General features: G+C 74.3%; 90 protein-coding genes and 2 pseudogenes (2 of these 92 cut by a window edge). 45 read left to right on the top strand and 47 right to left on the bottom strand.

Translation table 11 applies throughout. The features are described from left to right. The 3 genes from BLR33_RS11175 to BLR33_RS11165 form a co-directional block, all read right to left on the bottom strand. A protein-coding gene (locus BLR33_RS11175) for a TIM-barrel domain-containing protein (RefSeq protein WP_093784173.1) crosses the window boundary here: on the bottom strand, nt 1-10 show its beginning. 3320 nt of this gene lie to the left of the window's left edge; 10 of the gene's 3330 nt are visible here — the first part of the coding sequence; it begins with the start codon at nt 8-10; the stop codon falls past the left edge of the window. A 174-nt stretch (nt 11-184) separates the two neighbouring features. Further along, on the bottom strand, nt 185-2650 hold the full coding sequence (locus BLR33_RS11170) for a beta-L-arabinofuranosidase domain-containing protein (protein WP_093784172.1): 2466 nt from the start codon (nt 2648-2650) through the stop codon (nt 185-187). A 144-nt stretch (nt 2651-2794) separates the two neighbouring features. After that, nucleotides 2795-5023: a glutaminase family protein gene (locus BLR33_RS11165; protein ID WP_093784171.1), complete on the bottom strand. Its 2229-nt coding sequence runs from the start codon at nt 5021-5023 to the stop codon at nt 2795-2797. Nucleotides 5024-5649: 626 nt separating this feature from the next. On the opposite strand from BLR33_RS11165, the gene BLR33_RS11160 reads away from it, so the two are divergent. The 8 genes from BLR33_RS11160 (at nt 5650) to BLR33_RS11125 (ending at nt 18168) form a co-directional block, all read left to right on the top strand. After that, on the top strand, nt 5650-6765 hold the full coding sequence (locus tag BLR33_RS11160) for an ABC transporter substrate-binding protein (protein ID WP_093784170.1): 1116 nt from the start codon (nt 5650-5652) through the stop codon (nt 6763-6765). Between the two features lie 113 nt (nt 6766-6878). Next, complete coding sequence (locus BLR33_RS11155; protein ID WP_093784169.1) at nt 6879-8552, top strand: sugar ABC transporter ATP-binding protein; 1674 nt, start codon at nt 6879-6881, stop codon at nt 8550-8552. Beyond that, nucleotides 8549-9514, top strand: coding sequence for an ABC transporter permease (locus BLR33_RS11150; protein WP_093784168.1), 966 nt, complete (start codon nt 8549-8551; stop codon nt 9512-9514). The genes BLR33_RS11155 and BLR33_RS11150 overlap by 4 nt, the downstream gene beginning before the upstream one ends. Next, entirely contained in the window at nt 9511-10512 is a 1002-nt protein-coding gene (locus BLR33_RS11145; protein ID WP_093784167.1) for an ABC transporter permease, read from the top strand. The genes BLR33_RS11150 and BLR33_RS11145 overlap by 4 nt, the downstream gene beginning before the upstream one ends. Nucleotides 10513-10600: 88 nt before the next feature. Next, the gene (locus BLR33_RS11140; protein ID WP_093784166.1) at nt 10601-11626 is read left to right on the top strand and encodes a LacI family DNA-binding transcriptional regulator; all 1026 of its coding nucleotides are present in this window, start codon (nt 10601-10603) and stop codon (nt 11624-11626) included. Nucleotides 11627-11715: 89 nt separating this feature from the next. Continuing rightward, nucleotides 11716-12813, top strand: coding sequence for an aldose epimerase family protein (locus tag BLR33_RS11135; protein ID WP_093784317.1), 1098 nt, complete (start codon nt 11716-11718; stop codon nt 12811-12813). A gap of 152 nt (nt 12814-12965) precedes the next feature. Beyond that, entirely contained in the window at nt 12966-16262 is a 3297-nt protein-coding gene (locus tag BLR33_RS11130; protein WP_093784165.1) for a GH92 family glycosyl hydrolase, read from the top strand. Between the two features lies 1 nt (nt 16263). Continuing rightward, nucleotides 16264-18168 carry a phospholipase C gene (locus BLR33_RS11125; RefSeq protein ID WP_245771334.1) on the top strand — a complete coding sequence of 635 codons (1905 nt, stop codon included), beginning with the start codon at nt 16264-16266 and terminating at the stop codon, nt 18166-18168. Nucleotides 18169-18269: 101 nt separating this feature from the next. Here BLR33_RS11125 and BLR33_RS11120 read toward each other — a convergent pair whose 3' ends face one another. Next, complete coding sequence (locus BLR33_RS11120; protein ID WP_245771333.1) at nt 18270-18830, bottom strand: flavodoxin domain-containing protein; 561 nt, start codon at nt 18828-18830, stop codon at nt 18270-18272. 554 nt (nt 18831-19384) lie between these two features. On the opposite strand from BLR33_RS11120, the gene BLR33_RS11115 reads away from it, so the two are divergent. From BLR33_RS11115 to BLR33_RS11100, 4 genes are all read left to right on the top strand, one after another. Then, nucleotides 19385-20128 (top strand): IPT/TIG domain-containing protein, encoded by a 744-nt coding sequence (locus tag BLR33_RS11115; RefSeq protein ID WP_093784163.1) that lies wholly within the window; start codon nt 19385-19387, stop codon nt 20126-20128. 173 nt (nt 20129-20301) lie between these two features. After that, entirely contained in the window at nt 20302-21354 is a 1053-nt protein-coding gene (locus BLR33_RS11110; protein WP_093784162.1) for an IPT/TIG domain-containing protein, read from the top strand. A 181-nt stretch (nt 21355-21535) separates the two neighbouring features. Beyond that, the gene (locus BLR33_RS11105; protein ID WP_245771332.1) at nt 21536-22021 is read left to right on the top strand and encodes an Ig-like domain-containing protein; all 486 of its coding nucleotides are present in this window, start codon (nt 21536-21538) and stop codon (nt 22019-22021) included. A 245-nt stretch (nt 22022-22266) separates the two neighbouring features. Then, the gene (locus BLR33_RS11100; RefSeq protein WP_093784161.1) at nt 22267-23688 is read left to right on the top strand and encodes a transcriptional regulator; all 1422 of its coding nucleotides are present in this window, start codon (nt 22267-22269) and stop codon (nt 23686-23688) included. Between the two features lie 33 nt (nt 23689-23721). On the opposite strand, the gene BLR33_RS11095 is transcribed toward BLR33_RS11100, so the two are convergent. Both BLR33_RS11095 and sthA read right to left on the bottom strand, forming a co-directional pair. Then, nucleotides 23722-24189, bottom strand: a complete 468-nt coding sequence (locus tag BLR33_RS11095; protein ID WP_093784160.1) for an NUDIX domain-containing protein — start codon at nt 24187-24189, stop codon at nt 23722-23724. Between the two features lie 60 nt (nt 24190-24249). Continuing rightward, nucleotides 24250-25653 (bottom strand): Si-specific NAD(P)(+) transhydrogenase, encoded by a 1404-nt coding sequence (gene sthA / locus BLR33_RS11090; protein ID WP_093784159.1) that lies wholly within the window; start codon nt 25651-25653, stop codon nt 24250-24252. A gap of 114 nt (nt 25654-25767) precedes the next feature. On the opposite strand from sthA, the gene corA reads away from it, so the two are divergent. Further along, entirely contained in the window at nt 25768-26751 is a 984-nt protein-coding gene (gene corA / locus BLR33_RS11085) for a magnesium/cobalt transporter CorA (protein WP_093784314.1), read from the top strand. Nucleotides 26752-26926: 175 nt separating this feature from the next. Here corA and BLR33_RS11080 read toward each other — a convergent pair whose 3' ends face one another. The 8 genes from BLR33_RS11080 to BLR33_RS11045 all read right to left on the bottom strand — a co-directional run bounded on the left by BLR33_RS11080 (nt 26927) and on the right by BLR33_RS11045 (nt 36231). Further along, nucleotides 26927-29320: a glycoside hydrolase family 65 protein gene (locus BLR33_RS11080; RefSeq protein WP_093784158.1), complete on the bottom strand. Its 2394-nt coding sequence runs from the start codon at nt 29318-29320 to the stop codon at nt 26927-26929. Beyond that, complete coding sequence (locus BLR33_RS11075) at nt 29317-30060, bottom strand: HAD family hydrolase (RefSeq protein WP_093784157.1); 744 nt, start codon at nt 30058-30060, stop codon at nt 29317-29319. The genes BLR33_RS11080 and BLR33_RS11075 overlap by 4 nt, the downstream gene beginning before the upstream one ends. 74 nt (nt 30061-30134) lie before the next feature. Then, a complete protein-coding gene (locus tag BLR33_RS11070) occupies nt 30135-30800 on the bottom strand; it encodes a Rossmann-fold NAD(P)-binding domain-containing protein (protein ID WP_093784156.1) in 666 nt (221 codons plus the stop codon). Between the two features lie 205 nt (nt 30801-31005). Continuing rightward, nucleotides 31006-31995, bottom strand: coding sequence for a zinc-dependent alcohol dehydrogenase family protein (locus BLR33_RS11065; protein ID WP_093784155.1), 990 nt, complete (start codon nt 31993-31995; stop codon nt 31006-31008). Then, nucleotides 31992-32894, bottom strand: coding sequence for a carbohydrate ABC transporter permease (locus BLR33_RS11060; protein WP_093784154.1), 903 nt, complete (start codon nt 32892-32894; stop codon nt 31992-31994). The genes BLR33_RS11065 and BLR33_RS11060 overlap by 4 nt, the downstream gene beginning before the upstream one ends. Continuing rightward, a complete protein-coding gene (locus tag BLR33_RS11055) occupies nt 32894-33862 on the bottom strand; it encodes a carbohydrate ABC transporter permease (RefSeq protein WP_093784153.1) in 969 nt (322 codons plus the stop codon). Before BLR33_RS11055 ends, BLR33_RS11060 begins: the two co-directional genes overlap by 1 nt. A gap of 11 nt (nt 33863-33873) precedes the next feature. Then, nucleotides 33874-35277, bottom strand: a complete 1404-nt coding sequence (locus BLR33_RS11050; RefSeq protein WP_093784152.1) for an ABC transporter substrate-binding protein — start codon at nt 35275-35277, stop codon at nt 33874-33876. Between the two features lie 192 nt (nt 35278-35469). Further along, nucleotides 35470-36231, bottom strand: a complete 762-nt coding sequence (locus BLR33_RS11045) for a DeoR/GlpR family DNA-binding transcription regulator (protein ID WP_093784313.1) — start codon at nt 36229-36231, stop codon at nt 35470-35472. Nucleotides 36232-36464: 233 nt separating this feature from the next. Between BLR33_RS11045 and BLR33_RS36915 the strand changes: the two are divergent. Next, nucleotides 36465-36884: pseudogene (locus tag BLR33_RS36915) on the top strand (RidA family protein); the annotation flags it as partial. Nucleotides 36885-37066: 182 nt separating this feature from the next. Here the strand turns inward: BLR33_RS36915 and BLR33_RS11035 are convergent. Next, nucleotides 37067-39370 (bottom strand): hypothetical protein, encoded by a 2304-nt coding sequence (locus BLR33_RS11035; protein ID WP_093784151.1) that lies wholly within the window; start codon nt 39368-39370, stop codon nt 37067-37069. Between the two features lie 184 nt (nt 39371-39554). On the opposite strand from BLR33_RS11035, the gene BLR33_RS11030 reads away from it, so the two are divergent. Further along, nucleotides 39555-40433, top strand: a complete 879-nt coding sequence (locus BLR33_RS11030; protein WP_093784150.1) for an NAD-dependent epimerase/dehydratase family protein — start codon at nt 39555-39557, stop codon at nt 40431-40433. A gap of 138 nt (nt 40434-40571) precedes the next feature. On the opposite strand, the gene BLR33_RS11025 is transcribed toward BLR33_RS11030, so the two are convergent. Continuing rightward, entirely contained in the window at nt 40572-41456 is an 885-nt protein-coding gene (locus BLR33_RS11025; RefSeq protein ID WP_093784149.1) for a LysR family transcriptional regulator, read from the bottom strand. 133 nt (nt 41457-41589) lie between these two features. Then, nucleotides 41590-42042, bottom strand: a pseudogene (locus tag BLR33_RS11020) (MarR family winged helix-turn-helix transcriptional regulator); the annotation flags it as partial. 249 nt (nt 42043-42291) lie between these two features. On the opposite strand from BLR33_RS11020, the gene BLR33_RS11015 reads away from it, so the two are divergent. Beyond that, complete coding sequence (locus BLR33_RS11015) at nt 42292-43518, top strand: MFS transporter (protein ID WP_093784147.1); 1227 nt, start codon at nt 42292-42294, stop codon at nt 43516-43518. Here the strand turns inward: BLR33_RS11015 and BLR33_RS11010 are convergent. The 3 genes from BLR33_RS11010 to BLR33_RS11000 all read right to left on the bottom strand — a co-directional run bounded on the left by BLR33_RS11010 (nt 43446) and on the right by BLR33_RS11000 (nt 45392). Beyond that, a complete protein-coding gene (locus BLR33_RS11010; protein WP_093784312.1) occupies nt 43446-43895 on the bottom strand; it encodes a GNAT family N-acetyltransferase in 450 nt (149 codons plus the stop codon). The two genes, BLR33_RS11015 and BLR33_RS11010, sit on opposite strands and share 73 nt — an antisense overlap. Before the next feature lie 163 nt (nt 43896-44058). Then, entirely contained in the window at nt 44059-44460 is a 402-nt protein-coding gene (locus BLR33_RS11005; RefSeq protein ID WP_093784146.1) for a DUF2795 domain-containing protein, read from the bottom strand. Between the two features lie 176 nt (nt 44461-44636). Beyond that, nucleotides 44637-45392: a G1 family glutamic endopeptidase gene (locus BLR33_RS11000; protein WP_093784145.1), complete on the bottom strand. Its 756-nt coding sequence runs from the start codon at nt 45390-45392 to the stop codon at nt 44637-44639. A 433-nt stretch (nt 45393-45825) separates the two neighbouring features. On the opposite strand from BLR33_RS11000, the gene BLR33_RS10995 reads away from it, so the two are divergent. From BLR33_RS10995 to BLR33_RS10985, 3 genes are all read left to right on the top strand, one after another. Beyond that, nucleotides 45826-46758 (top strand): NADP-dependent oxidoreductase, encoded by a 933-nt coding sequence (locus BLR33_RS10995; protein ID WP_093784311.1) that lies wholly within the window; start codon nt 45826-45828, stop codon nt 46756-46758. Between the two features lie 190 nt (nt 46759-46948). Next, entirely contained in the window at nt 46949-48370 is a 1422-nt protein-coding gene (locus tag BLR33_RS10990; RefSeq protein ID WP_093784144.1) for a hypothetical protein, read from the top strand. Then, nucleotides 48367-49554, top strand: coding sequence for an ARPP-2 domain-containing protein (locus BLR33_RS10985; RefSeq protein WP_093784143.1), 1188 nt, complete (start codon nt 48367-48369; stop codon nt 49552-49554). The genes BLR33_RS10990 and BLR33_RS10985 overlap by 4 nt, the downstream gene beginning before the upstream one ends. Nucleotides 49555-49561: 7 nt before the next feature. Here BLR33_RS10985 and BLR33_RS10980 read toward each other — a convergent pair whose 3' ends face one another. Next, nucleotides 49562-51253: an MFS transporter gene (locus BLR33_RS10980; RefSeq protein WP_107408869.1), complete on the bottom strand. Its 1692-nt coding sequence runs from the start codon at nt 51251-51253 to the stop codon at nt 49562-49564. 196 nt (nt 51254-51449) lie between these two features. On the opposite strand from BLR33_RS10980, the gene BLR33_RS10975 reads away from it, so the two are divergent. Further along, complete coding sequence (locus tag BLR33_RS10975) at nt 51450-51953, top strand: peptidylprolyl isomerase (protein WP_093784142.1); 504 nt, start codon at nt 51450-51452, stop codon at nt 51951-51953. Between the two features lie 112 nt (nt 51954-52065). Here the strand turns inward: BLR33_RS10975 and BLR33_RS10970 are convergent, their stop codons facing one another. Further along, nucleotides 52066-53259 (bottom strand): alanine--tRNA ligase-related protein, encoded by a 1194-nt coding sequence (locus BLR33_RS10970; RefSeq protein WP_093784310.1) that lies wholly within the window; start codon nt 53257-53259, stop codon nt 52066-52068. 414 nt (nt 53260-53673) lie between these two features. Between BLR33_RS10970 and BLR33_RS10965 the strand changes: the two genes are divergently transcribed. From BLR33_RS10965 to BLR33_RS10950, 4 genes are all read left to right on the top strand, one after another. Then, nucleotides 53674-56103, top strand: coding sequence for a SpoIIE family protein phosphatase (locus tag BLR33_RS10965; protein WP_245771331.1), 2430 nt, complete (start codon nt 53674-53676; stop codon nt 56101-56103). A 414-nt stretch (nt 56104-56517) separates the two neighbouring features. After that, a complete protein-coding gene (locus tag BLR33_RS10960; protein WP_093784141.1) occupies nt 56518-57717 on the top strand; it encodes a PP2C family protein-serine/threonine phosphatase in 1200 nt (399 codons plus the stop codon). Nucleotides 57718-58110: 393 nt separating this feature from the next. Continuing rightward, nucleotides 58111-58758 (top strand): isochorismatase family cysteine hydrolase, encoded by a 648-nt coding sequence (locus BLR33_RS10955; protein ID WP_093784140.1) that lies wholly within the window; start codon nt 58111-58113, stop codon nt 58756-58758. Nucleotides 58759-58903: 145 nt separating this feature from the next. Continuing rightward, complete coding sequence (locus tag BLR33_RS10950; protein WP_093784139.1) at nt 58904-59665, top strand: SDR family oxidoreductase; 762 nt, start codon at nt 58904-58906, stop codon at nt 59663-59665. On the opposite strand, the gene BLR33_RS10945 is transcribed toward BLR33_RS10950, so the two are convergent. Then, nucleotides 59666-60517, bottom strand: a complete 852-nt coding sequence (locus BLR33_RS10945) for an EI24 domain-containing protein (RefSeq protein WP_093784138.1) — start codon at nt 60515-60517, stop codon at nt 59666-59668. 380 nt (nt 60518-60897) lie between these two features. Here BLR33_RS10945 and BLR33_RS10940 point away from each other — a divergent pair, with 380 nt between their 5' ends. From BLR33_RS10940 to pcaDC, 5 genes are all read left to right on the top strand, one after another. Beyond that, on the top strand, nt 60898-61674 hold the full coding sequence (locus BLR33_RS10940) for a CoA transferase subunit A (protein WP_093784137.1): 777 nt from the start codon (nt 60898-60900) through the stop codon (nt 61672-61674). Beyond that, nucleotides 61674-62303: a CoA transferase subunit B gene (locus BLR33_RS10935; RefSeq protein ID WP_093784136.1), complete on the top strand. Its 630-nt coding sequence runs from the start codon at nt 61674-61676 to the stop codon at nt 62301-62303. The genes BLR33_RS10940 and BLR33_RS10935 overlap by 1 nt, the downstream gene beginning before the upstream one ends. A gap of 47 nt (nt 62304-62350) precedes the next feature. Continuing rightward, entirely contained in the window at nt 62351-63106 is a 756-nt protein-coding gene (gene pcaH / locus BLR33_RS10930) for a protocatechuate 3,4-dioxygenase subunit beta (protein WP_093784135.1), read from the top strand. Next, on the top strand, nt 63103-63714 hold the full coding sequence (gene pcaG, locus BLR33_RS10925; protein WP_093784134.1) for a protocatechuate 3,4-dioxygenase subunit alpha: 612 nt from the start codon (nt 63103-63105) through the stop codon (nt 63712-63714). Before pcaH ends, pcaG begins: the two co-directional genes overlap by 4 nt. A 63-nt stretch (nt 63715-63777) precedes the next feature. After that, nucleotides 63778-64965, top strand: a complete 1188-nt coding sequence (gene pcaDC, locus BLR33_RS10920; RefSeq protein ID WP_093784133.1) for a bifunctional 3-oxoadipate enol-lactonase/4-carboxymuconolactone decarboxylase PcaDC — start codon at nt 63778-63780, stop codon at nt 64963-64965. 7 nt (nt 64966-64972) lie between these two features. Here pcaDC and BLR33_RS10915 read toward each other — a convergent pair whose 3' ends face one another. The 3 genes from BLR33_RS10915 to BLR33_RS10905 form a co-directional block, all read right to left on the bottom strand. Further along, nucleotides 64973-66262, bottom strand: coding sequence for an ATP-binding protein (locus tag BLR33_RS10915; RefSeq protein ID WP_218136639.1), 1290 nt, complete (start codon nt 66260-66262; stop codon nt 64973-64975). A 189-nt stretch (nt 66263-66451) separates the two neighbouring features. Beyond that, nucleotides 66452-67246 carry an SAM-dependent methyltransferase gene (locus BLR33_RS10910; protein WP_093784307.1) on the bottom strand — a complete coding sequence of 265 codons (795 nt, stop codon included), beginning with the start codon at nt 67244-67246 and terminating at the stop codon, nt 66452-66454. Between the two features lie 196 nt (nt 67247-67442). Continuing rightward, nucleotides 67443-68111, bottom strand: a complete 669-nt coding sequence (locus BLR33_RS10905) for a haloacid dehalogenase type II (RefSeq protein ID WP_093784132.1) — start codon at nt 68109-68111, stop codon at nt 67443-67445. Nucleotides 68112-68247: 136 nt separating this feature from the next. Here BLR33_RS10905 and BLR33_RS10900 point away from each other — a divergent pair, with 136 nt between their 5' ends. Beyond that, nucleotides 68248-68568: an ArsR/SmtB family transcription factor gene (locus tag BLR33_RS10900; protein WP_093784131.1), complete on the top strand. Its 321-nt coding sequence runs from the start codon at nt 68248-68250 to the stop codon at nt 68566-68568. Nucleotides 68569-68698: 130 nt separating this feature from the next. Beyond that, nucleotides 68699-69691: an Acg family FMN-binding oxidoreductase gene (locus BLR33_RS10895; protein ID WP_245771330.1), complete on the top strand. Its 993-nt coding sequence runs from the start codon at nt 68699-68701 to the stop codon at nt 69689-69691. Between the two features lie 467 nt (nt 69692-70158). Here BLR33_RS10895 and BLR33_RS10890 read toward each other — a convergent pair whose 3' ends face one another. The 3 genes from BLR33_RS10890 to BLR33_RS10880 all read right to left on the bottom strand — a co-directional run bounded on the left by BLR33_RS10890 (nt 70159) and on the right by BLR33_RS10880 (nt 74272). Then, complete coding sequence (locus tag BLR33_RS10890) at nt 70159-71892, bottom strand: sensor histidine kinase (RefSeq protein WP_176930232.1); 1734 nt, start codon at nt 71890-71892, stop codon at nt 70159-70161. A 395-nt stretch (nt 71893-72287) separates the two neighbouring features. Further along, nucleotides 72288-73367: a zinc-dependent alcohol dehydrogenase family protein gene (locus BLR33_RS10885; protein WP_093784130.1), complete on the bottom strand. Its 1080-nt coding sequence runs from the start codon at nt 73365-73367 to the stop codon at nt 72288-72290. 191 nt (nt 73368-73558) lie between these two features. Next, complete coding sequence (locus tag BLR33_RS10880; RefSeq protein ID WP_143031675.1) at nt 73559-74272, bottom strand: hypothetical protein; 714 nt, start codon at nt 74270-74272, stop codon at nt 73559-73561. A 361-nt stretch (nt 74273-74633) separates the two neighbouring features. Between BLR33_RS10880 and BLR33_RS10875 the strand changes: the two genes are divergently transcribed. Then, nucleotides 74634-77090, top strand: a complete 2457-nt coding sequence (locus BLR33_RS10875) for a glycoside hydrolase family 65 protein (protein ID WP_093784128.1) — start codon at nt 74634-74636, stop codon at nt 77088-77090. 11 nt (nt 77091-77101) lie between these two features. Continuing rightward, nucleotides 77102-77974 carry a universal stress protein gene (locus tag BLR33_RS10870; RefSeq protein ID WP_093784127.1) on the top strand — a complete coding sequence of 291 codons (873 nt, stop codon included), beginning with the start codon at nt 77102-77104 and terminating at the stop codon, nt 77972-77974. 472 nt (nt 77975-78446) lie between these two features. Here BLR33_RS10870 and BLR33_RS10865 read toward each other — a convergent pair whose 3' ends face one another. Then, a complete protein-coding gene (locus BLR33_RS10865; RefSeq protein WP_093784126.1) occupies nt 78447-78731 on the bottom strand; it encodes a dsRBD fold-containing protein in 285 nt (94 codons plus the stop codon). Nucleotides 78732-79119: 388 nt separating this feature from the next. Between BLR33_RS10865 and BLR33_RS10860 the strand changes: the two genes are divergently transcribed. Beyond that, nucleotides 79120-79797, top strand: a complete 678-nt coding sequence (locus tag BLR33_RS10860) for a response regulator (protein ID WP_093784304.1) — start codon at nt 79120-79122, stop codon at nt 79795-79797. Nucleotides 79798-79807: 10 nt separating this feature from the next. Here the strand turns inward: BLR33_RS10860 and BLR33_RS10855 are convergent, their stop codons facing one another. Further along, entirely contained in the window at nt 79808-81949 is a 2142-nt protein-coding gene (locus BLR33_RS10855; protein WP_093784125.1) for an HAD-IC family P-type ATPase, read from the bottom strand. A 138-nt stretch (nt 81950-82087) separates the two neighbouring features. Between BLR33_RS10855 and BLR33_RS10850 the strand changes: the two genes are divergently transcribed. Together BLR33_RS10850 and BLR33_RS10845 are read left to right on the top strand one after the other, a co-directional pair. After that, entirely contained in the window at nt 82088-82483 is a 396-nt protein-coding gene (locus BLR33_RS10850; protein ID WP_093784124.1) for an ArsR/SmtB family transcription factor, read from the top strand. Between the two features lie 50 nt (nt 82484-82533). Continuing rightward, the gene (locus BLR33_RS10845; RefSeq protein ID WP_093784123.1) at nt 82534-83418 is read left to right on the top strand and encodes an NAD(P)-dependent oxidoreductase; all 885 of its coding nucleotides are present in this window, start codon (nt 82534-82536) and stop codon (nt 83416-83418) included. A 286-nt stretch (nt 83419-83704) separates the two neighbouring features. On the opposite strand, the gene BLR33_RS10840 is transcribed toward BLR33_RS10845, so the two are convergent. The 5 genes from BLR33_RS10840 to BLR33_RS35145 all read right to left on the bottom strand — a co-directional run bounded on the left by BLR33_RS10840 (nt 83705) and on the right by BLR33_RS35145 (nt 85976). Then, nucleotides 83705-84559, bottom strand: a complete 855-nt coding sequence (locus BLR33_RS10840) for a DUF1684 domain-containing protein (RefSeq protein WP_093784122.1) — start codon at nt 84557-84559, stop codon at nt 83705-83707. Nucleotides 84560-84763: 204 nt separating this feature from the next. After that, a complete protein-coding gene (locus tag BLR33_RS35150) occupies nt 84764-84913 on the bottom strand; it encodes a putative leader peptide (protein WP_176930221.1) in 150 nt (49 codons plus the stop codon). Between the two features lie 123 nt (nt 84914-85036). Then, nucleotides 85037-85333, bottom strand: a complete 297-nt coding sequence (locus tag BLR33_RS10835; protein WP_093784121.1) for a DUF6126 family protein — start codon at nt 85331-85333, stop codon at nt 85037-85039. Then, nucleotides 85330-85638, bottom strand: coding sequence for an ArsR/SmtB family transcription factor (locus BLR33_RS10830; RefSeq protein ID WP_093784302.1), 309 nt, complete (start codon nt 85636-85638; stop codon nt 85330-85332). The genes BLR33_RS10835 and BLR33_RS10830 overlap by 4 nt, the downstream gene beginning before the upstream one ends. A gap of 47 nt (nt 85639-85685) precedes the next feature. After that, the gene (locus BLR33_RS35145; protein ID WP_245771329.1) at nt 85686-85976 is read right to left on the bottom strand and encodes a hypothetical protein; all 291 of its coding nucleotides are present in this window, start codon (nt 85974-85976) and stop codon (nt 85686-85688) included. Nucleotides 85977-86139: 163 nt separating this feature from the next. On the opposite strand from BLR33_RS35145, the gene BLR33_RS10820 reads away from it, so the two are divergent. Beyond that, on the top strand, nt 86140-88134 hold the full coding sequence (locus BLR33_RS10820; protein ID WP_093784120.1) for a P-loop NTPase family protein: 1995 nt from the start codon (nt 86140-86142) through the stop codon (nt 88132-88134). A 144-nt stretch (nt 88135-88278) separates the two neighbouring features. On the opposite strand, the gene BLR33_RS10815 is transcribed toward BLR33_RS10820, so the two are convergent. Beyond that, nucleotides 88279-89931 carry a translation initiation factor 2 gene (locus tag BLR33_RS10815; RefSeq protein ID WP_093784119.1) on the bottom strand — a complete coding sequence of 551 codons (1653 nt, stop codon included), beginning with the start codon at nt 89929-89931 and terminating at the stop codon, nt 88279-88281. Between the two features lie 458 nt (nt 89932-90389). On the opposite strand from BLR33_RS10815, the gene BLR33_RS10810 reads away from it, so the two are divergent. Genes BLR33_RS10810 through BLR33_RS10800 form a run of 3 tightly spaced genes read left to right on the top strand, consistent with a single transcriptional unit; the run spans nt 90390 to nt 91984 of the window. Further along, nucleotides 90390-91163, top strand: a complete 774-nt coding sequence (locus BLR33_RS10810; protein WP_107408867.1) for a TMEM165/GDT1 family protein — start codon at nt 90390-90392, stop codon at nt 91161-91163. Further along, on the top strand, nt 91163-91387 hold the full coding sequence (locus BLR33_RS10805; RefSeq protein WP_218136638.1) for a hypothetical protein: 225 nt from the start codon (nt 91163-91165) through the stop codon (nt 91385-91387). Before BLR33_RS10810 ends, BLR33_RS10805 begins: the two co-directional genes overlap by 1 nt. 9 nt (nt 91388-91396) lie before the next feature. Further along, on the top strand, nt 91397-91984 hold the full coding sequence (locus tag BLR33_RS10800) for a Chromate resistance protein ChrB (protein WP_218136637.1): 588 nt from the start codon (nt 91397-91399) through the stop codon (nt 91982-91984). 202 nt (nt 91985-92186) lie between these two features. Here BLR33_RS10800 and rhaI read toward each other — a convergent pair whose 3' ends face one another. The 7 genes from rhaI to BLR33_RS10760 form a co-directional block, all read right to left on the bottom strand. After that, nucleotides 92187-93353 carry an L-rhamnose isomerase gene (gene rhaI / locus BLR33_RS10795; protein ID WP_093784117.1) on the bottom strand — a complete coding sequence of 389 codons (1167 nt, stop codon included), beginning with the start codon at nt 93351-93353 and terminating at the stop codon, nt 92187-92189. A 174-nt stretch (nt 93354-93527) separates the two neighbouring features. Beyond that, the gene (locus tag BLR33_RS10785) at nt 93528-94982 is read right to left on the bottom strand and encodes an L-fucose/L-arabinose isomerase family protein (protein ID WP_093784115.1); all 1455 of its coding nucleotides are present in this window, start codon (nt 94980-94982) and stop codon (nt 93528-93530) included. Nucleotides 94983-95163: 181 nt separating this feature from the next. Then, a complete protein-coding gene (locus BLR33_RS10780; RefSeq protein WP_093784114.1) occupies nt 95164-96240 on the bottom strand; it encodes a substrate-binding domain-containing protein in 1077 nt (358 codons plus the stop codon). A gap of 58 nt (nt 96241-96298) precedes the next feature. After that, the gene (locus tag BLR33_RS10775) at nt 96299-97339 is read right to left on the bottom strand and encodes an ABC transporter permease (RefSeq protein WP_245771328.1); all 1041 of its coding nucleotides are present in this window, start codon (nt 97337-97339) and stop codon (nt 96299-96301) included. Continuing rightward, on the bottom strand, nt 97329-98366 hold the full coding sequence (locus BLR33_RS10770) for an ABC transporter permease (protein WP_093784113.1): 1038 nt from the start codon (nt 98364-98366) through the stop codon (nt 97329-97331). Before BLR33_RS10770 ends, BLR33_RS10775 begins: the two co-directional genes overlap by 11 nt. Then, nucleotides 98363-99910 carry a sugar ABC transporter ATP-binding protein gene (locus BLR33_RS10765; protein WP_093784112.1) on the bottom strand — a complete coding sequence of 516 codons (1548 nt, stop codon included), beginning with the start codon at nt 99908-99910 and terminating at the stop codon, nt 98363-98365. The genes BLR33_RS10770 and BLR33_RS10765 overlap by 4 nt, the downstream gene beginning before the upstream one ends. 339 nt (nt 99911-100249) lie before the next feature. Then, the gene (locus BLR33_RS10760) at nt 100250-101260 is read right to left on the bottom strand and encodes a LacI family DNA-binding transcriptional regulator (protein ID WP_093784111.1); all 1011 of its coding nucleotides are present in this window, start codon (nt 101258-101260) and stop codon (nt 100250-100252) included. 182 nt (nt 101261-101442) lie between these two features. Here BLR33_RS10760 and BLR33_RS10755 point away from each other — a divergent pair, with 182 nt between their 5' ends. From BLR33_RS10755 to BLR33_RS10745, 3 genes are all read left to right on the top strand, one after another. Next, nucleotides 101443-103494, top strand: coding sequence for a bifunctional aldolase/short-chain dehydrogenase (locus BLR33_RS10755; protein WP_093784110.1), 2052 nt, complete (start codon nt 101443-101445; stop codon nt 103492-103494). A gap of 161 nt (nt 103495-103655) precedes the next feature. After that, complete coding sequence (locus BLR33_RS10750) at nt 103656-105170, top strand: rhamnulokinase (RefSeq protein WP_093784109.1); 1515 nt, start codon at nt 103656-103658, stop codon at nt 105168-105170. 113 nt (nt 105171-105283) lie between these two features. Then, nucleotides 105284-106066, top strand: coding sequence for an isoprenyl transferase (locus tag BLR33_RS10745; protein WP_093784108.1), 783 nt, complete (start codon nt 105284-105286; stop codon nt 106064-106066). 87 nt (nt 106067-106153) lie between these two features. Here the strand turns inward: BLR33_RS10745 and BLR33_RS10740 are convergent, their stop codons facing one another. Further along, nucleotides 106154-107371: an MFS transporter gene (locus tag BLR33_RS10740; protein ID WP_093784107.1), complete on the bottom strand. Its 1218-nt coding sequence runs from the start codon at nt 107369-107371 to the stop codon at nt 106154-106156. A 100-nt stretch (nt 107372-107471) separates the two neighbouring features. Between BLR33_RS10740 and BLR33_RS10735 the strand changes: the two genes are divergently transcribed. After that, complete coding sequence (locus tag BLR33_RS10735; protein ID WP_093784106.1) at nt 107472-108557, top strand: helix-turn-helix domain-containing protein; 1086 nt, start codon at nt 107472-107474, stop codon at nt 108555-108557. Between the two features lie 240 nt (nt 108558-108797). On the opposite strand, the gene BLR33_RS10730 is transcribed toward BLR33_RS10735, so the two are convergent. Next, nucleotides 108798-111422, bottom strand: coding sequence for an alpha-L-rhamnosidase-related protein (locus BLR33_RS10730; RefSeq protein WP_093784105.1), 2625 nt, complete (start codon nt 111420-111422; stop codon nt 108798-108800). A 208-nt stretch (nt 111423-111630) separates the two neighbouring features. Beyond that, the gene (locus tag BLR33_RS10725) at nt 111631-112737 is read right to left on the bottom strand and encodes an LLM class flavin-dependent oxidoreductase (protein WP_093784104.1); all 1107 of its coding nucleotides are present in this window, start codon (nt 112735-112737) and stop codon (nt 111631-111633) included. An 824-nt stretch (nt 112738-113561) separates the two neighbouring features. Between BLR33_RS10725 and BLR33_RS10715 the strand changes: the two genes are divergently transcribed. Further along, nucleotides 113562-115343: the 5' portion of a potassium transporter Kup gene (locus tag BLR33_RS10715; RefSeq protein WP_093784103.1), read on the top strand. It continues 168 nt past the right edge of the window; 1782 of the gene's 1950 nt are visible here — the first part of the coding sequence; its start codon is at nt 113562-113564; the stop codon falls past the right edge of the window.

The following is a 115343-nucleotide window of genomic DNA, read 5'->3' as shown; positions in this document are numbered from 1 at the left end:
CTGCGTGCATGGCGGTCGTCCTCCGCTTCGTCGTCGAGATGCTCGGTCGTGCCGTCCCCCGTGCGTGCGGTGCCGCGTGGGCGGCCCCGTGCCCGCACACGCGTGCGTCCGGCCCGCGGGCGGCGGCATGACACCGCTTCCGCCCGCGGACCGGACAGCTCTGATCCCCCCGTGAGTTGCTGTGCTAGTGCTCCACCCGCCAGGCCAGCAGCCCGCCGGACACGCCTGGCTGCAGTTGCACCCGGACCCTGACCGATGTGGTCGTCACCGGGTGCACGGCCGCCCGGTTGAAGGCGTCCTTCGCCGTGCCGTACTGCGGGTCGCCCCCGCCGGGCTGCCAACTGCCGTCCGGCGCAAGGTACTCCAGCACCCAGGACTGCGGCACCCGGCAGGCGCCGTGGCCGGTGTCGTCGTACCAGTAGACGGAGACCGCGCTCACCCGCACCGGCTCGGCCCAGGTGTAGGACACCCACTCCTGGCTGCCGGTGTGGTCCCACCAGGTGAAGCGCGGCAGGTCCTGGTCGTAGGAGTCGCTGGGCTGCGCGGTGGTGTTCATCAGCAGCGCCTGCGGGCTGTCCACGCCGCTGAAGGAGGCCGCCACCGCCGCCCACTCGGTGCCGGACTTCGTGGCCGCGGTGGGGAAGGCGGTGATCCGCAGCCGGGCCGCGGCCGCCGGGATCAAGGTGATCTGCTCCAGCGTCTCGCTGGTGCGGGCAGGGCCCGGCTGGAGCGGCGCGGTGACGTTCTGGTCGTCGACCTGCCAGGCGGGCAGCCGGCGGCCCTTGGCGCGCATCCGCACGGGGGTGCCCTCGTGGGTGAAGGGGTCGGTGCCGCTCGCCCGGGTGCGCTCCAGGGTGAAGGAGCGGGCCGGGTCCTTGGCGTCCACCTGGAGCGCGTAGTTCCACGGCGAGGCGGGCCGCACCTCGTACTGCGGCCAGTCGGCGGTGCCGTCGAACTGCCGCCAGTCCTCCTGGATCTGCAGCGAGTACGTCAGCGGGCCGTGCGCGACCGAGACGGCGTCGTCGTTGACGCCCCAGCTGCGGACCTCGGTGCGCATGGGCAGGCGCAGCCGCAGGGTGTCGTGGTGGTGCCAGGTGCGCTCCACGACGAGGTAGCCGCCCTCGCGCACGGCCTTCACCGGCCGGCCGCCGAGCTCCACCTCCGGGTCCGCGCACCAGCCGGGCACCCGCAGGTACAGCGGGAAGCGCACCGGGGCGGGCGTGCCCACCACCAGGGTGACCGTGTCCTGGAACGGGTAGCCGGTCCGCTCGGTCACGGTGACCTCGGTGCCGGCGCCCGGGCCGACCTTCGCGCGCACCTCGGACTCGGCGTACAGCGAGGCGGCGAGCCCGCCGTCGCGGCTCGCCAGCCACAGCTCCTCGGCGTAGTACGGCCAGCCCATCCCGTAGTTGTGCGGGCAGCAGCGGTACTGGTGGATGCCGGGCATGTACGCCTGCATGGCGAAGGAGTTGTTGAACTGGCCATGCGACTTGGGCACGTTGTCCAGCTGGGCGGTGTTGGCGCCGGTGACGTAGTGGGTGCCCTTCTGCCGCGGGTCGAAGGCGGCCGGCAGGGTGTTGAGGGCCAGCTCCTCGCAGCGGTCGGTCCACACCGTGTCGCCGGTGATGCGGGTGAGCAGTTCGTGGCTGTGCATGAACTCCACGACGCCGCAGGTCTCGAAGCCCTGCCGCGGGTCGTGGAAGCCGAAGCGGACGTTCTCGTCGCCGGCGAACCCGCCGCCGGGGAACTGCCCGTAGGTGCCCATCACCGTGTCGTAGACCCGGTGGGTGGCCGCCAGGAAGGACGGGTCGCCGGCCAGCACGCCGTACTGCGCCGGCTCCCGGAAGCCCTGGGCGAGGTTGACGTTGTGCCAGGTCGGGATGGTGTGGGTGTAGTCGGCGCTGTTGGCGTGCATCGCGCGCACCAGGTCCAGCAGGAAGGCGTCGCCGGTGCGGTTGTAGAGCCAGTACGCGGTGTCGATGGTGTCGCCGACCCGGGCCGAGCCCCAGCCCTGGCCGAACTGCGAGCCGGGCAGGGCGTTGAGGAAGCGCAGCCAGCCGGTGAGCGCGTCGATGATCCGCTCGTCGCCGCTGTACTCGTACCAGGTCCGCATCGCGTCCAGGACCGGCATGTAGGGCCAGAAGTCCGGCAGGCCGTTCAGCGAGGTGCGCAGGGAGGTCGGGCCGAAGAAGCCGTCGGGCTGCCGGGTGGCCAGGATGCGGTCCATCCAGGTCTTCGTCAGCTCCAGCGTGGCCGCGTCCCCGGTGACGTAGCCGAGGTCGCCGAACCCGCGCAGCCAGTACGGCAGTTCCTCCCAGCCGACACCGGAGGGGACCGCCCAGCCGCTGTCGGCGGTCAGGTAGTCGGAGACCTCGGGCATCCGGCCGTTCAGGCCGTCCAGCTGGAGGTCGAGCTGGGTGCGCAGCCAGCCCTTGGGGGTGATGCTGCCGGGCGGCAGCCGCAGGAACGCCTCCTGCTGCAGCGGCGCCCGGTTGGCGGGGTAGTGGGGGCCGGCGGGTCCGCCGGCGGCACCGGCGGGTGCGGCGGTGTCCGCGGTGCCGGCGGCCGCGGCGGGCAGCGCCGTGGCGCCGGCGACCGCGGCCGAGCCGGTGACGGCGAGCGAGGTGGCGAGGAAGGTGCGCCGCTCCATGCGGGTGCTCCTATCGGGCGGGCAGGACGGGCGGGACGGCCGCGGGGGCCGGGCGGGGAGGTGCCGGCGGTGGAGGCACCACCGCCGGCACCGGCCTCGGGGCGCCCGGCCGCGGGGAGGCGGCCGGGCGCGGCGCTGGTTCGCCTACTTGCGCAGGCTCACCAGCGCGAAGATCCCGCCGACCACCGGGCGGGCCTGGAAGCCGTTCTGGGTGTCGGCGGCCGTGTCGTACCAGTCGGTGAACGGCACCCGCGACGGCGAGGAGTTGACGAAGTCGTAGAGCGCGGAGACCAGGTAGCCGCTGACCGGGTGGCCGTGCAGCCAGGCCGCCGTCCACATCTCCCAGTCGCCCTTGGTGTAGGAGTGCCGCAGGTCCAGCGGGATGCCGAACTGGTTGACCTGGGACAGGTACCAGTCGGCCTCCTCCTGGGCCACCGACTTGGGCACCAGGCCGAGGCCCAGCAGCGCGTCCGGGTAGCCGTTGTACTTCAGGCTCCAGGTACCCGGCTGGTCGTAGGCGAGCTTGAGGTGGTCGCCACCGGTGTCCTGGGCCTTGTCCACCCACTGCGCGATGTAGCTCTTGGCGGTGGCGGTGTACGAGGCCGCGTCCGCGGAGTTGCCCGCCGCGGTGGCGATCCGGCCCATGGCGCCGATGGCCAGGATGCCCTTGAGCGCGAGGTTCGCGCTGTGCGCGATGAAGCCGGTGAAGTCGTCGGTCTGGTTCTGGTAGCCCGGGTCCAGCGCGTTGGCCACCAGGTAGTCGGCCCACTTCTTCAGGATGGCGTAGTGGGCGGTGGCGAAGGACTTCGCCGAGGAGGAACCGGTGCGCGCCAGGTACCCCGCCGTCATGAGCAGCATGTTGGCGGACTCCTCGACGGGCATGTCCTCCTCGTTGCCGTCGTTGTGGCCGGTGGCGTTGGGGTAGCTGGAGCCCAGGTCGTGCTCGGCGAACTCCTTGGGCCAGCCGCCGTTCTCCGGGTAGTCGAAGAGCGGCTGGAGGATCAGCGCCAGGTACTCCGGGTCCAGGTAGAGGAAGACCGGCATCGCCGGGTAGGTCACGTCGATGGTGGAGACGTTGCCGTCGGAGGAGATCTCCTTCAGGAACGCCCACGGCTTGCCGTTCCGGCTGACCAGCTCGGTGCCGGCGTATGCCTGGCGCAGCGCCAGCGCGCACAGCGCCGCGTACTTCTCGCCGCCGGCCGCCGTCGCGTCCTGGCGCACCTTGCGGTCCAGGGCGGCGGTGCGCTGCTGGGCCGCGGCCGCGTCGCCGTGGAAGAAGGCGGCCATGTCCTGCCAGCTCGACCAGTAGGACTTCCACAGCGGCGGCAGCTGCTCGCCGAGGTAGCTCACCGCGGGCTCGCGGACGTGGCCGACCGAGAGCACCGCGCTGGTGGTGGCGCGGACCGTGCCGAGGTCGAAGCGGAAGGCGAAGACCGGCCAGCTGTCGTTGATCGCCCGCGGCTGGCGGGTGTCGGCGGAGTTCGACAGCGCCGTGCCGTCCAGGGCGGCGGCGCGGGCCGCGGTGTCGGCGCTGATCTGCCAGCTGAGCCCGGAGCGCTTGGTGGCGCTGAAGACGACCGTGCCCCACGCGGCCATGTCGCCGTTCTCGCGCAGCACCTGGGGGCTGTCCGCCGCGAACGACAGCGTTGTCAGGGAGGCGCCGGCGCCGGACAGGTCCTGCTGCTTCCAGCCGATCTTCGTGCCGGAGTCGCCCGAGGCCCACTCGCCGGAGATGTCGAAGTAGAGCGCGACGTCGTGCGCCTTGCCGTCGCCGCTGCGCACATCGGCCAGGATGTAGGACATCGGGACCGACTGGCGGCGCAGGTCGGCGGGCTCCACCGGCGACAGGAAGGTGAGCGTCAGCTCCGCGCCGCCGGCCTCCAGGACGAACCGGGAGCGGGTCGCGGTCACGTCGAGGGCGCGCTGCACCGCGCCCCGGGAGATGGTGTGGTCCGGGACGCTCGGGTTGCCCAGGAACAGGTAGTTGGTGCCGTCCACCCGCAGCAGGCCGGTGATGGCGGTGGTCCGCCCGGTCCAGAAGTTCGCCCAGTGCCCGGCGCCGACATCGGCGTTGAGCCAGGTGCTCAGGTACGGCGAGCGGACGGCCAGCGGGACGGACGGCGGCCGGATCGGGTCGAAGTCCGGGACCAGCGGCACGGTGGCGGCGGTGCCCGGCGCGGCGGCCGGCAGCGGCGCCGCCTGCGCGCTCTGGACGGTGCCCGGCAGCAGGCTCGCGCCGGCGGCGGCCAGGCCGGCCGTGCCGGTCCACCGGATGAGGCCCCGGCGGGTGAGGCGGGCGGCCGGGGCGCTCTCCGCGTCGGGGGTGCCCGGACCGCCCGCGGGCAGGTGGGCGTCGTCGTTCCTTGGGGTCATCGCTTCTCCTGAAAGAGCCGCTCATGGCAGCGGCGGGGGACAGGGAGGGTGCACGCGCGGGCCGGCGGGGTGCGCCGGGCAGGACGAAGCAGCCGCGGTGGGGGAGCGCGAGGTCGCGGAGGGGGGAGGCGCAGCAGGGGGTCCGACGGGGTCCGGCAGCGGCCCGCCGTGGCGGGTGCGGCCGAGCGTTCCTACAACGATGTAAAAGCGGGGCAGGACGATGACAGCACAGCCCGGATGTCATGTCCACCCTTCGGGTCCAACATATTTCGCAGGTGTTTCCACCCCCGTCATGCGCCACTGGCGGGCCCTCAAAATCCCACCTGAGCAGGCATTTTGATGCCGGATCAGGTGCCGCCGGGCACGTTCACGCCCGGTCCGCGCGGCTCTTCGCGCGCTCTCGGCCGCCCTCGCCCGGGGCGTCGACGGCGGTGCGCCGGCGCCGATCCCGACGAACCCCGACCGACGTCTTGACAGCGTTCGACGCCGTACTCCACTGTCCTTCTACATCGTTGTAACAACCTGTCAGGCCAGGTCGCTCCACAAGCCCGCCCGGCCGGTTCCCTCTTCGCTGTTCCACCAGAACCCGCACGCTCCGACCGAATCGACGAGGATGTGATCGGCGCATGTACGCCTCCCTCCGGGCCAAGGCCGTCTCGGCCGCGGTGCTCACCGCCGGCCTGTGCCTGACCGCGACCGCCTGCACCAACTCCGGCAACGACTCCTCGAAGTCCGACGCCGCTCCCAGCAGCAACAACACGGCGGCCGCCCAGCAGTTGGCCACGCCCACCGACTCCGCGGCGGGCCCGGGCTGCACCTATCGGACGTACGGCGGCGGGGTGCCCAAGCTCGACATCACCGACGGCAAGACCGTGGTCGGCTTCTCGCAGTCGGAGTCCACCAGCAACCCCTTCCGGGCCACCGAGACCAAGAGCATCGAGGCGCAGGCCAAGCAGCTGGGTGTCAAGCTCATCGAGCGCAACGCCAACGCCGACGTCAACGCGCAGAACTCGCAGATCGAGGACATGATCGCGCAGGGCGCCAAGGTGCTGATCGTGGCGCCGGAGAACTCCGACGGCCTCGGCCCGGCGCTCGCCCAGGCCAAGGCGAAGAAGATCCCGGTGCTCACCATCGACCGCACCGTGACCGGCACCGCCTGCAGCGACTTCATCGCCTTCATCGGCTCCGACTTCTACGGCCAGGCGCAGATCGCCGCCGACGACCTGGCCGGCGCCACCGGCGGCTCCGCCCACGTGGCGATCCTGACCGGCACGCCGGGCAACAACGTCACCACCGACCGCACCAAGGGCTTCGAGGACCGGGTCAAGGCCAAGTACCCGAACGTGAAGATCGTCGCCTCGCAGACCGGCAACTTCGCCCAGACCGACGGCCAGAAGGTGATGGAGCAGCTGCTCCAGGCGCACTCCGACATCAACGCGGTCTACGCCGAGAACGACGAGATGGCCCTGGGCGCCATCCAGGCCATCAAGTCCGCGGGCAAGACCCCTGGCAAGGACGTCAAGATCGTCACCATCGACGGCATCTCGCAGATGGTGCAGAACGTCGCCGCCGGCCAGGCCGTCGCCGACATCGAGACCAACCCGCGCTTCGGCCCGCTCGCCTTCCAGTCGCTGCAGGCCTTCTACGGCACCACCGGCGTGCAGCCCAAGGTGATCATCAAGGACGGGCACTTCACGTCGAGCAACGCCAAGCAGGCGCTCTCCCAGGGCCTGGTGTACTGACCGAGCCGCCGGGTCCGGCGGCCGCGGGGGAACGCCCTCCCGCGGCCGCCGGGCCCGCCGCACCGGCCGCCGCGGGCCTGCCCGCCCGGGCGGTCCCGTAGGAGGAGGCAGACGTGGTCCAGCAGGACCCCGAGCCCGCGGGCGACCCCGTACTGGAGGTCGCCGGGGTGAACAAGAGCTTCGCGGGCGTGCACGCGCTGCGCGACGTGCACTTCGCGCTGCGCCCCGCCGAGGTGCACGCGCTCATCGGCGAGAACGGCGCGGGCAAGTCCACCCTGATCAAGGTGATGACCGGGGTCTACCGGCCGGACGCCGGCACCGTGCGACTGGCGGGCCGGGCCCGCGACTTCCGCAACCCCCTGGAGGCCCAGGCGGCCGGGATCTCCACCATCTACCAGGAGGTCAACCTCGTCCCCCTGATGTCGGTGGCCCGCAACCTCCATCTCGGCCGCGAGCCGCGCCGCTTCGGCCTGGTCGACGTCGCCCGGATGAACCGGCAGGCCACCGAGGTGCTCGGCCGCTACGGCGTGCACGTCGATGTCACCCGCCCGCTGCGCAGCCTGGGCCTGGGCGCCCAGCAGATGGTGGCGCTGGCCCGCGCGGTGCAGGTCGACGCCCGCGTGGTCATCATGGACGAGCCGACCTCCTCGCTGGAACCGCGCGAGGTGGAGACGCTCTTCTCGGTGATCCGCTCCCTGAAGGAGCAGGGCATCGCCGTGGTCTACGTCAGCCACCGGCTCGACGAGCTCTACGCGATCTGCGACCGGGTCACGGTGATGCGCGACGGCGCCGTGGTGCACACCGGGCCGATCGCCGAACTGCAGCGGCTGCGGCTGGTGTCGCTGATGCTCGGCCGCGAGATGGCGACCGTGCGCGAGAAGGGCACCACCGCCTTCGACGCCGACCGGCACAACCGGCAGGAGGGCCGGCCCGCCCTGCGCGCGACGGGGCTGACAGTCCGCCACCGGCTGCACGGCGTCTCGCTCGACGTCCACCCCGGCGAGGTCGTCGGCCTCGGCGGGCTGCTGGGCGCGGGCCGCAGCGAGACCGCCAAGGCGATCGTCGGCGCGCTCGCCACCGAGGAGGGCGAGGTCGAGGTCGAGGGGCGGCCCCTGCACCGGCGCAGCCCGGCCGCCGCGATCCGGGCCGGCGTGGTGATGCTGCCGGAGGACCGCAAGATCGAGGGCATCATCCCCAACCTGTCGGTCCGCGAGAACATCTCGCTGGCCGCGCTGCCGCGCCTGTCGCGGGCCGGCCTGGTCTCGCAGGCCAAGCAGGACGAGGTGGTGCGGTTCTTCATGGACCGGCTGCGGATCAAGGCGTCCGGGCCGGACCAGAAGGTCTCCGACCTCTCGGGCGGCAACCAGCAGAAGGTGCTGCTCGCCCGCTGGCTGTGCCTGAATCCCAAGGTGCTGCTGCTGGACGAGCCGACCCGCGGCATCGACGTCGGCGCCAAGGCCGAGGTGCAGGCCCTCATCGACGAACTCGCCGGCGAGGGCCTGGGCGTGCTGCTCATCTCCTCCGACCTGGAGGAGCTGATCGAGGGCTCGGACCGGGTGGTGATCCTCAAGGACGGCAGCGTCGTCGGCCACCTGGCCGGAGAGGACGTCACCGAGGAGGGCCTGCTCGACGCGCTGGCCACGGCCCCCGAGGACCCGGCCGAGGAGCCGGCCGCAGGAACAGTGGGGGACTCTTCTGCGGAACCCGGCCCGGCGCAGCAGGCCGCCGGAGCAACCGATCCCGCAGGGCCGCAGGGGCCCGCACCCGTCAAGGAGAACCAGCGATGACCTCGCTCACCTGGTCAGGACCCGTCGCCGACCGGGCCCGGCTGCTGCGCATGCTCCAGGAGTACGGCGTGTACGCCGCCCTGGTCGTGCTCTTCCTGGTGGCCGTCGGGCTGGACACCTCGTTCGTCGAGATGAGCAACATCCGCGTCCAGCTCTTCCAGGTCGCCCCCACCCTGCTCGTCGCCCTCGGCATGGCCCTGGTCATCGGCACCGAGGGCATCGACCTGTCGGTGGGCGCCGTCATCGCGCTGGCCGCCTCGGTGGTGCCGCTCTACGCCGGGTACGGGCTCGGCGGCGTGATCGCGGCCGCCCTGCTGCTCGGCGCGGCCTCCGGCGCGATCGGCGGCGCCATGGTCGCCTTCGCCCGCATCCAGCCGATCGTGGCCACCTTGTCGCTGATGATCGGCGTGCGCGGCCTGGCGGAGATCATCAACGGCAACTCCGCCAAGCCGGTGACCCAGTCCGGCATCCTCGACCTCGGCTCGCGCAACATTGCGAGCCTGCCCGAGATGGCCTGGATCGCCGCCGCGTGCGCGCTGCTCACCGGCCTGCTGGTGCGCCGTACGACCTTCGGCCGGCACCTGGTGGCCGTCGGCGACAACCGCCAGGCCAGCCGGCTGTCCGGACTGCCGGTGCGCCGGGTGCTGATGACCGTCTACATGATCTCCGGCGTGCTGGCGGCGCTGGCCGGCGTGCTCATCGTCGGCCACGGCGCCGAGGCCGACCCGGCCAACCAGGGCCTCAACATGGAACTCGACGCGATCACCGCGGTCGTCGTCGGCGGCACCCCGCTGTCCGGCGGCCGGGTCCGCGTGCTCGGCACGGTGGCCGGCGCGCTGTTCATGCAGCTGATCACCGCGGTGCTCACCCAGCACAACGTGCACACCTCGTACACCCAGATCGTCGAGGCGGCCATCATCTGCTTCGCCGTGTACGCCTCCCAGGAGCGTGGTACCCGATGACCTCCACCGCCGTGACGACCGCGGGCGCCGCGACCGGCACCGCGCGCGCCACCCTCGGCGAGCGGATCGCCCCGCAGATCCAGCGGCGCGGCGCGCTGGCCGTGCTCGTGCTGGTCGTCGTCATCGCCTCGGCGACCTCCTCCACCTTCCCGACCTGGTCCAACATCAGCAGCATCCTCGGCAACAACGCCTTCGTGTGGGTGCTCGCGCTCGGCATGACCTTCGTCATCATCACCGGCGGCATCGACCTGTCCGTCGGCTCGATGTACGCGCTCGGCGGCGTCCTCGGCGCCTACGGCGCCACCCACGGCACATGGCTCGCGATCCTGCTGCCGCTGGCGGTCGGCGCCGCCTGGGGCACCGTGCAGGGCCTGCTGGTCGCCAAGGCGCGGATGGCGCCCTTCATCGTCACCCTGGTCGGCCTGCTCGGCCTGCGCGGGCTGCTCCAGGCCGTCACCGACGAGGGCGCCACCACCTACCTGGTGCCCCGGCACTCGCACTTCCGCTCGCTGGGGGCAGGCACCTGGACGCCCGTGCTGATCGTGGCCGCCCTGTTCGCGCTCGGGGCGCTGCTGCTCACCCGCACCCGCTTCGGCGCCACCCTGACCGCCATGGGCGGCAACGAGAACGCGGCCGTGCTGCTCGGCCTGCCCGTCGCCCGCGCCAAGGTGCTGGTCTACCTGCTCTCCGGCACCCTGGCCGCGGCCGCCGGCGCCCTGGGCGGCGCCCGCCTCGGCTCGGGCGTCACGACCATCGGCGTCGGCTACGAACTGACCGCCATCGCCTCGGTCGTCATCGGCGGCACCCTGCTCACCGGCGGCAGCGGCTCGGTCAGCGGCACCGTCAGCGGCGTGCTGCTGCTCGCCGTCATCCACAACCTCATCGACCACTACTTCTCCCAGTACGGCTCCGCCTTCACCGACACCGTGAACGGCGGCTTCCTCGCTGTGGTAGTCCTCATGCAGACCCTGCTCAGCCGGACCCAGCAGCTGGAGTGAGCAGTTCCCGTCGCCGGACCTGGCGCGCCCGCACGGCCGCCCAGCACCCGGCCGGAGCCACCCTCCGGCCCCCTGAGAAAGGAATGCCGTGGGCGTCAGCCTGAAGGATGTCGCGCTGCGCGCCGGCGTGTCGGTCAAGACCGTCTCCAACGTCGTCAACGACTACCCGCACGTCACCCCGCGCACCCGCGAGCGGGTCCAGCGGGCCATCGACGAGCTGGGCTACCGGCCGAACCTGACCGCCCGGCACCTGCGCAAGGGCCGCACCGGCCTGATCACGCTCGCCATCCCCGAACTGGGCAACCCCTACTTCGCGGAGGTGGCGGGCGCGGTCATCGACGCGGCCGCCCGGCACGAGCTGACGGTCCTGCTCGACCACACCGCGGGCCTGCGGGAGAAGGAGGTGCTGGTCTCCCAGGGCTTCCGCTCGCACGTCATCGACGGGCTGATCCTCAGCCCCATCCGGCTGGAACAGGAGGACCTGCTGGCCCGCCCCGAGGGCCCGCCGATGGTGCTGCTCGGCGAGCGCGAGTACGACGCGCCCTACGACCACATCATGATCGACAACGTGGGCGCCGCCCGGATCGCGGTGCGCCACCTGCTCGACCTCGGGCGGCGCCGGGTGGCCTTCCTCGGCGCCCGCCGCGAGAGCGCCCGCCAGCCCGCCCACCTGCGGCTGCGCGGCTGGCGCGAGGCGATCGTTGCGGCCGGCCTGGTGCCCGACGAGTCCATGGTGGTGGCCACCGAGGGCTACGACCGGGCCGACGGGGCCGCCGCCATGGCGCTGCTGCTCGACCGCGACAAGCGCCCCGACGCCGTCTTCGCCTACAACGACCTGATCGCGCTGGGCGCCATGCGCACCCTGGTCGAACGCGGCCTGCGGGTCCCGGAGGACATCGCCGTCGTCGGCTTCGACGACATCGAGGAGGGCCGCTACGGGGCGGTCTCGCTCAGCACGGTCGCCCCCGACAAGACCGCGCTGGCGCACATGGCGGTGGACTGCCTGGTCGAGCGGATCGCCGCGCGGGCGGAGGAGGGCGAACTCGCACCGCGCCGGATCAGCCCCGGCTACCGGCTGATCGTGCGCGAGTCCACCGCGATCCGAAGAGCCTGACCGGCCGCCCCTGCCGGCCCCCGGCCGGTACCGGCCAGGCGCCCCCGCACCCGCCCGCATCCCTCCTGCGACCGAGGACGACGATGTCGATGCCCCGCGCCACCCTGACCGGAACACCGTTCGGCACCGCCCCCGGCGGCAGACCGGTGCACCGCTGGCGCCTGGACTCCGGTACCGGCGTCACCGCGGACGTGCTCACCTTCGGCGGGGTGCTGCACAGCCTGCGGGTGCCCGACCCGGCCGGGCGCAGCGCCGACATCGTGCTCGGCCTGCCCACCCTGGCCGCCTACGCCGCCCCCGGCCAGCCCTTCCTCGGCGCCCTCGTCGGCCGCTACGCCAACCGCCTGGCGCACGGCCGCTTCACCCTCGACGGGCACCCCCACCAGGTCCCCGCGACGGATCGCGGCCACGCCCTGCACGGCGGGCCCGAGGGATTCCACCGCCGGGTGTGGCAGGCCGCGGCCGACCCGGAGGCGGGCCCCGAACTGGCCGCGCTGCGGCTGGAGTTGCACAGCCCGGACGGCGAGATGGGCTTCCCCGGCGCGCTGGACGCCCGCGTCACCTACACCCTGGACGCCGAGGGCACGCTGGCGCTGGAGTACCGGGCCCGCGCCGACCGCGCCACGGTCGTCAACCTCACCAACCACGCCTACTTCAACCTCGCGGGGGCCGGCAGCGGCGACGTCCTCGGCCACACCCTGGCGCTGGACTCCGGCGCCTACCTGCCGGTGACCGCCGAGGCCATTCCGCTCGGCCCGCCCGTCCCGACCGCAGGCACCCCCTTCGACTTCCGCGAGCCGCACCCGATCGGCGAGCGGATCACCGCGGACGACGGCCAGTTGGCCGACGCCGGCGGCTACGACCACTGCTGGGTGCTCGACCCTGCCCCGCGGCGGGCGGTGGGCGGGCTGCGCCGGGCCGCCCGGCTGGCCGACCCGGCCGCGGGCCGCCGGATGGAGGTGTGGACCACCGAACCGGGCATCCAGGTCTACACCGGCAACGCGCTGGACGGCTCGCTCGCCGGGCCCGACGGCAAGCCCTTCGAACGGCACGGCGCGGTCTGCCTGGAGACCCAGCACTTCCCCGACGCCCCGAACCGGCCGCAGTACCCGAGCACGGTGCTGCGGCCCGGCCAGGAGTACCGCAGCCGCACCGAGTTCCGCTTCCCGCACCTCAAGGACGACTGACCGGCGGCGCATTGCCCAGCCTTGCCACCGGTGTCGGCACCTGGGCCCCCGCCGTTCACCGCACCGTTGCCCCGGCGGGATCGGATGCGGAGGATCCACGGCCAGGACAGGCGTGTTCGAGCGCCGTACCGTACGAGAGAGGAAGGGCACGCATGCTCAGCGTCCCCACCAGGCGGCGACCGTGGCGGGCCGGAGCGGGCGGTCTGGTCCTGGCCGCGCTCCTGGCCGGCGGCCTGACCGCCTCGCCCGCGCAGGCCGCCCCGCCGGGCGACCCGACCTCCGACGTCGACGTCTTCATCGGCACCCAGGACCGCGCGTCGGCCAACACCACGGAGAGCGCCTACGGCGACACGAGCCCCGGCGCCACCACCCCGTTCGGGATGGTGAACTTCAACCCGAACACGTACAACACCAAGGGCGGCGGGCAGACCAACCAGGGCGGCTACGAGTACGACGCCGACCAGATCCGCGGCTTCTCGCTCAACCGCGTCTCCGGCACCGGCTGCGCCACCCACAACGGCGCCGAGGACTTCCCGGTCTTCCCGTACTCCGGGCAGCTGGCCGGCGGGGTGCTGCCGAGCGACCCGGCCGCCGACATCAAGCCCTACTACGCCGGCTTCTCCCACGACCAGGAGAGCGCGAGCCCCGGCTCCTACCGGGTGACGCTCGCCGACGGCATCACGAGCGAACTGACGGCGACCACCCGCACCGCCGACGGCCGCTTCACCTTCCCCGCGGACGCCGCCTCCGGCACCCTCCTCTTCGACACCGCCGGTTCGCTGAACGGCAGTTCCGACTCGACCGTGCGCATCCTCGGCAACGATGTCATCGAGGGCAGCACCACCGTCCAGGCCACCTGCAAGCAGGGCCCGGCCTACACCTACACCGCGTACTTCCACGCCGTGTTCGACCAGCCGTTCACCTCGGCCGGCACCTGGCAGGACAGCACGATGAGCCCGGTCGCCGACCTCGGCCCGGCCACCGACGTCTCGGCGGCCTCCACCGCGGCCAACGGCACCGGCGCCTTCGTCGGCTTCGCCCCCGGCTCGAAGGTCACCGCGCGGATCGGCCTGTCCTACGTCTCCACGGCCGACGCCGCGCAGAACCTTGCCGCGGAGGCCGGCCCGAAGAAGAGCTTCGACGCCCTGCGCGACGCCGCCCACGACACCTGGCGCGACACCCTGCGCCGGGTCGCGGTCACCAGCTCCAAGCCCACCGAGGCCGCCCGCGAGGAGCAGCTGACCACCTTCTACACCGCGCTCTACCACGCGCTGCTGCACCCGAACGTCTTCGACGACGTCAACGGCGAGTACACCGGCTACGACAAGAAGACGCACACCGTGCGCCCCGGCCACCACGAGTACACCACCTACTCCGGCTGGGACGTCTACCGCGACGAGGCGCAGCTGATCGCGCTGCTCTTCCCGGACCGCGCCTCCGACATGAACCAGTCGATCACCGACATGGCCACGCAGGTCGGCGTCTACAACTGGCCGATGCTCGACGCCGGCCAGAACAAGATGGACGGCGACTCGCTGGACTCCGTGCTGGCCAGCATGGACGCGTTCGGCGCCACCGACTACGACCGGGCCGGCGCGCTGGCCGCCCTGAAGACCGCCCAGACGCTCGTGCCCAACGAAGCGCCGGGCGCCCCCGCCGGCGGTGTGCCCGCCGCCAACCACCGGGCCGGCTTCTACCAGTACGCCGCCCTCGGCTTCGAGCCCGACACCGCCGGCATCCAGTGGCCCACCTCCACCAGCCTGGAGTACGCGGTCGACGACTTCGGCATCGCCCAACTCGCCCGCAGCCAGGGTGACTCGGCGGCGTACGCCACCTTCATGCAGCGCGCCCAGAGCTGGCAGAACCTCTTCGATCCGGGCAAGAACGCGCTCACCCCGCGCAACAAGAACGGCTTCGACCGGGGCGTCGACCTCACCGTCAACACCGGCCAGTTCGCCGAGGCGAGTGGCGCCCAGTACGGCTGGATGGTGCCGCAGGACATCGCGGGCCTGGTCGCCAAGAAGGGCGGCACCGCCCAGGCCGAGGCCCAACTCGACGCCCTGTTCGCCAACTTCGCCCCCGGCGGGCCCGGCAGCGTCAACCCCGGCTCCAACAGCACCTACGCCTACATGTCCAACGAGATCGACTCCCAGGACCCCGAACTCTACGACTGGATCGGCCGCCCGGACCGCACCGCGGAGGTCAACCAGGAGATCCGCGACGCCCTGTGGACCTCCAACGCCCCCGACGGGCTCTACGGCAACGACGACCTCGGCGCCCTGTCCGCCTGGTACGTCTGGTCCTCCATCGGCCTCTTCCCGGCCGTCTACGGCCGCTCCGAACTCGCTGTCTCCGGCCCGGCGTTCCGCTCGGTGAAGATCACCAGCTCGGGCGGCGGCCGCACTTACACCCTGAGCGCGCCCCGGCAGAGCGACAAGGACCTGTACGTCACCGGCATGCGGGTGAACGGCCGTGCCACCAGCGCCACCTGGCTGCCGGAGTCCTTCGCGCAGCACGGCGGCACCGTGGACTTCACCATGGCCGCCGCGCCCGGCAGTTGGGGCACCGGACCGGAGGACGCCCCGCCGTCCTTCACCACCGGCACCGACGCCTACAACAACATCGGCGCCACCCCGGCCGGCGAGGGCGCCACCGGCAGCTTCGACGCCTCCAGCAACACCTACCAGACCGGCCTGCTGCCGCAGCCCGGCGCGAGCGTCGCGCTGCCCGGCACCCCGATCACCTACACCTGGCCCGAGACCGCGCCGGGCGCCCCCGACAACTGGGTGCCGCACGGCCAGGTCATCGACATGCACGGGCAGCGCGCGAGCGCCGTCTCCTTCCTCGGCGCCGCCACCAACGGCCCCGCGGCCGGCACCGCCTCGGTGGACTACACCGACGGCACCCACCAGGTCGTGCCGGTGAACCTCAACGACTGGACCACGCCCACCCTCCCCTCGGGCACGAACACCGCGGTGCTGACCACCGCCCACCGCAACAACGCCAACGGCAGCCAGGACAACACCACCGCCGCCATCTACGGCACCGCGCCCGAGCAGCTCGACAGCTGGAAGGCCATCGCGAGCATCACCCTGCCCAAGGTCACCAACCAGGGCATCATGCACATCTTCGCGATCGGCACTGCCCCGGCCGCGGCGAGCGCCCTGACCGCGACGGACGCCGTGCCCGCCACCAGCGGCACATCCTTCGCCGCCGACGTCGCCGACCTGGCCGGCGGCGCGGCCACCACCCCCGCCGGCTACACCGTCCACGTGGACTGGGGCGACCACCGCGCCTCCGCCGCGACCGTGCTCGCCCTGGACGACACCGGCCACTACTCGGCCTTCGGCACCCACCGCTACGCCCGCCCCGGGAGCTACCGTGTGACCGTGCGGATCTCCGACGGGACCAGCGACAAGACCACCGCCGGCACCGTGAAGGTGTCCTGACATGGCCGACACGATGGAGACCACCATGCGTTCCGCAGCCCGCTCCCGGCGCCCGGCCCGGCGGCTGGCCGTCCCACTCGCCGCGATCGTGCTGACGGCCGCCGCCGCCACCGCGGTGGGGCCCGCGAGCACCGCCTCGGCCGCGGAGCCCGCGACCGCCACCCCGATCAAGCACGTCGTCGTCCTCTTCGACGAGAACGTGTCCTACGACCACTACTTCGGCACCTACCCCGAGGCCGCCAACACCGACGGCACCCGCTTCACCGCGGCCGCCGGCACCCCCGCCCCGGTGAACCTGCTCAGCGACGGCTCCAAGCTGCTGGTGCACAACCCGAACCAGTACCAGCCCCGGCGGCTCGGCCCCGCCGAGGCCCTGACCTGCGACCAGAACCACTCCTACGGCCCCGAGCAGCAGGCGTTCGACAACGGCGCCATGGACCAGTTCGTCCAGCACACCAGCAGCGACACCTGCAGCGGCCTGTACGGCAGCCCGGGTCTGACGATGGACTACTTCGACGGCAACACCGTCACCGCGCTCTGGAACTATGCCCAGAACTACGCCATGAGCGACAACAGCTTCGGCGACGTCTTCGGGCCCTCCACGCCCGGCGCCCTGAACCTGGTCTCCGGGCAGACCCACGGCGGCATCTCCGTGGACCCCGCCACCGGCAAGCAGGTCGCCCCCGGCGCCTCCGCCACCGTGCGCAGCCCCGACCCGACGACAGGTGTGGGCACCGTCTACGGCGACTCCGACCCCGCCTACGACGACTGCTCGGACAACAACCACACCGCGAGCAGCCTGGTCACCGCCGTGCAGGGCCGCACCATCGGCGACCTGCTCAACGCCAGGGGCGTCACCTGGGGCTGGTTCCAGGGCGGCTTCGCGCCGACCTCCTCGCCCGGCGGCACCGCGGTGTGCGGCGCCACCCACGCCAACGTCGGCGGCGCCTCGTCGGTGGACTACTCCCCGCACCACGAGCCGTTCCAGTACTACAAGTCCACGGCCAACCCGCACCACCTGCCGCCGACGTCCACCGCGATGATCGGCCACCAGGACCAGGCCAACCACCAGTACGACCTCACCGACTTCGACAAGGCGCTGGCCGCGGGCGACCTCCCGGCGGTGTCCTTCCTCAAGGCCGGCGAGTACCAGGACGGCCACGCCGGCTACTCCGACCCGCTGGACGAGCAGAACTTCCTGACCAGCAGGATCAATGCGATCGAGAAGTCGCCGCAGTGGTCGAGCACCGCCGTGGTCGTCGCCTACGACGACTCCGACGGCTGGTACGACCAGGTGGCGGCCCCGGTGGGCAACGGCTCGACCGACACCGCGTCCGGCGGCGACACCGCCCGCTGCGTCAACGGCCCGGCGGCGGCCGGCGGCTATCTCGACCGCTGCGGGCCCGGCCCGCGCCTGCCGCTGCTGGTCGTCTCGCCCTACAGCAGGCGCAACTACGTGGACCACACCCGAACCACGCAGACGTCCGTGCTGCGCTTCATCGAGGACAACTGGGGGACCGGCCGGATCGGCGACTCCTCCTTCGACGCGACCGCGGGCTCGCTGGCCGGGATGTTCGACTTCGCGCATCCGCAGCAGCGCGAGGTGCTGCTCGCGTCGAACGGCTCGGTCGCGCTCACCCCGCAGGTGGCTGTGGCACCAGGCCGCGCTTCCGCCGCCGCCGCCGTCGCCGCGGCGCCCGGCACCGCGGGGCACCTCACCGCGGCGGCACCGGGCGGCACCCCCGCCGGCAAGGCCACGGCGCTCGCCGGTCCGTCCCCCGCGCACGGCGGCACCGGCCTGACCGCGGCCGAGGTCGGCGGCGGCAGCGCGGCCCTGGTGGCCGTGCTCGCGGCAGCCGGCGGCGGCTACGTGTACACCCGCCGCCTGCGCCGCCGCGGCGCCTGACCCCACGCCCGCCTCCGTGGGCCGGTTGCGCGCAGCAACCGGCCCACGGCTGTCTTTTCCGCGGCTTCTGCCGAATCCCCTTGCGCGTGGACCTTTTCGGCTCAGCCCGCGGAGCGGGCGGCGACCTCGTGGGCGATGGCCAGCGCCCAGGTGCGGACCTGTTCGCGGTCGCGGAAGTCGCCGGCCCGGCCGCTGCGGACGAGCATCCGGGCCAGGAACCCCCGCGTCCCCTCCCTCAGGCGGCCGCCGAAGGTCGTGTTGGCGCGGGCGTCCACCCGGTCGGCCACCCGGGTCGCCTCCGGCACCGGCGGAACCTCGTGCGTGCTCGCCGAGTCGTCCAGCGGGCCGCTGCTGAACAGCCACACCGGCATCCGCAGCAGCTCCCTGCGGTTGCGCCGGGCGAACCGTACCGTGTCGCGCAGCCAGCGGCCCTCGTGCAGGCCCGAGCCGAGCACGACCGCGTCGTACCCGTGCACGTCGGTGACCGCCGCGGCGGCGCGCACCTCGGCCCCCAGCCCCTCGGCGGCGATCGTGTCGCCGATCCAGTGCGCCATCTGCGCGGTGCCGCGGTTCTTCGAGGCGTAGGCGACGAGCACGGTCGGCACGTGGGGTCCGGGCTCCTGCTCCACCGTCCGGCCGCTCTCGTCCTGTTGCTCTCGCACGGCAGCCTCCGGGTGCCGGGACATCGCTTCCCTCCACCGTGCAGGTGGCCGTGCGCGGGGGTGAGGGCCGAGCGGACCCCGGCGCGGGGCCGAAGGTCCCCGCCCTGCGCAGGAGAACCGGCAGTGCCGCCCCGCCCCATTGGCACGACAAGGCAGTAATAAAAATGCCGACGTTGTGCGCATGCCCGAAAACGCACCCCCCAAGGCGCTCACCCATACGGCTGACTATGGTTCGCGCACCTTGCGCTGTTAATCACCCCAATGGATTAATTCTCTTATCCGCATCAGCGGACAACCGTCCTCGGCAGGCGCGAACCGGCCGCTTTTCCGGGACGCCGGGAAAGCCGCCATTCCGCAGGGGAACCACCTGCACCGCAAGCGGCCGGCACCGCTCGCAGGGCACGCGCTTCTCTCTCCGGCCACGTCCGGCCATGTTCGGCCACATCCGGTCACACGGAACGGAAAACCGGTCCACACCTGCTCCGGGGTCACTCCAGTCCCATCACTTCGAGTGCCGCTCGGGAATGTACCGCATTCCGAGCGAGGAGGATTCCATGCCCATCAGCCCCAACCAGGGTTCCAGCGGCGGCGGAACGCTCGTCACCATCACCGGGACCAACCTCAGCGGCACCACGGCGGTCCACTTCGGTACCCGCCTGGCGACCTCGGTCACCAATGTCTCGCCCACCCAGGTCACCGCCGTCTCCCCGTCCGGCAACGGCTCGGTCGGCGTCACCGTGACCACCCCCGGCGGGACCAGCAACCCGATCCCCTTCTTCTATGTTGGCGCGCCGTTCAAGCAGTCGCTCAGCCCCACCACCGGGTCGACGGCCGGCGGCGGGACCGTCACCATCACCGGCACCGGGCTGTCCACGGCCACCAGCGTCGCCTTCGGCGCCAACTCGGCGACGCCCACGGTCGTCTCGGACAGTGTGATCACCGTGGCGGCGCCCGCCGGCACCGCCGGCTCGGTCGGGGTCAGCGTGACCACGGCCGGCGGCACCAACAACGGGCTGTCGTACACCTACATCGAAGCGCCGACGATCACCACCGTCGCCCCCGCAGAGGGTTCCACCTCCGGCGGCACCGCGGTGACCATCACCGGCACCGGCCTGACCAGCACCGACCAGGTCGCCTTCGACGGCAACCCGGCGCCCTTCACAGTGATCTCCGACACCGCGGTGTCGGCGGTCACCCCGCCCGGCACGGCCGGCGCGGTCGACGTGACCGTGACCAACGGCGCCGGCACCGCCACCGCCACCGACGGCTTCACCTACGTCGCCGGACCCGGCATCTGACACCCGGCCCCAGCGCCGGACAGGCGCCGCCCGCCGGGGTGCGGCATGGCGACCCCGGCGGGCGGCGCGACCCCACGGCTCCCGGCCCGGCACCCCCGGGCCGGGAGTCCCGCCCCGGCCGCGCCCGCCCGCCGCCGGAGCACCCGCACCATCTCGCACGTTTGGAGTCACCCGTGGAACACACCGACCTCGCGGCGGGCGCCGTACGCCCGTCGGCTGCGGCCGCCGCACCGGCCCTCACCTCGCTCGTCCCCAGCGGCGGGCCCGCGGCGGGCGGCACCTCCGTCGCCCTGAACGGCAGCAGCCTCACCGGCGCCACCTCCGTGACCTTCGGCGCCAACCCCGCGCTGACCTACACGGTCAACTCCGCGTCGCTGATCACCGCCACGGCCCCGCCGGGCAGCGGGACCGTCACCGTCACCGTGCGGACCCCGGGCGGCCTCAGCAACGGCCTGCCCTACACCTACGCAGCCCTGCCCGTGCTGACCGCCGTCTCGCCCAACCAGGGGCCGGCCTCCGGCGGCACCGTGGTCACGCTGGCGGGCACCGGGCTGAGCGGCGCCACCGCCGTCACCTTCGGCACCAACCCCGCCGCCTCGTTCACGGTGAACTCCAGTACGCAGATCACCGCCACGACCCCGGCCGGCACCGGCGCGGTCGCCGTGACCGTCACGACCGCGGGCGGCACCAGCGGCCCGGTCTTCTTCTACTACGTGAGCGCCCCGGCGCTCGCCGCCATCACGCCGACCCTCGGTCCGGCCGCGGGCGGCACCACCGTCACGCTCACCGGCGGCGGCCTGACCGGCGCCACGGCCGTCACCTTCGGGGCGACACCCGCGGCCTCGTTCACGGTGAACTCCAGTACGCAGATCACCGCGACCACCCCGGCCGGCACCGGCTCGGTGCCCGTCACCGTCACCACCCCCGGTGGCACCGGGAACGCCGTCGTCTACACCTACGTGCCCGCACCCGTGCTGACCGCCCTGACCCCGAACCAGGGGCCCACCGACTCCGGGGCCGGGGTCACCCTGACCGGCAGCGGGCTGACCACGACCACCGCGGTGCTCTTCGGCGCCGTGCCGGCGGCCTTCACCGTCCTGTCCGACACCACCGTCGCCGCCCTGGCCCCCGCGGGGCCGGCCGGAGCCGTGGCGGTCCATGTCACCTCCCTCGGCGGCAGCAGCGGCTCGCTCACCTACACCCGGCTGGCGCCGCCCGCGATCTGAGGCCGCGAATCCGGGGAGCGGGCCCGTGCGCGGGCGGCCCGGCCATCCGGACGAGTCGATGGGCCACCGGAGTTGAACGCTCCGCGGCCGACCGGAAAGTCCGCACACGGAACCGTATGGTGACCGTTGTCACACATTCGGTGACCATCCGTGTCGGATTCTGGATCAAGGAGTCGATCCCGTGAAGCAGTGGCTGGAGTTCCGCGCCTGGAAACTGGCGCCCGTGGCGGCGGTCGCCGCAGTGGTCACGTTCGCCTCGTCCGCGCTCGCGGCGGTGCCGTCCACGACCACCGTCCAGGCGAACCCCTCGTCGGCGACCGTCGGACAGACGGTGACCCTGACCGCGGACGTCACCTGCTCCGAGGACCCCACCGGGGGCCTGGGCGTGACGTTCTTCGACGGCGGGGACATCCTCGACACCGTGCCGGTCGACGCTTCCGGCCAGGCGCAGTACGCCGCGTCCTTCGCCACCACCGGCACCCACACCATCACCGCCGCCTACAACGGCAATGACAACTGCGGCGCCTCCAACGACGAGACCGACGTGACCGTCTCCTCGGCCCCGACACCGCCCACCCCGCCGTCGGGCGGATTCTGCCTGCTGGTGTGCGGCAGCCTCGTCGGCTTCACCACCGGCGACATCCACAACGTCGTCATCATCCATTAGCGCGCCGGTCCGTTTCGGCCGGGGCCCGGAATTCCACACCGGATTTTCCGGGCCTCACTCCGAAGAGGGGCCGCCCTTTTCGGCCACCCCCGCCACCGGAACAGGTGACGGCCCTTTTCGGCCATATTTGCCGCGCGGCCCCTTTCGGCCGAATGGCGGGCCGAACCGGTGGGCAGCACACGTGCACGGCGCATATTCTTTCCGGTCTCGCCCGGCACGCGAGACCGAGGAGGGGGATCGCCGAGATGGCTGCCCGACGCGCTGCCGCCCGCCCGCCCAACGAGCGGCTGCGGGCCCTCATCGAGGAGGCGGGCTGCTCGAACGTCGGGCTGGCCCGCCTGGTCAACAGGGACGGCGCCGAGCGCGGCCTCGACCTGCGCTACGACAAGACCTCCGTGACCCGCTGGCTGCGCGGCCAGCAGCCGCGCGGCACCGCCCCGCTCGTCATCGCCGCCGTCCTCAGCCGGGAGCTGGGGCGCGAGGTGTCCGTCCAGGACATCGGGATGGCCCGGGGTCGCGGCCCGGAGGTGTCCGAGACCGGCCTGCTGTTCGCGCCGACCCCGGCCGAGGCGCGCGAGCGGGCGATCGAGCTGTGGCGCGGCGACGCCGAGGGCCGCACCGCGCAGAACGGCACCCGGTTGTCGGTGGCCGCGCTGCTCGGGCCCAGCCGCGACTGGCTGATCGCCGCGCGCGACCCCGACCCGGCGCACATCGGCGCCCCGCCCGTGGACGCCGCCGACGTCGAGCTGGTCGACGCCGCCACCCGCCACATCGCCGACCTGGACCACCGGTTCGGCGGCGGCCATGTCCGCCCACTCGCCGTGCAGTACCTCGCGGGCACCGTCACCGAACTGCTCAAGGGCGGCTACGACGGCGCCGTCGGCCGCCAGCTGTACGCCGCGGCGGCCCGGCTGACCGAGCTGGCCGGCTACACGGCCTACGACTGCGGGCGGCCCGGCCTCGCCCAGCGCCACTACATCCAGGCGCTGCGGCTCTCCCAGGCGGCCCACGACCGCGGCTACGGCGGCTACGTGCTGGCCGCCGGGATGAGCCACCTCGCGGCCGCCCTCGGGCACCCGCGGGAAGTCGCCCAGCTCGCCCGGGCCGCCCAGGAGGGCGCCAGGGGCCGCATCGGACCGCAGCTGCAGGCGTGCCTGCACGCCGCCGAGGCGCGCGGCCACGCGCTGCTCGGCGACGCCCGCGCCTGCAATCAGGCCGCAGGTCGGGCCGTCGAGGCCCTGGCCCGGCCCGGCTCCGGCGAGCCCCCGCACTGGATCGCCCACTTCGACCGCGCTCGCCTCGCCGGCGAGCTGGCCCACTGCCACCTGGACCTGCGCCAGCCGGGATCCGCCGCACGCCGCGCCGAGGAGGCGCTGGCCGGGACCCCGGAGCACCGGCCGAGGCGCCGGGCGGTGAACCTGTTGCTGCTCGCGACCGCGCAGGTGCAGACGGGGGAGGTGGAGCGGGGCTGCGCGACGGCCCGGCAGGCGGTGGCCCTGCTGTTCCGGCTGCGCTCGGCGCTCGCCACCGCGCACCTCAACGCCTTCCGGGCCCGGCTGCGGGACTTCCCCGGTGTGCCCGCCGTGCGGGACTTCGAGGACCGGCTGCACGACGCCGCCGGCCGCTCCGTCCTCGCCCGCCCCGCAGGACCGGTGCCAGGTGCCTGACGGGCGGTCGGGAAGTCTGCCGGCGGCAGGGGTTCACGCGTCCGCCACGGGCAGGCGGTCGAGCAGGGCGCGCTGGGCGGCGACCACCTTCTCGCGGGCCTCGGCGAGCGGCAGCCAGGCCGCGCGGTCCAGCTCCGGGAACTCGCGCAGCACGCCCGAGCCGCGCGGCCACTCCATGCTGAAGGTGCCGAAGACCGCCCGCGCCGGGTCGAGATCGCCCTCGACCGCCCACGCGACGACGGTCTTCCCGCCCGACTGCTTCACCTCGCCCAGCGGCAGCAGCGGCCCGGCGGGCAGCGGCAGGCCCAGCTCCTCGGTGAACTCCCGCCGGGCCGCATCCAGTTCGTCCTCGCCCGGCTCGCACTCGCCCTTGACCACCGTCCACGCCCCGGCGTCCTTGCGAGCCCAGAACGGCCCGCCCATGTGCCCGAGCAGCACATCGACGCCCCCGCCGTCCGCCCGGCGGAACGGCACGATCCCGGCACTGCGCTTGGCCACCACGCCCCCAGTGTGCCCGCCGGCCGCCGGATGCGGGCGCCGGGCCGCGCCGAGGGAGGGGGATCAGTCGCCGAGGCGGTCGATCTGGCGGATCTTGTTGGTGACGTCGAGCGCAGCCACCTTGTAGGACTCGGCGAGCGTCGGGTAGTTGAAGACGGCGTCCACCAGGTAGTCCACGGTGCCGCCGCAGCCCATCACCGCGTGGCCGATGTGGATCAGCTCGGTGGCGCCGGTGCCGAAGCAGTGCACGCCCAGCAGCTTGCGGTCGCCGGGGGAGACCAGCAGCTTCAGCATGCCGTGCGCGTCGCCGATGATCTGGCCGCGGGCCAGCTCCCGGTAGCGCGAGACGCCCACCTCGAAGGGGACCAGGGCGTCGGTCAGCTCGTCCTCGGTGCGGCCGACGAAGCTGATCTCGGGGATGGTGTAGATGCCGATCGGCTGGAGGTCCTGCAGCCCGTGCACCGGCTCGCCGAAGGCGTGGTAGGCCGCGGTGCGGCCCTGCTCCATCGAGGTCGCCGCGAGGGCGGGGAAGCCGATCACGTCGCCGACGGCGTAGATGTGCGGCACCGCCGTGCGGTAGTCGGCGTCCACCGCGATCCGGCCCCGCCCGTCCGCGCTCAGGCCGGCCTTCTCCAGGTCCAGCCCCTCGGTGAGGCCCTGCCGTCCGGCGGAGTACATCACCGCGTCCGCCGCGATCTTCTTGCCGCTCGCCAGGACCGTCAGCGTGCCCCGCTCGTGGCGTTCGACGGCCGCCACGGTCTCGCCGAAGCGGAAGGTGACCGCGAGGTCCCGCAGGTGGTAGCGGAGCGCCTCCACGACCTCGGCGTCGCAGAAGCCCAGCATGCCCTCGCGCTGCTCGACCACCGTCACCTTGCTGCCGAGCGCGGCGAACATCGAGGCGTACTCCATGCCGATCACCCCGGCGCCCACGATCACCATCGAGCGCGGCACCCGCTCCATCCGCAGCACGCTGTCGGAGTCCAGCACGGTGCGGTCGTCGAACTCCACGCTCGCCGGGCGGGCCGGCCGGGTGCCGGTGGCGATCACCACGAAGTCGGCGGTGACCGCCCGGTCCTGCCCGCTCGCGTCGCGCACGGCCACGGTGTGCTCGTCCAGGAACCGGCCGGTGCCCGGCAGGTGGGCGACCCGGTTGCGGGAGAGCTGGCTGCGGATCACGTCGACCTCGCGGCCCACCACGTGCTCGGTGCGCGAGGTCAGGTCCCCGATGGTGATGTCGTCCTTGAGCCGGTAGCTCTGCCCGTACATGTCGCGCTGGTTGATGCCCGTGAGGTAGAGCACCGCCTCGCGCAGCGTCTTCGAAGGGATGGTGCCGGTGTGCAGGGAGACCCCGCCCAGGCTGTCGGCACGGTCCACGACCGCCGCCCGCCTGCCCAGCTTCGCCGCCGCGATCGCGGCTTTCTGCCCGCCCGGGCCCGAACCGATGACCAGTATGTCGTAGTCGCGCACGCGAGGAAGTGTGTCATCCGCGGCCGCCCGGCGGGAAGGCGGTCCGGGAGGCGCGCTGCGGCGTTGGGAGTACCTCCCGATAGCGCAACGCGGCACCGAGGAAGGGATGTGCACGTGATCGTCGACTGCGCGGTGTACGAGGCGGGCCGCCGGACCCGGACGCCGGCCGACCTGTCGGATGCCCTGGCGGAGGTGCGCGCGGCCGGCGACGCCTTCGTGTGGGTCGGGCTGTACGAGCCCACCAAGGAGGAGTTCGACCACCTGACCGAGGAGTTCGCGCTGCACCCCCTGGCCGTCGAGGACGCGCTCAAGGCCCACCAGCGGCCCAAGCTGGAGGTCTACCACGAGTCGCTGTTCGCCGTCGTCAAGCCGCTGCGCTACGACGACGCGGCCGGCAGCGTGACCGCCAGCGAGCTGATGGTCTTCGTCGGCAACTCCTACGTCGTCACCGTCCGGCACGGCGAGGCGAACACCGCGGCCGCCGTGCGCGAGCTGATGGAGCAGCGCCCGGAGGTGCTGCGGCACGGGCCGGTCGCCGTGCTCTACGCGCTGTGCGACGCGGTCGTCGACGAGTACCTGGACATCGCCGGCGAACTCCAGTTGGACCTTGAGGAGTTGGAGGAGAAGGTGTTCGACCCCAGCGGCGGCGGCTCGTCCGGCACCGCCGCGGTCATCTACGCCTTCAAGCGCCAGGTGCTGGAGTTCCGCCGGGCCACCCACCCCCTGTCCGCCCCGATGGAGCGGCTGGCGGCCGGCGCCGTCCCTTACGTCGACCGCCGCACCCGCCCGTTCTTCCGCGACGTCGCCGACCACCTCAGCCGGGTCGGCGACGCCTGCGACGCCCTGGACCGACTGGTCTCCGACATCCTGGCCGCGCACCTGACCCAGGTCGGGGTGCGGCAGAACGACGACATGCGCAAGATCTCCGCCTGGGCGGCCATGGCCGCGGTGCCCACCATGATCGCCGGGATCTACGGCATGAACTTCCAGCACATGCCCGAGCTGCGCCAGGTGTGGGGCTACCCGGCGGCGATCGCGCTGATGGCCGCCAGCGTGCTGGTGCTCTACCGCCTCTTCAAGCGGCGCGGCTGGCTGTGAGCCGCGCGCGGCCGGGAGTGGGGGCGGGTGCGTGTCCGGACATGTGGTCCTGTCCGTGACCGGGCTCGCGATGGGCTCGTGGCGGGGCTCCGGTACCGGCACCGGCCGCCGCGCCTGCCCGGGAGCGGGCGCGGCCGCCGGTGCCGTCCTCGTGGCTCTGCCGGGCGCGGTCTCCTCAGCCCGCCCGGTGGCCTCCGACCCGCACGGTCGCCGGCGGCGCAGCCCGGCGCCGCGGTGCCCGTCCGGGCGGCTGCTCCGCCTGGCCGGAGTGCGGCACTTCCGGCACGTCGCGCACCACCGGGTGGTCCGCGCTCAGCACGAACGGCTCCTCGTAGTGCAGCACCTCCAGCGGCTCGCCCTCGGCGAGGGTGTACGTCGCCGAGCCGTGCCGGACCTCCACCAGCAGCAGCCGGCCGCGGAACATCAGCCGGAAGGCGATCCGGCTCAGCGCCTCCGGCAGCCGGGGCGCGAAGCGGATCGAGTCGCGGTCGAACAGGCGCATGCCGCCGAGCCCCGCCACCAGCGCCGTCCAGGTCCCGGCGAGCGCGGCGATGTGCAGCCCGTCGCGCGCGTTGTTCTCCAGGTCCTCCAGGTCCATCATCGCCGACTCGCCGAGGTAGTCGTACGCCAGCTGCAGGTGCCCCACCTCGGCGGCGATCACCGACTGGCAGTAGGCCGACAGCGAGGAGTCGCGCACGGTCAGCGGCTCGTAGTAGGCGAAGTTGCGGGCCTTCTGCTCCGGGGTGAAGGCGTCGCCGCGCAGGTACATCGCCAGCACCAGGTCGGCCTGCTTGACGACCTGCTTGCGGTACAGGTCGAAGTACGGGTAGTGCAGCATCAGCGGGTAGTGGTCGACGTCGGTGGCGTCGAAGTCCCAGCGCTGATGGCGGGTGTAGCCGGCGGACTGCTCGTGCACGCCGAGCGCGTCGTCGTAGGGCACCGTCATCGCGGCCGCCGCGTCCCGCCAGGCCGCGGTCTCCTCGTCGCTGACGCCGAGCTTGCCGGCGTGCCGCGGGTGGCGCTCGGCGGCGTCGGCGGCCGCCACCAGGTTCGCCTGCGCCATCAGGTTGGTGTAGACGTTGTCGTCGCTGACCGCGCTGTACTCGTCGGGGCCGGTCACCCCGTCGATGTGGAAGGCGCCCGCGTGGTCGTGGTGGCCGAGCGAGCGCCACAGCCGGGCGGTCTCCACCAGCAGTTCCAGCCCGGTTTCGGCCTCGAAGACCTCGTCGCCGGTGGCCGCCACGTAGCGGACGGCGGCGTCGGCGATGTCGGCGTTGATGTGGAAGGCGGCGGTACCGGCCGGCCAGTAGCTGGACGCCTCGTCGCCGTTGATGGTCCGCCACGGGAACGTGGCGCCCTCCAGGCCCAGCTGGCGGGCCCGCTCGCGCGCCACCGGCAGCATGTTGTGCCGCCAGCGCAGCACCTCGGCGGCCGCCCGGGGCGAGGTGAACGTCAGCAGCGGCAGCACCACCGTCTCGGCGTCCCAGAAGGTGTGCCCGTCGTACCCCGAGCCGGTCAGCCCCTTGGCGGGGATGGCCCGCTCCTCGGCGCGGGCCGCGGTCTGCAGCACGTGGAAGAGCGCGAAGCGCACCGCCTGCTGGATCTCGGTGTCGCCGTCCACCTCGACGTCCGAGCGCTGCCAGAACCTGTCCAGGTAGGCGCGCTGCTGGTCCAGCAGCCCCTTCCAGCCGGTGTCGCGGGCGCCGACCAGGGCGGCGTCGGCCTGGTCGCGCAGCGCGGGCAGCGACCGCGCGGCCGACCAGCCGTAGGCCACGAACTTCTCCAGCCGCAGCCGCTCGCCCTTGTCCAGCACCGAGGTGACCGTCAGCCGGCTCACGTCGTCCCCGGACTCCGAGGAGATCTGCGTGGTCGCGCGCGGCCCGTCCACGCGGTGGTCGGCGGCGGCCGCGACCCGCAGGCCGCTGCGGGTGGTGGAGTGGATCAGGCCGAGCCGGGTGCCGCCGGCGAAGTGCTCCTCGGCGCGCAGCGGCGACTCCAGGGCGGCCGCCACACGCGGGTCGCCGGTCGCCCGGGGCAGCTCCTCGTTGGCCGCCAGCTCCGACTGCACGACGACGCGCACCTGCTCGTCCAGCGGCTCCACCTCGTAGGAGATCGCCGCGACCGCGCGCTGTTGGAAGGAGACCATGCGGGTGGAGCGCACCCGTACCACCCGGCCGGCCGGCGAGACCCACACGCACGCGCGGCGCAGTACGCCCGCCCGCATGTCCAGCTCGCGGGTGTGCGAGCGGATCGTGCCGTAGCGCAGGTCGAAGGGCTCGTCGTCCACCAGCAGCCGGATCAGCTTGCCGTTGGTGACGTTGATGACCGTCTGGCCCGACTCCGGGTATCCGTAGCCGGCCTCGGCGTACGGCAGCGGGTGCAGCTCGTGCACGCCGTTGAGGTAGGAGCCGGGCAGGCCGTTGGGCTCGCCCTCGTCGAGGTTGCCGCGCCAGCCGATGTGCCCGTTGGACAGCGCGAAGACCGACTCGCTCTGCGGCAGCAGGTCCATGTTCAGCTCGGACTCGCGCAGCGACCAGGGGGCCACCTCGTAGGCCGGGTCGGTGATCACGCGCGCGCTCCGATCAGGTCGGCCAGGTCCTTCACCACGGTGTCGGCGCCGTGCCGGTGCAGCTCCTCGGCCTGACCGACCCGGTCCACGCCCACGACGTACCCGAAGTGGCCCTCGCGCCCGGCGTCCATGCCGACCAGGGCGTCCTCGAAGACGGCGGCCTCGCCCGGGGCCACCCCCAGCTCCTGGGCCGCGGCGAGGAAGGTGTCCGGTTTGGGCTTGCCGCGCAGGCCGCGCTCCTTGGCGACCAGGCCGTCCACCCGCACGTCCAGCATCTGCTCGATGCCCGCCGAGGCCACCACGTCGCGGCAGTTCGCGCTGGAGGAGACCACGGCGGTGCGCAGTCCCGCGGCCCGGACCGCCTCCAGGTAGCGGACCGAGCCGGGGTAGGGCTTGACGCCCTCCTCGCGGATCTTCGCCAGCACCAGGTCGTTCTTGCGGTTGCCCAGGCCGTGCACGGTCCGGGCGGTCGGCGGGTCGTCCTCCTCGCCCTCGGGCAGCTCGATGTCCCGCGAGGCTAGGAAGGTGCGCACCCCGTCGGCGCGCGGCCGGCCGTCGACGTAGGCGTCGTAGTCCGCGGTCGCGTCGAAGGGGCGGTACCCGTCGCCGTCCAGGTCGTGCAGGAAGGCGTCGAACATCTCCTTCCAGGCCGCCGCGTGGATCAGCGCGGTGGGGGTCAGGACGCCGTCGAGGTCGAAGAGGCAGGCGCGTACGCCTTCGGGCAGGCCGATCTGCGTCATGACGCACCTAGTGCCCCGAACGGCCCGCGCCCATGCGCGCCCGCGGCGAAGTCCCCCGAGTCGCCGAACCGCGCTCACGCCCCCAGGCGGTTGATGTCGGGGCTGTGCAGCACGTGCGGGCCCTCGCCGGCCAGCCGCACGGTCGCGAGCATCGCCCGGCCCAGCGCCTCGGTCGTCGTCACGTGCTTGGGGGCCATCCGGCGCAGCAGCGGGTAGGCCCATCCGGTGGCGGCGTAGGCCACCCGGTACCAGGCGGTGCGGGACCGCTCGCCGTGCATCGGCTGGATCCAGGCCGGGCGGAACATGTACGCGCGCATGTCCATGGCGAGCAGGGCGTTCTCGGTGCGGCCCTTGACGCGGGCCCAGCCGGTGCGGCCCTGCTCGGTGCTGTCGGTGCCCTCGCCGGAGACGTAGGTGAAGGTCAGCCGGGGGTTGCCGGCGGCGACCGTGCGGGCGGCGGCGAGCGTGCAGTCGTAGGTGATGCGGGTGTAGTCCTGCGGGCTGTGGCCCGCCGAGGAGACGCCCAGGCAGTAGAAGCAGGCGTCGGCGCCGGACAGTTCGTCGGCGACGCGGGAGAAGTCGGTGAAGTCGTCGTGGAAGACCTGCCGCACCTTGGGCTCGGTGCGGCCCAGGGGGCTGCGGGCGACCGCGAGGATCTCGGTCACCTCCGGATCGAGCAGGCACTCGCGCAGCACGCCCTGCCCGACCATCCCCGAGGCACCGAAGAGGATCACCTTCATCGCCGTCCGCTCCCGCCTTCCGCTCGCCCCTGCGGCCCCACCCGGGACCCCGGGAGGAAGTCTGCCGCACCGGAGCCCCCATGATCCCCGCCACCGCCGCGGGCACAAACCCCGGGGCGGGCCGGACGGCGCGGTGCCCGACCCACCCCGGGAGCCCAACAGCCGCCCCGCTACCGGGACCTGGCCCCGGGGCGCCGCACGGGCGTCACGGGAGGACCTGGATCTTGCGGCCCTGGCCGGCCTTGAAGCGGTCGAGGGCGGCGGCGTAGTCGACCAGGGGGAGGCGGTCGCTGATGAAGATCTCCGGGTCCAGGACGCCGCCGGCGAAGAGTTCGGCGGCGCGCTCGTAGGAGTGGAGCACCGCCATGGAGCCGGTGATGGTGATCTCCTGGTTGTAGATGCGGTACGGCTCGATGGTGGCGCGGGTGGCGTAGTCGGCGACGCCGAACTGCAGGAAGGTGCCGCCCTTGCCGACCCGGCCCAGGCCGTCCTGGATCGCGGCCGCGTTCCCCGTGGCATCCACCACGACGTCCCAGCCGCGCGGCCGCTCCAGCTCGTCGGCCGAGGCGGCGGTGGCCGAGCAGCCCAGCAGCCGCGCGGTGGACAGCCGGTCGGGGTTGAGGTCGACCATGTCCACGGCGGCGGCGCCGGTGCGCTTGGCCAGCTCCAGCATCATCAGGCCCATCGTGCCCGAGCCGTAGATGAGCACATGGGCGCCGAGCGTGGAGCGCAGCACGTCGTAGCCGCGCACCGCGCAGGACAGCGGCTCGATCAGGGCCGCGTCACGGGTCGCCACCGACTCCGGCAGCTTCACGCAGTTCGCCTCCGGCGCCACCGCGTACTCCGCGGCGCCGCCCGCCGTGGTGACGCCGATCGCCGCCCATCGCTCGCACAGGTTGTTGCGGCCGATCCGGCAGTAGTGGCACTCGTGGCAGTACAGCGACGGGTCGACCGCCACCTGGTCGCCGACCGCCAGCTCACGCACCCCCGAGCCGACGGCCACCACCTCGCCGGCGAACTCGTGGCCCGGCACGATCGGCAGTGTCGGCGCGAACTCGCCCTGCAGGATGTGCAGGTCGGTGCCGCACAGCCCGCACGCGGCGACCTGCACGACGACCTCGCCGGGACCGGGCGCCGGGTCGTCGACGTTCTCCACGCCGACCTGTCCGGGGGCGCTGATGACGGCTGCTTTCACTTGACGGCTCCAAGAGACAGGCCCTGGACCAGCTTGTCCTGGGCGGCGAACCCGGCGGCGAGCACGGGCAGGGAGATGCAGACGGCCGCTGCGCACACCTTCGCCAGGAACAGGCCCTGGCTGGTGACGAAGGACGTCAGGAACACCGGGGCGGTGTCGGCGACCACCCCCGTGAGCACTCGCGCGAAGAGCAGCTCGTTCCAGCTGAAGATGAACGAGATCAGCGCGGTGGCCGCGATGCCCGGCGCCACCACCGGCGCCACGATGCGGGTGAGGATCGTCGGCAGCCCGGCGCCGTCGATCGAGGCGGCCTCGATGATCGCCACCGGCACGTCGGCGAGGAAGGACCGCATCATCCACACCGCGATCGGCAGGTTCATCGAGGTGTAGAGGATGACCAGGGTCCAGATGTTGTCCAGCATCCCGGCGTTCTTGGCGATCAGGTACACCGGCAGCAGACCGGCCACGGCCGGCAGCATCTTCGTGGACAGGAAGAAGAACATCACATCCGTCCACTTGCGCACCGGCCGGATGGACAGCGCGTAGGCGGCCGGGATCGCCAGCACCAGCACCAGCAGCGTTGCGGCAACGCTCGCGGTCAGCGAGTTCTCCAGCGGCGGCCAGGGGCTCACCCCGGTGCCCGAGCCGAAGAACTCCCGGTAGCCGTGCAGCGTCAGCGGCGCGGCCAGGCTCGGCGGGTTCGTCGCCGCGTCCTGCTCGCTGTGGAAGGAGGTCAGGACCATCCAGGCGAACGGCAGGAAGAAGACGATCCCGCAGATCCAGGCGGCAAGGCCCAGCAGCCGGCGGTTGCGCCGCTCCCGGCGCTCGTGCGGGGCGCGGCCGGCGCGCGCAGTGCGAATACGCGGTCCGGCGGCAGTCGGGGCGGTTGCGGCGGCCATCACAAGGTCTCCTCTCGGAAGAGCGAGGACACGGTGCGCAGCGCGAAGGTCGCCACGATGATCGACAGCACCACCACGATCACGCCCTCTGCGGACGCCTGTCCGTAGTCGTGCGCCTGGTAGAAGGTGGTGTAGACGGCGTACGGCAGGTTCGCCGTGCCCAGGCCGCCGGAGGTGATGGTGAAGACCGCGTCGAAGTTCTGCACCACGTAGACGGTGCCGAGCAGCGCGGCCAGCTCCAGGTAGCGGCGCAGGTGCGGGAAGGTCAGGTAGCGGAAGATCTGCCAGTTGGTCGCGCCGTCCACCCGGGCCGCCTCCACCACGTCGGAGGGGCGGCTCTGCAGCCCGGCGAGCAGGATCAGCATCATGAACGGCGTCCACTGCCAGATCAGCGACGCCTCCACGGCCAGCTTCGGCACCTGCGACAGCCAGTCCGGCTGCGGCGCGGAGTGGCTGCCGAACAGCCGCCACACCCAGGTGAGCACGCCGTTGATCAGCCCGTAGGAGGCGTTGTAGAGGGCGTGCTTCCACAGGAGCGCCGAGGCGACCGGCACCACCAGGAACGGCGTGATCAGCAAGGTGCGCACCACGCCCCGGCCGAGGAACTTGCGGTCCATCAGCAGCGCCAGGCCCAGCCCCAGCGCGAGGCTGACCAGCACCACGGTGACGGTGAGCACCACCGTGGTGGACAGCGCCGAGCGCAGCTGCGGATCGGTGAACTCCTCGCGGTAGTTGTCGAAGCCGGTGAAGCCCTTGTCCCCGGGGTCGAGGGCGTTCCAGCGCATGAAGGAGATCACCAGGGTGCCCACGAAGGGCAGTTGGGTGACGACGACCATGAAGATCAGCGCGGGCAGCAGCGGCGCCCGCCGCGCCCAGGCGCCGCGCGGGCGGCGCGGGGCGGCGGCCGGTGCCGGGCGGAGGCGGCCGGGCGGAGCGTGCAGGCGCCCGGTGACCTGCGGGGTGCTCATGACGTCCCCGCTCACTGGCCGGCGTACTTGTCGGCGACCTTCTCGGCGAGCTTCTGGCTCGCCGACAGCGCGCTGCTCACGCTGGTGCGCCCGGCGATCGCCGAGGACAGCTGCTGCGAGACCTGCGTGCCCAGGTCGGTGAACTCCGGTATGCCGACGAACTGGATGCCGGGCGCGGGCCGCGGCTGCACCCCGGGGTTCGACGGGTTCGCCGCCTCCAGCGCGGTCAGGGTCGGCTGCGCGAAGGCCGAGGACGCCTTGTCGTAGGCGGCGTTGGAGTACGTGGAGGTGCGCTTGCCCGCGGGCACCCGGGACCAGCCGAGCTTGGTGCCCACCAGGTTCTCGTAGCCCTTGCCGGAGGCCCAGGAGATGAACTTCCAGGCGTCGTCCTGCTTCTTGCTCGCCTTCTGCACGCCCCAGGCCCAGGTGTAGAGCCACCCCGAGCTCTTCGTCTGCTCCACCGGGGCCGGCACGTAGCCGATCTTGCCGGCGACGGGGGAGTCGGACGCCTCCAGGGAGCCGGCCGCGGAGGTGGCGTCGTACCACATGGCGACCTTGCCCTGCTCCAAGTCGTTGAGGCACTCGGTGAAGCCGGACTGCGCCGCTCCGGGCTCGCCGTGCTTGCGCACCAGGTCCACGTAGAAGTTCGTCGCCTTGGTGAAGGCCGGGCTGGTCAACTGGGCCTTCCAGTCCTTGGTGAACCACGTGCCGCCCATGGTGTTGACCACCGTGGTCAGCGGGGCGATCATCTCGCCCCAACCGGGCTGGCCGCGCAGGCAGATGCCCTTCATGCCGGACTGGGCGCCGTCGGCCTTCGCGGCGAGCGAGGCCACCTGGTCCCACGTCGGGTGCGCGGGCATCGTCAGGCCCTTCGCCGCGAACACGTCCTTGCGGTACATCAGGAACGAGGACTCGCCGTAGAACGGCTCGGCGTACAACTGCCCGTTGTAGCTGAGCGACTGCTGCATCGCGGGCAGGATGTCGCTCTGGTCGAAGGCGGTGTCCGCCTTGGCCTTGGCGGTCAGCGGGGCGAGCCAGCCGTTCTTGGCGTAGATCGGGGCCTCGTAGTTGCTGATGGTGGCCACGTCGTACTGGCCGGCCTGGCTGGAGAAGTCCTGGGTGATCTTGTCCCGGACGTCGTCCTCGGGCAGCACGGTGAAGTTCACGTGGATGCCGGTGGACTTGGTGAAGTTGGCCGCGGTCAGCTTCTGCAGGTCCACCATCTGCGGGTTGTTGACCATCAGCACGTTGATCGAGTGACCGCCGGAACCGCCCGCACCACCGGCACCGGAACAGGCGGCGAGCAGGGCGCCGCAGAGGGCGAGGGCCAGGGGTGCGGCCGCGCGGCGGGCGGTGCGCCCGGTGCTTCTGCCGGCAGTGGGGCTGGTGGGGTTCACAGGGGTGGAGGGTGTCATGATGCGTCCCTTTCATGACCGGTCGTGAGGGTGAATGGGGAACGGGGAGAGACGGCTCGACGGCGGGATATGTGAGTGGACGGGGGACAGGTGGGGAGAGGGATGGGCGAGTGACGGATATGGACGGATGAACGGATGGCGGGATCGGGGGCGGACGGATGAGCGGGCGGCCGGCGGGCCGGGAAGGGTCGGTCAGACCCTGAACACGCGGGGGCCGAGCAGCGCGTACCGGTGCGCCTCGGCGCTGGACAGGCCGGTGTCGGTGACGATCGCCTCGAAGTCGGCGACCTCGGCGAAGCGGCAGAAGCTGCTCGCGCCGAACTTGCTGTGGTGGCCCATGAAGACCTTGCGGCGCGAGACGGACAGTGCCTTGGCCTTGACGTCGGCGACGACCGGATCGGGCGTGGTCAGCCCGAGTTCGCGGGAGATACCGTTGGAGCCGACGAACGCCAGGTCGATGACGAAGCCGGCGAGCATGTCGCAGGCCCATGAGCCCACGGTGGCCAGGGTCCGGGCCCGGACCCGGCCGCCGAGCAGCAGCACGGTGATGTGCGGGGAGTCCACGATGGCCGCGGCCGTGGTCAGGGAGGCCGTGACCACGGTCAGCGGGCGGTCGCCCGGCAGCAGCGCGGCCAGCAACTGCGGGGTGTAGCCCTCGTCGACGAAGACGGTCTCCGCATCGCCGAGCAGCTTCACCGCCTCCGCGGCGATCCGGCGCTTGTCGGGGACGTGCAGGGTCACCCGCTGGGCGAGGTCCGTCTCGAACCCGGCGCCCTCGACGGGGTACGCGCCCCCGTATGTGCGGCGCACCAGGCCGCGGCGCTCCAGGACCCCCAGGTCACGCCGGATGGTCTCCGGCGCGACCGACAGGTCCGCGGCCATGGCGGTCACCTCCACCTGCCCGTGGTGGCGCGCCATGGCGAGGATGTGGTGCTGGCGCTCCTCCGCACGCACCGGCTCCACCCCTCTTCCGCGCTCCGGTCCGGGCAGCGGCCTGCCCGGTGATGACCGTAGAAGAGTTATACCGCCGCCCGTTTGCCCGGCCCCTGCCCATAACGGACAACAAACAGTCCGGTTCGGCCCGTTGGTGGTTGCTGTTTCAGCAGGTGGAGCAGGTGTGCCGCTATTCGGTGCGGATCCCGGCACCCATTGGGGCTGCCTGACTGCCCGCTTCGGACTGTGCCCGAATGTGTTCACAAGGGTGGGGCGAGCGGGGCGGGTGGGGTGGAAGAAGCCGGTACGTGCCCGGTCCCACCGAAGCCCCGCCGAAGCCCGGGCGGTTGACCGCGCGGGGCCGGTCCCCGATCGTGGGCGCCTTCGCGAGGTTCCGAAACGGAGCGGTGATGCGGCACTTTGTCCGGCCGGAGGGAAGCCCGCCGGTGAACGGCTACAGCCATGCGGTGGCGGGCACCGGACCGCTCGTCGCGGTGTCCGGCCAAGTCCCGGTGGACGGTGAGGGGCGCTTGGTGGGCGAGGGGGACGCCGAGGCGCAGGTGCGCCAGGTGTACGCGAATCCGGCCACCGCGCCGGCGGCGGCCGGCTCCGGCCTCGACCAGGTGGTCAAGCTCACCGTCTACCTGACCGACATGCAGGACCTGCCGGCCTTCCGCCGGGTGCGCGACGAGCACCAGGACCGCGCCCGTCCCCCCCGCGTGCTCGCTGGTGCAGGTGGGTGGCCGGCCTGGCGCACCCGGCCTTCCGCGTCGAGATCGAGGCATGGGCGGTGGCGCCGGGACAGCCGTGAGGGCGGTCCCGCGCCGGGTGTCGCGGCCGGGCGGGCGGCCCTGGCTCAGGCGGCCGGCGGCTGCCCGGTGGTGAGAGCGGCCAGGACGGTACGGGCGCGGGCGCGCAGGCGCTCGTCGGCGCGGACGATGACGGTCTCCACGCCGTGGTCGACCACCCGCAGGTCGCGCTCGGCCAGGGCGGCCAGGCGGCCCCGCCGTACGGGGTCGAGCGCGGCGGGGCCCACCGCGAGCAGCGCGTCGCACGCCTCGAGCGCGTTCAGCCCGTGTTCGGCGGCGTCCAGGGCGCGGTCGGCGAGCGCGGCGGTGTCGAGCGAGCCGGGCTCCGCCACGGCGGTCAGGGCGAGCACCGCGTCGGGGGCCGCCTCGGGTATCTCCAGCAGCCGCAGCAACCGCGGTACGAGCGGGCGTCCGGCGGGGCCGAGCAGCGCGGCCGCGCGGGCGGCCCGGACCACCTGCCACTGGGCCCACCGCATGGACAGGGCCCGTGCCAGCACCGAGTCGAGCACCCGTACGGCGGTGTCCGCGTCGCCGTCGGCCAGCCACAGCGCGCGGGCGAGCGCGGTGTCGGCGTCGAGCACGGGGGTGGTCTCCTTGGCGCCGGGGCCGCTGAGGGCGGCCCGCATCGCCGGCGCCAGACCGGCTCCGGCCCTTCCCAACGAGGCGGCGGCCGCGGCGGCTTCCGCGACATCCTGCGGCTGACCGGTCAGCCGCGCGGCCACGTACTGCGTCAAGGGGCGGCTGTCGCCGGTGAGTTCGTACAGGGCCTGTGCGGCGGCGAGCGAACCGCCCGCCACCTCACGCAGGGCCGCTGCTGCCGCCGCGCGCTCCTCGGGTGCGCCCGCGGGCGCGACAGCACCGATCGCCGCGGCGGCAGCGTGCGTCGTCCGCGGCAGCACCGCGAGGAGTTCGGCCAGCGCGGGCAGCCCCTGGGCACCCCACATGCGCACGATCCGGCACAGCTCCGCCGCCTGGGGTCCCTGCGCCTTGCCCGACCGCGCCACCTGGGCCGCGAGCGGTACCGCGGGCACCGCGGGCGCCGCCGCGGCCTCGCGGAGCCGCCCGCGGACGGCCGCCAGCAGCCCGGGCTCAAAGGGCACGGGCCGCTCCTCGTCGGCGAAGTAGCCCCCCGCGGCGTCAAGGGGCCGCCCTCGCAGCCGCCTCGCGAGCAACGGCGCTGCCCGATCGGGCGCCACCCGCACCAGGGCGGCCAACGCGTGCTCGGCGATCTCGTCCTGGTCATCCGGCGCCGCGTCCACGCGTCCGGTCCCGCTGTCCGCGGGTCCGGTCCCGGCCGGAGCGGCGGCGGACGGCGACGGGACCGCGCCCGCCGGTTCGCGCGCGGCCAGTGCGGCGAGCACGTCCGTTGCCTGCGCCGCTGCTTCACCCAGCCGCTCCAGCAGGGAGAGCGCTCGCGCCGCCTCCTTCGGGGCGGCGCCCGGGAGCACGGACAGGAGAGCCGGCAGGATGCGGGGTGCTGCGGTGCGGGACAGGCGGCAGGCGTGGTCGGCTGCCCACAGCGCTTCCTCGCGGACCTCCGGGCGGGGATCGGCCAGCGCCGCCGCCAGCAGCGAGCCCGCCGCCGCGCGGTCCTGCTCCGTGTCGCGCAGCAGCAGCGCCTCGGCGACGGCGTTCAGCGGCTCGTGGCGGTCCAGATCGAGGCGGCCGGCGAAGTGCGGGCCGAGCGGGAGCAGGCCGACCAGCGCGGTTTGCTGGGCGTCGCCCCAGGGCAGCCCGGCGTCCAGCCAGGCGAAGGCGGCGGCGACGACCACCGGGCCCGGCTGGTCCCGCGGGGTGGCCAGCACCTCACGGGCCGCCGGCACCGTGCCCGCGGGGTCCAACCGGGAGAGCGCGCCGAGGAGTTCGGCCCGCACCACGGGCACCTGCTCGTGCGTCCGGCGTGCCCGCAGCTCCGGCAGGACCGCCCCGGCCGCACCGGTGTGCGAGGCGGCCCAGGCCGCGGCCTGGCGTACTTCGGCGTCGGGTGCGGCCAGCAGCGGGAGGATCAGGGGGAGTTGGGCCGCGACGGCGGAGCGCACCGCCTCGGGCGGGACGCCGTGCACGTCCCGGCTCCCGGCCATGCCGCCCAGCAGCGCCAGCAGATCGGCCGCACGGCACCCGGCGGCGGCCAAGCGGGCGAGGAAGGGGGCGATCTCGGCACTGGCCGCGTACACCGTGCCCTGGTGCAGCACGGAGCCGTACAACTCGGTGACCGCCTCGCGCGCGGCCTCCTCGTCGGGGCCCGCGAGCGCGTGCAGCACGGCGGGAAGGTCCTCGGCGCTGCCGTAGGCATGGGACGTCCGTGCCCACGGGTGTTCGTCGACCCCGGCGAGGGCCTGTGCAAAATCCATGACCGCATGCTCGCACGGGGGTACGACAGCGGTCCGGGCCCCGTCGAACGGCTGATGCCTTTCGGGTATCACAGCGCACGGAAGAGGTGTTGGACGCCGTTGCCGCGCGGGGGCGACGCTGGTGGTGCGCCGTCGGAAAAGGCGGCGACGAACCCCTCGACCAGCTCATCGGAAGGGCCCTGACATGCGTGTCTTCCTCACCGGCGGTTCCGGCTACATCGGCCGGTCGGTCCTGCGGATCCTGGCCGCACAGGGCGCGGAGGTCACCGCGCTGGCCCGCTCGGACCGCTCCGCCCGCACCGTGGCCGACCTCGGCGCCACCCCCGTGCGCGGCGACCTCACCGACACCGCCGTCCTGCGCGAGGCCGCCGCGAACGCCGACGGCGTCATCCACCTCGGCTCCGACGTGACCGCCGAGACCGCCCGCGTGGACCTGGCGGCGGCCCGCGCGCTGCAGGCGGGCCTGGCCGGGCGCGGGACCTACGTGCACACCGGCGGCGTGTGGGTCTACGGCGACACCGACGGCGTCGTCGACGAGGACGCGCCGCAGAAGCCCCCGGCCATCACCGCCTGGCGCCGCGCCAACGAGGACGCCGTCCTCGCCGACACCGGCTCCGGCGGCCGCCCCGTGCTCGTCATGCCCGGTGTGGTCTACGGCGGCAGCGGCGGCCTCACCCGGTTCTTCTACACCGACCCGGGCCGTACGAACGGCGCGGTGCCGCTCATCGGGGACGGCGCCAACCACTGGGCGCTGGTGCACGTCGAGGACATCGCCGACCTCTACGTGCGGGCCCTGGGCGCCGCACCCGGCTCCGTCTACGCCGGGGTCAGCGGCGTCAACCCCACCCAGGCGGAGATCGCCCACGCCCTCTCGCAGGCGGCGGGCTGCCCCGGCAGCATCGACAAGCTCACGAGGGCCGAGGCGCTGGAGCGGATGGGCCCGATCGCGGAGGCGTTCGCGCTGGACCAGCAGATGACCCCCGAGCGGGCCCGGCGCGAGCTCGGCTGGACCCCGGCGCACACGGACCCGCTGGCCGAACTGGCCACCGAGCAGGCCGCCTGAGCACCGGAGGGCCGCAAGCGGCGCAGGGGAGTGGCGGCCCGGCCGGGCCGCCACTCGCCGTCCGCACGGAGCCGGGCCCCACGTCGTAAGGGACCGGACTCTTGCGTCGAACAGCCGGGCCCAGGGGGCAGGGTGCGCTCAGCCCGCCTCCGGGCCGGCCTCCTCCACCAGGTCGCCGAACTCCCGCACCAGCGGGCGCTCGCGCCGCTCGCTCCAGGCCAGGCAGACCCGGCTCGGCGGGATGTCCTCCACGGGGACGTGGCACACGTCGGGACGCGTGTAGTACGTGGCGGCCGACTCCGGGACGATCACGACGCCCTGGAGCGCGGCCACGTACTCCAGCTTCTCCTCGGCCGAGTTGAGGGGCGGCCGGCCGCCCGCCTCGGTCAGGGACTCGCGGCGGTGCGGCAGGTCGCGCCACTCGGGCACCATGTCGGGGTCCTGGAGCAGCACGTCGTCGGCGAGGTCGGCGACCGCGAGGGCGGCCTTGCCCGCCTGGCGGTGCGTGCGGGGCAGGACGGCGACCCGCCCCTCCTCGTAGAGCGGGCGCAGCCGCAGTCCGCGGTGGTCCGCGGGCAGCCGTACGACGCTGACGTCGGCGCGGCCGTCGCGGACCACCTGCGTCTGGTCGTCCCAGCCGCAGCGCAGCACCTCCACCCGCAGGCCAGGGTGACGGGCCGTCAGCGCGTGCACGGCGGCGGCCACGGTGATGCCGGGCATGAAGGCGACGGTGAAGCGCTCCACGGGGGCGGCCGCCGCGCGGACCCGGCGGGTCAGCGCCTCGGCCTCGGCGAGCAGCCCGGGGGCGTCGCTCAGCAGTTGCTCGCCGGCGCGGGTGAGGCGGGCGCCGCGCCGGTCGCGTTCGAAGAGCCGCACGTGCAGTTCGTCCTCGAGGGCGCGGATCTGCCGGGACAGGACGGGCTGGGCGATGTGCAGCCGGGCGGCCGCGCGGCCGAAGTGCGACTCCTCGGCGGCCGCGACGAAGTAGCGCAGCTTGCGCAGGTCGACGTCCGCTCCGGGCATGGCCGACGCCCCCTCAGACCGCGGCCGCGCGGGCCGATCGCAGGGAGCGGAAGGGCCGCGGGCCGGACTGCGGCTCGGTGGGGGGCCCGGTGGGGGGCTCGGCCTGCGGTTCGCTCCGGGACTCGCTCCCGCCGGGGCCGGGGATCTCCGCAACGGCGGCGACCAGCGGGGCGAGCTGCGGGTCGGCGGCCGCGGCGTCCAGCGCCTCGCGCAGGGCCGCGTTGTTGGTCGGGCGGGCGGCGTCCAGCAGCTCGCGGCCGGCGGGGGTCACGTCGGTGTAGATGCCGCGCCGGTCGGTCGGGCACAGGTACCGCGAGAGCAGGCCGCGCTCCTCCAGCCGCGTCACCAGGCGGGTGGTCGCGGACTGGCTGAGCACCACCGCGTCGGCGACCTGCTTCATCTGGAGGTGGCCGCCGTCGCCGTCGTGCTGGCGGCTGAGGACGTCGAGCAGGGAGAACTCCCGGACGCTGAGCTTGTGCCCGGACTGCAGCGCCCGCTCCAGGTGCGCCTCGATCCGGCCGTGCAGCAGCGACAGGGCGCACCAGCTGTCGGCGAGTGCGGTCATCGCCGGATCGGTGGCGGTCATGGTCCCTCCGTAAGGGCGGATGGTCGCGCGCCCGGGGCGGCCGGGGCCCTTCCAGGATAGCGCGTATTCCGCGTTTGCAATTAACCCGCGTCTGCAACTATTGTCGACGCCTGTTGGATGCGTGCGCCGTACGTATGCCCCGTGGATCGCGTGCCTCGTCGATCACGGTGGATCACGGCGAATACCGGCGCACGCGTGCTGTCCACCGGGCGCGGATACCCGCGCCCTGCGCCGGAAAGGTCCTCCGTCATGCCTCTCGCGCTCCTGGCCCTCGCCATCGGGGCCTTCGGGATCGGCACCACCGAGTTCGTCATGGTGGGGCTGCTGCCCCAGGTGGCGGGCGACTTCGGGGTCTCGGTGCCCACGGCCGGCTTCCTGGTCACCGGCTACGCGCTCGGCGTGGTGGCCGGCGCCCCGCTGATGTCCGTCCTGGGCACCAAGGTGCCGCGCAAGCGGATGCTGCTCCTGCTGATGGGCCTGTTCACCCTCGGCAACCTGATATCGGCGCTCGCCCCCGTCTTCGCGGTGATGCTCGCCGGACGCGTGGTCGCCTCCCTGGCCCACGGCGCCTTCTTCGGCATCGGCTCCGTGGTCGCCTCCGAACTGGTCGCGCCCCACAAGCGGGCCGGCGCCATCGCCACGATGTTCACCGGTCTGACCGTCGCCAACGTCGTGGGCGTCCCCTTGGGCACCTACGTCGGGCAGAGCGCCGGCTGGCGGGTGACCTTCCTGATCGTCGCCGGGCTCGGCGTCCTCGGCCTGCTCGGCGTCGCCCGGCTCGTCCCCGACCTGCCCCGCTCTGAGGGCGTCCGGCTCCGCCACGAGCTGGCCGTCTTCCGCAACGCGCAGGTGCTGCTCGCCATGGCGATGACCGTGCTCGGCTTCGGCGGCGTCTTCGCCGCGATCACCTACATCGCGCCCATGCTCACCGACGTCACCGGCTACGCGGACAGCTCGGTGACCTGGCTGCTGGTCCTCTTCGGCCTCGGCATGGTGGCCGGCAACCTCGTCGGCGGGCGGTTCGCCGACCGCCGCCTGATGCCGATGCTCCGCACGGCGCTGGCTGCGCTGGCCGCGACACTCGCGCTGTTCACCGTGACCGCGCACAGCAAGCCGGCCGCCGCCGTCACCGTGCTCCTCATCGGCGCCCTGGGGTTCGCCACGGTGCCGCCCCTGCAGAAGCGCGTCCTCGACCAGGCGGCCGGCGCGCCCACCCTCGCCTCGGCGGTCAACATCGGCGCCTTCAACCTGGGCAACGCGCTCGCGGCCTGGCTCGGCGGCCTGGTGATCGCCGCGGGCCACGCCTACACGTCGGCGAACTGGGTCGGCGCCGTGCTCACCGTCTCGGCGCTCGGGCTGGCCGTGGTCTCGTCCACCCTTGAGCGGCGGGCGAAGCAGGGGTCCTACAACGACGGCGACGGCGGCGCCGCGGCCGGGGGCCGGACGGAGACGTCCAAGGAGAGCGCGATGCTGTAGGTGCCGAAGCCGAGCGCGCGGTAAAGGGACTCGGCCTGCTCGGTCGCGTGCAGGTCGACCCGGCTGACGCCCGCGGCGGCGAACCACTCCAGCAGGGCCGCGGTGGTCGCCCGGGCGTAACCGCGGCCGCGGTGGGCCTTGTCGGTGCAGACGTTGAAGACGAAGCCGAACAGCCCGGTGGGCCCGATGGGCGAGGGCAGCCGCTGCTCGATGGTGCCGATGGCGCAGGCGGCGAGCCCGCCGCCGGGGGCGTCCACCACGAAGGCGGCCGTCGTCGCGTGCTCCATGGCGTCGGGGGCCAGCCGCTCGCGCAGCATCCGGACCGCGTCCGCCTCCCAGGGGCCGGGCAGATCCTCGCCCGTCATCGCCTCGAACATCAGCCGCCGCAGCCGCACCAGTTCGGCCGCGTCCGCACCCCCGGCCGCGCGCACGGTGATCCGGGCGCCGGCCGTCTCCTCTGCTGTCGTCACGCCCTCAACGTAGCCTGCGGCCCGGGCGGTCCACCTCCGGTTTTCCCGCGGCCCGCCGCGCCCGGCGCAGCTAAGGCCGCGGCTTCTCCACGCCGTAGCCGAGGGCCTGCACGACCGCTTGGACATTGGGGAAGACCTCGTCCGACGGCAGGGCGGAGACGCGGTCCACCAGGGCGTCGGGCGCCTGGTGGCGGTGGAGGGCAGCCAGCAGCGCGCCCCGGCGCGCGGGGTAGACGCTGCGGTCGAGGTGCCTGGCCAGGTCGCTGCGGAGGCTGACGCCCTCCGGGGTCATGCCGGCCGGCACGGCCGCGGCCGGCGCGCTCTCGGCGAGGGGCTGGTCCTCGCCCGAGGGCTGCGGCTCCATCTCCTCCTCGACCCGCACCGCCCGGCTGGCCTTGAGCTCGCCCTGCATCTCCCTCTTGAGCTCGTCGTCGCGGGCGAAGCCGGTCTTGTTGGTTCCCTGGTCCGTCATGGAAGCTGCTTCCTCCCTGGTCGAACGGGCTTCGGCCCGATCGGGTACCCAGGCGGCACGCGCCGAAACGGGGGTACGGCGGCCCGCCGCCGGGTCCCGGGCGCAGGCACGCCGGCGGCCCCGCTCGCGCAGGGGCGGGCGGGGCCGTCGGATGGGGGGCTACACGCGTAGCGGGGTCAGCTGTGGTTCCAGGTGACCGAGAAGTTGGTGCCGCCCGACAGGGAGGAGGTCGTGGCCTTGGTGGTGCTGCCCGAGGCCATGTTGATCTTGTCGGGCGAGAAGTTGCCGATGGCCTGGCCGTTCGCCTGCGAGTTGGTGAAGTTCGCGGTGCTGAAGTGGGCGAGCGGCAGGACGCCGGTGTTGCTGGAGGGCGCCTCGGCGATGATCTCGGCGGAGGAGTTCGACAGCCCGCTCTGGTTCTTGGTGGTGGTCTTCGTCCAGCCCTTGGTCGTGTCGGACAGCACCAAGGTGTAGGTGGTGCCCGAGACGCTGACCGAGGCGGTGAAGTGGTCGCCCGGGCTGACCGTGTTGCTGTAGTTCACCGGGTACGCCGGGTACATCTCGTACCACGAGGAGTACTCCGCCCGGCCGCCGTAGCAGTCCGCCTCGGTGCCCGTCTGCTCCACGGAGTTGCTGCCGTCGCCGTCGATGCCGACCCAGAACGAGGAGTAGGTCGTGGCGCTGGTGCAGGAGACCGACGGCTGCACCCAGCTCGCCGAGACGCTGGTGAACGTGCGGCCGGTGGCCGCGTAGCCGGCCCAGTTGCCGCTGGTGCTGTGCTGGATGCCGCCCACCAGGTGGTGGCTCGCGATGTGCCCGTCCACCGGCGCCATGCGGAAGACGGGTGCCGCCGTCGCGGGCGCGGTCGCCAGCGCGGACAGGACCGCGGCGGTCACGGCGGTGGCGGCGGTGAAGCGAATGGTTGCCGACATGCTGCTCCTTCTCGTGCATCTCGCGGTGCAGAGGGAACTGGCGGATGCCAATGGGGTCCCCGTGCCGCCAGTGATTGTCAGTGTGCAGACAATGATCGGCCTGCCGGCACAGGGAAGTCCCAACGATCGGCAAAGGTCGTGCCAAGTACCAGGGAGAAAAGGGGCGTTGGAGGGCAGTGCGGGCACCCGGCATGGGATACGCGGGTAGACCGGCTGCCCGATCGCACGCGTCCGTCGCCCGGTCCGGTGGGCCGACGGCCGAATGGGGGCGGCCGAACGGGGGCGCCCGAAAGGCACGGCTCCGCCCGCCCGTTCGGCCCACTCCCGGCGGGTCGGCCCCGCCCTCGCGGCTCCTGATGCGCTTTCATCCTCCTGGGCCCCGCCGGCGCCCGCACCCGCCCTCACCCCGACCCGGAGGCGCCCCGTGACGACCATGAACGCCGTACGCGCGCACGAGCGCGGTGGCCCTGAGACGCTGCGCCTCGAGACCGCGCCCCGGCCCGAACCCGGGCCCGGCGAGGTGCTGGTGGCCGTGCGCTCGGCCTCGATCACGCCCGGCGAACTCGACTGGGACGCCACCTGGACCGACGCCGTCGACGGCACCGGCACACCGCGGCTGCCGATCGTGCCGGCCAAGGAGTTCTCCGGCATCGTCGCCGTGGCCGGTCCGGGAGTCGCGGACCTCGACATCGGCGACGAGGTGTACGGGCTGGTCCCCTTCACGAGCGACGGCGCCGCCGCCGAGTACGTCCGCGTACCCGCCGCCGTCGTCGCCACCAAGCCCGCCGGCCTCGACCACGACCACACGGCCGCTCTCCCGCTGGCCGGGCTGACCGCCTGGCAGGGGCTGGTGGAGCAGGGCGGGCTGCACGAGGGCACCCGCGTGCTGGTGCACGGCGGGGCCGGCGGCGTCGGCTCGCTGGCCGTCCAGATCGCCGCGGCCCTGGGCGCCGAGGTCGCCGCCACGGCCGCCGCCCGCGACGCCGACTTCGTCCGCTCGCTCGGCGCCGCCCGGGTCCTGGACTACGCCGCCGAGCCGTTCGAGGAGCAACTGGACGGCCTCGACCTCGTCTTCGACACCGTCGGCGGCGCGACCCAGGAGCGCTCCTGGAAGGTGCTGCGGCCCGGGGGCGTACTGGTCAGTGTGGCCGCGCCGCCGCCCGCCGAGGGCCCCGGCAGCACCCGGGGCGCCTTCTTCGTCGTGGAGCCCGACCGTGCCGGTCTGGAGCAGCTCTCCCGCCTGGTGGCCCAGGGCCGCCTCCGCCCGCCGATCGCCGAGGTCTTCCCGCTCGCGGACACGGCCGCCGCCTACACCGCCCTGACCCGCCCCCACCGGCGCGGCAAGGTGGTCGTCCACGTCTCCTGACCGCCCGCACCCCGCCCGGGCGGACCCGCCGCAAACCCGCTGGAAGCCGCCCCCCGCCCTCTGTTAGCGTCCCCGCAGCCGGCCGCGGGACTCCGGTGCGACTTCCGGAACCTGCCTTTGAAGCAACGATTCGCAGCTCGTGCCCCCATTCCCCGGCCGGCGTCCGGCAGCCGGGGGAGGGAATCGGGGCATGGAGCGCGACGAGACCATCGGCGACCTGATCGCCGCCGACGACGTCCTGCTGTTCGTCAACGCGGCCATCACCTCCACCGGCCAGCGCGAGTTCCACAGCGACGCCGGCGAGCAGCACCTGTCGCTGGACTTCCTGCACGCCTACATGCTCGGCAACTACCGCCCCCTGTACGCGGGCGTGCTCGCCCTGGACATCAACGACCACAACGCCGCCCGCATCATCCGCGGCCTGCTGCGCACCGCCGGTGAGGCCGCGCCCGAGCAGCGCCCCCGTGAAGGCCGCCTGATCGCCGCCAAGCTCGCCGCCATGCCGCCGCAGCGCGTCTACGCCCTCTTCGCGGACCTGCGCCGGGACCGGGTGAACAACCGCCGCACCCGCGCGATCATCCGCGACTGGCTCGCCGCCCGCCCCGATCCCGCCTTCGACGCCGTGAAGTACCGCGGTGGCCTGAAGAGCGTCCTGCGCCACACCCATCTGCCGCCGATCACCGCCGAGTTGGGCGCCTTCCTGTTCGCCCCGGGCACGCGCGCCCGCTACGCCGCACCCCTGCTGGAGACCTGGCGCCGCGCCCACCACGAGCAGTCGGCCCTGTACGAACTCCCCTACACCGTCGCCGAAGGGCTCGCCGCGAAGCACGGCATCCCCCGGGCCCGCTTCCTGGAGCGCGCCGCAGGCAGCATGACCCGCCTGGAGACCCTGCGCCTGCAGAAGGCCGCCGGCGCCGCCGTACGCACCGACCTGGCCGCCATGCCGCTGACCCGGCTGGCCTCCTACGTACTCGGCCTGCCACCCGACGAACGAGCCGGGCGCCGCGCCGAGTTGACCGCCGCGCTGCGTACGGCGGCCGGGCGGGCCGCCGGGGCCCACCGCGGGCGCTGGGGCAAGGTCGCCGCCGTGCTGGACGACAGCTACTCCGCCCACGGCTCCGGCGCCAAGCGCCGCCGTCCGCTCGCGGTCGCCCTTGCCTGCCACTACCTGCTCGCGGCGGTCGCCGGGCAGTACACCGCGCTGTGGACCTCCGGCCGCACCGACGCCCTGCTCGTCCGCCCCCACGGCGCGACGCCGCTCGGCCACCGCATCCTCGACGCCCTGGAGAGCGCCCCCGAGCGCCTGGTGATCGTCTCCGACGGCTGGGACAACGCGCCGCCCGGCCTGGCCGGCGAGGTGCTGCGGATCTGGCGCACCCGGCTCGACCCGGACCGCCGCACCAGCGTCGTCCACCTCAACCCCGTGTACGACGCCGCCGACTTCGACGTGCGCCGCCTCGCACCCACCGTCCCCACCGCGGGCATCCGCGACGCCGAGGACCTTCCCGCGCTCGTCGAACTCGCCCAGTTCGCCGAGGGCCGCACCGGGATCGAGGAGCTGACCTCCTACCTCGCCGCCCGCGCCGCCCACCTCCTGGAGCCCCGGCCATGACCGTTCGCAGCCCGGCCGCCCTCGACCTCACGGGCCTGCGCACCCTGCCCTCGCAGGTGTGGGGCGGCATCCGCCTGGTGCCGCTGGTGCGCGAGGAGCCGCTGACCGACCTGCGCCTGCACCCGCGCTTCTTCGGCGACGGCGCCGGGCCCGTGCTCGGCCACGTCGCCGTCGCGCCCCGCACGGCGTACACCGCCTACATCCCGCACGCCTTCGTCGCCACCTGGACGCGTGACGGCTCCCCGGCAGCCGCCTACGGCACCCAACTGTCGACGGCCGGACCCGCCGGACCCCCGGAGCACACCGTGCGACTGCACCTCCACCGCCGCCTCGCCCGCCGCGAGGACCGGGACCGGCTGCGTTTCCTGCCGCTGCACCTCGCCCTGGAGGGCTACCTGGCCCTGCACTTCGGCGGTCCCTCGGTGATGTGGGAGGAGTGGTCCCGGCGGGCCGCCGCCAAAGGCCTCTCGCCGCGCACCGAGGAGGCGTACACCGGCGCCGAGGTGGCCGGACTCGCCGACGCCCTGCGGGTGTTCGAGATCCACCCCGGCCAGTGCGGTGTCCTCCTCCACACCGGTGACACCCTGGCCGCCGCCTTCGTGGTGCCCCACCCCGAGGACTACCGGCTGCTCCACCCGACCCTCGTCCAGGACCTGTTCGGGGAACTGGTCCACCACCACGCCCTGTTCGCGGGGCCGTTGCCGGACTTCCGGGCCCGTATCCCCGGCCCCGGCATCGGCTCGCTCGCCGACCTGCGGGCAGCCGCCCAAGAGGAGGAGCGCCGGTGGGCGCGGTTCCACGACGCCACCATGGCGGCCGGACTGCTGGGCCCCGCGTACACCTGGCAGCGCGTGTACCGGATGGGCCGCTTCACCCTGTCCCGCTTCCTGCCGGCCTTCGTGCCCAAGGAGGAGAACCACATCGGCGAGACCATCACCGACGAGCGCGGCCGCACCGCCTACCTGAAGACCTTCCGCCTCTCCGAGACCCAGGTGCGCCGCGGCCACCTGCTCGACCGGCTCGCCGCGCAGGACTGGCACCTCGGTGCCACCGCCGCCGCGATGGGGCTGCGCGAGGGGGAGTTGGGCCTGCGGCTGGAGCACGCCGGCTTCGGCGCGCTGCTGCGGCAGGACGTGCTGGACCGCTACCGCAAGGAGAACAGGCGTCGCGCGGAACGCAGCTGACGCACAGTCACACCGGCGGGGTCCTCCCGCTCGGCGGCTCGGCCCCCTTGCCGTCCTGCGCCGGACCGTCCTGCCCCGGACCGCCCGGGCCCGCGGCCTGCTCGCCCGGGCCCTGCGTGCCGTGCGTGCCCTGTGTGCCCGGCCCGGCCGCTCCGCCCGGCTCGCCCGCCGCCTCCGTGCCCTCCTCCTCGGCCTGCAGGCCCCGCTCGAGTCCGATCCACGCCACGATCGCGGCCGCCGCCATGATCCCGGCCATCACGTAGAAGACCGTGCGGGTCGCGTACGCGAAGTCCAGGCGGATGAAGTGCGGGATCGAGGAGGTGCCGCCGCCCGCGGACTGGTGCGCCTGGGCGATGGTGTGCGCCTGGTCGCCCGCCTGGTCAGGCGGGGTACCGCGGGCGATCAGCGAGGAGCGCACGTGGGACTCGAAGCGGCTGACCGAGATCGTGCCGAGGACGGCCAGGCCCAGGCTCGCCGCGTAGTTGCGCACGGTCTGCGTGATGCCGGTGGCCTCGCCGTACGACAGCCGCGAGGCGCGGTTGACCGCGTCCGTGCTCGCCGGGGTGAGCATCATGCCCATCCCGGCGCCGGCCAGCACGATCGACCACTGCTGGCTGGCGAAGTCCAGGTGCGTCACCTCGCCCGCCAGCAGGTAGAAGCCGACCGCCGACAGCGCGCACCCCCACACCACGGGCCGCTTGGCGCCGCCGCGGTCCAGCATCCGCCCGCCGATCTGCGAGGCGATGACGAAGCCGAGGAAGAAGTACAGCAGGTACAGGCCCGCGCCCGAGGCGGACTTGCCGAGCGAGATCTGCGCGTACTCGCTGGCGAAGAAGAACAGCGGGACGAAGACCAGCATGGCGATGCCCAGCACCAGGTTCTCCACCAGGAAGGCCCGCACCCGGAAGATGCGGACCTGGATCAGCGGGGAGGCGGTGCGCAGCTCCACCCGGTGGAAGAGCGCCAGCAGCACCAGGCCGGCCGCGATGCACAGCGCGATCGCCGGGTTGGACCAGTGCCAGATCTGCGATTGCTGGAAGCCGAAGACGCTCAGCCCGATGCCGGCCGCGATGAGCGCCAGGCCGCGGTAGTCCATGGGCGCGGGACGGTGCTCGGTCACCGGGTCCGACAGTGCGATCAGCACCAGCGCGATCACGGCGACGGGGATGTTCACCCAGAAGATGGCCCGCCAGGTCCACTCCGTCAGCCAGCCGCCCAGCACCGGCCCCACCGCGGTCAGCCCGCCCGCGATGCCGAAGAACAGCGCCAGCGCCTTGCCCCGCTCACGCAGCGCGAACGTCTGCACCACGATGCCGAGCGCCGCCGGGAACAGCAGCGCGCCGCCCACGCCCTGCACCGCCCGGAACACCACGATCCACGCCTGGGCCGCGCCGCCCTTCGGGGTGAGCCCGCACAGCAGCGAGGCGGCGGCGAAGAGCACCACCCCCGCCACCACCACCCGGCGGTGGCCCGCCGTGTCGGCGAGCCGGCCGCCGTAGGCGAAGAACGCCGCGAGCGCCAGCAGGTAGGCGTTGACGGCCCACTGCACGCCGGTGTTGGACAGGTCCAGCTCGTCCTGGATCTGGGGTACCGCGATCGACACGATCGTCTGGTCGATGAAGGTCATGGCGACGGCGAAGATCATCGCCGCGAGCACCAGGTTCCGCGACCGCCCGCCGCTGCCGGCCGTGACTGCCATCCGCCCTCCTCGACTGCCGTGTCCCGACTGCCGTGACCGCGGCACCCGCGTGCCCGGCCGTGTCCCCCGCCGTCCCCCACACTCGGGCACAGCGGCCGCGCCTGCCAGCCGCAGCGGCCCGTACGGGCGCGGCCCGGGCCGACCGCGGACGGGGCGGTGGTCACGCGCGGGCCGGGGGGATGCCAGGATGGAGCCCATGAGCAACAAGGACAACGTCTTTTTCGACATCTCCATCGACGGTGCGCCCGCCGGGCGGATCGTCTTCCGCCTCTTCGACGACGTGGTGCCGAAGACCGCTCGCAACTTCCGCGAGCTGGCCACCGGCGAGCACGGCTTCGGTTACGCGGGCTCCGCCTTCCACCGGGTGATCCCGGACTTCATGCTCCAGGGCGGCGACTTCACCAGCGGCGACGGCCGCGGCGGCAAGAGCATCTACGGCAACAAGTTCGAGGACGAGAACTTCCAGCTCAAGCACGACCGGCCGTTCCTGCTCTCGATGGCCAACGCGGGCCCGAACACCAACGGTTCGCAGTTCTTCATCACCACCGTGGTGACCTCCTGGCTGGACGGCAAGCACGTCGTCTTCGGCGAGGTCGTCGAGGGCGAGGACCTGGTCCGCACGATCGAGTCCAAGGGCTCGCGCAGCGGTTCCACCACCTCAAAGGTGGTCATCACCGAGTCCGGCACGGTCCCGGCCTGACCCCTCCCGCCCGCGTTCCCACCACGCCGGCGCGCCCCCGTCCTCCGCGGACTTCCGCGGGGCGGGGGCGCTTCGCGTGCGCCGCGGCGGGCGGTTCCGGCCGGGGCCCGGGTCAGCGGCCCGGCTGCTCGGCACGCAGGGCGGTCACCAGGTCGCGCGGCAGGCCGTGCGTGTCGTGCAGGTAGGCCAGGTCCTCCTCGCCGAGCGGCCCGGCGAACCGCCGCTGCGACAGCACCCGGCGCCCGCGCTCCAGCAGCGCGGCGAACTTCCGCTCCTCGGCGAGCAGCACCTCGCGCGCCAGCGGGCCCCGCTCCGGGGGCAGGGCGAAGCGGTGCAGCGTCTCGTCCACCAGCGGCCGCGGCAGGCCGGCGAGCGTGGCGCCCGGCTCGTCGCGCCACAGCAGGGTGAGCACGCGCCGCACCAGCCGGCGCAGCACATAGCCGTGGGCGGTGGCCGCGGGCCGTACGCCGTCGCCGATCAGGGCGATCGAGGAGCGCAGGTGGTCGGTGACGATCCGCCGGGACACGTCGTCGCGGCCCCACTCGCGCGGCAGCAGCCGCCGCCACAGGGCGAAGACGTCACTGTCGTACACCGACCGCTCGCCCTGCAGGACCGTCACCAGCCGCTCCAGGCCCATGCCGGTGTCGACGCTGCCGCGCGGCAGGTCCGTCAGGCTGCCGTCCTCGTGCCGCCGGTAGCGCATGTGGACGTGGTTCCACACCTCGACCCAGCGCGGGTCGGTGCCCGGCGTCCCCGTCGGGTCGCCGTCGCCGGTCCACACGAAGATCTCCGAGTCGGGGCCGCATGGCCCGGTGGGGCCGTTGGACCACCAGTTGTCCGCGGCCGTCCGCTCCACCGGGACGCCCAGCTCCCGCCAGGTCTCCAGGGCGGCGGTATCGGGTCCGACCTGGCCGTCGCCGCCGAAGACGGTGGCGTGCAGCCGTTCGGGGGCGATGCCGTACTCGCCGGTCAGCAGCTCGTAGCCCCAGGTCAGGCTCTGCGGGCTGCCGTAGTCGCCCAGCGACCAGGAGCCGAGCATCTGGAAGGCGGTCAGGTGGGTGAGGTCGCCGACCTCGTCCAGGTCGGTGGTGCGCAGGCAGCGCTGCACGTCGGCGAGGCGGGCGCCCTCGGGGTGGGGGCGGCCGGTCAGGTACGGGGTGAGCGGGTGCATGCCCGAGGTGGTGAAGAGCACCGGGTCGTCGTGCGGGCGGACCAGCGGGGAGCTGGGCAGGACGTGGTGGCCGCGGTCGCGGAAGAAGCGGAGGAAGGTTCCGGCGATCTGCTCCGTGGTCCGCTCTGTGTTCATGGTGTTCATGGGATCGGGTGCCTTTCCGGTGGCTGCGGGTGTGGCGGCCGGCGGTCGCGGCGGGGGAGGGGCCGCCGGTGGGGCCGCGTGACACGCGGAGCACTTCCGGAAGAGGGGCCGCCCGGCGGACCGTGTCCGGTCGCCGGGGAGGGGTGAGATCAGACGGCGGCAACCGGCGAGCTGGTCGCTCGCGCGGTCGCGGTGGTGCGGTCGATGACCTTCATGTCCTCGACGGTAACAGGGCGGCCGCACGGGTGCCGCCGCATTTTCCGCGGCTGCGGACCGCGGTCGCGCCGCAGCCGGCCGTAACGCCCATATCATTGCAAATCAGGCATTTACTGTTGTTCGGGCATATGTGGCAGAGTGGGAATCTGTGTGCAGGACCGCGACTCGACCGCGAGGGGAGTCCCGCCGATGACCGCTCGCACCGCCCACGGCAGCCGCGGCCCCGAGGGGCGTTCGGCCCGGCGGCCCGCACCGGGCGCGTCCACCGGCCCCGGCGCTTCCCCCGAGCCGCACGAGATGCCCGGTGACGTCCCCGCCGACATGGGCTACGACGCTTCCGGCGAGCCCCCCGTCGAGATCCCGCTCGACGTCCCGCTCGACCTGGCCTCCGCCGAGTCCCACGGTCGCGACGGCGCCGGGTCCTCCGGGCCCGACACCTCCCGGGCCCGCAGCCCCGCCCCCCTTGCCGGCATCGACGCCGACGCGCCTGACGCTCTCTTCGGTCGCTCCACCGCCGTGCTCGCCCTCCTGGAAGGACCCGAGCACCGGTTGCTGGTGGCCAACCACGCCTTCCACAAGGTCTTCGGCACGGGCCCCTCCGCCGTCGGCAGCCCGCTCGCCCGCAGCATGCCCGAACCCGCCGGCCGGCACCTGCTCGCCCTCCTCGACCAGGTCTACCGCTCCGGCGCCCCCCGCTCCGGCCAGGACCTCCCGGTCCGGCTGGAGTGCGGCGGCCGCAGCACCGAGGCGTACCTGGACCTCACCGTCGAGCCCCGCAGGGACGCCGGGGGACGGGTGCTCGGCGTGCGCGTCCTCGGTATCGACACCACCCCGCTCAAGCACACCCAGGCGCTCGCCGCCGAGCAGCGCGCCCTGCTGGAGCAGATCGCCCGGCACGCCCCGGTCCAGGAGGTGCTGGACGCCCTGACCCGTGTCATCGAGGAACTCGCGCCCGGCGTCCTGGCCTCCGTGCTGCTCGCCGACCCCGACGGCACCCACCTGCGGCACGGCGCCGCGCCCAGCCTGCCCCGCTTCTACAACGACGCCATGGACGGCATCGCCATCGGCGAGGGCATGGGCTCGTGCGGCACCGCCGCCCACCGGCGCGAGCCCGTCGTCGTCGCCGACATCGCGGCCGACCCGTTCTGGAACGGCTACCACGAGGTCGCCCGCCGGGCCGGAGTCGCCTCCTGCTGGTCCACCCCGATCCTGTCCGCGTCCGGCGAACTGCTCGGCACCTTCGCCCTGTACCACCGTGTCCCGCACACCCCCGACGCGGCCGACCTCGCGCTGAGCGCGTCCTTCGCCCGCATCGCGGGCCTGGCCGTCGAACGGCACCGCGCCGAGGAGGCCCGCGCGCAGGCCGAGGAGAAGGAGAAGGCGGCCCGCGAGGATCTGGCCTTCCTGCTGGAGGCCGGCACCGCGCTCACCCGCGACCTCGACTACGAGCAGACGCTCCAGCACCTGGCCCGGCTCTGCGTGCCCGGTCTCGCCCCCGTCTGCGTCATCGACGCCGTCTCCGGCGGACGGCTGCGGCGGATCGCGGCCGTCGCCGCCGACGGCAGGCAGCAGGACCTGCTGGCCTCCGGCGGGCACGGCGTCGGAGCCGTCGTGGGCTCCGGGGACCGCAACGAACCCGAGGCCACCCGGATCGGCCGCGGCGCACCGCCGGTCCCCGGCCACTGGCAGGCCCTCGACGTCAGCGGCCACGTCCGCATCCCGCTGCGCGAACGCGCCCGCACCTACGGCACACTCACCCTGCTCAGCACCGGCGCCGACGTGCTCGACTGGCGCCGCATCGCGCTCGCCGAGGAGCTGGCCCACCGGGCCTCCACCGTGGCCCGCAACGCCCGCCAGTACCACGACCGGGCCCGCCTGGCCCACGACCTCCAGGCCGGCCTGCTGCTCACCGACATGCCCGAGCTGCCCGGCGGCGAACTGGCCGCCTACTACCGCCCGGCCGGCGAAGGGCTCGACATCGGCGGCGACTTCTACGACGTCTTCCCGCTGCCGGGCGACCGCTGGGCCTTCATGATCGGCGACGTCTGCGGGCGCGGCGCCCTGGCCGCCACGATCACCGCCCTCGTACGGCACACCGCGCGGGCCGTCGCGCCGCTGCTGCCCGACCCCGTCGCCGTCACCGCGGCCATCAACAAGGCGCTGCTGGACCGCGCGCCCGGCGGGGCCGGCGGCGACTTCGTCACCCTCGTCTACGGCCACCTCGCGCCGCGGCCGGACCACCTCGCGATCGACCTCGTCCGAGCCGGCCACGTGATGCCCGTCCATCACCGCCCCGGCCGCGACCCCACCCAGCTCGCCACGGCGGGCATGCTGCTGGGCGCCTTCCCCGACGCCGCTCCCGAACCGTTCGGCCTGCCGCTGCTGCCCGGCGAGTCCCTGGTCCTCACCACCGACGGCATCACCGAGGCGCGCGACCGCACGGGCGCCGAGTTCGGCGACGACGGAATCACCCGCGCCCTCGCCGCGCCGCCGCCCCCGGCGGCGGCCCGCGAGGTCCTCGCCGCCCTCATCCGCGCGGTCACCCACCACACCAGCGGCGTCCCCACGGACGACGACCAAGCGGTCCTGATCCTCACAGCCCGCCCGCCCTCCCTTTGAGCAGGACGGCTCCGCGTCCGCCCCGCTGTGCCGGTGCCGGTCCGTGCGCCGGGAAGGGGCCGGCCACGCAGTGGCTTCGTCCGGGGCGGCACCCCTGGGCGGTACGGGGGACCGCTCGCGCGAAGGGCAAGGTGCACAGAGGCGCTGGGGGTACCTCCCAGGCGGGGCTTTGGGGGGAGAAACTGGGTGAGCAACCGTCCACCGGGGGAGGTCCGGGGCCCGGACTGGGGGCAGGCGGGGCGGTAGCCCGGCACCAGCGAGGCCGTGGGGCGGCGGGGCGTCCCCCGTCGCAGGACGGCGCCGTGAGCACGGGGTGCGGGGGACCCTCCGGACAGGGTGCCGTGGGCGCGGGAGCACGGTGGGGCCCGTCACTTGCAGCGAGCAGGGCCCGCACCCCAGCGGTAGCGTTGCCGTATGGACCCGACCGGCGCGGACACGCGGCCCGGCGTGTCGCAGGTGATCAGGTCCCGGGCAATGCGGCTGGCCGTCCCGCTGGCGATCCTGGCCGCGCTGGTCGCCGTGGACCTGCTCGGCGGCCGCGACATCCGGATCAGCGGGCTGGTGGTCGCGGTACCCGCGCTCTCCGCTGTGTTCCTCGGCCCCCTCCCCGTCCTCTTCCTCGGCGTCCTCGCCCTCGGCGGCGCCGTCGTGACGGCGTGGGAGAACCGCACGCTCGACACCGTGAACTTCCCCGTCGTGCTCGCCACCGTCGTCCTCGTCAGCGGCGCCTCCGTGCTGGCCGCTCGCCTCCGCAACCGGCGCGAGCACGAACTCGCGCAGGCCCGCAAGGTCGCCGAGGTCACCCAGCGGGCCCTGCTGCGCCCGCTGCCGGAACGCATGGGCCGGGTCACCATCTCCTCGATGTACCTCGCGGCCGAGGAGGAGGCCGCGATCGGCGGCGACCTGTACGCGGCCGCGCCCACCGGCCGCTGCGGCGCCCGCGTCCTCGTGGGCGACGTGCAGGGCAAGGGCCTTGGCGCCGTGGAGGTCGTCAGCCTCCTGCTGAGCGCGTTCCGCCGCGCCGCCCGCGTACGGGCCCCGCTTTCGGAGCTGATGGGGTACCTCGACTCCGGCCTGCGTGCCGACCTGCACGAGCTGTCGGCGTACCCCGAGCCGGTGACCCTCACCGCGCCCGGCGCGGCCCCTGTCCCGACGCCCGTCGTCGAGGGGATGGACGATCCGGCGGAGATCGAGAGCGCCTACGACGAGCGCTTCGTGACCGCCGTGGCGGTGGACGTCTCCGACGACGGCGAGCAGGTCCGCATCGCCAACTGCGGGCACCCGCCGCCGCTGCTCATCCGCGGCGGCACCGTACGGCAGCTCTTCCCCAGCACCCCCGACCTGCCGCTCGGCCTCGGCGACCTCACCTGGCAGGCGCAGCACATCGACACCCACGACCTGGCCGTCGGCGACATCCTGCTGCTCTACACCGACGGCGTCATCGAGGCCCGCGACCGCGACGGCGTCTTCTACCCGCTCGCCGAGCGCCTGGTGCGCTGGACCGCCGACCGGCCCGACACCCTGCTGGCCGACATCCGTGCCGACGTGCTGCGCCACACCCGGTCCCGGCTGGCCGACGACCTCGCCATGGTGGCCCTCCAGCGCGTCGTGTGACCGCCGGGCCCGCCGTCTGGAACCACCCAGGGCGCCAGGAAGTCCGCCGCGCGGCCGCCCCGGGGCGCCGGACCAGGCGCTCGTCGTCTTTTTCCGGTACAGGACGGACACCCCGGCTGCCGGGCGGCCGGCGCTCGTCGCCGGGCGCCGAGCAGGGGCGTCCGGCGACGAGGAGCCCGCCGGGCCCTGAGGCGCCCGCGCGTTCACGTGCCTCCCCGCCGGGGCTTTCGAGCCGGCGTCCGGCAGCGCGCGACACCGCCGTACGAGTGACAGACTGAAACTCCGGAGCCGAATCGACGCGGAGGCGGTCCCCATGGCAGTGGCGCACTGCGGCCCTCCGGAGATCCCGCGGTACAGCGTGGGTGTGCGGGCGGGCGCCGGCCCGAGGACGCGATGAGCGGCGAGGCGCGCTACCCGCCGCGAGAGACCGCCCTGCTGGTCGTCGACCCCTACAACGACTTCCTGTCCGACGGGGGCAAGCTGTGGCCCCGGGCGAAGGAGGTCGCGGAAGGGGTCGGGCTGCTGGACCACATGCGCCAGGTGCTCGCCGCCGCACGTGAGCGGGGCTTGCGCGTGCTCATCGTGCCGCACCACCGGACGGCGCCGGCCGACTACACCACCTGGGAGCACCTGTCGCCCACGCAGCACCGCGTGCGGCAGGCGCAGGTCTTCGCGGAGGGCAGCTGGGGCGCCCAGTGGCACCCCGACTTCCGGCCCCGCGAGGGGGAGTTCGTGGCGGCGCAGCACTGGGCGTCGAGCGGCTTCGCCCACACCGACCTGGACCTGCTGCTCAGACAGCACGGCGTCCGCAGGGTCGTCCTCATCGGGATGCGCGCGAACACCTGCGTGGACACCACCGCGCGCTTCGCCCAGGAGCTCGGCTACCACGTGACCCTCGTCCGCGACGCCATCGCCTCCTTCACCTGGGAGGAGATGACCGCGACCTTCGAACTCAACGCGCCCCTGTACGCGCACGCCGTCCTGACCACCGAGGAGTGGCTGGCGGCGGTGGGTGAGGGGAGCCGGACGGCCCTGCCGTGACCAGGGTTCGCCAACCGCCGGGTTCCCAGGGGCACTTCGAAGGGCGCTGCCCGCACACACCGACATCCGACAACCGCCTGGAGGCGATCATGCAGGACGAGCGGAGGGACGTACGGAGGCCGAGCCGGAGGGACGGTGACCAGTGATGAGCGCCGTGAGCGGGAACGCGGCCGCCGAGGCGGGCGGCGCCCTGGCCGGGCAGACGGTCGTGGTGGTCGGGGGCAGCGCGGGCATGGGCCTGGAGACGGCGCGGCAGGTGCGCGCGGCCGGCGGCGAGGTGGTGCTGGTGGCGCGCAACGCCGAACGGCTGGAGCGGGCCGCCCGCGAGCTGAAGCCGGTGAGCACGGCCGCCTTCGACGCCGCGGACCCCGAACGCCTGGAGGGCTACCTGCGGGAGCTGCCCGGTCCGATCGACCATGTGATGGTCACCGCCGGCAGCCCGTCGTACACGCCGCTGGCGGAGCTGGATCTCGGCCGGGCCGGGCAGGAGTTCGGCGGGCGGATCGCCACGACGCTGGCGGTGGCGCGGGCGGGCCGGGAGAAGGTCAGGCCCGGCGGCAGCCTGTTGTTCGTCGGCGGCACCGGCGGCCGGCGGCCCGCCCGCGGCATGGCGGTGATGGGCGCGGTGACCGCGGCCCTGCCCGCGCTGACCGCGAACCTCGCCCTGGAGACCGCGCCGGTGCGGGTGAACCTGATCGCGGCCGGATTCGTGGACACCCCGCTGTCGGCCACGCTGCTGGGCGACCGACTGGAGGAGCGGCGCGAGCAGTTGCGCAGGACGCTGCCCATCGGGCGGGTGGTCGAGCCGGCCGACGTCGCCGCCCTCGCGGTGCACCTGATGGTCAACGAGGCACTGACCGGGGCCACGTACGACATCGACGGCGGGCAGCAGTTCGTGCCGGCCTGATCACGGCTGCTGCTCGGGGGCCCGCCCGGCAGCCGTCTCCTGGTCCGGCGGGTCCTGGTCGGGCCGAGTGCCCGGCGCCGGTGCGGAGTTGTCGGCCTCCGGGTCCGACTGCGGCGGGGGCGGCAGCAGTTCGCGGACGAGGAGGGTCGCGCCCGCCACCGCGCCGGGCATCAGCACGACCGCGACGATCGGCAGCAGGAAGACCAGGACGAGCGGTACACCGAAGCCGAGTACGAGGGGCAACCGGCGGCGCAGCAGCCGCAGTTGGTCGGTGAGGGGAATGTCGCGGCGCTGGAGGGCGACGCCGGCGAGTTCGAGGGTGAGGAAGAAACCGGAGACGCAGAAGCCGAGCGCGGGCACGACCGTCTGGCCCGCCACGGGTATGAAGCCGGCCGCGAAGAGCACGATCCCGAAGGCCGCCACGCGCAGCAGGACGCGGACGCTGTCGCGCGCGGAGATCCACAGCTCGCGCCACAGCGGCCGCTCGGGCGGCAAGGGCGCGCCGCCCTCGGCGTCCTCGACCCGTCCGGCCAGCGCCTCGTAGAAGGGCTGGCCGACCAGCAGGGTGACCGCGGTGAAGGAGAGGACGGCCAGCAGCAGGCCGCCGCCGACCAGCACGGCGGTGAGCAGGTCGCGGAAGGCGCCGCGCCAGGCGGACTGCCAGTGGTCGGCGAACGGCGTGGCCCAGGCCACCAGGTCCCCGGCCCACAGCACCAGCGCGGTGAGCGCGGCCGCGTATCCCAGCAGGGTGAGCAGGGCGGGCACCATGCCGAACCGCCAGTCCCGCGGGTGCCGCACCATCCATCGCTGCCCCGCGACGAGGAGTCGCAGGCCGTTGATCAGCTCGCCCATGCCGGGATCGTAGCGGGGGGTGGCTACTCGCCGTTGGGCTTCTGTCTCGTGCCCGGCCGCCGGCCGGTGGGGGGCTTGTCGCGCAGTTCCTCGCGCCCCCAAGAAGCGGCAACTCGTCTGCCCTACCCGCGCCGTGCCCGGCTGCGGGCCGGTGGGTGCTTCTCGCGCAGTTCCCCGCGCCCCCAAGAGCGGCGACCCGTGTGCCCTCGCCTGTCCGTGCCCGGCCGTCGGCCGGTCGGGGCTTGCCGCGCGGTTCCTCGCGCTTCTGGTGGGGCTTGGCCTTCGGGGGCGGTGGGCGGGTGGTTGACAGGGGGGTGGGGGGCGGCGGAGACTGCGCAGCAGTTGTGAACAAAAGTTCACCTGGCGAACAGGGCGGCATCGTGGACAAGGTCGTGGCCACCGCAGACGAGGCGGTGGCGGACGTCGGGGCCGGGGCGTCGCTCGCGGTCGGCGGGTTCGGGCTGAGTGGTGTGCCCAACGTGCTGATCGCCGCGCTGCTGCGGCAGGGCGCGGACCGGCTCGCGGTCGTGTCCAACAACTGCGGGGTGGACGGCGGCGGGCTCGGCACACTGCTGGCCGCCGGGCGGATCGTCCGCGTCACCGGCAGCTACATCGGCTCGAACAAGGAGTTCGCCCGCCGATACCTGGGCGGCGAACTGGAGTTGGAGCTCACCCCGCAGGGCACCCTCGCGGAGCGGCTGCGGGCCGGCGGCGCCGGGATACCCGCGTTCTTCACCCCGGCCGGTGTCGGCACCCTGGTCGCCGAGGGCGGCCTGCCCTGGCGGTACACCGCGGACGGGGAGGTGGCGACGGCCTCGCCGCCCAAGGAGGTCAGGGAGTTCGACGGCCGCCCGTACGTCATGGAGCGCGCCATCACCACCGACTTCGCCCTCGTGCGGGCCGCCCGCGGCGACCGCCACGGCAACCTCGTCTTCGCCAAGGCCGCGCGGAACTTCAACCCGTTGGCCGCGATGGCCGGCCGGGTGACGATCGCCGAGGTGGAGGAGCTGGTGGAGCCCGGCGAACTGGACCCGGACGGCGTCCACCTGCCCGGCGTGTTCGTCCAGCGCGTGCTGCAATTGACCCCGGAGCAAGCCGCGGACAAGGCGATCGAGCGGCGTACGGTCGCGCCCCGGCCCGGGCAGGTGCGGCACTGATGGCCTGGACCCGCGAGGAGATGGCCGCCCGCGCGGCCCTGGAGCTGGCCGACGGCTCGTACGTGAACCTCGGCATCGGCCTGCCCACGCTGATCCCGGGCCACCTGCCGCCCGGCGTCCAGGTCCTGCTGCACTCCGAGAACGGCATCCTCGGTGTCGGCCCCTACCCGCAGGAGGACGCGGTCGACCCCGACCTCGTCAACGCCGGGAAGGAGACCGTCACGGTGCTGCCCGGCGCCTCCTTCTTCGACTCCGCGCTGTCCTTCGCGATGATCCGCGGCGGCCACATCGACACCGCCGTGCTCGGTGCCATGCAGGTCTCGGCTGCGGGCGACCTCGCCAACTGGATGGTGCCCGGCCGCACGGTGAAGGGCATGGGCGGCGCGATGGACCTCGTGCACGGCGCCCGGCGCGTCATCGTGCTGATGGAGCACACCACCAAGGACGGCGCGCCGAAGATCCTGCCCGCCTGCACCCTTCCGCTGACCGGCCGCGCCTGCGTGGACCGGATCGTCACCGACCTCGCCGTCCTCGACGTGACCCCGCACGGGCTGCGGCTGGCCGACCTGGCGCCGGGCGTCACCGCCGACGAGGTGCGGGCGCGCACGGCGGCGCCGGTGAACGGCTGAGCCCCCTGCCCGAAGCGGCCCCCGCGACGCCCAGAAAGGACCACCCCATGGCAGCCCCGCCCGCCCTGTCCAGCCAGGCCGACATCGACGCCGAGATCGCCGCCGCGGTCCCCGGCGGCGGCCCCCACCCGGACCGCGGCTACGCCCCCTACCGCAGCAGCGCCCTGCGCCACCCGCACCAGCGCCTGGCCGCCGTGCGCGACCCCGAGGCCGTCGAGCTCTCGGGACCCGTCTTCGGCGCCACCGACGTCACCGCCCTCGACCACGACCTCACTCGCCAGCACCTCGGTGAACCCCTCGGCGAGCGCATCACCGTCACCGGCCGGGTGACGGACCGCCAAGGGCGGCCGGTACGGCACCAGTTGGTGGAGATCTGGCAGGCCAACGCCGCCGGCCGCTACGCCCACCAGCGCGACGACCACCCCGCCCCGCTCGACCCGAACTTCACCGGCGTGGGCCGCTGCCTCACCGACGGCGAGGGGCGCTACTCCTTCACCACGATCAAGCCGGGCGCCTACCCGTGGCGGAACCACCTCAACGCCTGGCGGCCCGCCCACATCCACTTCTCGCTCTTCGGAACCGCCTTCACCCAGCGCCTGGTCACCCAGATGTACTTCCCCGGCGACCCGCTCTTCCCCTACGACCCGATCCTGCACTCGGTGACCGACCCGGCCGCCCGGCGCCGCCTGGTCGCCGACTACGTGCACGCCCTGTCCCAGCCGGAGTTCTCCCTCGGCTACCGCTTCGACATCGTGCTCGACGGCCCCGCCGCCACCTGGACCGAGCCGGAGGAGCAGCGGTGAACGAGCAAGCCGCGCACGGCACTTCATGCACCGGGACCGGCAACCGGACGGTGCCGCCCACCCCTTCGCAGACCGTCGGCCCCTTCTACGGCCACGCGCTGCCCTTCCCGCGCGGCGGCGCCCTCGCCCCCGAAGGCGACCTGCGGGCCCTCACCCTGCACGGCCGCGTGTTCGACGGCGCAGGGCAGCCCGTCCCCGACGCCCTGCTGGAGTTCTGGCAGGCCGCCCCCGACGGCTCGCGCACCGGCGCGCCCGGCTCGCTGCGCCGCGACCCGGCCGACGGCTCCGTACTCGGCCGCGACGGCGTGGAGTTCACCGGCTTCGGCCGGGTCTCCACCGACGCCGACGGGCACTGGGCGGTGCGCACCCTGCCGCCGCCGCAGTCGGCGCCCTACGTGGCGGTGTGCGTCTTCGCCCGCGGGCTGCTGCACCACCTCTACACCCGCGCCTACCTCGCCGAGCCCGCGGCCGACCCGCTGCTCGACGCCCTTCCCGCCCACCGGCGCGCCACCCTGCTCGCCCCCGCGGAACGCCCCGGCGTGCACAGGTTCGACATCACCCTGCAGGGCGAGCCGGACCGCGAGACGGTGTTCCTCGACTTCGGATGACCCGCTTCGGACACCGCGCCGAATGACCGGGCGAACACACCACGACAGGCGAGGAGTTGCCGGATGAGGCTGCACCACCGCAGCGACGGGCCCGCCACCGGGCCGGTGCTGCTGCTCGGACCGTCCCTGGGCACGTCGCTGCGCCTGTGGGACGCGCACGTGCCGCGGCTCGCCGCCGGACGGCGGGTGGTGCGCTGGGACCTGCCCGGCCACGGCGGCAGCCCCGCGGCGGACACCCCCGCGACCGTCGCCGCTCTCGCCGCCCTCGTGCTGGAACTGGCCGACGAGCTGGGCGTGGCGCGCTTCGACTACGCCGGGGTGTCACTGGGCGGCGCCGTGGGCGCCTGGCTCGCCGTGCACCACCCGGACCGGGTCGGCTCCCTCGCCCTGCTGTGCTCCTCGGCCCGCTTCGGCACCCCCGGCGGCTGGCAGGAGCGCGCCCGGGCCGTACGGGCCGGCGGGCTCGGCGAGTTGGCCGACTCGGCGCCCGGACGCTGGTTCAGCCCGAGGTCCGGATTCGCCGCGACCGCCGCCGCCCGGGCGCTCGTCGACGACCACCGGACCGCCGACCCCGAAGCGTACGCGGCCTGCTGCGACGCGCTCGCCGGATACGACCTGCGCGCGGACCTGCACCGGATCACCGCGCCCACCCTCGTCCTGGCCGGCCGCGACGACACCGGCACCCCGCCCGCGTACGCCCGCGAACTGGCCGACGGCATCGCGGACTCCGCGCTCGTGGAGGTGCCGCGGGCCGGCCACCTCGCGGTCGCCGAGCAGCCGTCGGCGGTGCTCGCGGCCCTGCGTGCGCACCTCCGCCGCGACGAGGACGCCCCCGCACCCGAAGCCGCCCTGCCGGACCGCGCGGCGACCCGGGCCGACGTCCACCGCGCCGGCACCGCCGTACGCCGCGAAGTCCTCGGCGACGCCTGGGTGGACCGCGCGGCCGCGGCCGCCACCGACTTCACCGCGCCCTTCCAGGACCTGATCTCCCGCTACGCCTGGGGCGAGATCTGGACCCGGCCGGGCCTCGACCGCCGCACCCGCTCCTGCATGACGCTGACCGCGATGGTCGCCGGCGGCCACCACGACGAACTCGCCATGCACGTGCGCGCCGCCCTCACCAACGGCCTGACACGGGCCGAGATCCGCGAGGTGCTGCTCCAGTCGGCGGTCTACTGCGGGGTCCCCGCCGCCAACACCGCCTTCGCCATCGCCTCCCGCGTCCTGGCGGACCTCGACAACGAAAACTGACGGCCCGTCACATGCGCGCGTGCGCCTCGATGTCCTCGGCGAACTCCGCGAGCGCCCGCTCGGTCAGCGTCGTGCGGGTCTGCACGATGGAGACCAGGTAGTCGCCGGTGGAGGCGGGCGTGCCGAGGTGGTCGGCGACCTCGCGCTCGAAAGCCGCGTGCGCGCCCTTGCGGGCGGCGAACTCGATGTCGGCGGGCGTGAACATCTCGCTCGCCGCCACCAGGCGCGCCAGCTCCACACCGTCGGCGGCGGGCCCGAGGTAGCGGCGCCAGATCGCCGAGCGGGCCGCGGCGTCCGGCGGGCCGACCGGGATCACGTAGTCGAACCGGCCGGGCCGCAGGAACGCCGGGTCCAGGGACCGTACGGAGTTGGTGGCGCAGATCAGCAGCCGGTCGTCGCCGTCGCGAAAGCCCGGGATGAGCTTGAGCAGCTCGTTGGTGACGCCGTGGCCCGGGTCCACCGCCCGGCCCGATCGCACCCCAGCGATCTCCTCGACCTCGTCGATGAAGAGCACCACCGTCTCCAACTCGGCGAGTTCGGCGAAGGTGTCCCGCAGCGAGGCGGCCAGGCCGCCCGAGGACGAGGCGGCCAGGCGCGAGGGGAACAACTCCACGAACGGCCAGTCCAGCCGGGAGGCGACCGCCTTGGCGAAGCTGGTCTTGCCGGTGCCGGGCGGCCCGAACAGGATGACGGCCTTCGGCGGCGACACCCCGTACCGCTCGGCGAGCGCCGGCTCGGCCAGCGGCAGGACGATCCGCCGCTCGATGGCCTCCTTCTCGCGCTCCATCCCGGCCAGCGCCTCCCACAGCCCGCGCGGCTGCACCCGCCCGCCCAGCTCGGCGAGCAGCCCGGCGTCGCCCGCGCCCAGGTGGTCGACCTTCTCGTGCAGCACCAGGCCCTCGCGGCGGGTGTAGCCGGAGTTCTCCAGCGCGGTGTCGCCGGTGGCGCCCGGCGGCAGCAGCGCGCTGATCCGGCGCACGCCCTGCGGCCGCAACCGGCGCTCCAGCTCGCCGACCAGCGCGCTGCCGATGCCGCGGTTGCGCCACCGGGCCGCGAGCGCCACCAGCGTGATCCACGCCCGCTCGCCCTGCACCTGCGCCACCGCCATGCCGACCAGGTCGTCGCCGACCAGCGCGACCACCGCGGGCGCGCCCGCCCTCGCGGCGGCCATCACCTCCGAGACGGGGAAGACCGGTGGGGCGTCGTCCGCCAGCCGGCTCTGGTCCCAGATCTGGACGGCCCGGTCCAGGTCGTCGTCATGGAATTCGCGCAGTCGCCACGAGGGCATGGCCACCATCCCGCCGGCAGGCGCCGCGCCGCCCGCGTGCCGGGCCACTCGCGGCCCGGGGGGCCGCTCCGCCGCCGGCTCCCATTGTCGGCCGGGCCCACCGCCCCCGTCGACCGGAAGAGCGCGACGACCCCCGGACGAGCGCCGGGACCTGTGCGGAACGAGCGGGCGGCAGAGCGGCGGGAGAGCGGGGGAGGGTCACACCTTGCGGGCCACCCCGCCGTAGAAGCCGATCTCCGCCGAGCCCTTGGGCGCGGTGCCGTCCGGCCGCCAGAAGGGCACTTGGACCAGGCCCGGCTCGACCAGCTCGAAGCCCGCGAAGAAGCGTTCCACCGCGGCCCGTTCGCGCAGGTTGAGGGTCGCGGTCGCATTGTTGTAGACGGCCTCGGCCTCGACGCGGTCGGCGAAGTCCCCGGTGGCGTGCGAGAGCACCAGGTAGCTGCCCGCGGGCAGCGCGTCACGCAGCTCGGCGACGACCCGCTCGGGCTCATCGGCCTCGGTCAGGAAGTGCAGGATCGCCACCAGCAGCAGGGCCACCGGCTGCGTGAAGTCGATGACCCGCCGCACCTCGGGGTCGGCCAGCACCGCCGCCGGCTCGCGCAGGTCGCCCAGGACCACAGCGGTCGGCGCCGACGTGCGCAGCAGCGCGTTGGCGTAGGTGTGGACGATCGGGTCGTTGTCGACGTAGGCGATGCTCACGCCGGGGTCGAGGGCGCGGGCGACCTCGTGCACGTTGGGCGAGGTGGGCAGGCCCGTGCCGATGTCCAGGATCTGCCGCACGCCGCTGCCGACCACGTACCGCACGGCCCGCTGCAGGAACGCGCGGTTGGCCTGCACCCCGACGCGCACCTCGGGCGCCCGGTCCGCCAGCAGGTCGCCGGCCGCGCGGTCCACCTCGTAGTTGTCCTTGCCGCCGAGCAGGTAGTCGTAGATGCGGGCCGGGTGCGGCCTGCTGGTGTCGATCTCCTCGGCGCGGAAGCCGTTCTGCGTCACGTCGTGCTCCATCCCCTCGCTGACCGCCGCGCCCGGACCCGCCCCGGCCGGCACCCCCCGATCGAGCACAGCTTCCCACATCAACTGCCCAGCCCACGCCCCCTGTTCCGCCACGATCGTCCGCAGCGGACGAGACATCGGCCACGTCTCCCGGCCCTTCCGGTCACCGCACGGGACCGGCCCCGCACACGGCGTGTCAGCCTGCGGCGGTCAAGGCGTCCACGACGCCCGCGATGTCCGGCGCGACGATGTCGGGCCGCGGCCCCAGCGGGCTGAGCACCTGGCCGGGCCGGCTCACGAAGGCCGCGCGGCAGCCCGCCTCCAGCGCACCGGCCACGTCCCACCAGTGCGCGGCCACCAGTCGCACCTCGGCGGCCGGCACCCCGCAGACCTCGGCCACGTGCAGATAGGGCTGTGGCGCGGGCTTCAAGTGGCGTACGGCGTCGGCCGAGACCACCCGGTCGAAGAGGTCCGACAGCCCCGCGTACGCCAGTTGGGCCCGGGCCACCGCCTCCGGCGAGTTGGTGAGCGCCACCACCTGCACCCCGGTGCCCCGCAACCGGCCCAGCGCGGCGGCGACTTCCGGGTACGCCGGCAGCTCGGTCATCCCGCGCACGATGCGTTCGGCGGCCGCGTCGCCGAGCTCGGTGCCCTCGCGTTCGGCGAGCATGCGCAGCGCGGCGTGCTGGGCGGTGGTGAAGTCGGTGTAGGCGCCGGTCAGTCCGCCCGCGAACGACAGCTGCAGCATGAGCGCGAACCACTGGGGCCGCAGCGCGGCCGAGCCGAAGGCGGCGGTGAACGGCCCGTCCAGGCCCCGCAGGTCGAGCAGCGTCTCGTTGACGTCGAAGGCGATCACCCGGCTCATCGCTGTCCTTCCCTCGGGCGGCGGTCGGTGTCCCCGGGCGCCGTTCGCCGCGGTGCGGCCGACGCCCTGACGGTGAGCATAGCCCCGAAGGTACGATGAGTGACGTACCTTGAGCGGACGGGAGACGGCGGGACCCATGGCCGAGGGCGCGCTGCACCACCCGGCGGCCGAGGAGATCGACCTCGGCGCCGTGCTCTCCGCGCTCGCCGACCCGCTGCGCCGCCGCGTGGTCGTGGAGCTGGCCGAGCGGCCCGACGAGGAGCGGCTGTGCGCCTCCTTCCGCCTCTCGGTCGGCAAGTCGACCCGTACGCACCACTGGCGGGTGCTGCGCGAGGCCGGCCTGGTGTACCAGCGCGACGCCGGCAACCGGCTATGGATGCGCCTGCGGTCCGAGGACCTCGACCGCCGCTTCCCGGGACTCATCGCGGCCGTGGCCGCCGCTTCCCGCCCCTCCTAGGGCCCGCCCGGGGCCGTCCCGGAGGGCCGTGCGGCCCCGGGGGAAGTGCCGCACGGCCCCTGTGCCGGGCCGGCGGCGGAGCCGAAGGTGGGGGTGGCAGGCGCAGGGGGGCAGGAAAGGACGGCATCCGATGGGCAGCCCAGGAACGGCGGGCGCCGCGGCGGCGAGGCGGCCGGACGCGGCGGACCTGCACCGGCTCGTATCGGCGGCGGTGGCCGCCCCCTCGATCCACAACACCCAGCCGTGGCGCTACCGCTTCGACCCCGACACCGCGACCGTCCAGGTCCGCGCGGCGGCCGACCGGGTCCTGCCGCGCACCGACCCCGACGGGCGGGCGCTGCACATCTCCGTCGGCGCCGCCGTGTTCAACCTGCGGATCGCCTGCGAGCAGCAGGGCCGGCAGCCCCTCGTCCGGCTGCTGCCCCGGGCCGACGAACCCGACCTTGTGGCGAGCCTCGACCTCGCCTCTGCACCCGGCCGCACCTCGCGCGAGGATCTCGACGACCTGTACGGCGCGATCTGGCGCCGGCACAGCAGCCGCCGCCCCTATGCCGCCCGGCCGGTCCCCGAGCAGGTCCGCGCCGAACTGGCCCGCGCCGCAGCCGAGGAGGGCGCCCTCCTGCACTTCCCCGGCCGCACCGAGACCACCCGCGTCCTGCAGCTCACCGCCATGGCCGAGCAGGACAACAACGCCGACCCCGGCCGCAGGGGCGAGAGCCACGCCTGGGTGCGCGACGGCATACCCGCCGAGGCGCTCGGTCCGCGCGACGCCAACGGCACCGTGCCGCTGCGCGACTTCACCGCCGCGAGCCCGGCCGACCGGCGGCCCCGCGAGGCTTTCGAGGCCCACCCGCTGGTCGCGGTGCTCGCCACCGCCGGCGACCGGCCCGCCGACTGGGTCCGCGCGGGGCAGGCACTGGAACACGTCCTGCTCACCGCCACGGCCCGCGGCCTGCGCGCCTCCCTCCTCCACCAGGCCCTGGAGTGGCCCGACCTGCGCTGGGCCCTGCGCGACGTCCGCGAGGGCGTCGAGCACCCGCAGATGCTGCTGCGCCTGGGCTACGGGCCCGAGGGCAGCGCGACCCCGCGCCGCCCGGTGGCGGAGGTGCTGGACGAGGAGTAGACCCGGGGAGGTCCCGGCGGCGGGCGGGACCGCGCGTGCGGCCGGGGGAACGCCGTGCGGCCTGCCGCACGCGGTCGGGCGGTTCCGCCATGCGTCAGCGTGCGCGCGGCTCTGCGCGCCCCCGAACGTGGTCTGCGCGCCGGGCCTTACGCGGTCGGGTGGTTCCGCCGTACGGCGCTGTCCGCGCGGCCGGGGTCGTACGGTGCCGGGTGCGGCTGGCCCCCCGCGCGCAACTGCTCACATGGCCAGCGCCGGGCCTACGCGGGCGGGCGGTTCCACCGTGCGCCGCTGTCCGCGCGGCCGGAGGGCGTACGGCGTCGGCTGCGGCCTGCCCGCCTCCGTACGCAATCGCTCACGTGGCCAGCGCCGGGCCTACGCGGGCGGGCGGTTCCACCGTGCGCCGCTGTCCGCGCGGCCAGGGCCGTACGGCGTCGGCCAGCCGCCTCTTCGCGCCCGCGCGCAACCCCTCACGTGGTCCGCGCGCTGTCCCGGATGCCCGACGGGACCTCCCACACCAGGCGGGTGCCGCCCTTCGGGGCCGGACCCGCGGTGAAGGTGCCGCCCAGGCGCTCGGCGCGCTCCGCCAGGTTGCGCAGGCCGCTGCGGGGGGTCTCCGCCGGCAGGCCGCGGCCGTTGTCGGTGACCGCCAGGGTCAGCGCTCCGGACTCCACCGTGACCGACACCTCGACCGCGCTCGCCTGCGCGTGCCGGGCCGCGTTGGACAGCGCCTCCTCCAGCACCGCGGCGGCTTCCTGCGCCACCGCGGGCGCCACCTCGTTGTCGATCAGGCCCTGCATCCGCAGCGCCGGGGTGAAGCCCAGTGTGCGCGCGGCCTGCTCCACGCTCGCCGCGATCCTGGCCCGCAGCCCCGCGTGACCGCGCTCGGCCTCCCGGGCGCGCAGCCCGAAGATCGTGGACCGGATGATCTTGATGGTCTCGTCCAGGTCGTCCACCGCGCGCATCAGCCGCTCGGTCGCCTGGGGGTGCTCCACGAAGCGCAGCGCGCTCTGCAGCGTCATCCCCGTGGCGAACAGCCGCTGGATCGCCAGGTCGTGCAGGTCGCGGGCGATACGGTCGCGGTCCTCCAGGACGGCGAGCTGCTCGGTGGTGCGCCGCTGCTCCGCCAGCGCCATCGCCAGGGCCGCCTGCCCGGCGAAGGCCAGCAGCGGCGCGGTCTCGTCCTCGCCGAAGGAGGCCGCCCGCTCGGGCCGGCCGAGCAGCAGCACCCCGCGCGGCCCCGCGTCGGTGATCATCGGCACCGCCGCCACCGGGCCCAGGCCGCTCCAGCGCGGCGGCCCCGCCGAGGCCCGCTCGTCCTTCTGGATCTGCGAGGTGGTGATCGGGCGGCCGGCCGTGAGTGCCGCGCCCATGAACGAGCCCTCGTACGGCAGCACCAGGCCGCGGTGCGCGTCGGCGTCCATGCCGACGGCGATCATCACCTGCAGTTCCTTCCCGCCGGGCGCCGGGAGGGCCAGCACGCCGAGGTCCGCGCCCAGGATCCGCCGGGCGTGCTCCACGATGGCCTGGAGCACGTCCATCTCGTTCTCGCCCGACAGCAGGCGGGCGACGATGTCGGAGTTCGCCTCCAGCCAGTCCTGGCGGCGGCGGCTCGCCTCGTACAGGCGGGCGTTCTCGATCGCGACGCCCGCGGCGACGGCGAGGGTCTGCAGCACCGTCTCGTCCTCGCCGTCGAAGGTGCCGCCGCCGTGCTTCTCGGTGAGGTAGAGGTTGCCGAACACCTCGTCGCGCACCCGGATCGGCACGCCGAGGAAGGTGTGCATCGGCGGGTGATGCGGCGGGAAACCGCAGGAGGAGGGGTGATCGGCCAGTTCGGGCAGGCGCAGCGCGCGCGGGTGGCGGATCAGCTCGCCGAGCAGGCCGTGGCCGGTGGGCAGCGGGCCGATCGCCTTCGCCTGCTCCTCGTCGACACCGACGGTCAGGAACTGGCTGAGCGAGTCGCCGTCCACGACGGCCAGCGCCCCGTACTCGGCGTCCACCAGCGCGACCGCCGCCTCGACGATCCGCCGCAGCACCTGCTCCAGGTCCAGCTCGCGGCCGACCGACAGCACCGCCTCCAGCAGGCTGTGCACGCGGTCCTGGGTGGCGCGGACCGCGTCCACGCGGTTCTGCAGCTCGTCCAGGAGCTCGTCCAGTCGCAGCCGGGGCAGATGGCTCTCCCGCCGCTCGCTCCCGTCGCCCACCTGAACCTCCGCCTCGCGGTCCGGCCCGGACACCACGCTTCCAGGCTACCGGCCGGGCGGCGGGGGAGAGGGGGGAAGCGGACATGTGGGGGGCATATGCGGGGTCTTTCTCACGGGGGCCGTCGGGTGGCTGGCTTCTTTTGTATTGGGCGCCCATTTCCCCCTTTTTTTTGAGACGCCCTTCCGCCTCCGGGCGCTGGAGTCACTGTCGACGGTCCACCGTGCTCAGTTTCTTCGTTCCTCAGAAACTTCCGCGCGCTCTCCCTTTCGACAGCGACGCGCCCTTCGGCTCCAGGGCTTTTCGACCTCCCGCTGGTTCTCGCTCACGGGCACCCCCGCTGGGAACCCTTTGTGCCTACGCGGGCCCCGGACGGAGCCCCTTGTAGTCGGTGGGGTCAGGTGGGTTCGGGGGGGTCGCGGAGGGTGACCGTGTCGTGGGTGGGGCCGCCGAGGACGACCTTCAGGGCGCCCGTTTCGGCGCCGCGGCCGAAGACGTCGTAGGCGTCCTCCATGGCGCCCAGCTCGAAGGTGTGGGTGACCAGGGAGGAGGTCGGCAGGCGGCCGTCGATCAGCATGCGCAGCAGGACCGGGGTGGAGGAGGTATCCACCAGGCCGGTGCGGATGGTGACGTTCCTGGACCACAGGTCCTCCAGGTGCAAGGCGGCCGGGCCGCCGTGGACGCCGATGTTGGCCACCGTGCCGCCCGGCCGCACCATGCGGGTGCACTGCTCGAAGGAGGCCGCCACCCCGACCGCCTCCATGGCGACGTCCACGCCGAGGCCGCCGGTCAGGTCCGCCACCAGGGGTTCGGCCTCGCCGGCGACGGCGATGGCGTCTGCGCCCAGGCGCTTGGCCGCCTCCAGCCGCGAGGCGTCCACGTCCACGGCGACGATGCGCGCGGGGGAGTACAACTGGGCCGTCGCGATGGCGGCCAGCCCGATCGGGCCGGCGCCGACCACGGCCACGGTGTCGCCCGGCCGGACCCCGCCGCCGAGCACCCCGACCTCGTAGGCGGTGGGGAAGATGTCGGCGAGCAGGACGGCGTCCGCGGCGTCCACGGAGGCGGGGAGGGCGTGCAGCGACATGTCGGCGAAGGGCACCCGCACGTATTCGGCCTGGGTGCCGTCGACCGTGTGGCCGAGGATCCAGCCGCCGCCCTCCAGGCACTGCCCGTAGGCGCCCTCGCGGCAGTAGCGGCAGCGGCCGCACGCGCTGATGCAGGAGACGAGGACGCGGTCGCCGGGCCGTACGCCCTGGACGGCGCTGCCGACCTCCACGACCTCGCCGACGGCCTCGTGGCCCAGGACGGTGCCGGGCCGCACGTCGGGCACGTCGCCCTTGAGGATGTGCAGGTCGGTGCCGCAGATGGTGACGGCCTCGACGCGGACGATCGCGTCCGTCGGTTCCCGCAGCGCGGGATCGGGCGCGTCCTGCCAGGTGGCCTCGCCGGGACCGTGGAAAACCAGTGCCTTCATGGGGGACCTCCCCCTGCCGTGGGTGCGCGGGCCGCGGGCCCGCCCTGCCCTTCCAGCCTCGCTCCGCGGCCGCCTGCCCGCACGGGCGGAGCGGTCCCCGCATCCTGGGCCGTTCGGCTCGTTCCGGTCGCAGGCACCGCCGGGCGTGAAGGCCCGGCACGGTGGGGGCCGGGAGGACGTGCCTGCGGGTGTCAGGTCCCGGCGGTCGGGGGGAGTGCCGTGCCCTCGTCGGGGTCGACGCAGTGCGCGCCGGCCGCGTCGCAGATCCTGACGCCCTTGGAGGAGACGGGTGCCGGGGACGTCCAGCTCAGCAGGGTGACCGGGCGGGCGGGGTCGAGGACGGCGCGGGCCTGGTGGAGGACGACCTCGTGGGCGCGGTCCCCGACGACGCGGTAGGGGCCCGCGTCGCCGACGACGGCCACGGAGATCTGCGGCTGGTCCCGGTCTTTCGACCCGGCCGAGAAGCTGTCCACGGCGATCAGTGGTCCGAGCACCTTGACGGGCGCCTTGGCGGTGGTGTGGTAGGAGCCGCAGGCCACGGTGGTGTACGCCGTGCGGTAGTAGCCGAGGCAGAAGTCGTCGCCGGAGAGCCAGCCCACCTCCCCGCCGTCGCCTCGGACGCGGTGGATCACCACCACGGCGTCCTGCGCGGGCCGCGGCCGCTCCTCGGGCAGGGACGTGCTGCCCATCAGGGTGATCAGCTCGTCGTCCGCGCGCCCGAGCCGGGCCGCCTCGCCGACCGGGTGCGCGGGTCCCGCGACGGGGGACGGGTGCGGGCGCGGGGTCCGGGTGGGCGGCGGCGCCTTGTGCGCCGGGCTCTGCGTGCAGCCCGCGGTCAGTGCCGCCAGCGCCGCCAGTGAGGTGCCGAACAGCGCGGTCCTGCCGACCGACGTTTTCCTGGCCATGCCGTCCCCCCGGGCCGAGCCGTCGTTGCCCTCACTGAACCAGCTGTGCGGCCCCTGTGGGCGGCCGCCCGGGCGTTCGTAGCAGGAGCCGGACATTCCGCCGGCGACGGCGCGGGGTGATACCGCGGAGGCGGCCTCGCCTCCATGGCGGCTGGAGCGGCCTCGCCTCCATGGCGGCTGGAGCGGCCTCGCGTCCCTGGTGACGGGAGTGGCCCCGCGTCCATGGTGACGGGGGTGGTCCCGCGTCTATGGCGGCGCCTCCCAAGTGCTCGGCGTGGGCCCCTCACCAGGGCGTCGTTCTCCCGAGTCGCGGAACGGGGGAGGCGTGGTGCCATGGAAGGGGCGAGTGGAGGGACCTCGGATGGAGCCGCACTGGGTTTGGCGCTACGAGGGGTACGAACCGGAGCAGGAGCGGCTGCGCGAGGCCCTGTGCACCCTGGGGAACGGGTACTTCGCCACCAGGGGCGCGGCCGCCGAGGCGCGGCCAGGTGACGTGCACTATCCCGGCACCTATGCGGCCGGCGTCTACAACCGCCTGGCCTCCACTGTCGCGGGGCGGACCGTCGAGAACGAGGACATGGTCAACCTGCCGAACTGGCTGCCGTTGCGCGCCCGGGTCAGCGGCGGCACCTGGTTCGGCCCCGACACCTGCGCGGTGCTCCACTACGAGCAAATACTCGACCTGCGCGCCGGCACCCTCACCCGCCTGATGCGGCTGAGGGACCCCGCCGGGCACGAGGCCACCTTGGAGGAGCGGCGGCTGGTGCACATGGGCGACCCGCACCTGGCCGGGCAGCAGGTGCGGGTCACGGCGCACGGCTGGTCCGGCGAGCTGGAGGTCGAGGCGGGCGTGGACACCGACACCGTCAACGCCGGTGTCGCCCGCTACGCCCAGCTCGACGGCCGCCACCTCACCGGCATCACCACCGGCGAGGCGGGCGACGGCACCTTGTGGGCGAGCTGCCGCACCTCCCGCTCCGACATCCGCGTCGCCCTGGCCGTCCGCGTCCGCTCGGCCGCCGCCGACCCCGGCCCGGTGCTCCGCGGGCCCAGGGGTGTGCACCGGGTGCTCACCGTGCCGCTCGCCGACGGCGTCCCCGTCGAGGTGGACAAGACCGCGGCCCTTCACACCTCCCGCGACCCGGCCATCGGCGACCCCCTGCAGGCCGCCCTGGACGCCGCCGCACGGGCCCCGGACACCGCGGACCTGTTCGCCTCCCATACCGCCGCCTGGGCGCGCCTGTGGCGGCGGGCCGAGATCGGGGTGGCCGGCGAGGCCGGGCACGTCGTGCGGCTGCACCTCTTCCACGTCCTGCAGACCCTCTCCCCGCACACGGCCGACCTCGACGCCGGCGTGCCCGCCCGGGGCCTGCACGGCGAGGCGTACCGCGGGCACGTCTTCTGGGACGAGCTGTTCGTGCTGCCCTTCCTCGACCTGCACCTGCCCGAGGTCTCCCGCGCCCTGCTCGGCTACCGCCACCGCCGGCTCGGCGCCGCCTGCCGGGCCGCCCGCGAGGCGGGGCTGCCGGGCGCGATGTACCCGTGGCAGAGCGGCAGCGACGGCCGCGAGGAGACCCAGTCGCTGCACCTCAACCCCCGCTCCGGCCGCTGGCTGCCGGACCACACCCGCCTGCAGCACCACGTCGGCTCCGCGGTCGCCTACAACGTCTGGCAGTACGCCGAGGCCACCGGCGACACCGACTTCCTGCACGGCCCGGGCGCCGAGATGGTCCTGCAGATCGCCCGCTTCTGGGCGCACCGGGCGCGGTGGGACGACGCCACGGCCCGCTACCGCATCCGCGGCGTCGTCGGCCCCGACGAGTACCACGACGCCTACCCCGGCGCCCAGGAGCCCGGCCTGGACGACAACGCCTACACCAACGTCACCGCCGCCTGGGTGCTCGCCCGAGCCGTCGAACTCGCCGCGGCCCTGCCCGCCGCCCGGCGCGCCGAACTCTTCGAGCGGATCGGCATGGCGGCGGACGAGCCGGCGCTGTGGGAGGACGTCTCGCGGCGCCTGCGCGTCCCCTTCCACCGCGGTGTGATCAGCCAGTTCGACGGCTACGGCGACCTGCTGGAACTCGACTGGGAGGGCTACCGGAGGCGCTACGGCGACATCCGCCGCCTGGACCGCATCCTGGAGGCGGAGGGCGACACCCCCAACCGCTACCAGGCGTCCAAGCAGGCCGACGTGCTGATGCTCGGCTACCTCTTCCCGCCCGCCCGGCTCGCCGAACTCTTCGCCCGATTGGGCCACCGGCTCGACGACGACGCCTGGAGCGGCACCGTCGAGCACTACCTGCGCCGCACCAGCCACGGCTCGACGCTCAGCGAACTCGTCCACGGCTGGGTGCTGGCCCGCTCCAAGGGCCGCGCCGACGCCTGGCCGTACATCCAGAATGCGCTCCTGGGCGACGTCGCCGACCTGCACGGCGGCACCACCGGGGAGGGCATCCACCTGGGCGCCATGGCGGGCACCCTCGACCTCGTCCAGCGCGGCATCACCGGCCTGGAACCGCGTGCCGACGCCCTGCACCTGGACCCCGTCGCCGTGCCCGAACTCTCCCGCTTCCGTGTCGCGTTGCGCTACCGCGGCCACTGGGGCGTGCGGCTCACCCTCAGCGACGGCCGGCTCCAGGCCGCGGTGCCCGCCCACGGCCCCGGCCCCCTGCGGATCGCGCTCCCCGGCGGCACCCGCACCTTGTCGCCCGGCGACGCGCTCGACATCGACCTGGGGCCGACCGACCCGCGGCGGGGACGAGTGGCCCCTGCCGGCGGGCGCGGCCGGGAGACAAGGGTGGAAGACGACACCCATTGAGGAGGCCACCGATGCGTCGCAATGTCACTGTCGGAGTCGACGGCTCGGCCGCGGGCGGGGCGGCCGCCGAGTGGGCGGCCCGCGAGGCGGCCAGGCGCGGGGTGGCCCTGCGCCTGCTGCACGCCCAGCCGCCGCTGCCCGGCCGCACCACCGTCACCACCCCCACCGACCCCGCACCCCGCCCGCGCACCTCGGCCCGCGCGGCCATGGAGACCGAGGCCCGCCTGCGGGCCGAGTACGAGGACCTGCCCGTGGTCGCCGACGAGGTGGCCGCCCGCCCGGCCGACGCCCTGCTCGCCGCCGCCTCGCAGGCCGACCTGCTGGTCGTCGGCACCCGCGGCGAGGGCGCGCTCGCGGGCACGCTGCTCGGCTCCGTGGGCCGGGCCGTCGCCGGCCACGCGCCCTGCCCTGTCGTCCTGGTACCCGCCGAGGCCGGCGAGCCCGCGGACGGCGACGAAGAGGACGCCGGGAGCGTCGTCCTCGGGCTCGACGTCGCCCGGCCCGCGGACCCCGCCATCGCCTTCGCCTTCGAGGCCGCCGACGCCCGGCGGGAGAACCTGCGGATCGTGCACGGCAGCAGCGCGGACGCGGACCCCACCGCGCCCGTCGAGGCGGTCGGCCCCGACGCCGAGGATGCCGCCCTCGCGGCCGAACTCGCGCCCTGGCAGGCCCGGTTCCCCGCAGTGGACGTGATCGGTGAGGAAGCCGTCGGCGGAGTGGGACGCCACCTCGCCGACGCCGCCGAGCACGCCTGCCTGGTCGTCCTGGGCCACCGCGCGGGCCACGGCCGCAACCCCCGCCTGGGCCCGGTCGCCCAGCGGGTCCTCCACGGCACCCCGACCCCCGTAGCCCTGATCCCCCACAACGGCCCGACCGCCGCCTGAGCGACAAGGGGGCCGCGCCTGGGCCCCGATGCCGATGCCGACTGGCCACCGGTCTGGGGTCGGCGTGGGGCCTGAGTGGGAAGGCGGGTGCCCGCAAGGGGCGCAGGTGGCTCCCCCAGAGGGGGCCACCGGCCGGGGACGGCGTGGGGCCCGCGTGGGGCAAGCGGGTGGCCGAAAGGGGCGTGGGGATCGGCTCCCCAGAGGGGTGACCCGCCACAAGAGACCCACGGTCCGGGGTCGGAGTGGGAATTGCGTGGGCCGGTGGGCCCGCGAGGGGCGCGGGGAGCGACTCCCCCAGGGGTGACCCCCACAAGGGGCCCACGGCCGGGCGCGGCGTGGGGCCTGCGTGGGCAGACGGGTGCGCGCCGGCCCCGGGGAACTCCCGCGGCCGGGGACCGTCCGGGTAGGGGCCGGCGCCCGGCGGCAGCCGCCCGCTGGCGGGCAGGGCCCCGCCGGAGGCGACCGCCGAGGGTCAGCGGGAGGCGTTGGCCGCCGTGTCCGTGGTGGCCTCGCCCAGGAGGCGGCGGCCCATTTCGAGAAGGGCCCGCCCGGCCGCGTACTCGTCGCCGATCTCCGGGGCGGGCGGGTCGTGCGGGTTGCGCCGGGCCGTCGCCCGGGAGTCCAGGACGTTGTCGCCGGTGTCGAGCACCGCGTGCGCGGTGGTGGCGTCGTCGTTCTCCTCGAAGATGTCCAGGCGCAGCCGCCACGTCCTGGTGTGCGGGGGCCGGACCGTCGACTGGTCCATCTGCTGCGTCATCGTCTGCGCTCCTCTCGGGTGTCGTAGCCCCGGGGCGCGGGCAGGGGGAGCGCGCCCTGGGTGGCCGGGCCGCCACTCGCCGCGGGCCCGGCCGGTCCTGCCGGGGTGCGACGGCGGCGTGAGCCTGCCCGCCGCGGTCCGGCTCCTGGTTGCCACCCTGCCCCGAGCCGCGCGGGCACCGCCGCCGTCGCCTCCGTCCAGCCTCCCGCCGGTCGGCCCGGCGCCGATAGGGCCGAGTGGGGCACTGTCCGCCGCGGTGCCCGCGGGCGGCCCGGGCCGTCCCCGAACGGCGGGCCCGTTCGGCCCTTGTGGCGTGCTCGTGGCGGAGCGACGATCGTAGAGCCGGGATGGATGGGACGGATGGGGCGGACGAGACGGCGAGGCGATGATGGGCCAGACACGGACATTCTCCGCGGAGTCCCCGATCCGGGTGTTTCTCCTGGACGACCACGAGGTCGTCCGGCGCGGGGTGCACGACCTGCTGGACGCCGAGCCCGACATCGAGGTGGTGGGTGAGGCGGGGACGGCCGGCCGGGCCCTTGCCCGCGGACCCGCGCTGCGGCCGGACGTGGCCGTGCTCGATGTGCGGCTGCCCGACGGCGACGGCATCACCGTCTGCCGCGAACTGCGGTCGGCGACACCGGGGTTGGCGTGCCTGATGCTGACTTCGTTCGATGACGACGACGCGCTGCTGGATGCCATCATGGCCGGGGCGTCGGGCTATGTGCTCAAGCAGATCAAGGGCTCCGACCTGGTCTCGGCGGTCCGCACGGTGGCCTCCGGGCAATCGATGCTCGACCCCGCCACCACCGCCCGGCTCATGACGAGCCTGCGCGGCGACGGGACGGGCGGTGCGCCCGAACCGGACCCGCTGGCCGACCTGACACCCCGCGAGCGGCAGATCCTCGCGCTGATCGGCGAGGGGCTCACCAACCGCCAGATCGGCAAGCGCCTCTACCTGTCGGAGAAGACGGTCAAGAACAATGTCTCGCGCCTGCTGGCCAAGCTCGGCGTCGAACGCCGCATCCAGGCCGCGGTGATCGCCACGCACGGCGAGCCGCAGTAGCGCACGGCGGTTACGCCGCCGGAGCCGGGCGGGCGCGTTGCCAGGCGGAGTCGGCGAGCAGCCGCAGTCCGTTGAGGCCGACGATCACCGTGGAGCCCTCGTGGCCCGCCACGCCCAGCGGCAGTGGCAGGTGGGCGGCCAGGTCCCAGGCGACCAGGGCGGCGATGAACACCCCGGCGATCACCAGGTTCTGCCGCACCAGGCGGCGGGCCCGGCGGGACAGGGCGATCACGGCGGGGACGGTGGCCAGCTCGTCGCGCACCACCACCGCGTCGGCGCTCTCCAGCGCGAGGTCCGAACCCACCCGGCCCATGGCGACCCCGGTATGGGCGGCGGCCAGCGCGGGCGCGTCGTTGACGCCGTCGCCGACCACCAGCACGCGCGCCCCGCCCGCGGCCAGCTCCCCGACCGCCCGCACCTTGTCCTGCGGCAGCATCCCCGCCCGCACGTCGGCGATGCCCGTCTGCGCGGCCAGGGCGGCGGCCGCCCGCTCGTTGTCACCCGTGAGGAGTACGGGGCCGCGGCCGGTGAGCGCGGCCAGGGCCGCGACGGTGGCGGCGGCCTCCTCGCGCAGCCGGTCGGCGATGCCGAGCACCCCGGCGGGCACACCGTCCACGGTGACGAGGACGGCGGTACGGCCCGCGGCCTCCAGCCCGGCCGCGGCCTTTGCCGCGGGCCCGTCCGCGCCGCCCGCCAGCCGCGCGGGGCTGCCCACCGAGACCGTGCGGCCCTCCACCTCCGCGGTCACCCCCGCCCCGGGCGCCGAGGCGAAGCCGCTCGCCTCGGGCAGGTCCAGCCCGCGGGCGCGCGCGGCCGCCACGATCGCCCGCGCGAGCGGGTGCTCGCTGGGGAGTTCGGCCGCAGCGGCGAGCCGCAGCAGGGCGGGCTCCGAGAACGCCGGGCCGGTCAGGTCGGCGACCGCGCCACCCGTCGTACCACCGACGTGGTCCGCGACCGCGCCACCGAGCGGACCGCCGGTGCGGGCCGCTACCGTTCCGGCGGCAGGATCGCCGGTACGGGCCCCGCTCGTGCCGCCCCCAGGCGCTCCACCCGTACGGCCCGCGGTCACCAGCGGCAGGACCTCGGTGACCCGCGGCACCCCTTCCGTCAATGTGCCCGTCTTGTCCAGGGCGACGGCGTCCACCTGGCCGATGCGCTCCATGACCACCGCGGACTTCACCAGGACGCCGTGGCGGCCGGCATTGGCCACCGCGGACAGCAGGGGCGGCATGGTGGCCAGCACCACCGCGCAGGGGGAGGCCACGATCATGAACGTCATCGCCCGCAGCAGCGAGGGCTGGAGGGCGGCGCCGAAGGCCGGCGGGATCGCGAACAGCGCGAGGGTGGCCGCCACCATGCCGAGGGCGTAGCGCTGCTCGACGCGCTCCACGAACAGCTGCGTTGGCGCCTTGGTGCGCGACGCCTCCTCCACCATGGACACGATGCGCGCGATCACGGAGTCCGAGGGGTCGCGCCCGACCCGCACCCGCAGCGCCCCGGTGCCGTTGAGCGTGCCCGCGAACACCTCGTCGCCCGCCTCCTTGGCGACGGGCAGCGGCTCGCCGGTGATGGTGGCCTGGTCGACCTCGCTCGCGCCGGACAGCACCCGCCCGTCGGCGCCGATCCGCTCGCCGGGCCGCACCAGGACCGTCTCGCCCACGGCGAGCGTGCCTGCGGGCACCTGCTCCTCGGTGCCGTCCGCGCGCAGCCGGGTCGCGGTCGCCGGGGCCAGGTCGAGCAGCCCGCGCACCGAGTCGGCGGTGCGGGCGGTCGCCAGGGCCTCCAGGGCGCCGGAGGTGGCGAAGATGACGATCAGCAGGGCACCGTCCAGGACCTGGCCGATCGCGGCCGCGCCCAGGGCGGCGACGACCATCAGCAGGTCCACGTCGAGGGTGCGCTCGCGCAGTGCCCGCAGGCCCGCCTGGCCCGGCTCCCAGCCGCCGGCCGCGTACACGGCGGCGAACAGCGGGCCCCACGACCAGGCCGGCGCGCCCAGCAGGTACAGCGGCAGCGCCGTCAGGAACAGCACCAGGGCCGCCAGCGCCCAGCGGGCCTCGGGCAGCACCAGCACCCGGGTCCTGCGGTGCGGCGCGGCCGCGGCCGCAGCGGCGGCGGGCGGGCGTACGTCCGGGCGGGTGGCGGTGGCGGACATGGCGGGGGCGGGCTCCTTCACGGCAGGCGTCCGGTGCGCGGCGACGCGGCCGGGGCGAGGGGGAGGCCCGGCGCGCCCTCCCACCGTACAGGAACGCTTGAACAGTCATTCATGTGTGGGGCTCCGTAGGATGGTCGTATGGGCCATGGAGCGAACTCCTACGACGACGGCGTCCCGCGCACCCCGCTGACCGCGGAGACCGCGCCGAAGGTCGCCGCGACGCTCCAGGCGCTGGCCACCCCCTCGCGGCTGCTGATCCTCGCCCGGCTGCGCGAAGGCCCCTGCCCCGCAACCGAGTTGGCCGACGCGGTGGGCATGGAGCAGTCGGCCTGCTCGCACCAGCTGCGGCTGCTGCGCAACCTCGGCCTGGTCACCGGCACCCGCAGCGGCCGCTCGGTCGTCTACGCTCTCTACGACAACCACGTCGCCCAGCTCCTCGACCAGGCCCTCTACCACGTGGAGCACCTGCGCCTCGGCATGACGGACACGCCTCCGCGGCAGGCGGACGAGGTGGCGGTGCCGCCGGCGGTCTGAAGCGCCGGGGCGGCAGTCCCGTGCGTGGAGCCGATGCGTACGCTCCAGGCATGGCACGGATGGCGGTCGTCGGGGTGGGGCGGATGGGCGCGCCGATATGCGCGCGGTTGGCCGGAGCGGGGCACGAGGTGGCCGCCTTCGACCTGCTGCCCGAACGGGTGGACGCCGTGGGCGGCGGGGTGCGCCGGGCCGGCTCGGCGGCCGACGCCGCCACGGGTGCGGACGTGCTGCTGACCGTGCTGCCCGGGCCCGAGGAGGTCGGCGCCGCACTCGGCGACGAGGTGTTCGCCGCCATGGCGCCGGGCGCCTTGTGGCTCGACCTCAGCAGCAACACCCCCGCGGGGTCGGCACCCTTGCGCGCACTGGCCGGCGCCCATGGCGTCCAGGTGCTCGAAGCGCCCATGGGAGGCGGTCCCGATGAGGCCGCCCGAGGGCGGCTGCGCCTGTTCGCCGCAGGGGACGCGGACCTGCTCGACGCCCACCGGCCGCTGCTGGAGCAGCTGGCCGACCGCATCGTGCACACCGGCGGCTCCGGCACCGGCTACACCGCCAAGCTGCTGGTGAACCTGCTGTGGTTCGGCCAGGCCGCGGCCACCGCCGAGGCCCTGCTGCTGGGCACCAGGGCGGGCATCGCCCTCGACACCCTGCACGCCGTTCTCGCCGACAGCGCGGCCGGCAGCGACTTCATCCGCCGCGACCTGCCCGCCCTCTACGGCGGCGACTACCTCGCCTCCTACGCCATCGACCGCGTCCACCGCCAACTCGCCGCCCTGACCGCCATGGCCCGCGACCTGGGCACCCCGCACGACGTCTCCGAGGCGGTCCGCAGCCTCTACGAGCAGACCGTCGCCCGCTTCGGCCCGGCCGACGGCGAACTCCTGGCGGTGGCCCTCCTGGAGGAGCTGGCGGGCACGCAGTTGCGCACGACCTTGTGAAGGTCGCCGCGGAAGGGCCGGCTCCCGCGCCCCGAGCGCCATGGGCTTCGGGTGGACGGCGCTCGCGCCCTGCCGCACGGTGTCCGGGCCGCTCGCGCCGCCGAGTCACCGCCCACCGTGCCGGCAGCCATGGGGTTGCCCGCCGCCTGCCGCACCGCGGGCAACGAGCCGTGGGCGCAACGGCGTTCGGCCGACACCGCGAGTCGGGCGCCCCAGCGGAAACCCGGAACTGCTAAGCGGCGCCCCGCGGTCGGGCACATCGGCCGCAAGGGCGCCGCGCAGGGACTCAGTTGGGGACGGACCGGTGGGCGGTCACCGGGGTGGTCGGCGTCTGCTCGCCCGCCTCGATGGCGACCGCGAGGCGGTTCTCGGCCGGAGGCAGCGGGCAGGTGGCCAACTCGGTGTAGGCGCAGGGCAGATTGGTGGCGCGGTTGAAGTCGATCGGCACGGTGCCGTCGGCGGCCGGGGCGGGCAGCGACAGCGAGCGGTTGGCGGCGTAGGTGGTGACACCGGAGGTGGCGTCGGTGAGCAGGATCATCAGGCTGCCCGGGGTCCGGCCGTTGAAGGCGGTGAGCGCCAGCTCCTCGCCGTCCAGGTCGAACTCGACCCGGCCCACGGCGTCGTAGACGTGCTGCAGGCCCTCGACGGCAGCGCCCACCGTGGTCGGGCGCGGGGTCTCGAAGGGCACGAAGCGGGCGGTGCGGGCCCAGCGAGGGTCCGGGGCGTAGGCGGGGGTGCCGGTGTAGGCGAGCAGCAGCGGGTTGTCGGGGTGGCGGGGGCGGACGATGTCGTACCCGCCGCGCTTGGCGACCTCGATCACGGCGTCGCCCGCGGCCGGGAAGATGCTGCTGCGCTCGGCCAGCACCCCGAAGTCGTGCCGCCCGCGCAGCACTTCACCGTCCAGGACCAGCTCCTCGTCCTCGGCCAGCTCGACCACGACGCCCTCGGGCCTGCTCGACCAGGCACCGGGGGCGTCGTCGAAGCGGGTGGGGGTGGCGTCCAGCCAGTGCAGGCCGGTGATGGCAAGGAAGCCGTGCGCGTCGGCGCGGATCTTCTCGTGGCGGGCGTGCCACTCCTGCCACTCCCGGGCGAAGGCCGCGCGGGCCTCCTCGGTGGTGGTCTCCTCGGTGCGGACGGTCATGGTGACTCCTTCAAGGGAGGTGCGTGGGGATGCGCGCGGGGCCGCGGGAGGGCGGGGCGCGGTGGCCGAAGGGTCCCGACGGGGTGCCGAAGGGTGCGGGCGCGGTGCCCGTGCGCGCCGTACGGCGGTGGGCCTGCCGGAGCCGGGGGGGCCGACGTGTGGCGACGTCCGCCCGGCGAGCAGGCAGGACGGGCCGGACAGGTCCTAGCCGACGGCGCGGGTGGCAGCCGCGGGCACGGCGGCCGGAGCACCCGGAGCGCCGGTACACAGGGCGCCGGCGACGCGCTGGAGGTCGATGTGGCGTCGCGAGAACGTGGCGAGGGTGTGCAGCGGGCGGACTCCGCTCTCGCGCATGACGCCGCCTCCCGCCCTGCTCGCGGCCGTCCCCGGCCCGTCCCCGCTCCTGGGAACGGTAACTCCGCCGCCCGGCCGCGCACAATGGCCGCCCCGGGGGTGTCGGCAGGGCCGGGGAGCGGGCTACTTGTGGGTGTGCGAGCCGATGTAGAAGAAGAACCAGAGGATCGCGGCCAGCAGGTGGGTCCCCGCGACGTAGAAGATCACCCGCAGCCGGGTGGCCTTCTCCTTCCACCGCTCGGACTGGTCGCCCGTGGGGAGGGCCGGCCCGGCGGTGAGGGGCGCTGCGACGGGTGCGGCGGGCGCCGGCGGCGCCCCGGCAGGAGTCTCGGCGCCGCTCGCCGTGCCGTCCGCAGCGCCGCCTTCCGTACCCGTCCCCGTACCGCTCGTCTCCCCGCTCGCCCCGCTCGTCCCGGTCACCTCGCGCCGCCGGCGCCCGGGTCGGACTCGGTGAGCTGGTCCAGCAGGTCCTGGCGGCCGGCCAGCAGCTCGGTGAGGATGCGGCGGGCGGCCCGCAGCAGCTCGGCGACGTCCCCGCCGGCCAGCGTGTAGACCACGGTGGAGCCCTCGCGGGTGGCCGTCACGATGCCGGAGCGGCGCAGCACCGCCAGCTGCTGGGAGAGGCTGGAGGGCTCGATCCCGATCGCGGCCAGCAGGTCGCGCACCGCCATCGGGCCGTCCTGCAACAGCTCCAGCACCCGGATGCGCACCGGGTGGCCGAGCATCCGGAAGAACTCCGCCTTCGCCTGGTAGAGCGGGACCCCGACGGCCTTCACCGCTGCTCCTCCTCCGGCTCGCCGATCGGCTCCGCGACCGGCCCGGCGCCCGTTTCCGTGACCGCCCCGGCGGCGGGCTCGACGACCGCCTCCGTGCCGATGCCGTGCTGATCCGCCACGCGCACCGCGTCGTCCAACTCGTCGGCGGCCACCGCCGCCTCGTAGGGGTCACCGGACGCGCGGGCCGCGGCGAGCCGCGCCCGGGCCAGCCGGACCCGCTCCAGGACCGCCGCCACGAATCCGTCCTCGGCCACGCCCACCGATCCCCTCACTGTGCCGATCGACACCTGATAAATTGCAGAACTCTTCAAGAGTACGCGCGACGGCCGCACATTCCCCCGACCGGGTCGGCGCGTGCTCCGCCGGGCACTCCGGGTGAGCGAGAGGCCCTAGGGTGGACCCCGGCTCTCCGGCGCCGGGGGCCGGGCGCGCAGGGAGGGGTGGGGCCGGGTGACGATCGAACTTCCGCCGGCGGCGGTGCACTTCGTGAACCGGGATGCGGAGAAGGCGGTGGTCCGCCGGGAGTTCGAGGGCCGCGGTGACCGCGGCAGGCCGCTGGTGATCGCCCTGAGCGGCCCGGCCGGCGCCGGCAGCACCGAGCTGGCCAACGAGGTGGCGCGCGGGATCGGCGCCGGCTTCGCGGACGTCCTCTGCGTCGACCTGGACGAGTTCCGCACCCAGGGCCCGGCCGACACCGCCGACGCGCTGACCCAGCTGCTGATCTCCCTCGGGGTCGAACCTGCCTTCGTGAAGGGCTCGTTCAAGGCCCGGTGCACGCAGTACTGGTCGGTGACGGCCCGCCATGAGATCGTCCTCGTCGTGGACAACGCGCGTTACGCCGCCGAGGTGGAGCCGCTCGTCCCGGCCTCCGGCGGCAGCGTCGTGATCGTGACCAGCCGCAGCCCGCTGCCCGGCCTGGAGGACGGCACCGCCCTCGAACTTCCGCTGGCGCCGCTGGACGAGGCCGCCTCGCTGGACCTGCTCGGCCGGATCGCCGGGCCCGAACGGCTCGCGGCGGACCCCGAGGCGGCGCGCGCGGCGGCCGCGCTGTGCGCCGGGCTGCCCGCGGCGCTGCGCACCGCGGGCGCCTGGATCAGGAGCCACCCACTGCGCCCCCTGCCGCGGCTGCTCGACGAGCTGCGGGCCCGGATCGGCACCGACGTGATCCCGGTGGTCGAGCAGGTCTGGGACGCAGCGCTGGACGAACTCCCGCCGTCGGCCGGGCTGTTGTACCGGTTGCTCGGCGAGCACCCCGGCCCCGCCTTCACCCGCGCCTCCGCGACCGCGCTGCTCGGCCTCGGCCCCGACGCCTGCGACGACGCACTGGAGCAGCTGGCCGCCGCAGGGCTGGCCGATCTGCGCGGCACCCTCGACGACCGGGGTGCCCGGGTGCGCCTGCCCGAGCTGCGGCGCGCCCACGCCAGGCGGCGGGCCCGGCAGGACCTGCGCGCCGAGGAGGTGGCGGCCGCGCAGGTGAGGGTGCTGACCTGGATCACCCGGCAGGGACAGCGCGCCGACCGCTTCGCGGCAGGCGACCGCCTGATCGTGGCCGCATCGGTGGACCCGGTCGAGGGCGCCCCCGACCTTCCGCTGCCCGACCCGGAGCAGGCCGCCGGCGAGGAGCGCACCGCCCGCAGGACCCGCGCGGTTCGCTGGCTGCGCGACGAACGGCACACCCTGCTCGCCTGCGTGCGGCTGGCCCACGATCGCGAACTCGACGCGCTCACCGTCGCGTTGTGCGAGACGGTGTGGACGCTCGCCCTCGACCACCCGCGGCAGCCCGGCGTCACCGAGGCGTTCCGGCTCGGCCGCGACAGCGCGGTGCGCTCCGGCGACGTGCCCGCGATGGTGCGCATGCGCTGCCAACTCGCCCGCCGCCTCTGGGAGTCCGGCGACACCGAGGCCGCCGCCGCGGAGATCCGCGGCGCCTTCGCGGGACTTGAGCTGCTGGGGGAGGAGCACACGAAACTGCGGGCCTCCGCCGTCGAGTTCCGCGGCATGCTCGCCTCCGCGACGGGCGACTGGGCCGCGGCGGCAGCCGACTTCGCCCGCTCCCGCGACCTCCACCTCTCGATCGGCAACGCCTACGGCGCCCTGCTCCAGACCTACCGCCTCGGCCAGGCGCAGTCCGAACTCGGCGATCGGGAAGCCGCGTTGACGTTGCTCGCCGATGCCCACAACACGGCGACGGCGATGGAACGCGAACGGATCACCGCCCGGATCGCCCTCGCACTGGGCCGCGTCCTCGCCGCTGCGGACCGCCGCCGTGAGGCGGCCCGCCTCTACCGCGAGGCGCTGGAATCGGCCCGCCGCCGGGGCTCGGGCTTCGAGGAGGCCCGCGTCCTGGACGCCTTGGCCGCCCTGGAAAGCGCCCACGACCCTGAGCAGGCAGCGACGTACGCGGCGGCCGCGGCTGCCATCCGCGAACGCAACGGCGTGGAGTAGCCCGTACCGGCCCGGGCGGCGCCCGGAGAAGGGCCGGGTCGCCGATCTGTGCGCGGCGCGATGCCCGCCCGGCCGTCATCCCCGCGAGCCGATCCACCCGCCGAGGCCGACACCCCCCGCTCGCGGCGGGGTGTGCGGGCCCGCTCAGACGGGGTGGGCGCGGTCGTGCGCCGTGGGCTGTTCCAGGGTGAGGCGGAAGGCATGCTCGCCCAGGAGGCAGTCCAGACGGCCTGCCGGGAGGGCGCCGTGCAGCGTGTGCCAGGCGTGGAGGGCGGAGACGGCGGCTGCGGGGTCCGCGTACTCCAGGCGGCCGTTGTGCGTGTGCGGGGCGAGCCGCAGGGTGTGGAGCGAGCCGTCGCGCAGCCGCAACAGGCCGCGGCCGGCGTCCAGGAGGGCGGCCGCGACCCGGGCGGCGGGGTAGGAGTCCAGTACGTGGGCCGTCCACGCGTCGGCGCGCCAGGCCGAGGCGTGCGGTGCGGCAGGCGCCGGCTGCGGGCGGCGATAGAGGACCGCGGCCGTACGGGTCGCCCGCTCGCCCGCCGCCCCGTGCTCCGCGGCCAAGTGGTGCCCCGCCGGGCCCAGACCCCCCGGGACGCGGGTGACGCGGACCGCGCCCCCGGTCACCTCGGCGTGGACGTCGAAGGCCGCCACGGTGCGCGGCGCCGGACCGGGGACCGGGAGCGGCCGGGCCTCCACAGGGCCCGGCGGCGGAGTGAGACCGAGCAGGGCGTACAGCTCACGTTGCAGGTGCGACAGGGCGCGGCCCTGCTCGGCGAACGCCGCCCGCGCCGCCGCGGCAGCCGTACCCGGGCGGTAGGCGGCCAGCGCCTGCCGCAGGTCGGACGGGTGGCGCAGGTGCGGCACCTGTTCCAGCAAGGTGGCGACGGGACTGCCCGGCAGCAGTTCGCCGCCGCCGTCGTAGGCGCCCACGAGCGGCCGGTCGCCGCCCACCGCCGCGAAGTACAAGGCGGTCGAGCCGTGGTCGCAGACGGCCGCGTCGGCGGCGACGAGGACGGCGGCCCACTCCTCGTACGGCCCGGGCAGCACGAGTCCGGCGTCCAGCGCGGGCGCGAGGTGCTGGCGCAGCTCGTAACGGCCCATGCGGCTGCGCTCGTTGGGGTGGACGATCAGCGCCACCTGGTACTCGTCGCAGGGCAGGTGCGCCAGCAGGTCGCGGGCCAGCTCCGGGCGGCGGCGCAGCAGCGACTCCGGGCCCCAGGTGGAGGTGAGCACGACCAGCCGGCGCCCGCCCGTGCCGAGCGCCGCCCGGTAGCGGTCGCGCAACGGCCGCGCGGCCAGCAGCCGTTCGAGCGTCGGATCGCCGGTCACGCGGGCCCGATCGGCCAGGGCGGGGCTGCGCGCGGCGAGGTCGGCGACCTGGTCGGGGTGGGCGAGGGCGTACAGGGCGAGGGCGCCGTCGCCGGTGTCGAGATAGGCCGGGTCCAGGCCGGAGGCGAAGGCGGCCGAGCCCTCGGACGGCACGGTCTTGCCGAAGCCGGCGCCGTGCGGGAGGAGCACGCGCTCGCCGCGCAGCAGTTGCAGCGCCCCCTTGGGGCTCGCGGTCAGCACCAGGTCGAAGGAGCGCCGCCGGGCCGCGTCCCACGGGAGTGTACGGGCCCCGGCCGCATCGACGGCCGCCAGCGCGTCCACGTCGAACTCCGAGCCGGGCACGAGGGTGAAGTGCCGGTGCACGCGGGGGTCGCCGGCGAAGACGGGCAGGACGTCGAGCAGCCGGTACAGCGCCACCGCCGACCGTACTGCGACGAGCACGGACCGCTCGCCCGTCGCCCTTCGCATGCCGCGATCGTACCCCGCGGCATCCCCGCACCCCCGGAAGCCGGCCCCCCGGCGCGGTCGCCGGGTCTGCCCATCGGGCAATAGCCGCCGGGGTGGGTGCCGTGATCCGCGCGGCCGGGGCGTCGCCGCTGTCCGCGCCGGGGAGGGCGGGCACGGGACGCAACCGTTGGTCGGGCACGTCCGCCGGTGCGTCCGCCGGGCGGGTGCGGCAGTCCGCGTGGCCAGAGCGTCGCCGCCCGACGCGCCGCGCCCGCGGCGGCCCATGCGGTCGCCCCCCGCCCGTGGCCGTCCCCGCCGCTGGACCCTGCGGCACGCGCGCCCGCGGGCCGGGGACAGCCCGCGGCGGCGCCCCCCGGCTCCGTGCGGCCGCACTCGCTCCCGCAGGCGCTCGCGTGCGAAGCTAACAGCTGTTACATTCGACGCGTGACGAGCTGCCGGGCGGGAAGGAGGAGGGTGCCGTGACCGCAGTGTTCCTGCTGGTGTCGGTGTTCCTCGCCTGCGCCGTGGAGGCCGTCGAGGCGTTGACGATCGTGCTCGCCGCAGGCGTCTCGCGCGGGTGGCGGTCCGCGCTGAAGGGCGTGGCTGCCGGGCTGGCGCTGCTCGCCGTGCTCGTCGCGGCGCTCGGGCCGGCGCTGACCCGGGTGCCGCTGGACGCGCTGCGGCTGGTCGTGGGCGGGCTGCTGCTCGTCTTCGGGCTGCAGTGGCTGCGCAAGGCGGTGCTGCGCGCCTCGGGCTTCAAGGCGGTCCGCGACGAGGAGGCGAGCTTCGCCAAGCACGTCGGCCGCGCCACGCAGGCGGGCGAGCGCCCGGCGGAGGGCACCGACTGGTACGCCTTCACCCTGGCGTTCAAGGGTGTCGTCCTCGAAGGGCTCGAAGTCGTCTTCATCGTGCTGACCTTCGGCGCCAACCAGGGGAATGTCCCGCTGGCCGCCCTGGGTGCCGCCGCCGCGGTGCTCGCCGTGTCGGTCGCCGGGTTCGCCGTGCGGGCGCCGCTGGCCCGGGTGCCGGAGAACACGATGAAGTTCGCCGTGGCGGTCATGCTGACCACCTTCGGCAGCTTCTGGGGCGCCGAAGGCGCGGGCGCGCACTGGCCGGGCCAGGACGCCGCCCTGCTGGTGGTCCTCGCCTTCACCGCCGCCGCCTCGGCGACCGCGGTCGCCGTCCTGCGCCGCGTGCGCGCCCGCCGCGAGCCCGGCGTCCGCACCGGCGTGCCCACGGTGGGGGTCGGCTGATGCGCGCGCTGCGGGCGTTCGGCGCCTTCTGGTACGACTTCGTGGTCGGTGACGACTGGCGGCTGTTCGCCGGCGTCGTCGTGGCCCTGGCCGCCACCGCCGCGCTCGCGGGCGCGGGCGTGCCCGCCTGGTGGTTCATGCCGCCCGCCGCGATCGGGCTGCTCGCCTGGTCGCTGGCCCGCGCAGTGCGCCGCAAGGACGGCGACCGATCCCGCGCCGGATAGGGTGACGGCGTGACGAGTGGGAGCGGCGGCAGCGGCGCAGCACAGGTGCGGGACGGCGCCGCCGAAGAGGTGCGCTGGCTGGTCCTCGTCTACAAGATCCCCGCGGAGCCGAGCCGGCTGCGGGCCGGGGTGTGGCGGCGGATCAAGACGCTGGGCGCGGTGTACCTGCAGAACGCGGTGGCCGCCATGCCCTACAGCGCGGGCGCCGAGCGGGCGCTGCGGGTGCTGCGCAACGAGATCACCGAGATGGGCGGCACGGCCTTCCTGCTCGGTTCCGAGGTGCTCTCGGGGAGCGCGGACGCGGCCGACGCCTTCAACGCCGCGCGGGACGCGGAGTACGAGGAGATCGTCGACAAGTGCCAGGACTTCCGGCGGGAGATCGAGAAGGAGGAGCGCGCCGCGCACTTCACCTTCGCCGAGCTGGAGGAGAACGACGAGGACCTGACGAAGCTGCGCACCTGGCTGGCCAAGGTGGAGGCGCGCGACGTGCTCGGCGCCTCGGGCCGGGCCGAGGCCAAGGAGGCGGTGCAGGGCTGCGAGCAGATCCTGGAGCGCTACGCGGCCCGGGTCTACGCCGAGGAGGAAGGCGCGCACTGAGCCGCCGCCCCACGGTGCCGGGCTCCCCCGCGGCGAGGGGTGCCCGCCGCCGCAGGACCTCTCGGCCCACCGTGAAGTGTCAGGCGCCCACGCAGTAGGCGGCAGGACCGGCCGCGCACCCGGCCGCCCGGCCGGAGCACCGGGACGCGCACGAGCGCCGTGGCGTCGGCCGGCACCGTGACCGCGAGACGCGGGGTGCGGCTCAGGCACCCCAGCCGGCCTGCCGGCCGCCGACGCGCTCGGCTGCGATGCGCTCGCCGTACCCGGAGCGGGCGTAAGCGGCCATCGGGTCCGGGTCCAGGCCCATCTCCTCGCGCAGTTCGGCGAGCAGCGGGCGCACATCGGTGTTGTAGGCGTCCATCAGCACCCCGTTGGCGCCGAGCACGTCGCCGGCCGCCTGGGCGGCGGCCAGCGCGTCGGTGTCCACCAGCAGCGCCTTGGCGGTGGCTTCCTGGACGTTCATCACCGAGCGGATCTGGCCGGGGATCTTCGGCTCGATGTTGTGGCACTGGTCGAGCATGAACGCGATGCCCGCCTCGGCCGCCAGGCCGCCCGCGGTGCGCACCTCGAACAGGATGCGGAAGAGCTGGAACGGGTCGGCGGCGCCCACGATCAGGTCGTCGTCGGCGTAGAAGCGGGAGTTGAAGTCGAAGGCGCCGAGCTTCCCCTCCCGCAGCAGGAACGCCACGATGAACTCGATGTTGGTGCCGGGCGCGTGGTGCCCGGTGTCCACGCACACCTTGGCCCGCTCGCCCAGCCGCAGGCAGTGCGCGTAGGCGGTGCCCCAGTCCGGCACGTCGGTGGTGTAGAAGGCCGGCTCGAAGAGCTTGTACTCCAGGATCAGCCGCTGCTCTCCGGACAGCCGCTCGTAGACCGCGGCCAGCGCCTCGGCGAGCCGGTCCTGGCGGGCCCTGATGTCGTCCTGGCCGGGGTAGTTGGTGCCGTCGGAGAACCACAGCTTCAGGTCCCGCGAGCCGGTCCGGTCCATGATGTCGACGCAGGCGAACAGGTGGTCGAGCGCCTTGCGGCGGACCGCCGGGTCGGGGTTGGTGACGCTGCCGAGCCGGTAGTCGTCGTCCTGGAAGACGTTGGCGTTCACCGTGCCCAGCCGGATGCCCGCGTCGGCCGCGGCCCGGCCGAGGGCCCCGTAGTCGTCCACGGCGTCCCACGGGATGTGCAGGGCGACGCTGGGGGCGACCCCGGTGTGCGCGTGGACCCGCGCCGCGTCGGCGATCTTCTCGAACGGGTCGCGCGGGACGCCCTGCTGGGCGAACACCTTGAACCTGGTGCCGGAGTTGCCGAACGCCCACGACGGCAACTCGATCTCCTGCGCGCGAAGGGCGTTCTTGGCTGCCTCACGACCGGCCATGGGCGGACCTGCTTTCCAGTTGCGACAGTTCGGCCGCGGCGGCGTCGAGCGGCCGGGCGCTGCGGGGGGACGGTACGGGGGAGGGGCGGCAGAAGGGGGAGGAGGGCGCGGAAACGGGGGAGCCGGCGGCGGCCCGGTGAGCGGTGCGCGGGCGGCCGGGCAGGTCCGGCGCGGTCATGGCGCGACCTCCACCAGTTCGACGCCGAGCAGGTCCGCCGTCGCCCTCAGCCGCGGCCGAAGATCGCCGACGCCCAGCGCCCAGTGGTGCGAGATGCCGGTGGCGCTCCAGGCGTCGGTCCACTCGCCCGGGTCGCAGCCGAAGTCGACCCGCGAGGTGGTGTTGCCGATCTCCAGCAGCGGCCCCGGCACCACCTCCCCTGCGGCCGTGACGAAGGTGAAGGCGCCGTCGCGCTGCTGGGCGATGCCGAACAGGGTGACCGGGCCGTGCGCGACGTCGAACTCCACCGACACGCCCCAGCCGCGCTTGCCGTGGTAGACGCCCAGCCCCCGCAGCAGCGGCCGCCTGCCGCTGATCGCCAGGTGCGCCGGGCCGTCGTGGCCCATCTCCACCACGTTGTCGCGGAAATTGAGCGCCTGCAGCTCGGTGAAGGACCCGCCGCCGCCCAGCCGGTCGGTGATCAGCATCGCCAGCGACGTCCGCAACTCGTACTCGCCGACGGCCGGCACGCCGCGGGCGGTGAGCAGCGAGGCGCCCAGGATCATCCCCGCGCCCAGCCGCTCGTGCTGCTCGCCCTCCAGGCCGCGGTGGTAGTAGGCGAGGCTGTCCAGCGAGAAGTCGTCGACCAGACGGTCCAGGCCCACCGAGACCCGGGCCGCCCAGCGGAAGTCCTCCTCCTGGACGCTCGGATCGAGGTCGAAGACCTGCCGGGCCAGCGCGAGGCGCTCGTCCACCTGGGCGTCGGTCACGGCGGCCACCCGCACTCGCAGGTCGTCGAACTCCAGCACCTCCATGTGGCCGCCGAAGTTCGCCGGCACCAGCGTCAGGTCGGTGGACACGTCCAGCATGCCCGGGTAGAGGTGCCCCATCAGCCCGTGCCGGCCGTGCCGCAGCGCACCGCGCACCCCGGCCGCCGCGATCCAGCGGCTGATCCGCTCCCAGGCCCGCTCGTCCTCCAGATGGCCCGACACCGAGCGGAAGTCGATGCCGCAGCGGCGGAAGGCATTGGCCATCTCCGGCAGCGGGCAGGCCCCGCAGTAGGCGAGCCACTGGCCGGTGTCGAAGGAGGCGTGGTCCATCGCCTCGGTGGGCTGGAGGTTGATCAGCAGCACCGGGGCGCCGCTGCGCTGGGCGATCGGCACCAGCATGGAGGCGGTCATGTAGGTGGTCAGGAAGCCGACGACGAGGTCGCAGCCGGCCACCCGCAACTTCTCGGCGGCGCGGGCGCCCTCCTCGGCGTCGGAGACGAAGCCGGCGTCCACCACCTCGCAGTCGAGCGCCTGCATGCGCGTCGCCACGCGGGCCGCGCAGCGCCGCAGTTGGGGCAGCAGCTCGGGGAACTGGGGCCAGTAGGCGCCCAGTCCGCCGGCGACCAGGCCCACCTTCGTCCGCCGGGCGGTGACGCGCTCCAGGCCGGGGGCGGGCGGCGGGGCACCGAGTGTCGTGGTCATCAGGGGGGTCCTTCGTCCGGTGCGGGGTCCGGTGCGTGGCCGGGCGCGGGATCTGGTGCGGGGACGGGTGTCGGTCGGGGTGCCGGTCGGTATGCCGGTGGTGGTGCCAAGGTTCGCGACGGTGCCCGCGGCGGTTCGGCGGACGGCCGACCCCGGTACGCGGGGCCGGCCGCCGGGCCGGTCAGAAGTCGAATCTGTCGACGTTGGCGGCGTCGAACACGGTGGGCGGGCCGAGCACGACCGACGGGCCGATGCCGGCGGCGGGGCCGAGCACCTTGTAACTGCCGAGCGTGCCGGCCTTGAAGGTCGAGCCGGCCTGCAGACTGGCGCTTCCCGAGGCGAGCGACGCGGCCGCGTACCCGGCGAGGTAGCCCAGGTTGCTGGGGTTCCACAGCTCGAAGGACTTCACGGTGCCGTCGTGCACGTAGGACTTCATCTGCGACGGCAGGCCGAGGCCGGTGAGCGTCACCTTCGCGGCGACGTCCTTGTGGCTGGACAGGTACTGGGCCGCGGTCGATATGCCCACCGTGGTCGGCGAGATGATGCCCTTGAGGTTCGGGTACGCCGACAGCAGGCCCTGCAGCACGGTGAGCGAGGTGGCCGGGTCGTCGTTGCCGTACACGGTGCTGACCAGCTTCATGTTCGGGTACTTGGCCAGCTCCTGCTTCATGTATCCGATCCACGCGTTCTGGTTGGTCGCGCTCGCCGCGGCCGACAGGATCGCGATCTGGCCGGTGCTGTGGATCTCCTTGGCCAGCAGGTCCACCTCGGAGGTGCCGATCACCTTGGTGTCGGCCTGGTTGATGAACAGGTGGTTCGGGCTGGTGCCGCAGGAGATGTCGGAGTCGAAGGAGACGATCTTGATACCGGCGGCGGAGGCCTGGTTGAGCGAGGGGCACAGCGCCGACGGGTCGTTGCCCGCGATCACGATGGCGTCGGCGTGCGCCTGGATCGCGGCCTGGATCGAGGGGATCTGCGCGGCCGCGGTGTCCGCGGTGCCGCTGCTGACCACCACCTTCCCGCCGAGCTCCCGCAGCGCCTTCTTGCCGCCGGCGTCGGCCAGCACCTCGTAGGGGTTCTGGGTGTCCTTGGGGATGAAGTAGACCGTCAGGCCCTTCTTCACCCCGGTCGCGGTGGGCTTCCCGGTCGGGTCGGCGCCGGCGCTGTTCGACGAGCCGCACGCCGCGAGGGTGATGCAGGCGACGACGAGGGACAGCAGCGCGGTCGCCCGGCGGCGTGCCGTGGTGCGGATGGTCACGTCAGTTGTCTTTCTGCAGTGGGTGGACGGGAACGACAACGATCGGCGCGGCCGCCGATCACCCGGCGCGGCGCAGGCGGTCCCGCATCCGGCGGACCGCCGCACCGCCGTTCGGCACGACGACGCTGATCAGCAGCAGTCCGCCGGTGACGATGTTCTGCACCTCGGGCTTGACGCCCATCTGGGTGAGCGCCTGCTGGAGGCAGCCGACGATGGCCACCGCGAGGACGACGCCGGCGACCGTGCCGCGGCCGCCGAAGACGGACACCCCGCCCAGCAGCACGATCGCCACCACGTTCAGCTCCAGGCCGGTGCCCGCGTCGTAGCTGACGGAGGAGTTCTTCAGGGTGAACAGGATTCCGGCGAAGGCGCAGAAGACGCCGGAGACCACGTAGAGGCCGAACGTGATGCGGTCCACCCGGATGCCGGAGAAGCGCGCGGCCTCCGGCTGCAGGCCGATCGCCGTGATCGAGCGGCCCAGCGGGGTGGCGTGCAGCACCACCCCGAAGACCACCGCGAGCACCAGGAAGATCAGCGCCGACCACGCGATCTGCGTGCCCTGGACCGGCACCACGCCGATCTTCGTCAGCGAGATCGGGAAGCCGGTGACCGTCCGCGGCGCCAGCACGACCTCGGCCAGGCCGCGGAAGAGCGTCAGGGTGCCGATGGTGACCGCGATCGAGGGCAGCCCCATCTTCGCGACCAGCAGCCCGTTGAGCGCGCCGCCGGCCGCGCCGACCACCAGCGCGGCCGCCATCGCCGCCCACACCGACCAGCCGTCGTGGAAGAGCGAGCCCATCACGGCGCCGGACAGGCCCAGCATCGAGGCGACCGACAGGTCCATCTCGCCGGTCATCACGATCAGCGTGAGCGGCAGCGCCATGATGGCGATCTCGCCCATGTTGAGGCCGATGTAGAAGAAGTTGGTGCCGTCCAGGAACGTCGAGGAGTGCACCGAGCCGAAGACGATCACCGCGACCAGGACGAGCACCAGGGCGCTCTCCCAGCGCAGCAGCGCGCGCCGCAGCGGCTGCCCGCCGCCCTCGCCCCCGCGCAGGACGGTGCGGGCGGCCGGCTTGGTGGTCAGGTCAGGCGTCACGGTGGGCTCCCTGCACGGACTGGAGGCTGCGGGCGACCCGCAGGCCCAGCCACCGGTCGAAGGCGATGGCCGCCAGCAGCAGTCCGCCGGCGACGGCCTCGTTCCAGAAGGACGAGATCTTGGCGGCGACCAGCGCCTGGTTGATCGTGTTGAGCAGCAGCGCGCCCAGGGCCGCGCCGAGGACGGTGCCGCTGCCGCCGAAGATCGCCACGCCGCCGACGACCACGGCCGAGACCACCGTCAGCTCGTAGCCGTTGCCGCCGGTGACGTCGACTTGAGCGTGCAGGGCCAGGAACAGCGAGCCGGCCAGTCCCGCCAGTGCGCCGCTGATCACGAAGGCGCTGAACACCCGCCGCCCGGCGGGGATGCCGGCCAGCGCTGCCGCCTCGGGGTTGGAGCCGATCGCGTACAGGTCGCGGCTGGCCCGGAACGAGCGCATCGCGTACCCGGCGGCCGCCACCACCACGGCCACGATCAGCGCCAGCCACGGGACGCCGAGGAAGGTGCGGTAGCCGACCTCGGTGTAGGACTTCGGGATCGCGCCCGGATCGATGGTCCTGCCGTCCACGACGACGCCGTCCACACCCCGCACCACGTAGAGCATCGCGAGGGTGACCACCAGGCTCGGCACGCGGGTGACGGTGGTGATCGCGCCGTTGACGGCGCCGACGGCGGCCCCGATCGCGATGCCCAGCACGTAGCCGAGCAGCACCGGGAAGCCGGAGTGGTGCTTGAAGACGTCGCCGACGACGTAGGCCGACAGGCCCACCACCGAGCCGACCGACAGGTCGACGTTGCGGGTGACGACGACCATCGTCTCGCCGACGCCGAGCAGCGCGATCAGCGAGGCGCCGGTGAGCAGCTGCTGGATGCTGTGGGCGTTCGCGAAGGCATGGTTGCTGATCGTGGTGGCCGCGAAGACCAGCAGGACAGCGATCGCGATGCCCAGTTCGCGGGCCCGCAGCAGCGCGGCGCCGCGGGCGAACCGCTCGGTCGGCAGAGCGGGGGCGGTGGCCTGCGCGGTCATGACGCCACCGCCGCATAGCCGGTGGCGGCCCGCATGATGGTGTCCTCGTCGGCCTCGGCGCGGCTCAGCTCGGCGGTGATCCGCCCCTCGTGCAGCACCAGGACGCGGTCGGCCATGCCGAGCACCTCCGGCAGCTCCGAGGAGATCATCAGCACCGCCATGCCCTCGGCGACCAGGCCGTCCAGGATGCGGTGCACCTCGGCCTTGGTGCCGACGTCGATACCGCGCGTCGGCTCGTCGATGATCAGCAGCGACGGCCCGCGGGCCAGCCACTTGCCGAGCACCGCCTTCTGCTGGTTGCCGCCGGACAAGGTGGCCACCGGGTCGCCCATCCCGCCGAACTTCAGCTGCAGCCGGCCCGCCCAGTCCGAGGCCAGCTCCCGCTCGGTGCCGCGCCGGATCAGGCCCAGACGGCGCAGCCGCGGCAGCGAGGCGAGCGCGATGTTGCGGTCGATCGCCATGTCCATCACCAGGCCCTGCTGGCGCCGGTCCTCGGGCACCAGAGCGACGCCCGCCGCCATGGCCGCCGCCGGCACGCCGTTGGGCAGCTGCCGGCCGCGCACCCGCACCGTGCCCGCGTCACGCCGGTCGATGCCGAAGACGGCCCGGGCGACCTCGCTGCGGCCGGCCCCCACCAGCCCGGCCAGCGCGACGATCTCGCCGCCGCGCACGTGGAAACCGATGTCCTCGAACACGCCCTCGCGGGTGAGGTGTTCGACCTCCAGCACCACCTCGCCCGGCGCCGTCCGCGTCTTCGGGAACAGGGCGTCCAGGTCGCGGCCGACCATCGAGCGGATGACGGAGTCCACGGTGACCTCGCCGATCGGCGCGGTGCTCACGAAGCGCCCGTCGCGCATCACCGTCACCCGCTGGCAGGAGGCGAAGACCTCCTCCAGGCGGTGCGAGATGAACAGCACGGCCGCGCCCTGCTCGCGCAGGGTGCGCATCACGTCGAAGAGGCGCTCGACCTCCACCGCGGTCAGTGCCGCCGTCGGCTCGTCCATCACCAGCACTTTGGCGTCCAGCGACAGCGCCTTGGCGATCTCCACGATCTGCTGGTCGGCCACCGACAGGCCGCGGGCCTGGCGCTGCGGGTCCAGCCGCACCCCGAGGCGGGCGAACACCTCGGCCGCGGCCCGGTTCATCGCGCCCCGGTCGATCCGGCGGCCGGCCCGGCGCGGCTGGCGGCCCATGAAGATGTTCTCCGCCACCGTCAGGTCCGGGAAGAGGGTGGGCTCCTGATAGATGATCGACACGCCGGCCGCGCGCGAGTCGGCCGGGCCGGCGAACACCACCGGGCGGCCCTCGATCAGCAGTGTGCCGCTGTCGGGCCGGTGCACGCCGGCGAGGATCTTCACCAGCGTGGACTTGCCCGCGCCGTTCTCGCCGAGCAGGGCGTGCGCCTCGCCCGGGTAGAGGGTCACCGACCCGTCCGCCAGGGCGTGCACCGCGCCGAAGCGCTTGGCCGCCCGGTCCAGGACGAGCAGCGGGTCCTTGTCCGGGGCGCCCAGGGGGCCCGGGGATGTGCCCAGGGGATCGTTCATCGCGCCAGGTCCTCGCCTCGGGGTGCCGCTCTTCCGCGGTGGGCTCCACGACCCACGGTGAAACGATTCATCGGGGTCGACTGTGGCGAGAGTATGTCCTGCGTCACGCGGGCGTCCAGTGCCGGGAACGAAATATCCGCCGCCCCGCGGGGCGGTCCGCGCACGCAGGGGCAGCCTTTGAAATGGGGCTGTCACAACCGTTGCGCCCCCGCGTGGGTGCCGCTAATCTGACCGCCGTTTGAAACGAATCAGCGCCGTCCTGGCGAGCCGGGGAAGTTGCGGCGTGACCGCCGCCCGGCGTACGGCGGCGGGGCCGGCGGGTCGGCGCGGCCCGTATGGTCAGCGGCGCAGGCTGGACCCGCGCACCACCAGCTCCGGCTGGAGCACCACCTGCCGGTGCTCGTGCCTTCCGGCGTCCGGCCCGGTCTCGTCCATCAGCATCTCGGCGGCCAACCGGCCCATCGCGACGGCCGGTTGGCGCACCGAGGTGAGCGGCACCGCGGCCGCGGCGGCGAACTCGATGTCGTCGTACCCCACGAGGGCGATCTCGTCCGGCACGCCGACGCCGGCGGCGAACAGCGCCTGCAGAACGCCCAGCGCCAGCAGGTCGTTGGCGCAGAAGACCGCGGTGGGGCGGGGGGACAGGCCGAGCAGCCGGGCGCCGGCGTCGCGGCCGGCCGCCACGTCCAGCCGCTCGGCGGTGACGTCGATCAGCGCCTCGGCCGGCAGGCCCGCCTCGGCGAGCGCGGCGAGCACGCCGGCCCGCCGGTCGCGCACCTGCGGCAGCTCCGGCGGCCCGCCGACGTAGACGACCGCGCGGTGCCCGGCCGCGACCAGGTGCCGGGCGGCCAGCCGGCCGCCGGCCACGTCGTCCACCGAGACCGAGCAGCCCGTGTCGTCCAGGCCGCCGACCCGGTCGACCAGCACGAAGGGGATGTTCTGGCCGCGCAGGACGTCCAGGCTGCGGCCGGTGGGGTCGGCGGGCGTGACCAGGACGCCGCGCACCCGGTGCTCGGCGAAGAGCGAGAGGTAGTCCATCTCCTCGCTGACGCTCTGGGCGCTGTTGCACACCATGACCACGAGCCCGGCCTGGCGGGCGGCCCGCTCGGCGCCGCTCGCGACGGCAACGAAGAAGGGGTTGCCCATGTCGAGGACGAGCAGGGCCATCAACCGGCTGGCGCCCGCACGCAGTTGGCGGGCGGACTCGCTGCGGACGTAGTGCAGCCGGGCGATGACCGACTGGACGCGGGTGCGGGTCTCCTCGGCCACCGTCTCGGGCCGGTTGATGACGTTGGAGACGGTGCCGACCGACACGCCGGCCTGGCGCGCGACCTCTTTGATCCCCACCATGGACCCACACTCCGTCCCACCGGCCGCGCCCCTTTGAACCTATTCAATCACACGCACGTGCATTGACACCGGGTACGGGGCCCACTACGGTGGGTGCGAATAATGAAACGATTCATGCGTGCTGCCCCGATCCCCGCGTGAGTCACCCCCGTGATACCCGCCGGCGTCGCAAAGGACATCTCATGGCTCCCGCCTCGAAGCCCCACCCCGCCGTCGGCGCGTTGATCGCCCGCTCGCACCGGCTCGGCGCCGACCCGCGCAACACCAACTACGCCGGCGGCAACACCTCCGCCAAGGGCACCGCGCCCGACCCGGTGACCGGCGCCGAGATCGAGCTGATGTGGGTCAAGGGCTCCGGCGGGGACCTCGGCACCCTCACCGAACCGGGCCTGGCGGTGCTGCGGCTGGACCGGCTGCGCGCGCTCACCGGCGTCTACCCCGGGGTGGACCGCGAGGACGAGATGGTCGCCGCCTTCGACTTCTGCGCCCACGGCAAGGGCGGCGCCGCCCCCTCCATCGACACCGCCATGCACGGCCTGCTGGACGCCGCCCACGTCGACCACCTGCACCCCGACTCCGGGATCGCGCTCGCCTGCGCGGCCGACGGCGAGGCGCTGACCAAGGAGTGCTTCGGCGACGCGGTGGTCTGGGTGCCCTGGCGCCGCCCCGGCTTCCGACTCGGCCTGGACATCGCCGCGGTGCACAAGGCCCACCCCGAGGCGATCGGCTGCGTGCTGGGCGGCCACGGCATCACCGCCTGGGGCGCCACCTCCGAGGAGTGCGAGGCCAACTCGCTGCGCATCATCCGCACCGCCGAGACCTTCCTCGCCCAGCGCGGCAAGGCCGAGCCCTTCGGCCCCGAACTGCCCGGCTACGTGCCCCTGCCCGCCGCCGAGCGCCGCTCCCGGGCCGCCGCGCTGGCCCCCCTGCTGCGCGGCCTGGCCTCCACCGACCGCCCCCAGGTCGGCCACTTCACCGACAGCGACACCGTGCTGGACTTCCTCGCCCGCGCCGAGCACCCGCGCCTGGCCGCGCTCGGCACCTCCTGCCCCGACCACTTCCTGCGCACCAAGGTCCGCCCCCTCGTGCTCGACCTGCCGCCCACCGCGCCCCTGGCGGAGGTCGCGACCCGCCTGAAGGAGCTGCACGCGCGGTACCGGGCCGAGTACGCCGCCTACTACCGGCGGCACGCCGCCCCCGACTCCCCAGCGATGCGCGGCGCCGACCCCGCGATCGTCCTCGTCCCGGGCGTCGGCATGTTCTCCTACGGCAAGGACAAGCAGACCGCCCGGGTGGCCGGCGAGTTCTACGTCAACGCCGTCAATGTCATGCGCGGCGCCGAGGCCGTCTCCAGCTACCGGCCGATCGAGGAGGCCGAGAAGTTCCGCATCGAGTACTGGGAGCTGGAGGAGGCCAAGCTGCGCCGGATGCCCGCCCCCAAACCGCTCGCGACCAGGATCGCGCTGGTCACCGGCGCCGGGTCCGGCATCGGCAGGGCGATCGCGCGGCGGCTGGCGGCCGAGGGCGCCTGCGTCGTCGTCGCCGACCTGGACGGGGACAGCGCGGCAGCCGTCGCGCAGGAGCTGGGCGGGCCGGACACGGCGGTGCCCGTCACGGTGGACGTCACCTCCGAGGAGCAGGTCGAAGCCGCCCTGGAGCAGGCCCTGCTGGCCTTCGGCGGCGTGGACCTCGTCGTCAACAACGCCGGCATCTCCATCTCCAAGCCGCTGCTGGAGACCACCGCCGCGGACTGGGACAGGCAGCACGCCATCATGGCCCGCGGCTCCTTCCTCGTCTCCCGCGAGGCCGCCCGCGCCATGATCGCGCAAGGCATGGGCGGCGACATCGTCTACATCGCCTCCAAGAACGCGGTGTTCGCCGGCCCCAACAACATCGCCTACTCCGCGACGAAGGCCGACCAGGCGCACCAGGTGCGGCTGCTGGCCGCGGAGCTGGGCGAGCACGGCATCCGCGTCAACGGCGTCAACCCGGACGGCGTGGTGCGCGGCTCGGGCATCTTCGCCGGCGGCTGGGGCGCCCAGCGGGCCGCGGTCTACGGCGTGCCGGAGGAGAAACTCGGCGAGTTCTACGCGCAACGCACCCTGCTCAAGCGGGAGGTGCTGCCCGAGCACGTGGCCAACGCGGTCTTCGCCCTCACCGGCGGCGACCTGACGCACACGACCGGCCTGCACGTGCCGGTGGACGCGGGCGTCGCGGCGGCCTTCCTGCGGTGAGGCGGCGCCCCGGCTCCGCGCGGCCGGTTCCTGCGACGGCCGGGACCGGCCGGACGTCGGCCACTTCGCCGGAGCCGGTCCACCCGCCCGCCGTTCCGCCCGCGCCGCCGGACTCCGCCGTCCCGCCCGCCCCCTCGTATGCCCCCTCGGAGAGGAGACGCATGACCGGCACGATGCCGACCGCCCCCGCCGCACCCGCAGGACGCGGCGCCGTGGCGGCGTTCGCCGCGGCGGACCTCGGGGCGAGCAGCGGGCGGGTGGTCGTCGGACGGGTCGGGCACATGGAGTTGGCGCTGACCGAGGTGGCCCGCTTCCCCAACGCCCCGCTGCGCCTGCCCGACGGCCTGCACTGGAACGTGCCCGCGCTCTACGAGGCCGTCCTCGCCGGGCTGCGCGCCGCCGGCCCTGTCGCCTCCGTCGGCATCGACACCTGGGCGGTGGACTACGCCCTGCTCGACGCCGACGGCGCCCTGCTCGGCCTGCCCTTCCACTACCGCGACACCCGCACCGCGCAGGTCGCCCCGCGGGTGCGGGACGAGATCGGCGCCGACGCCCTCTACGCCGTGAACGGGCTGCAGCACCTGCCGTTCAACACCGTCTTCCAGCTCGCGGCCGCCCGCGGCAGCGCGGCCCTGGCCGCCGCGCGCACCCTGCTGCTCGTCCCGGACCTGCTCGCCCACTGGTTGGGCGGCACCTTGGGCGCCGAGACCACCAACGCCTCCACCACCGGCCTGCTCGACGCCCGCACCGGCACCTGGTCCGCCGCACTCGCCCGCCGTATCGGCCTGGACACCTCGGTGCTGCCGCCGCTGCGCGAACCCGGCACCCCCGCGGGCACCCTCCTGCCGCACGTCGCCGCCGCGACCGGGCTGCCGGCCGCCACGGCCGTCACCACCGTGGCCTCCCACGACACCGCCTCGGCGGTGGCCGCCGTGCCCGCGACCGGCCCCGGCGCCGCCTACATCTCCTGCGGCACCTGGTCGCTCGCCGGACTCGAACTCGACGCGCCCGTGCTCACCGAGGCGTCCCGCGCGGCGAACTTCACCAACGAGCGCGGCATCGACGGCACCGTCCGCTACCTGCGCAACATCATGGGCATGTGGCTGCTGGAGGAGTGCCGCCGCACCTGGGCCGCGCAAGGCCGGCCCGTCGAACTGCCCGCGCTGCTCGCCGAAGCGGAGCGGGCCGCACCCTTCGCCGCCCTGATCGACCCGGACGCGCCGGAGTTGCTCGCCCCTGAGGACATGCCCGCCGCCATCGCCGCGGCCTGCGTCCGCACCGGCCAGCGCCCGCCGCGGTCGCGAGGCGCGCTCGTGCGCTGCGTCCTGGAGAGCCTCGCGCTCGCCCACCGCCGGGTGCTGCGGCTGGCCGCCGAACTCTCCGGGCGCGACATCACCCGCGTCCACCTCGTCGGCGGCGGCAGCCGCAACGCCCTGCTGTGCCAACTCACGGCGAATGCCACCGGGCTACCCGTCATCGCCGGACCCGCCGAGGCGACCGCCATCGGCAATGTCCTGGTCCAGGCCCGCACCCGCGGCCTCGTCGGCGACCTCGCCGACATGCGCCGCCTGGTCGCCGCGACCCAGGAGCTGCGCCACTACGCCCCCGGGGGCGACAGCCGGGCCTGGGACGCCGCGCAGGCGCGGCTCTTCCCCAGGGGGGCGGCGCTGCCGTAACCGGCGCCTGTGAGGGGGCTTGCGCCGGCGGCCGCGGCGAGGTGCGGGCAGGTGCGTCCATGGCTGCCGCTGGTAGGGTCCGCGGGAGGTGCACGACGCGATGGGGATGGGTCATGAAGCTGCTCCCGCTGTTCCTCCGGCGCCCGATCGAGGCGGTGTACGAGCGGCGGCTGGCCACCACGCTGGTGGGGCTGCCGCGGCCGCAGCACGTCGGGATCATGCTCGACGGCAACCGCCGCTGGGCCCGCCAGGAAGGCCACACCGACGTCCGTGAGGGCTACCGGGCGGGCGGCGCCAAGGCCGCCGAGTTCCTCGGCTGGTGCACCGCCGCCGGGATCGCCCACGTCACACTCTTCATGCTCTCCGACGACAACCTCGGCCGGCCCGCCGAGGAACTCGGCCCGCTGATCGAGATCATCGAGGAGACGGTGCGGGACATCACCGCCGAGGGCCGCCCCTGGGAGGTCCAGGTGATCGGCTCGCTCGACATGCTGCCCGGCCGCAGCGCCCGGGTCCTGAAGGAGGCCGCGCAGGCGACGGCCGGGCGCGGCGGCCTCAAGGTGGACGTCGCCGTCGGCTACGGCGGCCGGCGGGAGATCGTGGACGCGGTGAAGAGCGCGTTCGAGGCGCACATGGCCGCCGGGGGCGATCCCGCGGAGCTGGTCGAACGGTTCGACGTCGAGGACATCTCGCGGCACCTGTACTCGCCCGCCGCCGCGCACACCGACTTCATCATCCGCACCTCGGGGGAGCAGCGGCTGTCGGGCTTCCTGCTCTGGCAGTCCGCCTACGCGGAGATGCACTGGGTGGACTGCTACTGGCCGGCCTTCCGGCGGCTGGACTTCCTGCGGGCCCTGCGCTCGTACGCGAGCCGGGAGCGGCGGTTCGGCAAGTAGCCGCTCCTCGCGCGCGGCTGCCCCCACGAGCCGCCGCCCCCGGCTGCCCCTGTCACCCTTCCGGACCCTTCGGCCGGGGCTCCTCGGTTACGCCTCCGCCCCGCTGCGCGTGCCCGCGACGGCGGCGGCGGACACGAGCGTCGCCGCGGCGAGGCCGCCCCAGAGGGCGGCCGGGCCGTGGGGCGCCAGTGCGGTGATGGCCGCGGGGGAGACAGCGAGGCCGAAGCCCGTGGAGAGCTGGAAGCGGGCGAGGGCGCGGCCCAGGACATGGGCCGGGGCGAGGGCGGCGACGAGCGCGGTGGCGCTGCCGGCGTAGACGATCTCGCCGAGCGTGCACACCACGGACACCGCCGCGACGGCCGGGACACTCCAGCCGTGGTGCCACGCGGTGGCGGCGAGGAAGCAGAGGTAGGACGCGGTCAGGACCACGCCGGACAGCGCCAGCACGCTGCGCCGGGAGAAGCGGGCCGTGAAGGCGGTGACCGGCACCTGGAGGGTGACGACCAGCGCCGTGTTGGCCACGAAGACGGCGGCCGGCCACACCGGGGACGCGTGCAACTGCGTCACCAGGACCGCGGGCAGGGCGACTTCGGGGACGTTGAGGCAGAACGCGTAGACCACGTTGGCGGCGAGCAGCGCGCGCATCCGGGGCGCCGGCCCCACGCCGGGAGCCTCGGTGCGCGAAGGCCCCGCCGGCCGCGCGCGCACATGAACCGACCACGCCAGCGCGGCCGCGGTCAGGTAGGCGAGCGCGGTGGCGACCGCCAGGGCCCGCAGCGCGGTGGTGCCGCCCGCCAGGCAGAGGGCGGCGAGGAGTGCCCCGACGCCGAGGGCCCCGTTGCGCAGGGCGCGGGCCCCGGCGAGGGCGGTGTCGCGGTCGCGGCCGTGGGCGACCGTGGCCACCAGGGCCGCGTGGGCGGCGGGCCAGGCCTGGTTGCCGATCCCGAGGAAGAGCGCCGCCGCGGCGAACAACTGGACGTGGCCGCGCGGCGCGGCCAGCAGCAGCGCCACGCCCAGCACCCGCACCAGCATCGACGCCGCCACGACCGTGCTGCGGGCGCCCCGGTCCAGCCATCGTCCCACCATGGGCACGCACACGAGGCCGGCGACGATGCCGGCCGTCATGGCGGCACCCGTGACGGGCGCGGACAGCCGCAGCACGGTCACGCCGTAGAGCAGGAGGAAAGGGCGCAGCAGGCCGGTGCCGAGCGCGTCCACGGCCAGGGCTACGGCGTAGCGGGGGCCGCCGGAGGCACGGACGAGGACGCGGCGGCGCAGCCGCGGGTGGGGCGTTGTGGTTGCCATGCCGCCAAAGGTGCGTGGGGACCGCCCGGCAGGCCGTGCCGGTTGACGGACACCGTCAACCGGCACGGCGGGCGTCCGTACGACCGGCGATGATGAGGGGATGACGCTGAGGATCGACATCGGCGGCCCGCCGTCCGGGCGGCTGCGGTTCGCCGTTTCCCCGCTGGCCGAGCTGACCGCGATGCTGCACGTGCTGGCAGAGCCCGGCCACCACCCGCAGCTCGCCGGCTGGGCCGCGGACGTCCGGTCCGGGCTGCCGCCGGAGCTGGCCGAGCGGCTCAGCGAGGCGGAGTTCCTCTGGCGCTCCTCGCGGGCCGACTTCCTCGTCCCCGCCCGCCCCCGGCCGACGCTCGCCGAGGAGCTGGACGACGTGGACCGGATCGACGACGAGACCTACGTGGCCGCCGCGCTCATCACCACCTGCGGCAGCAACCGGCTCCACTTCGGCGCGCCCTCCCCGCTCGCCGACGCCACCGCGCGCGAGCGGGCCCTGGACCTGGCGCAGGCCCGCGGCGCGCTCCAGGAGGCCTTCGCGGAGCGGCTCCTCGCGGACCCGGCCGCCGTACGGGCAAGGGTGCGCGACACGCTCCAGCAGTGCGCCGAGGCGTTCTTCGACGCGGCCTGGACGGGCGTCGCCGCGCAACTCGCCGCCGACCTGCGGCTGAAGAACGACCTGCTCAGGCGCCAAGGCCCCGCGGCGGCGCTCGCGTCGGTCTCCGGCGCCGTCACCCTGGCGCCGGACGGCACCCGCATCCTCGTGGACAAGCTCCAGGACAACGCCACCTCCGTCCGCGGCGGCGCGGTCACCTTCCTGCCCAGTGTCTTCGGCCGCCCGCACCTGGTGGCGGTCCACGCGCCCGGGTGGCTGCCGGTGCTGCAGTACCCGGTGGCCGAGGCGGGTCCGGCCGAGCCGGTGCCGCTGGAGACGGTCACGCTGCGGCTGGAGGCGCTCGCCCATCCGGTACGGCTGCGGCTGCTGCGCACCCTGGCCCGCGGTCCGCACACCACGGGTGAGCTGGCCGACGCCTGGGCGCTGTCGGCCCCCGAGGTCTCCCGCCACCTCGCCGTGCTGCGCCGCGCGGGCCTGCTCACTTCCCGGCGGGACGGGCGCTACGTCCGCTACAGCCTCAGCCTGCCCGACCTCTCGGGACTGGGCACCGACCTGCTGGCCGCCGTGCTGCGCTGAACGGTCGTCGCGCCGTCCGCCGTCCGTCCCGGGCGCGGGTCACCGGGCCGGCCGGGGGCCCTGTGCATCGTTCACGCGCGCTGCGTGCAGGGCGGATCGACCCGCGTGGGGCGGCGCCACCACCGTGCGCCCCGCGCCGAGTGGGACGGACGCGGTCACCAACGCCCGCAGGACGCCCGGAGGTTGGGCGCCCGTCGGGCGGTCCGCCGTTGCGGCGCCGTGCGGTCAAGGGGCCCCGCCTCAGCGTGCCGGGCGGACGACCACCGTGTGCGTGCCCGCGCCGAGCCCCCGGAGGAGCATCCGGCCGCCCGCCGAAGTCGCCCGGTACGCCGTCGCCTCGGTGCCGTTCCACGCCGTCCTGCCGTCGACGTGGACCGTGACCCGGCGGCCGGAGTCCGGGACGGCCACGGTGCCGCGGGTGCCCTTCGGGGCGTGCACGGTGAGCGTGAAGGTGCCGTCGCCCAGCTGCCGCCAGTCCGCGCCGATCGGTCCGTGCGGGGTGGGCACCTGGCCCCGCGCCCAGGCGACGGAGCCCGGGGTGGGCGCCACCGTCCACTGCGCGAAGCCCGGCGCGGTGGGCCGCACACCCAGCAACTCGTTGGTGAGGGCGGGCAGTACCCCCGTGGACCAGCCGTGCGCCATGCTCGTGTAGGCGCCCTCGTAGGGCGAGCCGCCGGGGCCGACGCCCTCCCAGTGCGTCGTGCCCGGGTCGTTGCGGTCCATCCAGCCGTAGGTACGGCGGATCTGGTCCAAGGCGCTGTCCGCGCGCCCGGAGCGGAAGCGGGCGACCAGCTCCGGGTAGGAGGTGAAGGCGTAGACCCGCTGGGAGGCGCCGTCGAAGATCGTGTCGTTGTCCATGAAGGCGTTGCCGTAGGGCAGCACCGTGGTGGCGTCGAGGTGGGCGAGCGCGGCGGCCGCGCGGCTCGCGTCGGCGACCCCGGCGGTGATGGCGAGGGCGTTGCCGTCCTGGGCGTGCCGGACCGGGCCGGTGGAGGAGTCCAGGTAGGCGCCCGAAGCGGCGTCCCACAGGCGGGAGTTGATCGCGGCGGCCACGGTCGCGGCCCGCGCGGCCCAGCGGTCGGCGTCGGCGTCGCGGCCGAGAACGCGGGCCAGCGCGGCACCGTCGGTGAGGGCCTGCACGTAGCAGGCGTTGTAGTAGGTGACCTGGCCGGTGCGGCCGAGGAAGGCGTAGTCGCCGTACCCCGAGGTGCCGTTCAGTCCCTTGCTGAGCAGGCCGTCGCTGTCGGTCACCGACGGGTACCAGCCGTCGAGCACGCGGGTCAACTGCGGGTGGTACGCGGCCGCGTAGCCGGTGTCGCCGGTGTGGAGGACGTAGTCCCAGCTGCAGGTGACCCACCAGAGCGGGTAGTCGAAGAGCGGCAGCGTGTACGAGTTGATCGAGGCGGGCGGTATCCAGCCGTCGGCGCGCTGGTGGTCGGCGAGGTCGGCGAGCACCGTGCGGGCGGCCGCGGCGGCGTCGGGGTGCGTGAGGTAGAGGGTGCGGGCGGAGACGGCGAGGTCGCCGACGTACGGGTCGCGGTCGCGCTTGGCGCCGTCGTGCAGCACCGGCTTGCCGTCCAGGGTGGGGGAGTCGGCGCCGCGCGGGTCCACGTCGTCGGGCCGGAAGGTGTCGGTGACCAGCTCGTTGGTGTAGGCGGCGCCGAACCAGTAGCGGTTCAGGTCGTCGTCGGAGGACAGGAACCAGCCGCCGTAGGAGGCGGGCGTGCCGAGGTAGGCGGTGAAGTCCAGCCACACCGCGTCGATGGCGACCTCGCCGTAGGGCTGGGCGGCCGGCGCGTCGGAGGCGAGGGCGTCCAGGCTGATCTGCAGGTAGCGGAAGCCGTGCAGACCGTCGGCGTAGACCTGGGTGCCGCTCTGGTAGCCCTTGGTGTCCTGCCAGTCCGCGCCGCCGGCCGGCACCGCGAACTGGTCGGTGCCCTGCGAGGGCGTGCCGGACTGGTCGGCGCGGGTGAAGTCGCTGCGGTCGGTGAGGAATTGGAGGGTCTCGGAGAACGCGAGGCGCACCCCCGGGTTGCCGGCCGAGGCCGAGGCGAAGCGCAGGTGCGGGTGGCCGACGACGACCTTGCCGAAGTCCACGACCACGCGCGGGATCCCGTCGTCGGGCAGCAGCCCCGGGTACACCTCGTTGATCCGGGTGAACTCGCCCTGGGGCGTGGCCTGGTCGGCGGTCACGGTGATGCGCACTTGTGTGGTGGAGACCGTGCTCGCGAACGGGACCGCGCGGCGCACCTCGGTGTTGCCGGTGACGCTCGCGGCCTGCTGCCACGAACTGCCGTCCCATGTCTCGACGGTGAAGGCGGTGGGCACCCCGTCGGCGTTCGACAGCACTGTGATGCCGGGGAGTCGGAGGGCGGCGGGCGCGGTCACGGTGAGCGTGTCGGGGTAGGCCGCGATGGTGTCGTCGTTCCAGAAGGTGCCGGTGTCGCCGTCGATGGCGTTGGCCGCGTCGTAGGTGCGCGGGCGGCCGTCGTCGCCGTTGTTGGGGGCGTGCGCGCTGGAGGCGGCGGCCGTGGTGCCGTCCGGCCAGCGCGGCGGGGCGGCGGGCTGCTTGCGGCGCAGCACCGTGGTGCCGCCGCCCGGCTTCAGCAGCGCGTCCGGGCGGGTCACGTCGCCGGAGGTGCGCAGCACTGCGACCGGCCGCACGGTGCGGCTGCTCGGGCCCTGGACGTAGGAGGCCCAACTCCCGCCGCCCTGCGGGGGCGTGCCGCCGTTCGCGGCGGCGGGCCCGGCGCCCAGGCCGAGCCCGGTCGCGGCGAGGGCGGCGCCGCCGAGGCCGGCTCGCAGGACGGTGCGGCGGGGGGTGCCCGGGGTGCGGGGCTCTTCTCCGGTGGGGCTGGACGGCATGTGCGGCTCCCGGCGAGATCGATTAAAACGATTCAATCGCTCATTGCGGGGGCAGATTATCTTTACGGGAGTGGGGCGTCCATCCTCGTGCGCGCACGTTCGTTCCGAGCAGGGCGTGGAATCCCGCCGCGGGGCTCCCCGCCGCCGCCGTCCGCCGGGCGGGACCTGGCGGCGTACGGGGAGCCTGGCGGCGGGTTGCCGAAAGCCCTCAGTTCAGCGCGAGTTGGCGTTCGGCGTCGCGTTCGGCGACGCCCGCGCGGACCAGGGGGATGACGTGGCGGCCGAAGTCGATCGCGTCGCCGAGGAGGTCGTAGCCGCGGGCGGAGATGATGTCCACGCCGATGTCGATGTAGTCCAGCAGCGCTTGGGCGACCGTCTCGGGCGTGCCCACCAGCGCGTTGGAGTTGCCCGCGCCGCCAGTGGCCGCCGCCGTGGGGGTCCACAGCGCGCGGTCGTAGCGCTCGCCCCGCTCGGCGATGGCGATCAGCCGCTGCGAGCCGGTGTTCTCGGGTGAGTCCACATTGCGGCGCCGCTTCCAGGCGCCGGAGGCGCGGCGCTCGCGGATCGCCCCGACCGTGCGGTGTGCCTTCTCCCAGGCCAGCTCCTCGGTGGGGGCGATGATCGGGCGGAAGGCGACCTGGATGCGCGGCGGGGTGGTGCGTCCGGCGGCGCGCGCGGCCGCCTTCACCGCGTCGATCTGCCGGGCGGTCTCGGCCAGCGGCTCGCCCCACAGCGCGTAGATGTCGGCGACGGCGCCGCCGGCGGCGTAGGCGGCGGCCGAGGAGCCGCCGAACGAGACGTCGGGACGCGGCAGTTGGACCGGGAAGACATCGGAGACGAAGTCGTTGAAGCGGTAGTGCGGGCCCTCGTGGTCGAAGGGCTCGTGCTCGGTCCACACCCGCTTGACGATCTCGATGTACTCGCGGGTGCGGGCGTAGCGCTCGTCCTTGGTGAGGAAGTCGCCCTCGCGCTGCTGCTCGTGGTCGTTGCCGCCGGTGATGAAGTGGACGGTCAGCCGGCCGTCGCTGATCTGGTCGAGGGTGGCGAACTGCTTGGCGGCGAAGGTGGGGTAGGACACGTTCGGCCGGTGCGCGAGCAGGATCTGCAGCCGCTCGGTGCGGGCGGCGATGTACGCGGCGGCGGCCCCCGGCTCCGGCGAGCCCGAGCTGTAGGCGAACAGCACCCGGTCCCAGCCGTGGTCCTCGTGCGCGCGGGCGAGCTTGAGCGTGTACTCCTTGTCGAACGACCCGCCGCTGCGCGGGACGGTCTCCGACTGGTCGTTGGTGGCGGCGATACCGAGGAACTCCACGGGCATGGTGGTGCCTTTCTGCGGGACGGGCAGACGTGTGGTGCGGGGCGGCGCGGGCGTGCGTGGGCACGGTCCGGTACGGCCGCGACCTCCCGGCCGCAGCAAGGCTCGTACGGGGGAAGGCGGGTGGCCGGCCGCGGCGGACGGCGGACGGGCGGGGCGCGCGATGTCGCGTCGGGCCGGGAAGCCGCCTCACCGGCCGGCTGGCCGCGTCGCCGCAGGCGAAGCCCCCTGCGTCGAAGGACGCGAGGCGCCGTACGGGGAGCGGGCCTCGTACGGGCGGGTCTCAGGCGGACGGCAGGCGCCGGGCGGAGAAGCGCGGACTCAGACGCGCGGAGGGCGGCCCGAACACAGGGCGCTGCTGACCCGGAGCAGGTCGATGTGCCGCCGGGCGGCCCGCAGTTCGAAGCAACCGGACGGCCGGAGCACGCTGCGTGAGCGGCGCATCGGCACGTGATCACCTCGTGGACTCGTCGGGGCGGACCCTCGCCCCTCACGGTAGCCGCCTGGCGTGGTGCGGGCAACGGCCCCTGTCAGGCGCCCTGTCGCCGCAGTCCACAGCGCGTGTCGAACGGCGCCGCGCATGCTCCCGCGGCACCTACGGCTCGCAGCGCTACAACTGGCAGGTGGTGTAGATCACGGTGGCGACCATCGTCGTCATCGTGCAGGCCGGGCAGTTCCTGGGCAACTGGCCGGCCCGGCGGGCGCTGCGGCGCTGACCCGGGATCATCTTCGGGGGGTGGCTCCCGCGGGCCGGGGCAGGGGGTCGGTATCGTCCACCGCGATGCACCCGGCCCGCGGAGGCCAGGTGCGCGAGGGAGAGGCGGACCATGGCGGAGCAGCCGGACGGGAACGGCGCAGAGGCGGCGCCGCACGGGAGCGGCGTGCGCGACACGGCCCGGTTGGCGATGGTCGTCGGCGCGCTCGGCGTCGTCTTCGGCGACATCGGCACCAGCCCGCTGTACACCCTGCAGACCGTCTTCGACCCCAACGACCCGCACCCGGTGCCGGTCAGTACGCAGAACGTGTACGGCGTGGTGTCGCTGGTGTTCTGGTCGGTGGTGGTGATCGTGCTGGTCACCTACGTGCTGCTGGCGATGCGCGCCGACAACGAGGGCGAGGGCGGCATCATGGCGCTCATCACCCTGCTGCGCCGGCTCGGCACCAAGCGCGGCGCCAAGACCACCGCCGTGCTGGCCGCCCTCGGCATCTTCGGCGCCTCGCTGTTCTTCGGCGACAGCATGATCACCCCGGCCATCTCGGTGCTCTCCGCGGTCGAGGGTCTGAAGGTGGTGGAGCCGTCACTGAAGGACGCCGTGGTGCCGATCACCGCGGCCATCATCGTGGTGCTCTTCCTGGTGCAGCGCCGCGGGACCGCCGCGGTGGGCCGGGTGTTCGGGCCGGTGATGATCCTGTGGTTCACCGCCATCGGCGCCTTCGGCATCGTCGGCATCACCCACCACCCGCAGATCCTGCGCGCCCTGTCGCCGACATACGCGCTCGGCTTCTTCTTCGGCCACTTCGGCACCGCGTTCTTCGCCCTGGCCGCGGTGGTGCTCGCCGTCACCGGCGCCGAGGCGCTCTACGCCGACATGGGCCACTTCGGGCGCCGCTCGATCACCCGCGCCTGGCTCGTCCTGGTCTTCCCCGCCTGCATCCTCAGCTACTTCGGCCAGGGCGCGCTCATCCTCGGCAACCCGCAGCACATCAGCAGCCCCTTCTTCCTGCTGGTGCCCGGCTGGGGACGGCTGCCGATGGTGGTGCTGGCCACCGCCGCCACCGTCATCGCCTCCCAGGCGGTCATCACCGGCGCCTACTCGGTGACCTCCCAGGCCGCCCAGCTCGGCTACCTGCCGCGGCTGCGGATCGCGCACACCTCGGAGTCCACCGTCGGCCAGATCTACGTCCCGTGGATCAACTGGCTGCTGATGATCTCCGTGCTCACCCTGATCTTCGCCTTCCGCAGCTCCACCTCGCTCGCCTTCGCCTACGGCATGGCGGTCACCGCGACCATCACCATCACCACGCTGCTCTTCTTCTACGTCGCGCACGCCAAGTGGGGCACCCCGCTGTGGGTGGTGATCGGCGGCGGGGGCGCCCTGCTCCTGGTGGACCTGCTGTTCGTGGCGGTGAACCTGACGAAGTTCGTGCACGGCGCCTGGCTGCCGCTGCTGATCGGGCTCGCGGTGTTCACCGTCATGACCACCTGGCAGCGCGGCCGCAAGGTGGTCACCGCCGAGCGGGCCAGGCACGAGGGCTCGCTGCGCGAGTTCATCGACCAGCTGCGGGCCAAGGAACTGCCCGTCATCGAGGTGCCGGGCACCGCGGTCTTCCTCAACCGCGGCAAGCAGACCGCGCCGCTGGCGATGCGCGCCAACGTCGAGCACAACCACGTGCGCCACCAGCACGTGGTGATCCTGTCCATCGTCACCGTCCCGGTGCCGCGGGTGCCCGCCGACCAGCGGGTCACCGTGGACAGTCTGGGCTACGCCGACGACGGGATCATCCACGTCACCGCCCGGTTCGGCTACATGGAGACCCCGGACGTGCCCGGCGCGCTCGCCGCGGTCGACCCCTCGCTCACCGAGGGGCGGCTCGACCTGGACCACGCC

Source organism: Actinacidiphila guanduensis, from assembly GCF_900103985.1.
In the GTDB taxonomy this organism is placed as follows: Bacteria; Actinomycetota; Actinomycetes; order Streptomycetales; family Streptomycetaceae; genus Actinacidiphila; species Actinacidiphila guanduensis.
Note: the sequence above shows the minus strand (reverse complement) of the source record. Positions and strands in the feature narration are given on the sequence as shown.

Bases quoted from the DNA above. Each gene is read 5' to 3' on its own strand.
- BLR33_RS11170 (WP_093784172.1), bottom strand. From the start codon at position 2,650: ATGGAGCGGCGCACCTTCCTCGCCACCTCGCTCGCCGTCACCGGCTCG.
- BLR33_RS11165 (WP_093784171.1), bottom strand. From the start codon at position 5,023: ATGACCCCAAGGAACGACGACGCCCACCTGCCCGCGGGCGGTCCGGGC.
- BLR33_RS11160 (WP_093784170.1), top strand. From the start codon at position 5,650: ATGTACGCCTCCCTCCGGGCCAAGGCCGTCTCGGCCGCGGTGCTCACC.
- BLR33_RS11150 (WP_093784168.1), top strand. From the start codon at position 8,549: ATGACCTCGCTCACCTGGTCAGGACCCGTCGCCGACCGGGCCCGGCTG.
- BLR33_RS11145 (WP_093784167.1), top strand. From the start codon at position 9,511: ATGACCTCCACCGCCGTGACGACCGCGGGCGCCGCGACCGGCACCGCG.
- BLR33_RS11135 (WP_093784317.1), top strand. From the start codon at position 11,716: ATGCCCCGCGCCACCCTGACCGGAACACCGTTCGGCACCGCCCCCGGC.
- BLR33_RS11130 (WP_093784165.1), top strand. From the start codon at position 12,966: ATGCTCAGCGTCCCCACCAGGCGGCGACCGTGGCGGGCCGGAGCGGGC.
- BLR33_RS11125 (WP_245771334.1), top strand. From the start codon at position 16,264: ATGGCCGACACGATGGAGACCACCATGCGTTCCGCAGCCCGCTCCCGG.
- BLR33_RS11115 (WP_093784163.1), top strand. From the start codon at position 19,385: ATGCCCATCAGCCCCAACCAGGGTTCCAGCGGCGGCGGAACGCTCGTC.
- BLR33_RS11100 (WP_093784161.1), top strand. From the start codon at position 22,267: ATGGCTGCCCGACGCGCTGCCGCCCGCCCGCCCAACGAGCGGCTGCGG.
- BLR33_RS11075 (WP_093784157.1), bottom strand. From the start codon at position 30,060: ATGACGCAGATCGGCCTGCCCGAAGGCGTACGCGCCTGCCTCTTCGAC.
- BLR33_RS11070 (WP_093784156.1), bottom strand. From the start codon at position 30,800: ATGAAGGTGATCCTCTTCGGTGCCTCGGGGATGGTCGGGCAGGGCGTG.
- BLR33_RS11060 (WP_093784154.1), bottom strand. From the start codon at position 32,894: ATGGCCGCCGCAACCGCCCCGACTGCCGCCGGACCGCGTATTCGCACT.
- BLR33_RS11055 (WP_093784153.1), bottom strand. From the start codon at position 33,862: ATGAGCACCCCGCAGGTCACCGGGCGCCTGCACGCTCCGCCCGGCCGC.
- BLR33_RS11050 (WP_093784152.1), bottom strand. From the start codon at position 35,277: ATGACACCCTCCACCCCTGTGAACCCCACCAGCCCCACTGCCGGCAGA.
- BLR33_RS11035 (WP_093784151.1), bottom strand. From the start codon at position 39,370: ATGGATTTTGCACAGGCCCTCGCCGGGGTCGACGAACACCCGTGGGCA.
- BLR33_RS11030 (WP_093784150.1), top strand. From the start codon at position 39,555: ATGCGTGTCTTCCTCACCGGCGGTTCCGGCTACATCGGCCGGTCGGTC.
- BLR33_RS11025 (WP_093784149.1), bottom strand. From the start codon at position 41,456: ATGCCCGGAGCGGACGTCGACCTGCGCAAGCTGCGCTACTTCGTCGCG.
- BLR33_RS11015 (WP_093784147.1), top strand. From the start codon at position 42,292: ATGCCTCTCGCGCTCCTGGCCCTCGCCATCGGGGCCTTCGGGATCGGC.
- BLR33_RS11010 (WP_093784312.1), bottom strand. From the start codon at position 43,895: ATGTTCGAGGCGATGACGGGCGAGGATCTGCCCGGCCCCTGGGAGGCG.
- BLR33_RS11005 (WP_093784146.1), bottom strand. From the start codon at position 44,460: ATGACGGACCAGGGAACCAACAAGACCGGCTTCGCCCGCGACGACGAG.
- BLR33_RS11000 (WP_093784145.1), bottom strand. From the start codon at position 45,392: ATGTCGGCAACCATTCGCTTCACCGCCGCCACCGCCGTGACCGCCGCG.
- BLR33_RS10995 (WP_093784311.1), top strand. From the start codon at position 45,826: ATGAACGCCGTACGCGCGCACGAGCGCGGTGGCCCTGAGACGCTGCGC.
- BLR33_RS10990 (WP_093784144.1), top strand. From the start codon at position 46,949: ATGGAGCGCGACGAGACCATCGGCGACCTGATCGCCGCCGACGACGTC.
- BLR33_RS10985 (WP_093784143.1), top strand. From the start codon at position 48,367: ATGACCGTTCGCAGCCCGGCCGCCCTCGACCTCACGGGCCTGCGCACC.
- BLR33_RS10980 (WP_107408869.1), bottom strand. From the start codon at position 51,253: ATGGCAGTCACGGCCGGCAGCGGCGGGCGGTCGCGGAACCTGGTGCTC.
- BLR33_RS10975 (WP_093784142.1), top strand. From the start codon at position 51,450: ATGAGCAACAAGGACAACGTCTTTTTCGACATCTCCATCGACGGTGCG.
- BLR33_RS10970 (WP_093784310.1), bottom strand. From the start codon at position 53,259: ATGAACACAGAGCGGACCACGGAGCAGATCGCCGGAACCTTCCTCCGC.
- BLR33_RS10965 (WP_245771331.1), top strand. From the start codon at position 53,674: ATGACCGCTCGCACCGCCCACGGCAGCCGCGGCCCCGAGGGGCGTTCG.
- BLR33_RS10960 (WP_093784141.1), top strand. From the start codon at position 56,518: ATGGACCCGACCGGCGCGGACACGCGGCCCGGCGTGTCGCAGGTGATC.
- BLR33_RS10955 (WP_093784140.1), top strand. From the start codon at position 58,111: ATGAGCGGCGAGGCGCGCTACCCGCCGCGAGAGACCGCCCTGCTGGTC.
- BLR33_RS10950 (WP_093784139.1), top strand. From the start codon at position 58,904: ATGAGCGCCGTGAGCGGGAACGCGGCCGCCGAGGCGGGCGGCGCCCTG.
- BLR33_RS10945 (WP_093784138.1), bottom strand. From the start codon at position 60,517: ATGGGCGAGCTGATCAACGGCCTGCGACTCCTCGTCGCGGGGCAGCGA.
- BLR33_RS10935 (WP_093784136.1), top strand. From the start codon at position 61,674: ATGGCCTGGACCCGCGAGGAGATGGCCGCCCGCGCGGCCCTGGAGCTG.
- pcaH (WP_093784135.1), top strand. From the start codon at position 62,351: ATGGCAGCCCCGCCCGCCCTGTCCAGCCAGGCCGACATCGACGCCGAG.
- pcaDC (WP_093784133.1), top strand. From the start codon at position 63,778: ATGAGGCTGCACCACCGCAGCGACGGGCCCGCCACCGGGCCGGTGCTG.
- BLR33_RS10915 (WP_218136639.1), bottom strand. From the start codon at position 66,262: ATGGTGGCCATGCCCTCGTGGCGACTGCGCGAATTCCATGACGACGAC.
- BLR33_RS10905 (WP_093784132.1), bottom strand. From the start codon at position 68,111: ATGAGCCGGGTGATCGCCTTCGACGTCAACGAGACGCTGCTCGACCTG.
- BLR33_RS10900 (WP_093784131.1), top strand. From the start codon at position 68,248: ATGGCCGAGGGCGCGCTGCACCACCCGGCGGCCGAGGAGATCGACCTC.
- BLR33_RS10895 (WP_245771330.1), top strand. From the start codon at position 68,699: ATGGGCAGCCCAGGAACGGCGGGCGCCGCGGCGGCGAGGCGGCCGGAC.
- BLR33_RS10885 (WP_093784130.1), bottom strand. From the start codon at position 73,367: ATGAAGGCACTGGTTTTCCACGGTCCCGGCGAGGCCACCTGGCAGGAC.
- BLR33_RS10880 (WP_143031675.1), bottom strand. From the start codon at position 74,272: ATGGCCAGGAAAACGTCGGTCGGCAGGACCGCGCTGTTCGGCACCTCA.
- BLR33_RS10875 (WP_093784128.1), top strand. From the start codon at position 74,634: ATGGAGCCGCACTGGGTTTGGCGCTACGAGGGGTACGAACCGGAGCAG.
- BLR33_RS10870 (WP_093784127.1), top strand. From the start codon at position 77,102: ATGCGTCGCAATGTCACTGTCGGAGTCGACGGCTCGGCCGCGGGCGGG.
- BLR33_RS10865 (WP_093784126.1), bottom strand. From the start codon at position 78,731: ATGACGCAGCAGATGGACCAGTCGACGGTCCGGCCCCCGCACACCAGG.
- BLR33_RS10860 (WP_093784304.1), top strand. From the start codon at position 79,120: ATGGGCCAGACACGGACATTCTCCGCGGAGTCCCCGATCCGGGTGTTT.
- BLR33_RS10855 (WP_093784125.1), bottom strand. From the start codon at position 81,949: ATGTCCGCCACCGCCACCCGCCCGGACGTACGCCCGCCCGCCGCCGCT.
- BLR33_RS10850 (WP_093784124.1), top strand. From the start codon at position 82,088: ATGGGCCATGGAGCGAACTCCTACGACGACGGCGTCCCGCGCACCCCG.
- BLR33_RS10845 (WP_093784123.1), top strand. From the start codon at position 82,534: ATGGCACGGATGGCGGTCGTCGGGGTGGGGCGGATGGGCGCGCCGATA.
- BLR33_RS10840 (WP_093784122.1), bottom strand. From the start codon at position 84,559: ATGACCGTCCGCACCGAGGAGACCACCACCGAGGAGGCCCGCGCGGCC.
- BLR33_RS35150 (WP_176930221.1), bottom strand. From the start codon at position 84,913: ATGCGCGAGAGCGGAGTCCGCCCGCTGCACACCCTCGCCACGTTCTCG.
- BLR33_RS10830 (WP_093784302.1), bottom strand. From the start codon at position 85,638: ATGCTCGGCCACCCGGTGCGCATCCGGGTGCTGGAGCTGTTGCAGGAC.
- BLR33_RS10815 (WP_093784119.1), bottom strand. From the start codon at position 89,931: ATGCGAAGGGCGACGGGCGAGCGGTCCGTGCTCGTCGCAGTACGGTCG.
- BLR33_RS10805 (WP_218136638.1), top strand. From the start codon at position 91,163: ATGCGCGCGCTGCGGGCGTTCGGCGCCTTCTGGTACGACTTCGTGGTC.
- rhaI (WP_093784117.1), bottom strand. From the start codon at position 93,353: ATGGCCGGTCGTGAGGCAGCCAAGAACGCCCTTCGCGCGCAGGAGATC.
- BLR33_RS10785 (WP_093784115.1), bottom strand. From the start codon at position 94,982: ATGACCACGACACTCGGTGCCCCGCCGCCCGCCCCCGGCCTGGAGCGC.
- BLR33_RS10770 (WP_093784113.1), bottom strand. From the start codon at position 98,366: ATGACCGCGCAGGCCACCGCCCCCGCTCTGCCGACCGAGCGGTTCGCC.
- BLR33_RS10765 (WP_093784112.1), bottom strand. From the start codon at position 99,910: ATGAACGATCCCCTGGGCACATCCCCGGGCCCCCTGGGCGCCCCGGAC.
- BLR33_RS10760 (WP_093784111.1), bottom strand. From the start codon at position 101,260: ATGGTGGGGATCAAAGAGGTCGCGCGCCAGGCCGGCGTGTCGGTCGGC.
- BLR33_RS10755 (WP_093784110.1), top strand. From the start codon at position 101,443: ATGGCTCCCGCCTCGAAGCCCCACCCCGCCGTCGGCGCGTTGATCGCC.
- BLR33_RS10750 (WP_093784109.1), top strand. From the start codon at position 103,656: ATGACCGGCACGATGCCGACCGCCCCCGCCGCACCCGCAGGACGCGGC.
- BLR33_RS10745 (WP_093784108.1), top strand. From the start codon at position 105,284: ATGAAGCTGCTCCCGCTGTTCCTCCGGCGCCCGATCGAGGCGGTGTAC.
- BLR33_RS10740 (WP_093784107.1), bottom strand. From the start codon at position 107,371: ATGGCAACCACAACGCCCCACCCGCGGCTGCGCCGCCGCGTCCTCGTC.
- BLR33_RS10735 (WP_093784106.1), top strand. From the start codon at position 107,472: ATGACGCTGAGGATCGACATCGGCGGCCCGCCGTCCGGGCGGCTGCGG.
- BLR33_RS10730 (WP_093784105.1), bottom strand. From the start codon at position 111,422: ATGCCGTCCAGCCCCACCGGAGAAGAGCCCCGCACCCCGGGCACCCCC.
- BLR33_RS10725 (WP_093784104.1), bottom strand. From the start codon at position 112,737: ATGCCCGTGGAGTTCCTCGGTATCGCCGCCACCAACGACCAGTCGGAG.